Source organism: Compostimonas suwonensis, from assembly GCF_002797855.1.
Classification (GTDB): Bacteria; Actinomycetota; Actinomycetes; order Actinomycetales; family Microbacteriaceae; genus Compostimonas; species Compostimonas suwonensis.
Map to the genome: position 1 here is coordinate 111,823 of NZ_PGFB01000001.1, position 115,343 is coordinate 227,165.

A 115,343-nucleotide genomic window follows, 5' to 3' on the forward strand; every position below is an offset into this window, starting at 1 on the left:
CGGGGATCGTCGGACGGCGAGTAGGCGTAGACCACCGGCACCGGCAGATCCTGACCCAGCGAGGGGCGCGGGTCGGTCTGACGCCCGACGACGATGATCCCGTCGACCCGCCGGCTGAGCAGCGCCTTCAGGTGGTGCTGCTCGCGGATCGCGTCGCCGCGGGCGTCGCAGAGGAAGACGTTCACCTGGCCGGCGCCGAACGCATCCTCCGCGCCCATGAGGATGGGGATCATAAAGCGGCCCTCGAGGTCGCTCGTCAGCACCCCGACCGTGCCCGTGCGGCCGGCCAGGAGCCCGCGAGCCATCGGGTTCGGGGTGAACGCGAGCGCGTCGGCGGCCTCGAGCACACGGGCCCGGGTGGCAGGCGCGACATCCTCTCTGCCGTTGAGCGCTTTCGAGGCGGTCGCGATCGAGACCCCCGCGCTGCGCGCGACGTCGCTCAGCGTCACCGTGCGACCGGGACCCTCATTATTCGACATAGCGCCCTCCTTTACTGAAACGCTATCGCCAAAACATCTTGACGCGCCGCATGCTGTGACGATACCGTGCCGAAAGGGCTTTCGGTCTTTTCGAAAATCCGTTCCACCGCAGAGCCGCGACGGGATGTGTCACACACGACCCGGCCCGCTCGACGACGAGCACGAGGAGTCACGTACAGACGATGCAGGTATCTTCACAATCCCCGACCTCCCCTGCAGCGCCGCTCGCCGGCGTGGCGGTCCACCACACGCTCGACGTCCGATCGGTGCGCCTGACGTCCGGTCCGATGGCCGATTGGCAGGCCCTGAACGCCGCGGCGACGATCCCGCACTGCATCGTCCAGCTGGAGCCGTCCGGAGTGCTCGCCAACTTCCGCCGCGCCGCCGGAGAGGAGACCGGCGGCCATCAGGGGATGGTGTTCGCCGACTCCGACCTCTACAAGGTGATCGAGGCCGTCGCCTGGGAGATCGCACGGACGGGCACCCGGCGGTTCGACCTCTGGCTCGACGAGGTGATCGCCCTGATCGGGCGGGCGCAGGAGCCCTCCGGGTACCTGCACACCTGGACCCAGCTCCGGCAGCCGGAGAAGAAGTGGGCCGAGATGGAGTGGACCCACGAGCTGTACGTGCTCGGCCACCTCATCCAGGCTGCGGTCGCGCTCGATCGTGCCGCCGGGCGTTCCGACCTGCTGGAGATCGCGCAGCGGTTCGCCGACCTGGTGTGGGACGAGTTCGGCCCCGACGGCCGCGACGGCATCTGCGGGCACCCGGAGATCGAGACGGCCCTGGTCGAGCTCCACCGCCACACCGGCGACGACCGCTACCTGATCCTGGCCGGCCGCATGATCGACCTCCGCGGCCACGGGCTCCTGCCGGTGGGTCTGCTGGGCGCCAAGTACTTCCAGGATCACACCCCGGTGCGGGAGTCGGACAGCGCGGCGGGTCATGCGGTGCGGCAGCTCTACCTGAACGCCGGCGCGACCGACGTCTATCTCGAGACCGGAGACGCCTCGCTGCTGACAGCGATGGATGCCCAGTGGGACAGCGTGCACGACCGCAAGATGTACCTCTCGGGAGCTTTCGGGGCCCACCACAAAGACGAGGGCTTCGGCGAGGACTACGAGCTGCCCAGCGACCGGGCCTACGCCGAGACCTGCGCCACGATCGCCGACCTGCACTGGGCCTGGCGGATGCTGCTGGCCGGCGGCTCAGCGGGGCCGGCGGCCTACGCCTCCGTGATGGAGCGCGAGGTGCACAACGCCCTGGCCGCCTCGATCGACGCCACCGGAACCCGGTTCTTCTACGCGAACCCGCTCCAGCAGCGGCCCGACAAGGTCTCCGAGGACGCCGCTCCCCGGGAGCGGGCCCCCTGGTACCCCTGCGCGTGCTGCCCGCCGAACATCGCCCGGGCGGTCGCCCAGTTCGGGGCCTACGTGGCCTCGTCGACGGCGGACACCCTGTGGCTGCACCAGCTCGCCGGCGCCGAGATCGACCTGCCGGCCCACCTCGGAACGGGAGTGCTGCGGGTGGCGACCGGCTACCCGCTCACCGCCGGCATCGAGCTCGTCGTCGACGGCGCACCCGCCCCGGGCGCCATCCTGGCCGTGCGGATCCCGGAATGGTCCGCCGGTTCCCTGCTGGTCGCACCCGACGGCGAACACGCGGTCGACGCCGACGGGTACGCACGAGCACCCCTGGTGGCCGGTGGCAGATACCGGCTCGACCTCGATCTGACGCCACGTCTCATCCGTGCCCACCACCGCGTCGACGCGCTCCGCGGCACCCTGGCGCTCCAGCGGGGGCCGGTCGTGTACTGCGTGGAGCAGGCCGATCTGCCGGCGGGCCCGGCGGTCGACGATCTGATCCTGCTGCCGGATGAGGGCATCGGCAGCAACGCCGATGGCACGCTCACCCTGACGTGCACGGTGGCCAGCGAAGAGCCGCTGTACACCGCGAACGGGGAGGCCGTGCACACATCGGCCTCCCCCGTCACCGCCGTCCCGTTCGCCACCTGGGGAAACCGTGCCCCGGGGGCCATGCGGGTCTGGTTGCCTGCGCACTGGTGGGAGACCCGCCAGATTGCCGACGGACAACTTTTTGCTGAGATCGCACGCCCTAATAAACCTAAGGAGGCGCAATAAATGCAAGGAAAGCTCGTATCACGGCGGCTAGTGGCTCTAGCCGTCGCATCAGTGCTGGCACTCTCTCTCGTGACCGCCACGGAGATGACGGCATCCGCCGCTGAGACATCCGCGGCCGACACATCCGCGGCCACCGAACTGGCCGGACTGAACCGACAGACCATCGACTATGTGGGGATACCCAAGAACGCCACAGAGGCCACCGCGTTGCAGCTCATCGGAGAGCAGGCGACGAAGGCCGTCGACCCGGACTACACGGTCGTAGCCCGCAAGCAGGGCACCGCAGCGCTGAGCCTGACCATCGGATCGCGGCCGCTCACCACGATCCGGTTCGACGTGACCAACAAGAACGACGCATCCGACACCGCGTCGAGCTCCTCCAACGCCACCGTCGACGTGACCGTCGGCGCCGTCGACGAGATCCGCAACGACAACTTCTACCTGAACGTCGGCGAGCTGGGCAACATCCGCGACATGCGGATCGAGAACAACGCGACGACCTTCACGAGGGAGTCCGACGGCGCCGTGAGCTACGACGCGAGCCCGAACTTCGTGCTGCCGGTCGATGAAGGCGGCAGAGGCTCGAACGCCTACCACGAGTGGATGGGCGAGCTGATCTTCGCCACCCGCAGCGCCGACACGGTGGACGGCCTCGACAGCCAGCCCTTCGTGGAGCAGGACACCAACCGCACCCTGGCCCAGGGCGGCTCGACCACCGCGCTGAACGCGACGCTGGGCGGCGCCATGGACCAGTACGTCCGCAGGACGGCTGATGAGAACTCGATCACCACGAAGTTCATCGGCGGCCCCGTCGACGGCAGCGGCCCGGCGCCCACCCGCGAGGTGGGCACGGTCATGCGCGGCTTCGACGCGACATCCAAGTTCTCCACCGACACCGACGACGGCTCGCTGCTCTGGGAGGTCTCGGTCGAGAACAAGAGCGACAAGGTCATCGAGTTCGGCGACATCGGCCTGCCGATGCCGTGGAACGACCGGTACACCTCCACCGCGACGTCCTACACCGAGCGCGTGACCTCGCAGTACTTCGCCGGCCTCGACAGCGGCTACTCCTACGCGATGCGCCCCAGCGGCGAGGGCAACTTCGTGCTCATGACCCCGGTGCCGGAATCCGGTGCCCGGATCGAGTACGTCGACCGCTGGCTCAGCACCTTCAACTCCAGCGTGAACACCATGCGCGGCCCGGGCAACGGCTCCGCCTCCTCCATCCGCGCCTGGACGGCCGACGGCACCAGCACGAGCGGCAACGCCTGGCAGCCCGGTCTCGAGGTGCAGTACATCCACTCGAAGAACATCCGCCAGCTGACCGGCGCCGCCTACAGCCCGGACTACTCGAGCCTGGTTCTCGAGCCGGGCGCGAGCAAGACCTACCAGTTGAAGTTCCACGCCATCCGCGCGGGGGACAACTCGCCCACGGTCAGCCCGAACACCACCGGCAACGGCATGCAGGAGAAAGAGGAGAACTACCGTTCGACCCTCTACAAGACCGGCATCATCGACGCCATGGCGGTTCCCAGCTTCCAGCCGGTGATCAACATGCCGACGAAGCTCGACCTCCACTACGACCCCGCCAAGATCAAGGACGTCGAACTCCAGATCCAGACGGTCGACGAGAACGACCCGTGGGGCGATGAGCTCATCCCCGCGAAGAAGGGCGTCGCGCCGTACAACCTGGGCGACCCGAACCGCGTCAACAATGATCGCGGGCCTCGCACGACCCCGGAAGGCAATCCCGGCTACGTGAAGAAGATCACGCCGCCGACCGCCCCCGTGGTCGACGAGAAGGGCGAGTCCCACTTCGTCTACGGCCTCGAGTTCGACGCCATCGGCCCCACGAGCATCCCGGTGACCTACAAGCTCAAGGTGGGCGACACCTGGGTCGAGAAGAAGACCCAGTACGACTTCAACGTGCTGGCCGAGCTCGACCAGGCGACCGACACCCACTCCGACTTCATGGTCAACGAGCGGCAGTACAACGCACCGGAGAATCCGACCCTCCCCCAGGATGCCTGGGACGGCGCGTTCCTCGACACCTACCTGCACCTCGACGGCGTCGACGATCGCATGACCGAGGGAACGAGCGTCTCGCTCGGGCAGCAGTGGGACGACTGGGGCATGGACAACATCCTCTCCATCACCTACGAGAACGTGCTGAACCCCAAGGAGAACCAGGTTCAGGCGGTCGAGAAGTACCTGCTCGACTTCCTGTGGAACAACAAGAACCCGGTCACCGGCCAGGGCTACTTCATCCGCAGGACCAGCGACGAGTACCCGGCCGACGGATCGGGCTACAAGATCACGAACGTCTTCAACGGCATCAACGGCCTCGACTGGGCGGGTGCCGGCGGGCGGCGGTTCACGCAGAGCATGGCGTGGAACGCGTTCCTCGGCATGTACCAGGTCGAGAAGGCGTATCCGAACCTGACCGGGTACCGGGCCTCCCGCCTGGACTACCTGCGGATGGCCTACAGCATCTACGTCAAGGTCGGCCAGAGCGATCAGGGCACCTACGGCGAGCAGAACACCGCGCTCATGATCCAGGCCCTTCTCGACGAGGGCATGAACGTCGAGGCCCAGAACGTGATCAACCGGATCGCTCCGAGCGACACCGCGACATCCGGCAAGGGGTACAACTCGGCGAACGTGCGCTACCCGTACGGCTCCGAGTTCGTCTACGACAACACGGGTGAGGAGGGCATCTACGCCAACGACAAGGCGCTCATCACCTACCGGCCCGACCACACCCTGGTGAAGTCCGGCGACGCCGAGACCAAGCTGACCATGGTCGACATGGCGACCCGGGCGAAGCGCGGCTGGGTGCCCACCTGGTACCACTACGCCGACCCGGCCTTCATCGGCGGCAACAGCTGGTGGAACTTCCAGTACACCGCGTCCCTCGCGGGCTCCATCATGGACGACTACCTCCGGTACGAGAGCGATGCCAACGGTTTCACTCCCGAGCAGAGGGCTCTGGCGCAGCGTCTGAACTACGGCGCCAAGCTGTCCAACTTCAACTCCATCAACATGGGCCAGATCTCGTCCCGCCTGATCGGCACCACCTCGTGGCGCTACACGACCTACAAGGGCTCCTTCGGCTCGCAGAACGTCAACGACGGCAACGGAGGCGCCGAGTCGGGCGTCGACGGCTGGCAGGCACGCGCGCAGTACAACGGCTGGCAGAGCTACTCGGGCGAAGCCGACCTGGGGCTCTTCGGATCCCTCATGCGCATCAGCACCGACGTCGTCGGTCAGGACCCCGTCTTCGGCCTGTTCGCCTACGGCGGGCTCGTCGAGAAGAACGGCGCCGTCTACACGGTCCAGCCGCGTGACGGCTTCGGCAAGCGCCTGAACTTCCTGGACGAGACCCTCTACGTCGAGTTCCTGAACGACAGGTACAAGGAGGCCCGAGTGACGGATGACGCCTCGAGGCTCGAATTCGACCTCGAGCACATGCAGGCCGGGGAGCACGAGTCGCGGCTCACCTTCACGAGCGGCATGAAGCCCGGCGGATACCGGGTCAGCGTTGACGGCGTCCCCCAGCCCGACTCCGGCTTCGTCGTCGGCGCCGACGGCACGGGCAAGGTGAACGTGCGCGTCGCCGACAAGGCGATCGGCGAGACCTCGCTGGTCGTTCTCGAGCAGGATCCGACCGCGACGCCCGCGGCCCCCACGGTCACGACGAGCCTGAACACCCTGGGGCTCGACAAGGCCTACGTGAAGACGCCGTTCCTGCTGGAGGCGCTCGCCACCTACAACGGCACGGAGCCGGTCGACTACTCGTGGGAGATCGTGAACGCCCCGGAGGGCGCGACCCCCGCGATCGAGAACGACAACGCCGCGCTGCCCAGCATCCGCTTCTCGACGGATGTCGCCGGTGACTACGAGGCGAAGGTGACGGTCACCGTCAGAGGATCCTCGCCGGCCGTCCGGACGGAGGAGGCACTGGCGTTCACCGTCAGCGACTACGACGTCAGAGTGGACTCGGTGACGACGGACCCGGAGACCGTCTCGGTCTCCCAGACCGGCAGCCAGACGTTCACCGCGAACGTCACGGGCCAGTACCTCGACAAGTCCGAGCACGGCACCGCGGTCACCTGGTCGCTGGTGAACGCCGACGGCAAGGCGGCAGGCACCACGCTCTCCGCAGACGGTGTGCTCACCGTCGCCGCGAACGAGCCTCTGGAGCAGCTGACCGTCAGAGCGACATCGAAGCAGGATGACTCGAAGTTCGACGAGGCCACCGTGACGGTCGTCACCCCGGTGGTGAACGCGGTCGCGGTGGACCAGCCGCAATCCGCGGCGCAGGGCAAGTCACGCGTCCTGTCGGCGACGGTGAACGGCGACAACCTCACGGATGCGTCGAAGACCGTCACCTGGACGCTCGTCGACGCCGACGGAAAGGCGGCGGGCACGACCCTCACGGCGGCCGGCGGGCTCACCGTCGCCGCGGATGAGACCCTGACGAGCCTGAAGGTGAGGGCGACATCGACGCTGAACCCGGATGTGTCCGGCGAAGGCACCATCGAGATCACCGCACCCCCCGCGGCGCAGGATCTCACCCGGACCGCGGTCTACTCGGCCGCACAGGGCAATATCGCCAGGCTGACCGCCGATCCGAACGTCCGGCAGCAGACCAACACCCTGGACACGTACTACAACGCTGCCACGGGTGCCGGGATCGACAGGCCGGGCATCCTGACGCAGTACTCCAACGCGGGTGGCTGGGACGGGATCCTGCGCATCACCGACGGCGTCAAGAACCAGGCCGCCGGGAGCGCGTGGAACAACTGGGGCAGCCCGTACGGCATCGAGTCCAACCCGGTCTACGTCGTCCTGAACTGGGGTCAGCCCATGGTCGTCTCCGCGACCAGGGCCGAGTTCGTGACCGACGCCGCGAACGCCTCCGGTGCCGCCACCGCCGGCACGCAGGTTCCGGGCGGCGCCTATGTCGAGTACTGGGACGGCTCCGCGTGGCAGCGGATCACGGCCATGCACAGGCCGGCGGGTGCCACCGATGCCAACCCCATCGTGGGCGGCAACTTCGTGAACGACGCCGGATCGGGCAACAACGACAACTACGCGTGGGCCAACCGGCCGAACTGGAACATCGCCCAGTTCGACACCCCGGTGACGACCACGATGTTGCGGATGCGCCTGACCCAGCGTCAGACCGGGGCCAACAACAACGGCATCGGCATCAGCGAGTGGGAGGTGTTCGGCGAGAAGGCGGCGGCGTCTGAGTACACGGTCACCTACGACCTCAACTCCGGCACGGGAACCGCTCCGGCGCAGAGCCCGATCTTCGCGGGAACGAAGTTCGTGGCCGCGAGCATGCCCGCCGACGTCGTCGCTCCGAGCGGCACGGCCTTCAGGGAATGGAACGCGGCGGCCGACGGCTCCGGCGACTCCTATCCTGCGGGTGCCGTGGTCACTCAGCCGGCCGGCAACCTGACGCTCTACGCGCAGTGGGTCACCGTCGAGGCGCTGGCGAAGGCCATCGACGACGCCAAGGCTCTGGACGAGAAGCACTACCTGCCCTCGTCGTGGAGCACTCTGGCACCGGCCATCTCCGCCGCCGAGGCCGTGCTGCAGGATGCGAACTCCGGCAGGGCGGACCAGGCAGCGGTGGATGCCGCGACGGCGGCCCTGACCGACGTGGTCTCCGCGCTGGTGAGGCACCCGGACTGGAATGCCGCGACCGTCTACAACGCCGGTGGCACGGTCACCTACCAGGGCCACGTCTACGTGGCCCAGTGGTACACCAAGGGCCAGACGCCGGGCGACCCGAACGGCTCCTGGGTCGAGCTCGGCGAGCTGGTGCCCTCCGCCGGCGACGGCGTCCGCGCCTGGACGGCATCGGGGGTCTACAACGGCGGAGACGTCGTCGCATACAACGGCGGCGTCTACCAGGCCAAGTGGTACTCGCGGAACCAGGCGCCGGGCGATCCGAACGGCGCATGGTCCGAGCTGGGCGCCCTCGTGCCGGAGGCCGGAGACGGCATCCGGGCGTGGACGGCGACGACCGTCTACAACGGCGGCGAGGTCGTGGCCTACGGCGACCGCACCTGGCGGGCCCAGTGGTACAGCCGCAACAGCAAGCCGGCCGGCGGGAACGGAGCCTGGAAGGATCTGGGCGCGTACTGATCTGATAAGTACAGGCCTGCCCTCGGGGAAACCGCCCCGAGGGCAGGTCACCGCTTGAACGGATGCCCCGCTCCCGCGTCGTGCGGGGGCGGGGCATCCGTCCGCCGCCGGGCGCAGGCTGCCCGGACAGGATTCCCACGGATCATCCGCGGGAGCTGCGACAGCACCGTCGACGCCCCGGACAACGCGCCGCCGCCCGCCCCCGCAGCACCATCCGCCGATGGCACATGTCCGAGCGAGATAAGACACACGACACCACGCCGCCCCCGGACCACGCACGGAGTCCTCCGCCGTCGCGACGGCGGCTCATTCGTCGCGGATGAACCACGGATACTTCTCGAGCACCCGGAAGACGACCTCGGTCGCGCTCAGAACATGCGCCTGACAGGCGGCCTCGGCGGTGGCCTCGTCACGCTGCAGGATCGCCTCGACGATACGACCCACCTCGATGTTCCACTCGTCCGTTCGCCCAGGCTCACGGGCGCAGAGGTGACGGAAGAAGACGATCCGCGAGCTGAGGCTCGCCATCACCGAGTTCGCGATCGATGCGCGGATGCTCAGCGCGTCGTAGAGCGCCTGCTTGGCCTCGAGCAGCTGCTGAGTCGTGGAGGAGTCCACCGTCAGACAGTGCTCGTAGGCGCCCACAAGAGCCTGCCGATCGTCATCCGTCGCGTGCACGACGAAGTGCCGAACCATAAGGCCGAGCATAAGACCGCGCACCTCGTAGATCTCGGTGACCTCGGATGCCGAGGGCACCGCGACGATGAGCCGTCGGTAGGGCGTGCGCTGCACCAGCCCGTCGGCCTCGAGCTCGCGCAGCGCCTCGCGCACGCTCGTCCGCGACGCACCGGTCATGTCGATGAGCTCGCGCTCGACGAGACGCTCGCCCGGCCGCAGCCGCAGCTCGAAGATCGATTGCCTGATCGTGTCGGAGACCTGTTGCCGCACCGGGGCGATTTGCGCCGGCGTTGCGCGCTCGGCTCGGGTGGAAGCCATTCACATCCTCATCGTCAGACCGGGTAAGCCGCGGATATTGTCTCGGGCGGTGGTCAATGCCGGACCTGCGACAGAAACTCTCGCGTGCGCGGGTGCTGAGGGTTTTCGATCACTTCGGACGGAGTCCCCGCCTCCACGATAGCGCCCCCGTCCATGAATACGACGGTGTCGGCGACATCTCGCGCGAAGGCGATCTCGTGGGTCACCACGATCATCGTCATGCCGCTCGACGCCAGGCGCTTCATCACCTGGAGCACATCTCCGACCAGCTCCGGATCCAGGGCGGAGGTCGGCTCGTCGAAGAGCATCAGCCGGGGCTCCATCGCCAGCGCACGCACGATCGCTACCCGTTGCTGTTGACCCCCGGAGAGCCTGCCGGGATAGCTGTCGGCGAAATCCTCGAGGCCGACCTCGGCAAGCAGCTGGCGCGCCCGCGGAACGACGACACCTCGGCTCTCACCTCGCACACCACGCGGCGCCTCGATGATGTTCTCCATGACCGTCATGTGCGGGAACAGGTTGAAGTGCTGGAAAACCATGCCGATCGAGGCACGCTGGGCGGCGATCGCTGTGGGGTGCAGCTCCACCAGCACATTGTTCTTCCGCTCATAGCCGACGATCCGGCCGTCGACCACGATCGTGCCGGAGTTCAGGCTCTCGAGGTGATTGATGCATCGCAGCAGGGTGCTCTTGCCCGAGCCTGACGGCCCGATCAGGCACATCACCTCGCCCTCGTGCACCGTGAGGTTGATGCCGGAGAGCACCTCTTTGGCACCGAACGATTTGTGCACGTTCGTCGCCTCGACGAGCACCGGAGATGTCATGGCGTTCATGCGAAGCCCCGTCCATAGCGTCGCTCGAGATACGACTGCCCGAAGGAGAGCAACGAGACCACCACGAGGTACCAGATGCAGGCGACGATCAGCATGGGGATGGTCTGGAACGTGTTCGCGTAGATCAGCTCCACACTGTAGAACAGGTCGGCCATCGCGATGACGCTCACGAGCGAGGTGTTCTTGAGCATGCCGACGACCTCGTTGCCCACCGGGGGGATGATCACTCGCAGCGCCTGCGGCAGCACGATGCGACGCAGAGCTCGAGCGCGGGTCATACCCAGCGAGGCCGCGGCATCGAGCTGCCCCCTGGAAACCGAGAGGATGCCGGCCCGGATGATCTCGGCGCTGTACGCGGACTGCGCGAGCGAGAGGCCCAAGATCGATGCACCGAGCGCTGAGATGACATCGTTCGTCTGGAACTCCATAAATGGAGGCAGAAACGGGATGCCGATTCCCAGCGACGGGTAGAGCGCACCCAGGTTGTACCAGAAGATGAGCTGCACGAGAACCGGCACCGAGCGGAAGATCCAGATGTAGATCCAGCTGGTCGAGCGCAGGAGCGAATTCGCCGACAGCCTCATGACCGCGAGCAGCGTCCCGAGGACGAGCGCGATGACCATACACACCACGGTGAGCCAGATACTCAGCACAAGCCCGTTCAACACCCGGGAGTCGAACAGGTACTGGGCGACGACCGGCCAGCCGAACCGCTCGTTCGTGAGCATGCTGTACACCACGAGTGCTGCCACAAGGAGTACGACCGCCGTGGCGACCCAGCGCAGCGGGCGACGACGACCACGGGTCTTCAGCAGCGCGAGCTCCGCGCCGGAGAGCCCGTTCGTCGTGGTGGACATCAAAGGCTTCTGCGCGCTGGACGAGCTCATGCGATCGACCTTGCTCATGAGTCGGCTCCGAGATAGACGACGAGATCGCCGGTTCCGGCCAGGGCATTGTTGTTGACGCGCACGACGCGCCCCGATTCGGGCGCCGTGATCACTTCGAGTTCGGCACCCAGCACGTTCCCGACCGACGCCAATCGCTGCCCGGCGATGACGTCGTCCCCGGGTCGCACGGCGACTCGAAGAAAGCCGCCGCGGTCGGCCCGGAGCCGGTGAAGCCTGCTGAAGGTGCGCACCGCATCCGGGGCGACGAGGCTGCCCTCTGTCATGCCCAGATGGATGAGCAGATTGCGCACACCCTGCACGCCCCACTCCATCAGCGCGGGATCGAATCGGTTGGCCTCGCCGAACTCCACCGTCGTCACGACCTTGCCCAAGGTGCGGGCAGTGTCCTGGATGGTCCCAGCGAACAGATCACCCGCATAGACCAGGGTTGTGCCGAAGGCGCGGGCGAAGGCGTGCGACCTCTGGCCGTAGTCCGCATCGACCGAGCCCGGAGCCGGAGCGGATGCGTAGGGCATCCATTCGCCACCGACAGAGGGGGTGTGGATGTCGAGGCAGTAGTCGCTCACGGCGAGGAGCTGATCGGTGATGATGCGCGCCACACGTTCGCTGAGCGATCCGGCAGCGTCTCCGGGGAAGACGCGGTTGAGGTCGTGCGGGCCGGGGTAGATCTCCGACAGGTTGGTGCGCGTGCGCGTCGCCATGGCGGGCAGGTTCGAGGACGGCACCATGATCAGGCGTCCGCGGATGTCATCCGGCCCGAGCCCGAGCCACACGGCGCGGACCACCTCCGCCCCCAGGACCTCGTCACCGTGCATCCCGGTGTGCACGAGCAGAGTGGGTCCGCCGGTACTGCCGTTGATGACCATAACGGGGATGAGATACGGCTCGCCCGTCGGCAATTCTCCGGCGACGAGACTCAGAGTCTCTCGCGTCCCCGCCGCACCGTCGAATCCTGATGCGATGTCGAACATGTTTGTCTCCTGCCTGCGGAGAGGGGTCGGGGCTTACACCCCGACCCCTCTCGCCGCGACTTAGTGCGAGGGGTTGACCTCGGAATGTTCGATGAGGAACTGCTGGGGCAGGTCCCAGCGTTCGAAGATGCCCGCGTACACGTCCGGCTCGTCCTCGATGATGTAGTTGATCGCCGCGGCGAACGCGTCCGGAAGCGGCGAACCCTTGAGGAAGCTCACACCGAGGCTGTTGGCGGGGAGATCCGCGTCGACACCCGCGATCTCGATCGTGGGATCGCTCGCCACCACCGTGAGGGCGGTCACGCTCGGGGTGAAGTAGATGTCGGCCCTGCCGCTCTTGAGCGCGAGGAGGTTCTCGTTCGTGTTGGCGTACGTCGACGACACCATCTCGGGCAGGCCTTTGTCGGCGCAGGTCTGGACCTGCTGCGCAGCGACGTTGGCGGCCTGTGTGCCGTTCGCGGTGGCGACCGTCAGACCACACAGATCGTCGAGCGATGAGACATCCAGCTCGCGATCGGCGACCGCGACATAGGCGAAGGGCGAGGCCGCGTAATTGACGAAGTCGGCGACCTCCTGGCGTTCGGCGTTCGTCCCGAAGGCGCCGTTCGCGGCCTGGAACCGATTGGCCTGAAGGCCCGGGATGAGGGCGCCCACGTCGCCGTAGGAGTATTCGAAGTCGACGCCGAGGATGTGTGAGATCTCCGTCATGAGATCGACCTCGTAGCCGACGACCTTGCCGGAGCTGTCTCGCGCGGTCCCGGGAGGCGCCTCCTCGCGGGATCCGACCTGGATCAGATTCGAGTCGAGGACATCGGCGGGAAGGAGATCGCGGATCTCCTCGACGGGTGCCGTGACCCCTCCTGCCGCGGCGCTGGCCGCGGGGGTGTTCGGGTTCTCCGCCGCGGTGTTGTCGCACCCGGACAAGAGCACGGCCAGAACGAATACGGCTGTGCCCATGACGATGACGCGAGCCGGTGTTCTCATGGTGACCTCACTTCTCTGCTGTGGACCGCCAGGCGATATCGTCGGCGAAGTTTTGTATGACATTACTGTATGGCAAACAATGTTTCATCCGTATTTCATCTCGGTATCAGACCCGGCTGGAGTCGCGAACGTGGCGACGATCCCGGCCAGCAACGCAGCGCGTACGGGCATTGCCGACAGGTCCACCCACTCGTCGGCGCTGTGCGCGCCGCCACCGACGGCGCCGAGCCCGTCGAGAACGGGGAGACCGAGCGCGGCAGCGAAATTGCCATCGCTGGCGCCACCCACCGCCACCTCCTCGAGATGCTCGCCGAGCCGCTCACCCAGCGCGGCTGCGAGGGCGAACATCGCCGCGACGGACGCCGTGCGCTCCATCACCGGGCGATTCCACCCCCCGGAGACGGCGATGCGCGCGCGCGGATCCCGTGGAACGAGCGATTCGAACACGGCGTCGATGCGTGCGGCCTCCGCAGCAGAGGTGACCCTGACGTCGACATCGAGTACCGCATGCGCTGCCACGACATTCGGCCTGGTCCCCCCGGAGATGATGCCGGCATTGACACTCGTCCTCGCGTCCGGGTTCGAGGCGGCGTGCAGTTCGAGCACAACACGCGCAGCCTCGTCGATGGCGCTCGCGCCGGCCTCGGGCTCCAGACCCGAGTGCGACGCGATCCCGTCGATCTGAACGCGGAACAGGCCCACTCCGCTGCGCGCGGTCTTGAGCGCCCCGTTCGCGGCCGATTCCGCGACGAGAACGGCACGAGCGCTCGCACACGCCCGCTCGATCCACGGCCGGGAGAACGGGCTGCCGATCTCCTCGTCCGGCGTCAGCACGATCCGCACCGTCGGGAGCGCGATCCCCAGCCTGCGCGCGGCCGCAAGACCCCAGACCGCCTGAACGAGCCCGCCCTTCATGTCGAATCCACCCGGCGCCTGGGCTCTGCCTCGCGATTCCCGCCACGGTCGATCGGCAAGCGTACCGACACCCCAGACCGTGTCGTAGTGGGCGAGCAGAACGACCGGACGGGTGTCGGAGACGAAGCCGGCTCCCCCCGTCGCCGCATAGTCGAGAACGACGACGGTGCCGAACTCGGCGTCCGAATGCCGCTCCGCCGTGTCGGCGGGGCCTAGAAGCCCCTCAAGCCAGTTCATGATCGCACCGAGGCAGGCGTCGAGGGCGGCGAGATCGCCGCTCGGGCTCTCGATCCGGACGAGAGCGGCCAGATCGTCGACCATCCGCGCCGAGTGTCCGTCCAACCAGTCTGCGAGTCCGACCATCGGAAGCGCGGCGACGGCCTCGGGGCCGGGCACGCCGGCGATCATGTGCGAGGCACGGAGGTGAGATGCCGCACGAGGTCCGCGTGCGTCGTCGCCCACAGTCCACGGGCACGGATCTCCCCCAGCAGCTCATCGAGAATCCAGATGCGCGAGCGATGCCCGATGATGTGCGGATGCATCGTGAGCTGGAACACTCCGCCCTCGCCGACCGCACCGTCGAGTTCGTCGCGCCAGATCTTGAGCACAGCATCCGGTGAGGTGTAGGGCCGTAGCGAGGAATAGCGATCCATCATGAAATACGGGGCATCGTCGCGAATCCAGTCGACCGGCACCTCTGCGAGCCCGCTGGGAAGGCCGTCGCGCAGCAGTTCATAGGGCTCGTCATCGGCCATGAGCGAGGAGTCGTAGAGCAGACCGAGTTCGATCGCGATATCGAGGGTGTGGGGGCTGAAGTCCCACGAGGGAGTCCGCATCCCGACCGGGCGCACGCCGCTCGTTCGCTCGACCGCTTCGAGGGCACGGAGCGCGAGTTCCCGCTCGGCGCCCGGCGGGAGCAGGGTGGTCCGCTCATGGATCCATCCGTGTGCGCCGACCTCGTGACCATCGCCGACGTAGGCTCGCATCTGCTCGGGGTAGCTCAGCGCCGAGACCGCCGGGACGAAGAACGTCGCCGGGATCGTATGCTTGGCCAGAACCGCGAGCAGCCTCGGGACTCCTGCCCTCGCGCCGTAGCTGCCCTGCGCGAGAACTCCGGGCGAGGTCTGCCCGTCCCGCAGCGCGGGCGTCTCGTGGTCGGAGTCGAAGGAGATGGCCACCGCCGCCGCCGCGCCACCCGGCCATGGCACCGGGCCGAGCCGCGGGCCCGGGATCGCCGCTGCGATGTGGCTCCGCCAGATGGGCTCGTCCCACTGCCAGGGTTCAGTGGCGGTCATAGCGCCGACTCCAGAACGAATGGCTCGTCAACGGTCGCGATCAAGCCCGCGACCGTCACGCTGATGCGCGCCGGGTCGAGCACAGGAAGGCCGAGCTCGGCGATCAGCGGATCTCGCACCCCGAGGGTCGCGAAGGTCATGCAGCCGAACTGGAAAGCCGCGGCCCCGTCCTCCTCGATCGCTGCGCGTCCCTGGGCGACGATGCTGCGTCGAACCTCGTCGAGCGCTCTGGGATCGTCCATCATCCCCGCGATCTCTGCGACTGATACACCGATGTGCCGCACCGAGCAGACCTGCGCGTCGGGATACTGACTCGCGAGCTTGTCACGGGTCGCCCCGGCGATGACGGCATCGCTTGTGAGAATCGTGACGGGGCGTCCGAGCGTCTCGACCACACGCAAAGTCGCCTCGAACGGCCCGACGATCGGCACTGCCGAGCCCGATCGGATCTCGTCGAGTCCCGGATCGATCGCCCCGGCCAGAACTCCCACGGAGTAGCGCTCCGGATCGAGGGATGACACCAGATCGACCATGCTCGCTACAGCAGGGCCGAAGTCGGTCGGCTGGCTGAGGAATCGCGGGGAAGCCTCTGGAGTCAACAATTCGAGCTCGAGGCCGCGGGGAGCGTACCCGCCGATCTCGTCCTGACGGCGCTGCCGTTCCTCGGGGCTGAAGCCCGACGAGGCCACCAGCCATGCGATCCGTCTTCCGGATCCGCTGTCGTTTACGTTCACGCTCTCTCCCTTGTTGTCATCGAGTTCTGTTGTCGTCGAACGCCGCGCGTCTCCGTCGTCATCGAGTGATGCGTGTGCGGGCGATCTCATGCATGCGGACGAAGTCCCCGTCGATCTGCTGCCCGAGTCCTGGGCCGTCGGGCACCAGGATCGTGCCCGACTCCGGATCGAGCGGTGGGATGGCGGCTGCCCGGTTGTAGTCGAGCACCGGGGTCGTGAGACCGATCGTGTCGACATTCCCTGCCGCCGCGACGAGCTGGATGTTCGCGAGGTTCATGCTCGGACTCCCACCGTGATGGATGGCAACCCGCTGACCGTGCGCAGCAGCGGCTTGGGCCACCTGGAAGGCCCCCGAGATCCCTCCCTTCCAGAGGCAGTCGATCTCGATGTAGTCGAACGCCCCGGAACGGATAGCGAGCTCCGCAGCACGCGGCCCACCGGGCGCTGTCTCGAACCCCACGATCGCCAACCCCGGAAGATCACGACGAAGGCGCGCGTTGGTGTCGAAGTCGTACGCGGCGAAGGGCTCCTCCAGCCACTCGCCTCCGAGCTCGACGTAGACGCGTCCGACGTGCAGCGCATCATCGTAGGAGAGCTCGTTCGCCGCATCGAAGGAGAGCTCGGTGTGGGGAAGTTCCTCCCTGATACGACGCGACAGCACGAGATCGCGCTCGAGATCCCCGCTGAAATGCACCTTGATGCCCCGGAAGCCCGCCGCGTCCTGCTCCACCGCTGCCGCTACTCCTGCCTCCACGTCCGAGAACCGCGGAATGCTCGCATATGCGCGCACGGTCGCGGCGGGTTCTTCGGCGAGCATCCGGGCGACGGAGCGCCCCTCCAGCAGGCCTCGAAGGTCCCAGAGCGCCACATCCGCCACGCTGAGCGGGAAGACCGGCAGAAACTGCGTCGAGTAGTCGCGCAACATCCTGGCGTAGAACGCTGCGTGATCGTCGGTGTCGAGGCCGACGAGCTGCGGCCCGATGTGGCCGAGGAGCCAGGTGCCGATGCTGCGCCAATCGAGGCCAAGATTGCAGCGACTCATCGCGTAGCCCGTCTGACCGCCCGCGGTGATCGCGAGCATGCAGGCCTGCTCCCGATCCCCCCATCGATCTCGGTTCAACGGGCCCGCCTCATATTCCAGCCCGACCACGTCGATCGATTCGATGACAGCCATCGCACGATGTCCTTCCGTTTTGTATGACTGTATCGTATGGCAAAAATGTTCACAGAACTCGTCCCGTCTGCATCTCGCTCGCCGACGGTCGCCGCTGGTCCGACCGCTTCGCTCGACCGCCGCCTATGACGACGCGAGTATTCCCGTGCATCCCGGCGAGACGGTCGCTACGTCTGCTCGCGCAAGCGCAAGGACTAGATCGGCGCTGTGAGCCCCGGCGCCGACCATGGCCGCTTGACGGCGTCTCGGCGCCGAACCTACTCCGCCCCGCCCAGGCCGGTGTCGGCCTGTCCGTTCCCGCCGTCGCGCGCCGACCACGTCGCCGCCTCCACCGCATTACACGAGCGGTTCTCGCTCCGGCTGCGCGCAGCGGACGAGCTGCGGGACACCCCCACCGTCGTCCCGGAGGTGCTCGGGAGGGCGCGCCGAGGCGATGCAGACACGCGGCTGCTCGTCGAGCTGTTTGTGAACTACTGCCGATATCTCCTCGCGTCCAGTTCGCGCCCCGGCACGCTCCCGTCGAATCTGCAGGGCATCTGGAACGCTCAGCGGTGGCCGAACTGGGAAAGCGACTTCCATCCCAACATCAACCTGCAGCTCAACTACTGGCCGGCGGACCCGATGGGGCTGCCGGAGTGCGTCGAGCCGTTGGCGGACTGGCTCGAAACCGCGAGACGCAATGGCGAGATCACCGCGCGGGAGACCTACGCCGTCGAGAACGGCTGGACGATGAACCACATCAGCAACGCCTGGGGATTCACCGCGCCCGGCGCGGGGGTGTTCGGGATCTGGCCGATGGGCGGCGCGTGGATGACGATAAGCCTCTACGATCACTACCTCTTCACCCAGGACATCGACTTCCTCCGCGAGCGGGTATACCCGCTCATGAAGGGCGCCGCCGAGTTCTTCTTCGACTTTCTGGTCGAGGCTCCGGCGGGAAGTCCGGTCGCCGGTCGTCTGGTCACCGTTCCCTCGAACTCGCCGGAGAACTCCTTCCGCGACCGCGACGGGGCGGAGGCCTTCATCACCTACGGCGCCACCATGGACTCGATGATCGTGTCTGACCTCTTCACCTCGACGATCGACGCGCTGACGGTGCTCCGCCGGCAGCAGCCGGATCTCGACCTCGGCCTGGATGAACGACTGGCCGCCACGCGCGCCCGGCTCGTCCCCGTGCGCATCAGCCCGACCACGGGCGGCATCCAGGAGTGGGCGGAGGACTACGAGGAGGTCGATCCCGGACACCGGCACGTCTCGCCGCTGTACGACGCCTTCCCTAGACGACGCATCTCCTACGCGAAGAGTCCCGAGCTCGCCGCGGCCGCCGCGCGCACGATCGCCCGCAAGTTCGCCTCCGGCTACGAGGAGGAGGGATGGAGCCTCGGCTGGATTGCGGCCATCTTCGCCCGCCTTGAGGACGGCGACGGGGCGCTCGACTGCGTAGAACGACTGCTGCGCCACCTGCTCTTCCAGAACCTCTTCGTCGAGGCCCACATGCACCCGCAAGTTGGCGACATGCAAGGCGTCCCCACCGCCGTGCTCGAGATGCTCGCGTTCGGCGACGTCGACCGGATCGAGCTCCTCCCGGCACTCCCCGCGGCTTGGCCCGAGGGAGAGGTCAGGGGACTTCGTCTCCGCGGCAACCGCGAGCTGACGATGTCCTGGCGGGAGAGTCGGCTGCTGCGAGCTGAGATCGTCCACCACAGCACCGGAGCGCGGCCCGAGATACTGGTCAAGACCGACGGCGACTACACGATCACCCACGTCGGCGGCACGACCACGATCGCTCCCTGACGAGGAAGCCCGGCCTCGATCGCCGCTCCGGTGGAGGCTCTTGGCGGCTCATCGCGCAACGCTTGGTGCGCACGGCCACCACGTCGTGAGCGGACATCGTGCTTCCGGCCCTTGCGCCCACGACTGCGATGGACCGTATCTGCGGCCGGTATGGTCGGGTCTTCTTCGCCGCGATCCGCCATCACGGCACCTTTCCCGCTACGCTCACGCACGACGCGTCAGGCCGGAGACGCCAGTGAATCCACAGACTCGTCTACGGGCGTCGGCTCCGTGATCTGTTGCACGCGGCGATCATCAGACTGCCCACGCCGAGACACAGTGCTGCGATGAGCACCCAGGCAGGGCTTGAGGATGAGCCAGTTGCCGCGAGCATGCGCGACTGAGTCCCGACCGGTGTGGAACTCGCGCGGTCGGCTCCAGCGGACGCCTCCCCCAGCCGATCCCCTCCGACTTGGGGTGACTCGGATGTGGTCTGTTCGGTCACGTTCAGAGTGACGGTGACGTGTTCGGCTCCTCCCGAGGCGTCCTGTATCTCGATGGTGAACGAGTCGGGTCCGGTGTACCCGTAGACAGGAGCCACGTCGACGGACCCCGTGGACAGGTCGACGTTGAAGATCGAGGCGTGCACGGGTGCGGTCAGGACGGTGATCGCGGTGAGCGGGAAGGACGACGAGCACGGAAGTTGGACGGTGGAGGTCTGATCCTCGATGATGTCGGCCTGCATCGTGTTCGCCGTGCAGTTCAGATAGGTGACCCAGGAGAGGGTTATGGAACCGTTTTGCGCCAGGTTCGACCCGACAGCGATGGAGGGTGACTGCACGCCCGGGGCGATGAAGGATCCACCTGCACCTCCCCCGCCACCTCCGCCGGATCCGAAACCACCGGCTGCGCCACCGGATCCTCCGCGGACGCCTCCTCCGCCGCCGCCGCCGTCGCCGCCGCCCCAGCTCTCGTGGCTGCCGTTCGCTCCCGCGGAAGTCGGCGCCGTGGATGCCTCGCCGCCGCCGCCGGAACCCGGGCCGGCACCATTACCGCCGCGCGAACCGACCGCAGTCATGCCTTGCTCCGTCACGCCCACGCCGGTGCCGGCCGCCCCACCGGCGCCCCCTTCGTTGGCGCCATAACCGCCATCGCCACCCCCGCCTCCTGCAACGAATGCTGCGGTACCGAGGCTTGTCTCTATCGTCGAAGCGCCACCACCGCCACCACCCTGTACGCCTTGATGGTTGTCGGGTGTGTCACCGCCGCCGGCTCCCATTCCTCCCCAACCGCCGAGCCGGTTCTCGGGAGCCGTTCCGCCGACGCCGCCGACGGAGATGATGAGATTCTGGCCAGGGGTGACGTTCAATACCCCTGTGAGCTGGGCGCCGTACGAGCCGGCGGTGGACCCGTCACCATTCGATCCTCCACCTGCCCCCAGGGCAGAGACGGTCACCGTGGAGATCCCGGCCGGTACGACCCACGTCTCGGGTGCTCCGGTGAAGGTGAACACCTTGGTTGCAGTCTGACCGATTGTGACCGGACCGCCGTCTGCCCGGCCGTCCGTTTGCGCGTGGGCCGGGAGAGAGATCTGCGTCACGATCAGTGCGCCGACGGCAAGCCCGAAGAGGGTAAGGGTGCGATTCTTCATAGTCTCATCTCACTAATCGAGGGTGTTGTGTTGGGTGAGCCCGCGTACCTATCCGAGTGATCACTCATGCGCGCTCCGCAGGAGCTGTGGTGGTCGGCGGAGCCAGAGCAGGTGGCCGAGGACGAGGGCGATGAGACAACCGAGGAGAGTGTCTCCGAGCCTGAGAAGGGGGATGGCCTGGTCGTCGAGTCCGATCTCGCCGGTGAGGAGAGCGGAGAGGGTGATGCCGATCACGGCGAGGGCGTAGTGTCGTGGCGCGGCGAGTGCCCCGAATGCCATGCCTGCGATGGCTATTCCCGCCAAGAGCACGTCGGTGGGGCGGGTGAGGACGACGACGCTCGCGAGCGCTGCCCCGACGATGGTGCCGGCGATGCGGGATGTGACGCGGGCGGCGACGGGGCCGTATTCGCTACGGACGACGACCGCGATCGTGAGTGGCAGCCAGAATGAGTGCCGCCCTTGATCGAGGTTCATGGCAAGGATCATGCCGGTTCCAAAACACACGGCGAGCCGGGCACCTGCAGCGAGAGTTTGCCGTCGACTCTCCGTCGCAACGGTACTGGGAAGCACGACGGCCGGAAGCCTTCGCCCGAGAGGAATGGCGGCAAGAACCCCGACGGCGGCTGATCCGATGACATACCAGAGTGCCTGAATCGGTGCGGGCGCGGTCATCGGGACGAAGGTTCCGAAGGCGAGAGTGACGAGGAACATCAGCGCACCGGCAGTGACGGCGCTGTCTCGCACACGCTCGACGACCCCCGAAGCGAAACCCGCGATGACGGCGACGACAGCGACGACGAAAGGCGATCCGGTGGTGAAGCCGGCGACGAGAAGCCCGGCCACGGCCCCGACGGCTTGACCAGCAGTGTTACGGACCCGAATGCGCGGAGAGCCGAGTACGGAGAAGGATGTGGCGCAGGCGACGGCGAAATATGCGACGCTCGGTATACTGCCGCCCAAAGGCAACGAGACGACACCCACGCCGACGCCGGCAACCACCGTTCGAGTCGCCGCCCAAACAGCCCACGGCTGCGGGCTCAGAGTGGCGAACTCTTTCGCCCACACGTTTACGGCCGACAGCATCCTGGGCCTCATTATTGTCGTCACCACAGTGGGCGTCGCTCATTGCGGGCCACCGTCCAGGTCACCATGGCCGAATCGAGATACGCGTGAACCTCGACGATCAGGTCATCGGCCGCTGTGCCGGCGAAGCGACACACCCAGCACAACCGGTTGTCATACGGCGAGCCCTCCAGCGTGGTCGAACCCGCCTGAAGCTCCGCGATCACCGTGTCACCGTCGATGAAAACGCGAAGAAGACGCAACCGAACCTGGTCGCGCATCAACGGGGCGAGCCGGTCGAACGTGGCTCGCACGAACTCTGTCTTCGACGTGAACGCGCCCGCCAACGGATGAGTTCCCTCAACCGTCCACGACACATCGTCCGCGACCTGATCGAAGAAGGCCGACACGGTAGAGGGATCACCGAGGTTCTGAAACAGAGCCGAACGGCAGTCGCGGAGGGCTGCGGCCGATTGGCTTTCCGATGTCATCTTCGTCTCCGTCGTAGATGAATCAGCCTGCAGGGAGAGCCTGCAGCACGGAGGAGACGATCGGCTGAGCAGTGGCAGCCGACGTGTAGAGCGGGGAGACGGTGGAGATCCAGAAGCCGACCGGTGTGAACACCTCGATGTCGCCTGTGAAGGTGCCGCCGCCATCGGCCGTGTAAGCCTGAATATCAGAACCAAACACGTCGGTCGCCGTGCCAGCCCCGCCACCCAGAGCGGTTTCCGCTGTCGTGAGTTCATCTTTCGATGGCTGGGCGACGGCGAGCGTCAGGGTGTCTCCCGTGGTGGTGTCTGTCCAGCTGCATCCGATACCCCCGAACGACACGATCTCAGCAGCATACGAACCCAGCTCGGGCACGAAGGAGGAGTCCGGGACCAGGCCCGCTCCGAACGTGGTGACGGCCTCGGCAGGCAACAGCGTGTCGCAGCTGCCGAACGCCGCTGACGAGGGCGCTGCGCCGTCCCCCGGTGCCGGAGAAGTCGGTGAGGACGCCGGCACCGAACTGCTCTGCGCCGGGGCAGGCGTTGGCTCGACAGTGCTCGCCGAGTCCGAATTGCCGGCGACACATCCGGTCAGGGCGAGGACGGCCACTGCAGCAGCAGCCACCCCGCAGCCGTTGCGAAGGGATGATTTATCATAAAAAGTTTCTCCGTCATGTCGAGGGTCGGAACCGATCGGCTCACAATGAGTTACTATAACGATGTTTTGAAAAAGTATTCAAGAGCGAGGCGTTCCGTCGCTGACCTGATTCGTCGCTCGGTCGCGGCGAGCGGTTCTGCTGGAGGACTGGCGAGTGAAGGATTTCTGCATGAATGGCCCCGCTCGCGCGGAGCGGCGGTAAAGGCTCCTTCGGGAGGGATGATTGCTGGATGGGACGTTTGAAGGTGTATGACGAGCGGCTGCGCCGGCGATTGATCGATCGCACCACGGCAATCATCGGGGCGGGAGGCATCTCTGCACTGACCCTGCGCGGTCTCGCTTTGGCCGAGGAGACCTCGACCTCAGCCATTTACGATCTCTTCGGAGGCAAAGACGCCCTTCTCGCAGAGATATATTCACAGGGATTCCGGGACCTCCACACCAGCCAGAGCGCGGTCGCACTCCGTGGGGTCGACGATCCGATCGCCGCGATCTGGGCGCTCGTGCACGAGTACTGGAATTGGGGGCGCACGAATGCCCATCTTTACTCGATATTGTTCTTGGGCTCCCTCGGTGCATTCGAGCCCACGATGGAGATGGTCGAGCTGGCGATGCTCAGCAAGACCCCTCTCATCGAGACCGTCGGGGAGGCGCTCGCGTCGAATTCGCTTGTCGGCGACCCCGCCGAGGTGGCGGACTCGATCTGGGTGGTCGTACACGGAGCCACCACGCTGGCCAACACGATGGGCCCGCTCTATATCGATCGGGCGATGCTCGACCGCACCATGCGCGCGACGATCGACGGGTTCCGGCCCGATAGCCCCTGACCCGTCTCGACGCGACGGCCATCAGCCATAACAGTAAGGAGATCTAATGCCCCACACCAAATACCACGACACACCCGTCTTCTCACCCAACCCCGACTACGACTTCGAGATCCGCACCGTGCTCGGCCATGCGGTCGAGGGCGCCTCCGACCTCGGCGAGGTGCTCGCGGCAACGGCCGGTATCGCCAAGCACGATCATCAGGCCTGGTTCGACGCCTGGCATACCCTCGCCCAGCGCACCGAGGCAACCGCAAAAGCATCCGCCGACTCCGGCCACCACGTCAGTGCCGCCGGCGCCTACCTGCGGGCGTCCACCTACTATGGGGTCGCCGTCAACGCCGTCAGCGCCCTGGCCGACTCCGAATCATTGGCGCCGACATTCGCACGCCAACAGGACACCTGGCTGGCGTTCATCGCGCACTGCTCCCATCCGGTCGAATCTGTCCAGATCCCCTACGAGACATCGACGCTCCCGGGCTTTTTCTTCCGCCCGACCGTGCAGCCTTCCGGAACAACCCTGGTCGTGGTCAACGGCAGTGACGGCTCCCTCGCCAGCCTCTGGGCAAGCAGCGCCGCCGCTGCACTCCGACGCGGCCACAACGTCCTCCTCTTCGACGGCCCCGGTCAACAGACCCAGCTCTTCGACCACGACATCCCGTTCCGACCCGACTGGGAAAATGTGCTCACCCCCGTCTACAACCACATCACCACCCTGGACGGAGTGGACTCAAAGCGCGTCGCGGTGTACGGAATCAGCCAGGGGGGCTACTGGGTGGCGCGGGCACTCGCCTACGAACACCGCTACGCAGCAGCCATCACGGACCCAGGTGTCATCGACGTGTCCGCGTCCTGGACAAACCAGGTCCCGAACAGCCTTGTCAAGCTCCTGGACGAAGGCCAAACGGAGAAATTCGATCGTGATATGAGCATCGGCATGGAACTCTCTCCCGCCACAGCCCGCACCTGGCAGTTCCGCGCCCGACCGTATGGAACCCCGGGCTACGCCGAGACCCTCAACACCGTCCGCAGCTACACACTCTCCGAACAGCAAGCCGCACTGATCAGCACGCCGTTACTGATCACCGACCCGGAAGGCGAACAGTTCTGGCCCGGCCAACCCCAACAACTCGCCGACCTCACCGCCGGGACCTCCACCCTCGTCCACTTCACCGCCGCGGAGGGCGCAGACTGGCACTGCCAACCCCTCGCCCGCGGCCTCACCGCCCAACGCGTCTTCGACTGGCTCGACAACCAGCTCGACTAAGACACCCCACGACGCCACAACCGCGGACACAGGACCACCCGCGACAGCAGCGCAGAACGATCAGCAACTGTTTTCTTGCGGCGATGCGCGGGAGAAGGAGGCAGGGTGTGCGTCTTCACTGGCGCAGCCAGGCGATGACGGCGTTGAGGACGACGGCCTCGCGGTAGACGATGGCGAGTTTGTCGTAGCGGGTCGCGAGACCGCACCATTGCTTGAGTCGGCAGAAGCTGCGCTCGATCACGTTCCGCTGTTTGTAGGCGACGGGGTCGTAGGTCACGGGCCTTCCGCCGCGGGAACCGTGGCGGACCCGGTGCCCTTGCTGGTCGCGGGGCTCGGGGATGACGGACTCGATACCCCGCGCTCGGAGATGGTGCCTGATCACGCGGGACGGGTACGCCTTGTCGCCACGGAGCTTGTCGGGCCGAGTGCGGGGTCCGCCGAGCGGTCGCGCGACGCGGAACTCGCCGAGCAGCGGCACGAGTATGGGCGAATCGCTTGCCTGCCCGGGCGTGATCATCATGACCGGCGGCAACCCGTGCCCATCGACGCGCTGGTGGGCCTCCGTCGACAGACCACCTCGTGAGCGGCCGAACCCGTGATCAGGCGGCTCGACCGGCGTTCGTGTAATTCGAGGAAGCCCCCACCGTCCTCGGCGTATACGCGCACATCCTCGGCGAAGGACAACGCGGTGACCTCGCTGGTCGCCTCGCCACCGCCGAGAACATCGAAATCAGTGGGGGTCGTTCAGAAAGTTCCGGGCATCGGATCCTAGCCGAGACGCAGGAATCAGACCCGCAGTGACAATCGCGTCTAACCAGGGAAAACTGGCGGAGACGGTGGGATTTGAACCCACGGTACCCAATAAAGGGTACTCCACCTTAGCAGGGTGGTGCACTAGGCCGAACTATGCGACGTCTCCTGAGCGCCCGACGAGCAAGCGCACGACAGCCATCATAACCTCACACCGAGGGCCCTCGCGACACGAGCCCACGGCGCCCGGTGTCGAGAACTCATCCAGAATGTGACGGGCGTGTGAAGCGAGTCCGCCGAAGCACGCGGATGCCACGGCTACTGCTCTTCGAGGGTGCGGCCGTTCGAGCAGGTGACCTCGTCGGCGGTCTGGCCGAGCACGTCGTCGGGCAACGCGGCGACGGGAGCTCCGGCATCCGCGGGCGGGGCGGCGGGGTCGACGGGAGCGGCCGGGTCCACGGGTGCAGCCGGGTCGACGGGAGCGGCCGGGTCCACCGGCGCAGCAGGGTCGACGGGCACCTCATCGGGCCCGCCGAGGCCGAGGGTCGAGCCCAGGCCCGTGCTGCCGGTCGGCAGAACGGGCTGGTCGGCGGCGATCGCGTCGAAGAGCACGGCGGCCGACTCCTCGTTCTGGTAGACGCCCTCGACGGTCACGCTGCCCGGGTACTGCACGAAGGCGATGTTCTGCTCGGGGATGTCTTTGAGCGCGATGGCGATCGAGACCATCGTGTCGAGGTTGGCGAGGCTCTCGGAGAAGCGCATGTTGTCGAGGGCGGCCTTTGCGAGGCCGTAGAGCTTGAACGGGTCGCCGAGAGTCTCCGAGCTCTTCACCGTGCGCACGAGCGACGACAGGAACACCTGCTGGTTGCCGATGCGGCTCAGGTCGCTGCCGTCGCCCACACCGTGACGCGTGCGCAGGAACTGCAGCGCGTCGACACCCGAGAGGTCGTGCATGCCGGGGTCGAGGTAGGTGCCCGTGTACTCGTCCTCGATGCGGTCCGAGACGCAGACCGGCACTCCCCCGACGGCGTTCGACATCGCGATGACGCCGAGGAACTGCACCTCGGCGACGAACGGGATCGTCAGGCCCGTGAGGTCTTCGATCGTCGCGACCGCGCACGGCACCCCGCCGTAGAAGAGCGCCGTGTTGATCTTGTCGGTCGCCGGCCCCGTCGAGTCGCCGTCGGCGTTCGTGCACTCGGGGATGTCGACGAAGAGGTCGCGCGGAAAGCTCACGACCGTCGCGTTGCTGTGGTCGGCCGAGATGTGCAGCAGGATGTTGACGTCGTTGAGCTCCCCCGTCTCCTCCTCCGGGTCGCCGAAGGCCGTGCCCTGGCCCTGCCGGCTGTCGCTGCCGATGAGCAGCAGGTTGATGCCGCCCTCGTATGCGCCGATCTGCGGGGGCGGCGCATCCGGGTGGTCGGTGTCGGCGGGCGGCAGCACGATGAGGGGCTGCACGGAACGGCTCAGGTCCCAGGCCGCGATGGCCGCGACCGAGACGCCGCTCACGAGCACGACGGCCACCGCGGACGCCAGGACGGCGAGAACCGTGGCCCAGGCGCGCGACGTGCGCTGACGCCCGTGACGGATGACGCCAGCTCTCGCCCCGGGCACACCGCCCGGCATTCGGCCGTCCGCCATTCACGCCTCCCCGTATCCGGTACGAGGCGTGGATCGCAGCCTCAGGTGGCCACAGTCTATTGAGCGTTTACTGGTCTTCGAGGGTACGACCCACGGAGCAGGTGTACTGCCCGGCGGTCTGCCCCGTCACGGCGTCGGGCAGCACGGTCGTGCCGGTGCCGGCATCCGGGGTCGCCGGAGCGTTCGGATCCGCGGGGACGGCGGGGTCGACGGGCGCGTTGGGGTCTGCCGGAACCGCCGGATCCGCGGGCGCATTCGGGTCGACCGGTGCGTTCGGGTCGATCACGGCGCCGCCGCCCGTCGTTCCGCTCAGCGCGATCGGCTGGTCGGCCGCGAGCGCGCCGAAGAGCACGTCGGCCGCGTCGGTGTTGGGCTCGACGCCGCCGTCGACCGAGAAGGTCGGGTACTGCACGAAGACGACCTCCTCGAGGTCGACGTCTTTGAGCGCGAGCGCGATCGAGACCATCGTGTCGAGGTTGTTGAGGCTGTTCGAGAGCTGCATGTTGCCGGCCGCCGCCTTCGCGAGGCCGTAGAGCTTGAGGGGGTCGGTGAGCGTCTGCGAGCTCTTGACCGTGCGCACGAGCGAGGAGAGGAACACCTGCTGGTTGCTGATGCGGGTCAGGTCGCTGCCGTCGCCGATGCCGTGACGCGTGCGCAGGAACTGCAGCGCGTCGACACCCGAGAGGTCGTGCATGCCCGGGTCGAGGAAGGTGCCCGTGTACTCGTCCTCGATACGCTCCGAGACGCAGACGGGAACGCCGCCGACGGCGTTCGACATCTCGATGACGCCGTTGAACTGGATCTCGGCAGCGAAGGGGATCGACAGGCCCGTGAGCTGCTCGACGGTCGAGACCGTGCACGAGAGGCCGCCGTAGAAGAGGGTCGTGTTGATCTTGTCGTTCGTGTCGCCCGTGCTGTCGCCGTCGGCGTCGGTGCACTCGGGGATGTCGACGAAGAGGTCGCGCGGGAAGCTCACGACGCTCACGTTCTTGTGGTCCTGCGAAATGTGCATGAGCATCGTGACGTCGTTGAGGTTCTCCTCACGCTCGCCGAAGGCGCCGTCGGGCGAGCCCTGCGCGCTGTCGCTGCCGACGAGCAGCAGGTTGACGCCGCCGTCGATCGCGCCGATCTGGGGAACGGGGCCGTTGGTCTCGTTGTCGAGGGCGATTCCGGGCTGCACGCTGCTCGCGACATCCCACGCTGCGATGGCGGCGACCGAGACGCCGCTCACGAGCACAACCGCGACCGCACCGGCGATCACCTTGACGATCGTGGCGAACGGGTTGTGCTTCCTGAGCCGGCCGTGCCGGGCGATGCCGGGGCCGGCGTGGGAACGCGACTGCGCTCGACTCGTCTGTGCTCGGCCATCGCGGGGGCGCAGCTCGCTCATCCAGATCCCTTCGTGTCGCTGGCCGCATCGGGGAGGCCGGCCAGCTGAGGCGTGGTGTCTGCCTGTTTCATCGTGGCGGAGGGCGTGGGATTCGAACCCACGAGACATTTCTGCCCACCAGTTTTCAAGACTGGCTCCATCGGCCGCTCGGACAGCCCTCCAGAGGAATCCGACCCGCCGCCGGCCCCCGGGCTGCCCCGGAGGTACCGATCCGAATCGAACAAGGCCCGATTCTAACGGATGGCAGACTGCCAACACTGACAGCGCATCCTGTCAAGACCCTGAAAGCAGCCGCTCGGCGCGGGCACGGCGCGAGCGCACCGGCAGCCCGGCGCAGGCTCAGAGCGACGCGAGGGTGCGGGCCGCGCCATCCGTCTCGACGGCGCCCGTGATCTCACTCGCGACGGCCAGGAGCTCGTCGGGGGACTGGCCCATCGCCACGCCCCGGCCCTCGGCGGACGCCCACTCGAGCATGTCGATGTCGTTGCGCCCGTCGCCGATCGCCATCACGCGGCTGCGCGGGATGTCGAGGGCGTGCCGCACGCGTTCGAGCGCCGTCGCCTTGTTGACGCCGTCGGGCGAGATGTCGAGCCACGCCGTCCAGCCGATCGCGTAGCTCACCCGGCGCAGGCCCATCCGCTCCACGACCTCGAGGAAATCCTCCATGTCGTGATCGGGCGAGATCACGACGACGCGGGTCGCGGGATGGCCCAGAAGCTCGTCGAACGTCACGTGCGCGCTGTTCGTGCCGATCGTGGCATCCGGGAACGGCTCGGTGTAGCGGTAGAAGCCGGTCTCGTCCTCCACGGCGAAGCGCGCCTCGCCGAGGTGCGAGCGCACGGTCTGCAGAACGGATGACGGGTCGAACGATTCGACGTACTCGCGCCGGTAGCCCATGGGGGCGGCCGCATCGCGTTTCATCGTGATCGCCCCGTTCGAGCACACGACGTACTCGGGCGTGATGCCGAGCCGCTCGAGAACGGGCAGGGCGGATGCCGCGGACCGCCCCGTCGCGAGCATGACCTCGTGCCCGACGCCCGCGAGACGCTGCGCCTCGCTCACGATCGCGGGAGCGATCACGCCGTCTTCGTGCATGACGGTTCCGTCGATGTCGAGGGCGACGAGCCAGCGGTCCACGCTCATCGCTCAGACACCGAGCGGTTCGATGATCTCGAGCCCGCCGAGGTAGGGGCGCAGAGCCTCCGGAACGACGACCGAGCCGTCGGCCCGCTGATGCGTCTCGAGCAGGGCGACGATCCAGCGGGTCGTCGCGAGAGTTCCGTTGAGGGTCGCGACCGGGGCGGTCTTGCCCGACTCGGTGCGGTAGCGGGTGTCGAGGCGGCGGGCCTGGTACGTCGTGCAGTTCGAGGTCGAGGTGAGCTCGCGGAACGCGCCCTGCGTGGGCACCCAGGCCTCGACGTCGAACTTGCGGGCGGCGCTCGAACCGAGGTCGCCCGCGGCCGTGTCGATCACGCGGTAGCTGAGGCCGAGCGACTGCAGCATCTGCTCCTGCCAGCCGAGCAGCCGCTGGTGCTCCGCCTCGGCGTTCTCGGGCAGCGTGTAGACGAACATCTCGAGCTTGTTGAACTGGTGCACGCGGATGATGCCACGGGTGTCCTTGCCACCCGAGCCGGCCTCTCGCCGGTAGCAGGTCGACCAGCCGGCGTAGCGCACGGGGCCCTTCTCGAGGTCGAGGATCTCGTCGGCGTGGTAGCCGGCGAGCGCCACCTCGCTCGTGCCGGTGAGATAGAGGTCGTCGGCCGGGAGGTAGTAGACCTCGTCGGAGTGCTCGCCGAGGAAGCCCGTGCCGGCCATCGTCTCGGGCCGCACGAGCGTCGGGGTGATGAGCGGCACGAAACCGTTGCGCATGGCGAGGTCGAGCCCCAGGTTCATGATCGCGAGCTCGAGGCGCGCTCCGATGCCGCGCAGGAAGTAGAACCGCGAGCCCGAGACCTTCGCACCGCGGTGCATGTCGATGGCGCCGAGCAGCTCGCCGAGCTCGAGGTGGTCGCGCGGCTCGAAGTCGAACGAGGGGATGTCGCCGACCTCCCGCAACACGGTGAAGTCGTCCTCCCCGCCCGCGGGCACACCCTCGACGATGACGTTGGCGATGCGGCGTATGACCGCGTCGAAGCCCTCCTCGGCCGCTGTGGCGTCGGCCTGCGCCTCTTTCACGCGCGCCGCGAGCGACTGGGCCTCGGCGACGAGCGCCTGCTTCTCGTCTTTGGGGGCCTTCGCGACCGTCTTGCCGAAGGCGTTCTGCTCGGCGCGGAGGGACTCGTACGCTCCGATCGCGGCCCGGCGCGCGGCATCCGCTGCGATGGCCTCGTCGACGACGTCGACGGAGTCCCCTCGAGCTGCCTGCGATCGCTTGATGAGGTCGGGGTGCTCGCGCAGCAGAACGGGATCAATCACGCGCTTCAGTCTACATTTGCGCTCACGCGCACGAGATTGCGCGCCCACAGACCGCCGCTGCCGGCCGCACGTGCCGTACCGTGGGTCTCGTGACCCCGAAACCCTCGCCGGACCGCGCCCAGGCCGCCGTCGTCTACAACCCGGTGAAGGTGGATGTCGCACGTCTCAAGCGGGCCGTCGAGGCCGCCGCCGCGGCCGAGGGCTGGGCGAGACTCGAGTGGTACGAGACGACCGAGGAGGACACCGGCAAGCTCGTCGCCCGGGAGGCCGTCGACGCCGGGGCGACCCTCGTGCTCGCCGCCGGGGGCGACGGCACGGTGCGCGCCGTCGCGTCGGGGCTCCGCGACACGGGCGTGGCGATGGGGCTCATCGCCTCGGGCACCGGGAACCTGCTCGCCCGCAACCTCGGCCTGCCCCTCAACAGCCCGGCGGAGGCCGCCGCGATCGCCTTCTCGGGCACCGACCGCGCCATCGACCTCGCCATCATGACCCTCACCCGGCCCGACGAGACCGACGAGGAGCACGTCTTCCTCGTGATGGCCGGCCTCGGCTTCGACGCCGCGATGATCGCGAGCACCAACCCCACGCTCAAGAAGAGGGTCGGCTGGCTCGCCTATGTCGACGGCGGCATGCGGGCCCTGCCGAAGATCAAGCCCTTCCGCATCCGATACCAGATCGAGAACCGCCCCGAGCACAGCGTGCACCTGAGCCAGCTGCTCGTGGCCAACTGCGCCTCCCTGCCCGGCAACATCGAGGTCATCCCCGACGCCGACATGGAGGACGGCCTGCTCGACTTCGCGGTCATGCAGCCGCGCGGCTTCTTCGGCTGGCTGCTCGTCTGGCGGCGGGTCACCTGGGAGAACAGCGTGCTGCGGCGATCGGCGATCGGGCGCGCGATGATCAAGGCGACCGCGAGCAACGAGGAGCGCAACGTCACCTACCTGCGCGGCGCCGACATCCGCGTGACCATGGAGTCGGGGCACGAGATCGAGCTCGACGGCGACGAGTTCGGCAAGGCCATCGCCGTGCACGTGCACGCCGACCCGCAGGCCCTCGTCGTGCGGGTGCCCGCCTAGCCGGCGCCAGTGCCAGCGCCGGGTGCCAGTGCCAGCGCCTCGGAACCCACTCGATCCGTTCGTCGACCCGAAATGCAGGAGTCCCCGTGGTCAGCGCAGGAAAGCACGGGCGAATCCGCCCTCCACCCCCACGATCTCCTGCATTTGGGAGAGGGACGTCGGCTGGGGCGGGACGTCGGCTGGGGCGGGGACCGAGCAGGCTGGCGATGAGCCCGATCGGGCGAACGGGCGCTAGTCGCGACCCCGCCAGCGCAGCGCGTAGATGACGAGCAGGGCGCCGACCGTCGCGACGCCCACCGTCATGAGCAGCGGGCTGAGCGCCTGGGCCACGCTCTGCATGATCCAGCTGTCGGGCGCGTTGCTCGTGAACTGCATCGCCGCATCCTGCGCCAGCCGCGCGAACCAGTAGCCGGCCACGACGCACGCGACGGCGAAGGCCCACAGCCCCCAGATGAACGGGTTGCTGCGCAGCGGGGGGAGCCGATCGGCGCCGGCCGACGGCGGTGCGCTCGGCTCGTCGTCGACGGCGTCCGCCAGGCCGAACAGCTCGTCGCCCTGCTGAGCGTGCAGGGTCTGCTGCGCGCGCAGCTGCTCCTCGTTCGCCGCGGCCGCCGTCGTGCGCGCGAGGCGCTGGCGGGCGGCATCCGCCGCGATGCGCGCCGTGTCGTTCGTAGGGGCAGCGGGAGCGGACGGGGATGCCGCGGCCACCGCGGTTCCGCGAGCCGCGTCGGCCGCGCCGTCGGTGCGCCACGACGAGCTGCGGCGCCCGCGGGAGTCGCTCTCGGGCTGAAACCCGGGCTGGAATGCGGGATCGTAGCGCGGGTCGAAACCCGTCGATCCGTCGTTCTGCTTGCTCATTGGGGCTCCCCTGCGATGAGCCCGCGCAGCCAATCGCGCGCTTCGGTGAAGACGTCATCACCGTACCGCGAGACGTACTCGACCGGCAATCGGTCGGCCCGCGGATACGAGCCCAGGAACATCACGCTCGGGCTGAACCTGCGCACGCCGAGCAGGGCGTCGGCGACCCGCTCGTCGAGCACATGGCCCTCGAGGTCGATGATGAAGCGGTAGCGGCCGAGGGCGTCGCCGATGGGCCGGGACTCGATGAGGCTCATGTTGACGCCCCGGGTCGAGAACTGCTCGAGCAGCTCGAGCAGCGAGCCGGGGTGGTCGGCCGGCAGCTCGGCGATGATGCTCGTCTTGTCGGCCCCGGTCGGCTCCGGCAGCTCCACGGTGCGGCTCACGAGAACGAAGCGGGTGACGGCCGTCGGGTTGTCGCCCACGTGCTCGGCGAGCTGCACGAGGTCGAAGTGCTCGGTGATGCCGGGCGGGGCGATCGCCGCATCGGCGATGCCGCTCTCGAGCAGGGATGCCGCGGCGGCGACGTTCGACGTCGCGGGCAGGTGCTCGTGGCTCGGCAGCCGGGCCTCGAGCCAGAGGTGCGTCTGCGCGTAGGCGACGGGATGCGCGTTGACGACGCGCACCCGGTCGAGCTCGGTGCCGGGCCGGGCGACGAGCACGAAGTCGACCGGCACGAGGTACTCGCCGAGGATACGCAGATTGGGGATCGTCGCGAGCGCGTCCTGCGTGGCGCTCACCCCGCCCTCGACGCTGTTCTCGATCGCGATCATGGCGGCGACGCTGCGGCCGGAGACGACGTCGTCGAGCGCCTCGCCCACGTTGTTGACCGAGCGCCAGTGCTGCCCACGGGCCTGCGGAACCTGGTCGAGCGCCTTCCACGTGAACGTTCCAGCGGGACCCAGATAGCTGTAGCTCTCGGTGGGGTCTGCCGCGGCATCCGTGGTTTCTGGCATGCCACAGAGCCTAGAGCACAGCCCCTCTCGCCCGCCCTCAGCTGCAAACGACGGAGATTGCGGGCCCTGCCGCTCCGTTCGGCCCGAAAGCGTCGAAAAATGGTCGAATATCCGTCGTTTTGAGTGGGACGGAGAATGCCAGACTGGAGCCATGAGCGATCGCGCAGGCACACCGGCACAGGAATCCGACCTCATCGACGTGGAGGCGCTCACCCACGCGTACTACACACTGAAACCGGATGTCTCGATCCCCGAGCAACGCGTCGTCTTCGGCACCTCGGGCCACCGCGGCAGCGCCTTCGACACCGCCTTCAACGAGGACCACATCCGGGCGATCACCCAGGCGATCGTCGAGTACCGCGCGGCCCAGGGCATCACGGGCCCGCTCTTCATCGGCGCCGACACCCACGCCCTCAGCGCGCCCGCGCAGACCACCGCCCTCGCGGTGCTCGTCGCGAACGAGGTGCGGGTGATCGTCGACGAGTTCGACGACTGGGTGCCCACGCCGGCCGTGAGCCACGCCATCCTCGCCTACAACCGGGCCGGCCACGACGACCAGGCCGACGGCATCGTCGTGACGCCGAGCCACAACCCGCCCTCCGACGGCGGCTTCAAGTACAACCCGCCGCACGGCGGGCCGGCCGACAGCGACGCGACGAGCTGGATCGCGAACCGCGCCAACGAGCTCATCGAGGGCGGGCTGCACGACGTCGCGATGGCCGAGCCGACCGCCGTCGAGACCTACGACTACCGCGGCAGCTACGTCGCCGACCTCGCGAACATCATCGACTTCGACGCGATCAAGGCGTCGGGCATCCGCATCGGGGCCGACCCGCTCGGGGGCGCCTCGGTCAACTACTGGGCGGCCATCCGCGACAGCTACGGCCTCGACCTCGAAGTCGTCAACCCGCACGTCGACCCGCGCTGGGCGTTCATGACCCTCGACTGGGACGGCAAGATCCGCATGGACCCGTCGTCGCCCTCGGCGATGGCCTCGGTGCTCGATCGCAAAGACGACTTCGACATCCTCACCGGCAACGACGCCGACGCCGACCGCCACGGCATCGTCACCCCCGACGGCGGCCTCATGAACCCCAACCACTACCTGGCCGTCGCCATCCAGTACCTCTACACCCACCGCCCCGAGTGGCGCGAGGACGCCGCGATCGGCAAGACCCTCGTCTCCTCGACGATGATCGACCGCGTCGCCGAGTCGCTCGGCCGCCGCCTCTGGGAGGTGCCGGTCGGCTTCAAATGGTTCGTGCCCGGCCTCATCGACGGATCGGTCGCGTTCGGCGGCGAGGAGAGCGCGGGGGCGAGCTTCCTGCGCCGCGACGGCTCGGTGTGGACGACCGACAAGGACGGCATCATCCTGGCCCTGCTCGCGAGCGAGATCCGCGCCGTCACGGGCAAGTCGCCCAGCGAGCTGTACGACGAGCTGACCGCCGAGTTCGGCGACCCCGTCTACGAGCGAGTGGATGCCGCGGCCTCGAAGGCACAGAAGGCCCGCCTCGGCAAGCTCGACGGCGACGCGATCGCGGCTGCCGAGCTCGCGGGCGAGCCCATCGTGGCGAAGCTCTCTCACGCCCCCGGCAACGACGCGCCCGTCGGCGGCGTGAAGGTCGTGACCGAGCACGCCTGGTTCGCGGCCCGGCCGAGCGGCACGGAGGACGTCTACAAGATCTACGCGGAGTCGTTCCTGGGCACCGAGCACCTGCACGAGGTGCAGGCGCAGGCGCGCGCGATCGTCGACGACGCCCTCGGGCAGTAGCGGGGTCGCCGAGCGCGGGTTTGTCGCCGAGCGACGAGCCTCGGCAAGCAGCGCCCGGCAACACAGCCGCGCTCGGCGGAGAGCTCGCTAGACGATGCTCCAGTAGAAGACGCTCGCGCCCGGCTCGAGCACGTGGATGGCCTCGTCGACCGAGCGGTAGTCGGTGTCGGAGGTGTGACCGGCGAAGTAGATCTGGATGCCGGCATCCGTTCGCTCGACCTTCGTGACGATGCCCGTGTGGTCGCGGTCGCCCGAGTCGTCCCAGTCGAACTGCACGATGTCGCCGACCTTCACCCTGTCGCGCTGCTCGTCGGTGAGGGCGGTCGCGCGCTCCGGGTGGGCGGCGAGATACCCGGCGAGCGCCGTCGAGCTCTGCCAGGCGGGGCTCCACTGCACGGCGCCGTTCGTGTTGCTCGACCACCAGTCGGCGTCCATCGCCCAGCCGCGGGCCACGAGGGTCTGACTCGTGAAGTTCACGCAGTCGTTGCCCGGGATCGCGCCGTACTGGCCCGCGTTGTAGTCCTGCCAGTGCGCGAGGGCGTAGCCGAGCTGGGCCTGCACGACAGGGTCGACGACGTAGGCGAAGCTGAAGGCCGTGGCCGCGAAGGCCCGCGGCACCTCGGGGGTCGCCGTCACCGACGGCGCCCGCAGCAGGGTCTTCGCCAGGGCCGACGACGGGGATGCCGCGGCCGTCGTCGCCGTGGGCTGCACGGGCAGCTCCTCGCCGCTCGTGTTGTGCAGGGTGACGTCGACGGTCGTCTCCGCGAGCTCAGGGGCCGCGGGCGTCGTGACCGTGACGGCGGAGTCGCTCGTCGAGACGATCTGGGCGGGGGTTCCGCCGAAGTCGACGGTCGCGACATCCGCGAGGCCCGCGCCCTCGATGGTGACGACGGTTCCTCCCGAGAGCGAGCCGGTCGTCGTCGACACCTCGTCCACGAAGCCGCCGGCCGAGGCGGACGGCGTCGCGGATGCCGTGGGCCCGCTCGGCTGCAGGGTGGCGGCCGGGCGCTGCGTCGGTGCCGCGGTCGCTGAGGAGGCGGAGACGTCGGTGGCTGCGGCCGTGGTCACGGCGCTCACGGGCACGGCGATGGCCGTCGCGACGACGATGCCGAGAGCGCCGAAGGCGGCACGCGCGAACAGGCGGTCGGGTTGCCGGTGCCTCGCGGCGCGCCGGGCGGCGGGACGGCTGCCGGGCCGGGGGTCGCTTCGGGCGGAGCGCGCGGGCGGGACGGGGGTGGGGGTGGGGGTGGAACGGTGGTGCACGGGGAGAACTCTCGGGTGCTTCGGGGCCGAGCACGTGCCGCGCGCAGGCGGCACGTCGAAAGAGCGTCAACGATCTCTGACAGCCGGGGGTCGGGCAGAAAACAGAAGGTGACACTTCACCATCCGAAGATCACAAAGCTCTGCGTGAGGCCTGCGATTCGCCTGTGAGAGCGCGTTCAGGACACGAGGAGGCGGCGGCTCAGTACCCCGGGGCCGCCGGGAGCCCGAAGAACTCCTCGAGCGTCGTGACCCCGCGATTGTGCATCTCGGTCGAGAGGTCGACGCCGATGTACCGGTAGTGCCAGGGCTCGAAGGCGAAGCCCGTGATGTCGACCTTGTCGGCCGGGTAGCGCAGCAGGAAGCCGAAGCGCCAGGCGTTGGCGGCGAGCCACTGCCCTTCGGGCGTGCCCTCGAAGCACTCGTCGAGCGAGCAGTTGCCCGACTCGGCTCCGATGTCGATCGCGAGGCCCGACTGGTGCTCGCTGAAGCCGGGGCGGGCGGTCAAGGCGTCCGCCTCCTCCTGGCCGAGGTTCGCGACATCCGAGTCGTAGAGGTCGACCTGAGTGGGGTAGCTGCGGTAGGCGCTGTTCGAGGCGAGCGAGAGACCCGCCTCGGCCGACGCGGCCTGGAACATCGCGACGACGGCGTCGGAGGCCTCCTGCCGCAGCTCGGGCTCCCAGGTGTGCGCGACGGGAACGACCACGAGGTCGTCGGGCGCGTAGTCGACGGGGTTGAGCGGGCGCTGCTTGTCGAGCACGACCCAGATGCTCGCGGGGTCGTCGATCGAGCGCGCGGCCATGTCGAAGGTCGGCGTCGGTGTCGGCACCGGGGCCGGCGGGGCCGGCTCGCCCGGCGAGGGGCGCGGGTCGGGGGTCTCTGCGGCCTGGCTCGGCGGGGCGGTGGATGCCGCGGGCTCCCCCGGCTGCCCCGATGCGACCGTCACGACCACGACGACCACCACGACGATCGCGAGAACGGCGACCACGACCGCCGCGATGAGGCGGTTCCGGCGCACTCGCGCGGACACGCGCGGGCGAGGACGACTCGGAGTGGACACGACTTCGAGCATAATCCGCGGGGCGCGTTCGCCACGAGCGAACCCGCCCACTCACAGGAGGCGCTCACATTGCAGCGCGGCTCCCGCGGGGTGTAACTTTGCAGCCTGCGCAATTTTCTGCAGTCTTTCTCACGCCGGTGTGATGCCGACGTTCGGGCATCCTCCATTATCTCCACCGAGGGTCAATGTCACGCTCTTCAACTCCGTCGAAACCCGCCACGACAGGCGATGCGACGGCGTCCGCCCCCCTGATGTCGCACAGGCAGATCCTGTTCGTCATCTTCGGCCTGATGGCCGGCATGTTCCTCTCCGCGCTCGACCAGACGATCGTCGGAACCTCGATGCGCACGATCGCCGACGACCTCGACGGCCTGAGCCTGCAGGCCTGGGTGACGACGGCGTACCTCATCGTCTCCACCATCAGCACGCCGATCTACGGCAAGCTCTCCGACATCTTCGGCCGGCGCCCGCTGTTCATCATCGCGATCGTGATCTTCCTCGTGGGCTCGCTGCTGGCCGGCATGGCGAACTCGATGTACGAGCTCGCCATCTTCCGCGCCATCCAGGGCCTCGGCGCCGGCGGCCTGATGGCGCTGCCGCTCACGATCATGGGCGACATGCTCGCCCCGCGCGAGCGCGCCAAGTACCAGGGCTACTTCCTCGCGGTCTTCGGCGTCTCGAGCGTCATCGGCCCGCTCGTCGGAGGCCTCTTCGCGGGCGCCGACCAGATCCTCTGGCTCACCGGATGGCGCTGGGTCTTCCTCATCAACCTGCCGATCGGCCTTCTCGCACTGGCGATCGTGCTGCGCTTCCTGCACATCCCGAAGCGCTCGAAGGGCTCGGTGCGCATCGACTGGTGGGGCGCCGTCTTCGTGGTGGTCGCCGCCGTTCCGCTGCTGCTCGTGGCCGAGCAGGGGCGTGAGTGGGGCTGGGGCTCGCCGGGCGCCTTCGCCTGCTACGTCATCGGCGTGCTGGGCATCGTCGCGTTCATCATCGCCGAGAGGCTCATGGGCGACGACGCGCTCATCCCGCTCAAGCTCTTCCGGTCGTCGACCTTCTCGATGGCCACGATCCTCGGCGTGCTCGTGGGCTTCGGCATGTTCGGCGCCATGATGACGATCCCGCTCTACCTGCAGCTCGTGCAGGGCGCGACGCCCACCGAGAGCGGCTTCCTCATGCTGCCGATGATCCTGGGGCTCATGATCTCGTCGATCGTGAGCGGCCAGATCATCTCGCGCACGGGCCGGTACAAGATCTTCCCGATCCTCGGCACGGCGTTCATGGCCGGCGGCTTCTTCTACTTCACCTTCGCCCAGTCGGGCAACCCGGTCTGGTGGATGATGATCGGCATGCTGCTCGTGGGCCTCGGCCTCGGCCAGCTCATGCAGACACTCACGATCGCGAGCCAGAACTCGGTGGGCCCGCGAGACATCGGCGTCGCGACATCCTCGTCGACGTTCTTCCGGCAGATCGGCGGAACGCTGGGCACGGCCGTGATCTTCTCGGTGCTGTTCACGCGGATCCCCGACACGATCCAGGCGGCCTTCGGCAACAAGGACATCCAGAGCGGGGTCGCGAACGCGCTCGCCGATCCGGCCGTCGTCTCCGACCCGAACAACGCCGACATCGTGAAGCTGCTGCAGAGCCAGGACGCCTCGGCCATGGGCGGCGCGCTCGACGGCAACAGCGCGTTCCTCACGAACGCCGACCCGCGTCTGGCCGAGCCGTTCCTCGTGGGCTTCAACAACGCGACCGTCACGGTCTTCTGGGTGAGCCTCGCGGTGGTGCTCGTCGCCTTCGTGCTGAGCTTCTTCCTCAAGGCCACCCCGCTGCGCGCGAAGTCGGCGCTGCAGGAGTCGGCCGACCTGGATGCCGCGCTGGCCGCCGAGACCGCAGCCGCCGAGATGGGAGCCCTCGTCGACCCGGGCACCGTCACGGGCGCGATCGAGCAGGACGGGAGCGACGCCCGCAGCACGGGCCACCGAGACGAGGAGCCCGCTCCCCGCGCCTAGCCGTCCGCGCTTCGGCCTCCTGGCGAAGCGCGGATCCCGAGCACAACACGCCGTCGCCGGACTGCCCGGTGGCGGCGTGTTGTCGTCTGCGGATGCCGCGCACCCCGCGTCCACCGCACCCACCGCGGGTATGTTCGCGAGCGCTGCCCGCCGAGGCTCGTCGGCCGCGAACAAACCCGCCGCCGACAACTCGTGAGAGCGCTCTCGCTTGACAAATCCCGCCGACCTCGCTTAGCCTGTCAGCAATTCGTGAGAGCGCTCTCACGCATCGATATGAGAGCGCTCTCACGTAGGCATCAGCTCTCATCGAACACAGACATCCATCCACGCACACAAGGGAGTGACCGTGAAGCTTTCACGACGCACCACAGTTGCAGCGGCCGTGGCAGGCGCAGCAGCTTTCTCGCTCATCGCAACCGGATGCGCATCCGGCGGAGGGGGCGGCGACGCCGCCAGCTCCGACAACCCCGTCGAGCTCACCGTGACCACCTTCGGCTCCATGGGTCTCGACGACCTCTACGCCGAGTACGAGGCGGCCAACCCCGGCATCACCATCAAGGCCACCAACATCGACACGGGCGGCAACGCCCGCACCGACACCTTCACGAAGCTCGCGGCCGGCTCCGGCCTCTCCGACGTGACGGCCATCGAAGAAGGATGGCTCGGCTCGATCATGGAGGTCTCCGACCAGTTCAACGACCTCAGCGACTACGGCGCGACCGACATCTCGGACCGCTGGGTGGACTGGAAGCTCAAGCAGGGCACCGACGCCGACGGCCGGATCATCGGCTACGGCACCGACATCGGCCCCTCGGGCCTCTGCTACGACAAGGAGCTCTTCGCCGCGGCCGGCCTGCCCACCGATCGCGCCGAGGTCGCCGCGCTCTTCGGCGGCGACGACGCCAGCTGGGAGAAGTACTTCGAGCTCGGCAAGCAGTACAAGGCGGCCACCGGCAAGGCCTGGTACGACCAGTCCGGCTTCGTCTGGAACTCCATGGTCAACCAGCTGCCCGAGGGGTACTACACGAGTGACGGCGAGCTGAACGTCGACGGCAACAGCGAGCTCGAAGACCGCTGGGCCCTGCTCGCCGACGGCGCGGCATCCGGCCTCTCCGCGGCCCAGACCCAATGGGACTGGGGCAAGGGCAAGGCCTTCGTCGACGGCTCCTTCGCGACCTTCGTCTGCCCGGGCTGGATGCTCGGCGTCGTCAAGGGCCAGGTCGAGTCGGGCGGCGGCTCCGCGGCCACCGGTTGGGACTTCGCCGACGTCTTCCCCGGCGGCCCCGCCAACTGGGGCGGATCGTGGCTCACGGTCCCGACGCAGTCCGAGCACCCGCAGGAGGCGGCCGACCTCGCAGCCTGGCTGACCGCTCCCGAGCAGCAGGTGCGCGCCTTCCAGGCGGCCGGCGTCTTCCCGAGCGCGACCGAGGCGCAAAGCGCCCCCGAGCTCTCCGAGCCGAGCGATCTCACGGCCTTCTTCGGCGACGCGCCGCTCGGCGAGATCCTCGCCAAGCGCTCGCAGGGCGTCGTCGCCCAGTACAAGGGACCGGACGACTCCGTCATCCAGGAGAACGTCTTCGGGCCGGCCGCGAAAGACCTCGACACGGGCGTCGACGGCGCCACGGCCTGGCAGAACGCGCTCGACCTGCTCAACCAGCTGGTCGTCAACCAGTAGAACCGCCACCGGCGGGCCCTCGGCGAGAGCCGGGGGCCCGCCCTGAGCACGGAAGCACCCACATGACGAGCACCATCACGCGGCCGACAGCGGATGCCGCACCCGGCGGGCCCCGCAACCGCGGCCGCAGCCCGCTCACGTTCAAGCACCGGCTGAGCCGCCTCGACGTCAAGGCCTCCCCCTACCTCTACATCGCCCCGTTCTTCGTGCTCTTCGGGCTCGTGGGCCTCTTCCCGCTCGTCTACACCTTCTTCGTCTCGCTCTTCGACTGGGATCTGCTCAAGGGCCAGGGCGAGTTCGTGGGCCTCGGCAACTTCATCGCCGAGCTCAACGACCCGTTCTTCTGGAACTCGATCGTCAACACCTTCAGCATCTTCGTGCTCTCGACGATCCCGCAGCTCGTGGCCGCGGTCGTCATCGCCGCCGTGCTCGACCAGAACCTGCGCGCCAAGACCTTCTGGCGTATGAGCGTGCTGCTGCCCTACATCGTCACGCCCGTCGCCGTCTCACTCATCTTCACCGACATGTTCGGCGAGCAGTACGGCCTCGTGAACAACCTGCTCCAGGGCCTCGGGCTCGACCCCGTTCTGTGGAAGACCGAGACGCTGCCGAGCCACTTCGCGATCGCGACCATGGTCAACTGGCGGTGGACGGGCTACAACGCCCTCATCCTGCTCGCGGCCATGCAGTCCGTGCCCCGCGACATCCACGAGTCGGCCGCCCTCGACGGCGCGGGCGCCTTCCGCCGCTTCTTCTCGATCACGCTGCCGAGCATCCGGCCCACCATGATCTTCGTCGTCATCACCTCGACGATCGGCGGCCTGCAGATCTTCACCGAGCCGCGCCTCTTCGACCCGGTGAACGCGGGCGGCCTGCACCGGCAGTTCCAGACGACCGTGCTCTACCTCTGGGAGATGGCGTTCCAGCGCCAGGACTTCGGCAAGGCCTCGGCGATCGCCTGGCTGCTCTTCCTTCTCATCGTCGTCTTCGCGATCATCAACTTCCTGCTCTCGCGGCGGATCGCCTCGAGCGAGGCGAGATCGCAGAGGAGACGCACGAAGAAGCGGATCGACCGCTACCGGGCATCCGGCGGCGACGCCACCACACGATCGGAGGGCGACCTCGCCCTCGTCGCCAGCGCCGAGGAGAACAGAATATGAGCGCCGTGACCACCGAGCGCGCGGCCGCGCAGCCCGAGCCGACCCCCACGCCCGCACGACGAGCGGATGCCGCGCCCCGGCGTCGCCGCCGCGACCACGGCATCGACCGCCGCCCCGGATTCCTCAGCTACGGCATCCTCACGGCGATCCTGCTCGGCTCGGCCTACCCGCTGTGGTGGTCGTTCGTCGTCGGGTCGAGCGAGGCCTCGGCCCGCGCGAGCGCCTGGCCGCCCCTGCTGCCGGGCGGCAACTTCTGGGTCAACGTGGGCCAGGTGCTCGACACGATCCCGTTCTGGACGGCGCTGCTCAACAGCGTCATCGTCTCGACGATCATCACGGTCTCGGTCGTGACCTTCTCGACGCTCGCCGGCTACGCCTTCGCGAAGCTGCGCTTCCGCGGCTCGAGCGGTCTTATGGTCTTCGTCGTCGCGACGATGGCGATCCCCACCCAGCTCGGCATCATCCCGCTCTTTATGCTCATGCGGCAGTGGGGTTGGACGGGCGAGCTCGGCGCCGTCATCATCCCCACCCTCGTGACCGCGTTCGGCGTGTTCTTCATGCGGCAGTACCTCGTCGACGTGATCCCCGACGAGCTCATCGAGGCCGCCCGGGTCGACGGCGCGAACATGCTCAGCACCTTCTGGCACGTCGCCGTGCCCGCGGCCCGCCCGGCCATGGCGATCCTCGGGCTCTTCACCTTCATGATGGCGTGGACCGACTTCCTCTGGCCGCTGCTCGTGCTCACCGGCCAGAACCCCACCCTGCAGACGGCGCTCAGCCAGTTGCAGTCCGCGAAGTACGTCGACTACTCGATCGTGCTCACGGGCGCCGTCATGGCGACCATCCCGCTGCTCGTGCTCTTCGTGTTCGCGGGCAAGCAGCTCATCTCCGGAATCATGCAAGGAGCAGTGAAGGGTTGATGACCTCACTCCACACCACCACCGTCCCCGCCGCCGACGCCCCCGTCTTCGGCGCCTGGCCCGAGGGCTTCCTCTGGGGCTCGGCCACGGCCGCCGCCCAGATCGAGGGCGCCGCCCACGAGGGCGGCAAGGAGGACTCCATCTGGGACGCCTACGCGCGCGTGCCCGGGGCCGTCGCGAACGGCGACACCCCCGAGGTGGCCGTTGACCACTACCACCGGATGCCGGAGGACGTCGCGATCCTCAAGCGCCTCGGCCTCGACTCCTACCGCTTCTCCACGAGCTGGGCCCGGGTGAAGCCGGGCGACCGCGCCGTCAACGAGGAGGGCCTGGACTTCTACAGCCGTCTCGTCGACGAGCTCCTGGCCGCCGGCATCCTGCCCTGGCTGACCCTGTACCACTGGGACCTGCCGCAGGCGCTGGAGGAGAAGGGCGGCTGGGCGAACCGCGACACGGCCTATCGCTTCCGCGACTACGCGATGGCCGTGCACGAGAGGCTCGGCGACCGGGTGACGCACTGGACCACCTTCAACGAGCCGCTGTGCTCCTCGCTCATCGGCTACGTCGCGGGCGAGCACGCGCCCGGCCGCCAGGACCCGCACGCGGGGCTCGCGGCCGTGCACCACCAGCACCTCGCCCACGGGCTCGCGACCCGGGCGCTGCGCGAGGCGGGCGCCGAGCAGATCGGCATCACCCTCAACCTCACGAACGCCCTGCCCAACGACCCCAACGACCTCGTCGACCTCGAGGCCGCGCGCCGCATCGACGCCCTGTGGAACCGGATGTACCTGGAGCCGATCCTGCTCGGGGCCTACCCCGTCGACCTGCTCGAGGATGTCGCCGACTACGGTCTCGCCGAGCTCATCGAGCCCGGCGACCTCGACACGATCGCCGCCCCCATCGACTTCCTGGGCGTCAACCACTACCACGACGACAATGTGAGCGGGCACCCGCTGCCGGCCGGCGCCGAGCAGGCGGCCGAGCCGACCGCGCGGCCCAAGCGCTCGCCCTTCGTGGGCTCCGAGCACGTCACGATGCCCTCGCGCGGCCTGCCCCGCACGGCCATGGACTGGGAGGTCAACCCGAGCGGGCTGCGCACCCTGCTCGTGCGGCTCGGCGGGGAGTACCCGAACCTGCCGCCGCTCTACGTCACCGAGAACGGCGCCGCCTACGACGACGAGCTGAGCGCGGATGGCGCGGTGCACGACGTCGAGCGCACCGAGTACATCGCCGACCACATCGCCGCCGTGCACGACGCCATCCGCGACGGCGCCGACGTGCGGGGCTACTTCGTCTGGTCGCTGCTCGACAACTTCGAGTGGGCCTGGGGCTACGACAAGCGCTTCGGCATCGTGCGCGTCGACTACGAGACGCAGGAGCGCACGATCAAGGACAGCGGGCTGCGGTACGCGGGGATCGTCGCCGCGGCGAAGGCCTCCGGCATCCGCTGACCCGTCGGCCCGTCGTCTGCGTTTATGGTGCCGGTCAGGGGAAACACCTGATCGGAAGAAAGTGTCCCGAGCGTCGGGCGATGCGAAGTGCCCCTGGTTAGGATGTGGTGTGCGCGCATGCGCGATTCAGGAGAACGCCGATGGTGACTGACAACCCGCGTGGGGAGCGAATGCCCACGCTCGAGATGGTCGCGGCTCGTGCCGGGGTGTCGCGGGCGACGGTGTCGCGGGTCGTCAACGACTCCCCCAAGGTGACCCCCGAGGTCGTGCAGATCGTGAACGACGCGATCGCCGCCCTCAACTACGTGCCCAACCGCGCCGCGCGATCGCTCGCGAGCCGGCGCACGCAGGTCATCGCGCTCGTCGTGCCGGAGTCGACCGCGCGGCTCTTCGCCGACCCCTTCCTCGCCTCGATCGTGCAGGGGGTGGCGCTGCGGCTCTCGGAGACCGACTACACGCTCAACATGCTCATCGCCTCCGAGTCGCGCCCCGAGAAGACGCGCCGCTACCTCATGGGCGGCAACGTCGACGGGGCGATCGTCGTCTCGCACCACAGGGGCGACCACTCCTACGCGCACCTCGGCCAGGCGCTGCCCATCGTCTTCGGCGGCCGCCCGCTGAACGACCTCGACGACGAGAGCTACTTCGTCGACGTGGAGAACGAGCTCGGAGCGCAGCGGATCACCGACTACCTCATCGCGAGCGGGCGGAAGCGGATCGCGACGATCGCCGGTCCGCAGGACATGCCGCCCGGCGTCGACCGACTGGCGGGCTGGCGTTCCGCCATGCGGGCCAACGCCCTCGACGACTCGCTCATCGAGATCGGCGACTTCTCCCCGGCATCCGGGGCCGAGGCGATGCGCCGGCTCCTCGACCGCGGCGAGCCGTTCGACGGGCTCTTCGCGGCCAACGACCAGATGGCGGCGGGCGCGTACTCGGTCATCCACGAGGCCGGCCTCACCATCCCCGGCGACATCGCGGTCGGCGGCTTCGACGACGACTACTACGCCGCCACCTCGACGCCGGGCCTCACGACCGTGCACCAGCCCTCGTCCCGCCTCGGCGGAACCATGGCGGAGGTGCTCGTGAAGCTCATCGAGGGCGAAGAGGTGGAGCGCGTCACGATGATGCCCACCGAGCTCGTCGTGCGCAACTCGATCTGAGCGCTGCGGCTTCCCGCAGCATCTGAGGCCTCGCCGCTCGACCCGGGTGCCCGGGGCGAGCTGCGGAATTAGGGTGGAAGGCACGCGGGGGCGTGAAGGCTCCCGCGCGGCAGCGGGAGGGGTCGATGATGACACACGAGGTGAGGCACGAGCCCGAGCACAGCCGCTACGCGCTGTACGTCGACGGCGAGAACGTGGGCGTCGCCGACTACCGGATCGAGGGCGACGACATCCTCTTCACCCACACCGAGGTCGCCCCCGCGTTGCGCAACGAGGGTCTCGGCGGCGAGCTCGTGCAGGCCGCCCTCGACGACGTGCGGGCGACGACCGATCTGACCGTCGTTCCGCTGTGCCCGTTCCTGGCGGCATGGGTCGACGATCACGCCGACTACAAGGAGCTCACGACGCGCGGGCGCTGACGATCGCCGAGCGCGGGTTTGTTCGCGAGCGACGAGCCTCGACGCTCCGCGGTCGCGAACAAACCCGCGCTCGACGCAGCGCGCGGGCTCAGCCGCGGCCGTCGACGCGGATGCGGATCCGGCCCTCGTAGACGCCCTTGTCGTCCTCTCCGGCGACGGGTGCCGGCGCCGGCAGCACCGTCTGGCGGTCGAGCTCGACGGCGGCCTCGTGCCGGGTGGGCGCGAAGACCTCGTCGCCGATGTGCAGAACGCCCGAGCCCGTCGATCCGCCGCGGCGTCGGTGCTTGTCGGAGAGGTCGATCCATCCGAGACGGTGCGCGAGATACCCCGCCACGATCACGAGGAGAATCGAGCCGAGCACCCACCAGTTCATGGGCGCCAGTGTAGACGACGCGACTGAATGGCACCCGAACGGGGGTCAGCTCTCACTGGTCGTCGCGCACGGGAACGACGAGCGGATGCCGCGTTCCCTCGAGTTGCACGACCCGCACCGCCACGCCGTAGACGTCTTCGAGCCGTTCCGGGGTGAACACCTCGGCCGGCGCACCCGCCGCGACGAGCCGCCCGCCCGAGAGGATCGCGACCCGGTCGGCGTACGCACCCGCGAGCGAGAGGTCGTGCAGCACGACGACGACCGCGCGCCCCGCACGGGCGAGTGCACGGGCCACCCGCATGACGTCCTCCTGGTGCTTGAGGTCGAGCGCCGCCGTCGGCTCGTCGAGGAACACGATCCCGGTGCGCTGGGCGAGCACACGTGCGAGCGAGACGCGGGCCTTCTCGCCGCCCGAGAGCGAGGTGTAGCGGCGCGACGAGAGATGCACGACATCCGTCTCGTCCATCGCCGCGGAGATCGCATCGTGGTCGTCGTCGGAGGCCTCGGTGCCGTACCAGGGCGAACGCCCCATCGCGACGACCTCTGCGACGCGGAACGGGAAGCTCACCGCGGTCTCCTGGGTGAGCACCGAGCGGTGCCGCGCGAGCTCGAGGTGCGACCAGGCGCCGATGGCGCGGCCGCCGAGCTCCACCGAGCCGCCCGTGGCCTCGAGGTCGCCCGCGAGCACGCCGAGCAGCGTCGACTTGCCGGCGCCGTTCGGACCCACGAGCGCGAGCACCTCGCCCGCCGTGACGTCGACGTCCACCCCCTCGAGGATCGGAACGCCGTCGACCGTGTAGCCGACCCCGGATGCCCCGACCACCGTGCTCCCGGCGACGGGCGGCACCGGCAGCTCCACCTGCCGCGACCAGCGCGTGCCCGCTGCCATCACGCCCACCCCCCTGAGCGCCGTCGCGCCTTGCGCAGCAGGTAGAAGAAGAAGGGCCCGCCGATGAGCGAGGTGAGGATGCCGATCGGCAGGTCGGCGCCGGGCACGATCGTGCGGGCGAGCATGTCGGCGTAGACGAGCAGCACCCCGCCGCCGAGGAAGCTCGCGATGATGAGCGGCCGGTGCGCGGGGCCGATGCTCAGGCGGATGATGTGCGGCACGACGAGGCCGACGAAGGCGATGATGCCCACGAAGGCGACGGCCGCGCCCGTCAGCAGCGCCACGAGCACGATCGACCCGATGCGCAGGGCCTCGACGTTGACCCCGAGGTGCCGGGCGGCCCGCTCGCCGAGCGAGAGCAGGTCGAGCTTGCGGCCCAGGAGAACGGCGATCACGAGCCCCACGACGGCCACGACCACCACCACGAGCACCTCGGGCCAGCGCGAGCCGTTGAGGCTTCCGAGCTCCCAGAAGACGATCTGCTCGCGGGCGGCGGTGTCGCCGAGGAACAGCATAAACGCGAGGCCCGCCCCGGCGAGCGCGTTCACGGCGATACCGGTCAGCAGCAGGGTGACGACCTCGGTTCGCCCGTTCGCCCGCGACATGAAGTAGATGAGCAGGGTCGCGAGCAGCCCGGTGATAAAGGCCAGGAGTGCGGTTCCCCAGCCCTGCAGGAAGGTGAGCCCGAAGACGATCGAGATCGCGGCGCCCAGCGCGGCGCCCGAGGAGACGCCGACGACACCCGGCTCGGCGAGCGGGTTGCCGAAGATCGCCTGCATGATCGCTCCCGCGATGGCCAGGGCCGCCCCGACCGCGAGCCCCATGACGATGCGGGGGAAGCGGATGACCCAGATCGTCTGCTCGATGATCGGATCGGTGGGCGCCCAGTCGTTGGGGATGCCGACTGCGCGCAGGATCGAGCCCACGATCTCCCCCGGCGCGATGGCGACCTGCCCGATCATCGCTGAACCGATCACACCGACGACGAGAGCGACGCCGAGAGCGACGTACAGCCAGACCGATCTCACGGAACGCGGACCAGCCACTCCTCGGTGCCGAACTTCTCGGCGACGAGCCGCTCGGCGGCCGCGTACTCCTCGGGGGTGATGTCGCCGGGCGTCGCGCCGTAGAGCTTCGTGAAGGTCGCCTTCATGGTGTCGATGATCTCCGCACGGCTGAGCCCCGTCTGGCTGCGCAGGGGGTCGACGCGCTTGGCGGCGCTCGTGATGCCCTTGTCGCTGAGCTTCTCGCGGCCGATGCGCAGCACCTCCGTCATCTTCTCGCCGTCCATGTCGTAGCTCATGGTCACGTGGTGCAGCACGGCGCCGTTGCCGAGGCGCTTCTGCGCGGCCCCGCCGATCTTGCCCGTGGGGCTCGTGATGTCGTTGAGCGGCTGGTAGGAGGCGTCGATGCCGAGGGACTTGAGCGCCGTGAGAACCCACTCGTCGAGGTAGGCGTAGGAGTCGGCGAAGCTCATGCCCTGCACGAGGTCGCTCGGCGCGTAGATCGAATAGGTGATGACCGAGCCGGCCTCCATGAACATCGCGCCGCCGCCGCTGATGCGGCGCACGACGTCGAAGCCGTATTTCGCGGCGTTCTCGGGGTCGACCTCGTTCTTGAGCGACTGGAAGCTGCCGATGACGACGGCCGGCTGCTCCCACTCCCAGATGCGCAGGGTCGGCAGGCGGCGACCCTCGCCGACCTCGACCGCGAGCACCTCGTCGAGCGCCATCTGCATCACGGGCGGCACGGCCTTCGAGTGCACGATCTGCCAGTCGTAGTCGCGCCAGCTCGTCGCCTTCGCGAGGGAGCGGCGGATGGCGACGGCGACGGCCTCGGGCGAGAAGCCCAGCAGCACGGCGTCGGCGGGGAGGGCCGCGCGCACGGCCGCGGCGATGGTCGCGGCATCCGAGTCTGCGGAGAGCCCGTTGACGGCGACGTCGATCGCCTCGAGCGCCTCGTCGGGCTCGAGGAAGAAGTCGCCCGCGAGCCGGAAGTTGGCGATGGCACCGTCGACGACATCGAGGTCGACCACAACGAGTTTGCCGCCAGGAACCTTGTATTCACCGTGCATAAGGCAAGCCTAACCGCACCGGGTCACCCGGGCCTTCGCGAGTCGCGTCACACCGTTCCTCCGCGACCGGGAGCCGACGGTTCGGCGCGACTCGCGCGGGGCGCCGGGCAGGGTGGGGTGGGCAGCCCGGGCACGGCTCACGGGGCGGCGTGCGCGTCGAGCCAGGAGATGAGGTCGGCGACGACCTCGTCGCGGTTCGTCTCGTTGAAGATCTCGTGCCGGGCCTGCGGGTAGACGATGACCGTGACATCCGTGAGCCCGGAGCGGCGGCGGTAGGCGTCGGCGAGCCGGCGAACGCTCGCCACGCCGCCGAGCGGGTCTTCGTCGCCGATCATGATGAGCACGGGGAGCCCCGTGGGCAGGTCTTTCGCGGGGCGGCCGAAGAGCTTGAGGCCGTCGCGCACGCCGAACAGCTTGAGCGCGTCGGCGTAGAAGGTGAGCGGGTCGTCGAGGAAGGCCGCGCTGACCTCGGGGTCGCGGCTCAGCCACTCGTAGCCCGTGGTTCCGAGGCTCTTGTGCCGCTTGTTGAAGTCGCCCGCGGCCATCGAGCCCGGCATGCGGTACGCCGTGCCCGTGAGCACGATCGCGTCGTAGTCGGACGACCAGCGGTTGGCGATGATCTGCGCCATGAGCGAGCCCCAGCTGTGCCCGAGCAGGATGAGCGGGATGCCGGGGTGGCACTCGCGCGCGATCCGGCTCAGCTCGTGCACGTCGTCGACCGCGGCCCCCAGGCCTCCGGGGCCGAGCTGCCCCAGGCGGCTGTGATCGCCGCCGTACTGGTCGAGCCCGGTCTGCCCGTGGCCACGGTGGTCGTCGGCGAAGACGGAGTAGCCGACGGCGTTGAGCGCCGCGGCGAGCGCCCCGTACCTCGTGGCGTGGTCGCCGAGGCCGTGCACGAGCTGCACGATGCCCTTCGGCTCGGGCACATCCCAGACGTAGTAGCTGACGACGACACCGTGCTCATCGGTGAACTGTGGCATGCGCCCACTCTAGGACCATCCGGCTCGCGACGATCGGCCATCGACATGCTCCTGCCACAGTATGTGCATGCCTACTCTCGAACGCCGCGTACAGGTCGTTCGACCCCGCCCAGTACGCCGCCCTCGAGGCGGAGGCCGCGATCGAGAAGACGGTCGTCTCGCCCGATCGCGCGTTCGACGGGATCCCGGGGCTCATGTGCGTGGACCCGCTCGACTTCTGACCGGGGGTATCCCGCTTCCGCGGTAAATTTGATAGCCTGGCTATACATGGATGACGACGCCCCCACCCCCGCGCGCCGGGAAGGGTGACGCCGATGGCCACGATGTTCCGTTCGCTCAGCGGCTTCAACTACCGCATCTGGTTCGCCGGTGCCCTCGTCTCCAATGTCGGAACCTGGATGCAGCGCACCGCCCAGGACTGGATCGTGCTCACCGAGCTCACCCAGCACGACGCCGTCGCGGTCGGCATCGTGACGTCGCTGCAGCTCGGCCCCCAGCTCCTGCTCGTGCCCTGGTCGGGACTGCTCGCCGACCGCTTCGACCGCCGCAAGCTGCTCATGGCCACCCAGGGCGCGATGGGGGCGCTCGGCGCGGCCCTCGGCATCATCGTGCTCACGGGCGTCGTCGAGCTGTGGCACGTCTACGTCTTCGCCCTGCTGCTCGGGATCGCCGCCGCCATCGATGCGCCGGCCCGGCAGTCCTTCGTCGCCGACCTGGTCGGCGACGACCAGCTCTCCAACGCCGTCGCCCTCAACTCGGCCTCCTTCAACTCGGCCCGGCTCATCGGCCCGGCCGTCGCCGGTGTGCTCACCGTCGCGGTGGGCGCCGGGCTCGTCTTCATCATCAACGCGGTGAGCTTCCTCGCGGTGCTCTGCTCCCTCGCGCTCATGCGCAAGCGAGAGCTCCGCCCGCGCACGCGCCTGCCCCGGAAGCCCGGTCAGCTGCTCGACGGGTTCCGCTACATCGGCAAGCGGCCCGACATCCTGCTCGTGCTCGTGATCGTCTTCATCATCGGCACCTTCGGCCTCAACTTCCCCATCTTCACCTCGACGATGGCCGTCGAGTTCGGGGCGGGAGCGGGCGAGTTCGGCCTGCTCTCCTCGATCCTCGCGATCGGCTCGGTCGTGGGCGCCCTGCTCGCGGCCCGGCGAGAACGCCCGCGGCTGCGCCTGGTGATCCTCGCGGCCGGGGCGTTCGGCCTCGCCTGCGTGATCGCCGCCGTCATGCCCACCTTCTGGACATTCGCCGCCTCCCTCGTGCTCGTCGGCTTCAGCTCCATCACGCTCATGACCACCGCCAACGGCACGGTGCAGACGACCATCGACCCCGGGATGCGCGGACGCGTCATGGCCGTCTACATGGCGATCTTCGTGGGCGGGACCCCGCTCGGCGCCCCGCTCGTGGGTTGGGTCGCCAACGCCTGGGGCCCGCGCTGGGCACTCGGCGTGGGCGGGCTCGCGGGCTTCACGGCCCTCGCGATCGGCGTGGTCTGGCTGGCCCGCCACCGGCGTCTGCGCTTCGAGCACGTGGGCGGCAGCCGCATCCGCTTCTCCCTCGTGCACGACGAGACGGCGGCCCTGCCGATCATCGCTCCGGCTCAGGCGGCCGAGGACGTCGAGGCCGAGGAGGCCGCCGTGCAGCGCTCCTGATCGCCCTTCCTCCGACTCTGTGAACTCACAACGACGGAGGTTTAAGGCTGAAGGGGCGGAAACGGCGAGTTCGGGGCGTTCTGAGGCAGAATCTCCGTCGTTTTCAGTTCACGGTCGGAGGTAGTAGGGGAGGAAGGGGAGGGGTCAGGCCTCGCGGGTGATCTCGACCGTCACGAAGAGCCGCGAGCCCGACGAGCCCGCGTAGACACCACGGAGCGGGGCGACGTCGTTGTAGTCGCGCCCCCGCCCGACGGCCACGTGCCGGTCGCCGATGTCGATGAGGTTCGTCGGGTCGTAGCCGCGCCACTGCCCGCAGAACCATTCGACCCAGGCGTGCGACTCACCCGTGACCGTCTCGCCGATCGCGGCATCCGGCTTCGGGTGCAGATAGCCCGAGACGTACCGCGCCGGGATGCCCGCCGAGCGCAGGGCGCCGAGGGCGATGTGCGCGATGTCCTGGCAGACGCCCTTGCGCTTGGCCCAGGCCTCCGTGGCCGTCGTCTGCACGCTCGTCACACCCTGCACGTACTCGACCCGCTCGCCGACCGCGCGGCAGATCGCGAGCGCGGCCTCGCAGGGGCCCGACGACGAGCTCACGATCTCGCGCACGAGCTCGACGACCTCCTCGGGCGGCTCCGTCTTGGCCGTCTGCCTCTCCTGCTCCTCGTACTCCATCGCGACGGTGGCCCAGGCGGCGAGCTCCTCCCACGTGATGTCGTGCTCCTCGTGCGCCCGCGCGCGCACCTCCACGAGGCTCGTGGCCGTGAGCGAGAGCTCGTCGTGCGGGCTCAGCACCTCGAAGGCGTTCACCCGCGTTCCCCAGTAGTCCACGTAGTCGTGGCTCGACGAGACCGGGTGTATGTCGATATTCGAATACAGCACGAGCTGGCTGTCGCCGGATGCCGGGAGCATGCGCGCCTCGTTGTGCGACGCGCTCACCTCGCCCTGGTAGGCGAAGCCCGTCACGTGCTTGATGCGGAGCCGGTTCACGACTGCTCCCCCACCCAGCTCGGCGCGGCGTTCGTGGGGAAGTAGCGCTGCCGGATCGCCTCGGACGTCGCGGAGGTCGCATCCTGCACCGCGTCCATGTACTTCGGCAGGTCGTCGATGATCTCGGCGATCGGCCGGTACTCGAGCTCGCTGCGGATCTGGGCGAGCAGGCGCTGCGCCTGGTCGGAGTAGCCGACCCGGGTGCTGCGCGGCTCGAACTCGCGCATGCACTGCTCGGCGCGCGACACCGAGAAGAGGATGGAGCGCGGGAAGAGGCGGTCGAGCAGCAGGAACTCGGCCGCGTTGCGCGCCGACGGCACCCCGCGGTAGGTGCGCAGGTATGCCTCGTAGGCGCCGCACGATCGCAGGATCGTGGTCCACGAGGGCCCGCTCGCCTCGGTGAGCGAACGCGTCGCCAGCAGGCGTGCGGTCATGTCGGCCCGTTCGATCGAGCGGCCGAGGGTGAAGAACTGCCAGGCCTCGTCGCGGCTCGACGACGACTCGACGATCCCCACGGCGAGCGCCGCCCGCTCGTGCACCCAGCCGAAGAACTCGTGCACCTTCTCTTGGGCGACACGGCGCGGCATCCTGGCCCTCGTGGTGTTGAGGCACTCCCAGAGCTCGGTCGAGACGATCTCGCGGGCCCGGCGGGCGTTCTCGCGCGCGGCGCCGAGCAGATAGGCGATGGATGTCGGCTGGTTGCGGTCGAGCGCGAGGATCGTGAGCACGTGCTCACGGGTGAGCGCCTCGTCGTCGGGTGCCGCGGTGCCCATGACCGAGAGCAGGGAGCGGCAGGCGGTGTCCTCGTCGATCCAGGGATCCTCGAGCAGGAACTGCAGGTGCACGTCGAGGATGCGCGCGGTGCCGTCGCTGCGCTCGATGTAACGGCCGATCCAGAACAGGCTCTCGGCGATGCGGCTCAGCATGGGCTGCCCCCTTCTGCCGCAGCGGGCGCGGGGCGGGCGAACGCCTGCTGCTGTTGCTGCTCCTGGTCGTGGTGGGCGCGTCCCGGCTTGTCGTGCGGCGACTGGTCGGGCACGTGCGGCGTGATGCCGCCGGCCGAGCCGACGGTCGCCTGGTCGGCGACGAGGCCGCGGATGTCGTGGGCCCCGGGCTGCGCGATCGACGGGTCGGGCTCGTCGCCGAGCACCCAGGTGTCTTTCGATCCGCCGCCCTGGCTGCTGTTGACGACGAGCTGGCCCTCGGGCAGGGCGACCCGGGTGAGACCGCCGGGCAGCACCCAGATGTCGGAGCCGTCGTTGACCGCGAAGGGGCGCAGATCCGCATGCCGGGGCCGCATCCCCTCGTCGACGAGCGTGGGGATCGTCGAGAGCTGCACGACCGGCTGGGCGATCCAGCCGCGCGGGTCGGCGATGAGACGCGCGCGGAGGGCGGCGAGCTCCGCCGCCGAGGCGGCCGGCCCCACCACGAGCCCTTTGCCGCCCGAGCCGTCGACGGGCTTCACGACGAGCTCGTCGAGCCGGTCGAGCACCTCCTCGAGGGCGAGGGGGTCTTCGAGGCGCCAGGTGTCGACGTTGGGGAGGATCGGCTCCTCCGCGAGGTAATAACGGATGAGGTCGGGCAGGTAGGTGTAGACGAGCTTGTCGTCGGCCACTCCGTTGCCGACCGCGTTCGAGATCGTGACGTTGCCGAGGCGCGCCGCCAGGAGCAGTCCCGGCGAGCCGAGCATCGAGTCGCGACGGAACTGCAGCGGATCGAGGAACTCGTCGTCGACCCTGCGGTAGATGACGTCGACGCGCTGCGGGCCGGCGGTCGTGTGCATCCAGACCTTGCCGCCCGAGCAGAACAGATCGCGGCCCTCCACGAGCTCCACGCCCATGAGCCGCGCGAGCAGTGTGTGCTCGAAGTAGGCGGAGTTGAAGACGCCGGGGGTGAGCACGACGACGTTCGGATCGTCGACCCCTTCGGGGGCGCTCGCGCGCAGGGCCTGCAGCAGCCGGTTCGGGTAGTCCCCGACGGGCCGCACCCGCATGCTCACGAAGAGCTCGGGCAGGGTCTGCGCCATGACCCTGCGGTTGGAGATGACGTAGCTCACCCCGCTCGGAACCCGCACGTTGTCTTCGAGCACACGCCAGGCGCCGTGCTCGTCGCGGATGAGGTCGATGCCGGAGACCTGGATGCGCACGCCGTTGGCGCTCTCGACACCGGCGGCCTGCCGGTGGAAGTGGCTCGACGAGCTGATGAGCCCCACGGGGATGACGCCGTCGCGCACGGCCGACTGCCGCCCGTAGACGTCGGCGAGGAACGCCTCGAGCGCGAGCACCCGCTGCTTGATGCCGGCCTCGATGCCGCGCCACTCCTCGGCCTCGACGACCCGCGGAACCGCGTCGAGCGGGAAGGGGCGCTCCTCGCCCGCGAAGTCGAAGGTCACGCCCTGGGCGAGATAGGAGCTGGCGAGGGCGTCGGTGCGTCCGCGCAGCTCCTCCTGAGTCATCCGGGCGAGTGCCGCGTAGATCTCGGTGTAGGCCGCGCGGGCCTGCGGGGAGCGGTCGGCCGAGGCCTGGACGGCGAACATCTCATCCCAGGGGTGCGCCCCGCGTCGCTCGCGGGTCGTCGCCTGGGATCCGTAGCCGTCGAACAGATCGCCCATTTCCCGAGAGTATCCGCGACGTATTGCGACCATGTTTCCGCAGGTTACGGTCGCGGTCACGCCCGTGACCGGCGTCGCGCCCGGCGAGGGCGGGCCGGGTCGTGCGAGGCCCGATCCCGGAGCTCAGTCGCTCGCGGTGGAGGCCCGCACGACGAGCTCGGGCTGGAAGACCACGTGCTCGTGCTCGAAGTCCGCGCCGTCGGCGCCCTCCGCCTCCCGCATGAGCAGGTCGACGGCCGTGTGGCCGATGAGCGCGCTCGGCTGGCGGATCGAGGAGAGCGGGATGACGGCCGCGGCGGCGAAGGCGATGTCGTCGTAGCCGATGAGGGCGATGTCCTCCGGGATCCGCACGGTCGCGAGCATCATCAGCGCCTGCATGACCCCGACCGCGAGCAGGTCGTTGGCCGCGAAGATCGCCTCGGGGCGGTCGGCGGGCGAGCGGTCGAGGATCTCCCGGCCGACGTCCCTCCCCTGGTCGACGGTGAGCGCCCGGGTGTCGAGAACCTCGAGGGTCGCGCCCTCGACCTCGGCGACCGCGCGACGCGCCCCGCTGAGACGGTCGACGACCTGGCGGATGCTGTCGGGGCCGCCCACGAAGGCGATCCGTCGGCGGCCGGTGGCGAGCAGGTGCTCGACGGCGAGGTGGCCCCCGGCGACGTCATCGACGGCGACACTCGAGAAATCCCTGTTCTCGGCCTGACGGTCGACGAGCACGGTCGGAGTGCCGCGCTCGCGCAGTCTCTCGAGCCGCGGGATCGCGTCGCCGAGCGGGGTGATGAGCAGACCGTGCACCCGCTGCTCCTCGAACAGGTCGAGGTAGGCGGCCTCCCGCGCGTGGCTCTCGTCGGAGTTGCCGAGCAGCACGGCGAAGCCGTCGTGGGCCGCCCGGTCCTCCGCACCGCGGGCGAGGTCGGTGAAGAAAGGGTTGCGCACGTCGAGCACGACGAGCCCGATGCTCCGGCTGCGGCCGGCCCGCAGCTGCCGTGCTGCGTCGTTGCGCACGAACCCCAGCTGGTCGATGGCCGCCTGAACCCGCGTGACCGTCTCCGGCGACACCTTGTCGGGCCGGTTCATGACATTCGAGACCGTGCCCACGGAGACACCCGCGAGCGCGGCCACGTCACGAACACTCACATTCATCGATCACTCCCCCTGTCGCCATCGACATATACGACTTCGTGCATGATGACAGCCTCATCCGATCCTTCGAAAACATGTCGGCCGCTACGACCGCCGCGGACGCTTCATCACACCATAGAGGCCCAGCCCCAGCAGAGACAGCAGCACGCCGCCGAGCAGCCAGGGAGTCGCGGGGAAACCGGTCTCGCTGAGCCCTCCGGCACCCGTGCCGTCGCCCTGGCCTGCGGTGGCGCCCCCGTCACCGGGAGCGCCGGGGGCGCCGTTGCCGGGGGTACCGGGGGCGCCGTCGCCGGGCTCGCCGCCGTTCCCCGGATCGCCCCCGTTCCCCGGGTCGCCCCCGTCGTCGGCCGGCGTGATCACGACGGGCAGGCTCGCGATGCGGCCCGACTCGCCCGTGATCACCACGGCGTGGAGGCCGAGCTCGCTGTCGGCGGGGATCGTCAGGCTCTGCGACAGCGAGCCGTCGCCGCCCGCCGTGGCCGTGCCGAGCGGCACGGGGTCGGAGTGCAGCTCGATCGCGAGCGCATCGCCACCCTCGAAGCCCTGGAGCTCGAGCGCGACGCTGCCGCCCGCCTGCACCTCGGCCGGCGTGAGCGTTCCGCCGGGGAGCACGATCTCGCCGGCGTCGGACACGTTGCCCGCGGCATCCGTCGCACGGAAGCTCAGCGTGTGCAGTGACGCGTCGACGCTCACGGGGGCCGTGTAGGGCGTCCACTCATCGGAGGGGTCGACGCGGTAGTCGATCGACACGACATCCGTGCCCGTGCCGTCCTCGACGCCGGGATCGACGGCGGTCACCGTCACGAGCCGCTCACCCGGGGTGTCCGTCAGCGCGGCCGTGGCCGACGCCTCGGGCGCCGTGGTGTCGGGGGTCACGAAGCCGTCCGGGCAGAGGTCGGCGAGCGCGGGGTTCTCGGATGCCGCGCTGCCGGCCCGCGTGCTGAGCACGTGGCATCCGGAGGGCACGGCGTCGAGCTGGAGGTAGTCGCCGGCGGGCTTCGCCGCGGTCGCGACGCCGTCGAGGTACACCGTGTCGTCTTTTGCGTCGCCGACCGGGATGCTGACGGTCGCCGTCGTGTTCGCGGGAACCCGCACCGCCTGGTCGAGGCTCGACTCGCCTCGGGCGTCGAAGGCGACGCCGATGGAGCCCGCCGCGGTCGGAACGGTGATCGACGCCGTGGAGACGCCACCGGGCTGCGGCTTGACCGAGAAACTCGTGTACCCGGGGCTCGTCGGCGAGATGCCGAACACACCGCGCGGAACCACGTACGCGGGAGCGGCGGCCCAGGGGTGCGAGTACGTCGTGTTGCTCTTGAGCGAGAGGTCCCAGGCCTCCATCGTCGCGCCCGCGCCGACCGCGATCATGTTCATCCAGCTGCGCAGGCCCGTGCTCGTCATGAGCGACATGGCGATGTCGCCGTTGCCGCCCGCGTAGAGGCCGTCGAGCAGGAAGCCCGCGCAGTAGACGCTGCAGGCCATGCCCTTCGTTCCGATGTACTCGGCCCCCTTCGCGGCCTGCTCCTCGTCGGCGAGGCCGAAGGCGAGCGAGAACGCGGTGGCGTGCAGGGCGAAGTGGTCGATGGGGGTTCCGTCGTTGTTGAGGCCGTCGCGGTATGCGCCCCTGACCGGGTCGTACATCTTCTCGTTGATCGCCGTGTAGAGCCTGTCGGCTGTCGCGCCGAAGCCCGCCGCGTCGTCGGTCTTGCCGATCGCCGTCGCCATCTCCTGCATGTCGCGGAATGTGCGGTACGAGAGCGCGTTGATCACCGTGTCGTACTGGGTCATCACGTAGCCGTCGCGCTCGTTCGTCGGCCAGTCGACGAGGTCTCGGTCATTGCCGTTGCCTGTTCCCGGATCCTTCTTGACGAGCCCCGTGGCCGGGTCCAGCCATCGGGTCGGCAACATGGCCACGAGCTTGTCGTACTGCGCCGTGATCTGGTCGGTCGTACCCGTGTTCCACCAGCTGTCGTGCACCGAGCGGATCGCGTAGAGCGGCCATTCGGTGGGCCAGGTGCGGTTCGAGATGAGGTAGTCCATCGAGTAGTCGCCCAGGGTCAGGTCGCTGCTCAGGTACGACGACGCCGTCTGCTGCAGGTAGGCATCCGCCTCGTAGGGGCCGCGCTCGCGCGTCCAGCTATCGACGTAGAGGTTGACGTTCGCCATCTCGATCGTGTTCTTGGAGAGCTGCCAGACCTGGTTGAGATTGTCGTTCGAGGAGGTGAACTGCGCGGCATCCGCGTCGAAGGGGTAGACGAGTGCGACGGCCTGCAGGTTCTCGGCGGTGATCGGCTCGGTGGCGCCGAGGATCTCGACATAGCGGAAGACGCGGATGCCCCAGGTCTCGAGGGTCTGCTCACCGTCTTTCAGCGTCCACTTGTCCTGGTAGTTGTTGCCCGTGCTGAGCGCGTACCTGACCGTGTTCGGCGCCGAGGTGATCTCGCCGTAGCGCACGTCGAGCACCTGGCCGGCCTCGCCGTCGACGGCGAGACGGATGCCTCCCACCCAGGCCCGGCCGAAGTCGACGAAGTAGTCGCCGTTGCCCTTGTCGACGATCGACGCCGGGGCCGGGTACTGCTGCTCGACCTTCGCGGTCGGGGTCGCCTCGAGCTGGGCGAAGGGCGCCTTGACCTGCGCGGCCTTCCACTCGGAGTCGTCGAAGCCGGCCTCGGCGAACCCGAAGGGGTACTCGCTCGCGACGGTGTTCTCCTTGGGCGCGGTGAAGTACGAGGTTCCGCTGCTGCCGGCCGCGGGGTAGACGGCCGAGCCGCTCATCGTCGTCCAATCGTCGCCCGTGCCGAAGCTCTGCTCGGTGCCGTCGGTGAAGTGGATGACGAGCTTCGCCAGGAAGCGCTGGTCGACGGTCGTGTAGAGCACGGCGCCGATCGCGTTCGTCTCGCCCTTCGTGATGAGACCGGTCACGTCGTAGCCGTCGTACCGGGTCTCCGCGCCGACCGACTGGGTCGGGCCGAGGCCCACGAACTGCCCGTTCACGTAGGCCTTGTAGACGTACTGCCGGGTGGGCTCGGGCGAGGAGCCGGTCGCGTAGAGGGTCGCCCACTGGATGTCGCGATCGGGCACGTCGACCTGGCCGCGGGTGAAGATCCAGTCGTTGTTGACGACGCTGCGCAGGCACAGCGCGCCCTTGGGCACCGTGAGGGCGTTGCCGCTCACCGTGCCGCAGGGCAGGTCGGCGTTGCTCGTGAAGTCGTTGCTGTAGACGACGCTGCCGCTCGAGGAGGCGACCTTCAGGTTCGCGATCCTGCCGGTCTCCTTGCTGCCGTTGCGCACGCCGATGTTGCCCGTGGGGTACGTCGTGTCGGTGCGGGTGTCGATGAGCGTGCCGTCGAAGTAGGTCCTGATCGTCGAGCCGTAGGCCTCGATCCGCACGGGATAGCTCCGCCCCGTCGAGATCGTCTTCCCGAGCGGCACGGCCGGCATCGCCGTGAAGACGTTGTTCTTGTTGACGTGCGGAACGAGGGTCGAGTTGTCGGCCCGGAACTGCCACATGTAGAAGTTCTTCTCGTCGATCGCACGGAAGACGACGCCCTGCGCGATCTCGGAGATCGTGAGGTCGAAGGAGAGCGTGTAGTCGCCCCACGGGTCGATGCTGCACTGCTTGCTCGTGCCGACCGAGAGCACGCCGTTCGCGACCGTGCCGCAGGAGAAGTCGGTGTTCGGCGCCGAGAAGTCGTTCTGGTAGAGCGTCGCGCCGTCGGGGGCGACGACCTTCAGATCGTCGAAGTCCGTGCGCTCGCTGCCGCCGGTGCGGAAGCCGATCGTGCCCGTCGCGAAGGTGTCGTCGACGGTCGTGTCGACGAGCACGTCGTCGAGGTAGGTCGTGATGGTCGAGCCGCGCGCCTCGATGCGGAAGCGGTAGTCCTTGCCCACGTCGAGCGGATGACCGAGCTCCACCGTCTTGAGCTGGGTGAAGGCCCCGCCCACCCAGCGGTGCGGCGCGAGCTGACCGGCGCCCCGGAACTGCCACATGTAGTAGTTGCCGGAGTCCTGCACGCGGAACGAGAGGGTCGCGTTGCCCTGCTGGATGCTGAAGGTTCCCGAGTAGGTGAAGTCGCCCCATCCGCCGCTCCGGTCTGCCCGGGGCGCCCAGATCGGATCGGCGTCGCTCCAGGTCGAGCCGAGAGCCGTGCCGAAAGCGGATGACTCGGCCCAGCCCGACTCGGCCCCGGACCCGCTCCACGTCTTCACGCTGTACCAGTACTTCGACCCAGCCGTCAGCGCCGGGCCGGCGTAAGGGACGGCCGTGGACTGCGCCGACTCGACTCGACCCGAGTCCCAGACGTCGCCCGTGCCCGCGGAGGCCGCCTCGGAGCTCGAGGAGACCACGAGCCGGTAGGCCTCCTGGTCGGGGGTCTGGTCGCCCGCGATGAGCCGGGGCTGCACGGGAGGCTGCCACGCGAACACCGGCGCCGAGAGGTTCTCGATGTCGGCGGGCGCAGTGCGGCCCTCGACGGTCAGGCCGGTGGGGGCCGCCGAGGCGGTGGGCGCGGCGGGGGCCGGCGACTCGGCCGGGGCCGCCTGCGCCGAGAGGGCGACGGCCGGCACGAGCAGGGCCGTCGCGGCGAGCGCCGCGACGCCGCGCACGAGCCGTCGGACGGTCGTGGCTGCTCTCGAGCCGGGTGCACGGCCTCGACGTGCGGAGGAGGCCGGGTCGTGCGAAGAACGGGAGATCGTCATTGTTCTGGCTCTTTCGATGGAGCGGGTGGTGCGGGGATGGTGGTGCGGGACGCGGTGCGGGAGGCGGTGCGGGACGCCCTCGGGTACGACGAAACCCGGGGGCCTTCCGCGAAGCGTGCGGAAGGCCCCCGGGATCGGTGTTCTAGCGGGTGATGACCGTGCTGCGGCGACGACGCAGCGCGAACCAGGCGCCGCCCAGCAGGAGCACCCCGCCGAGGATCGCCCACGGCAGCGGGTTCACACCCGTGGAGGCGATGGTGGTCGGGATCTCGATCGAGCCGCCGCCCTGGCCTCCGTCGCCGGGCTCTCCGCCGTCGCCGGGGTTGCCGCCGTCACCGGGAGTGCCCGGGTCGCCGGGATCGCCCGGGTCGCCGCCATCGGTGTCGACGACGAGCACGAGGGTGTGGCCGCCGGGGGTCACGTCGCCGGGGATCGCCGCGAAGGCGGCGATCACACCGCGGGCGTCCGCCCTGACGGTCGTGAGCACAACGGGCTCGGAGTGCAGCTCGACGCGCACGCTCTGTCCGGGCTCGAACCCGCTCGACTCGATGAGCACGGGCGTCCCGGGGGTCACGGTGAGCTCCTGCGGTGCGTCGGCCCGGGTGAGCGCCGAGATCTCGCCCGTGTTGCCCGCGCGATCGATCGCCTGCACCCGAACCGTGGTCGGCGCGGCGTCCTCGGCGATGAGCTCGGTGAGCCCCGTCACCCAGGTCTCGCCGTCGAGCGAGTACTGCAGGTGGTCGATGCCCGATCCGCTGTCGCCGCCGACAGCCGTCACGCGACCGCCGTTCGAGAGCCAGCCCCACGCGGTGGGGGCCGTCGCGTCGACCTCGGCCGAGAGCGATGAGATCGCGCTCACGTTTCCCTCGTTGTCGGTGGCTCGGAACGCGATCGTCGACTCGCCCTCGGGCAGCACGACCGGCGAGCCGTAGCGCGACCAGTCGCCGTCGCCCAGGCGGTACTCGATCGTGGCGACGCCGCTGTCCGAGTCCTCGGCGGTGATCGTCACGGCTGCGCCCTCGAGGTACCAGCCGTTCTCACCCTGCGCGGAGATCGATCCGGAGACCGTCGGAGCGATCACGTCGGGGATCACGATGGTTCCCGTGACGGTCTTCGCCGCCTCGGCGTTGCCCGCGACATCCGTTGAGAAGTAGTCGACCGTGAAGTCGCCCGGCTCGCTCACCGTCACAGAGCCGCCCTGCTGCCACTCGCCGCCGTCGACCCGGTAGCTCGTGCTCGCCACGCCCGAGGTCGCGTCGGCGGCCGTGAAGCTCACCGTGCCCGAGGTCGCGGCCGTGTCGCCGTCGAACTCCTCGCCGAGGGTCGCCGTGGTCGCGGGGGCGACCGTGTCGATCTTCACGGGAAGGGTCTGGCTCGCACTCGCGTTGCCGGCGGCGTCCGTGGCGCGGAACCGCACCACGTGCTGTCCGTCGTCGTCGAGCACGATCGGCTGCGTGTAGGCAGCGAGCGCCCCGTCGCCCACGGCGCTCTCGATGCCCACGACGCCGTCGCGGTCATCCTGCGCCGCGATGGAGACGGTCACGGGCGAGCTCGTGTACCAGCCCGTCGTGCGGCTCGGAGCCGCCGGGTCGGCCGTCGCCACGACCTGCGGAGCGACCGTGTCGGCCGGCACCGGAAGGGTCCAGACGTCGGCGATCGACGGGTCGTAGAAGCTCTGGTCGTCGCCGAACTGCATCCGCACGCGCACCGTCGAATCGGTCGCGAAGGAGGCGGGCACGAGGATCTCGTAGGTCTCGGTGCCGAGTCCGCCCGTGTGCGTGAAGAGCCGCTCGGTCACGAGAACGTCGTCGACGAAGATCTCGTACTTCTTCGTCTGCGCCTTGTCGTAGGTCTCGATCGCGCGGATCATAAACGGCTGGCCGGGAACCACGGCGGTGTCGAACTCGAAGTGGCTGTTGTCGTCGGTCTGGTTGGCGTAACGACGGGTCAGCCCGGCCTCGGTGTTCGTGCCCGACTTCGACGAGGCGGTCAGGTTGTGCGCCTGCTCGCTCGTGGCGTCGCCGAGGTCGACGTGGTCGTAGCCCGGGTTGGTCGCGGGCACCGGCGCGAGGGTGACGCCCAGGTCTGCGTTCCCGCTCGCGAAGGTCACACCCCCGAACACGAAGTCCGCGGTGAGCGTGGCGGTCGCCGGGGAGTGGTCGGCGCCGACCGGCACGAACACGGGCGCGGTCAGCGTCGCATCCGCTCCGGGGGCGAGAACGACATCCGCCGTCGCGAGGGGTACGACCCAGCCGTCGGGCACAGCCACCTCGAGATGGCCGACCGCCGGCGCGATGCCGTTGTTGTGCACAGTCGCGGTCAGCGTCGTCGAGCCGCCCGGTGTGGTGCTCGTGGGGTCGATCGTCACCGCGGTCATCGTCACGGGAGAGTCGACCGTGACCGTCACGGGCACCGTGATGCCGACGGTCGCGCCGTTGAAGCGGTACCCGTAGTCGACCGTCGCGGGAACGTCGCCCGGAAGCTGCTCGATCGGAACCGTGAAGCCGAGCTTCGCTGACGCCGAGGCGCCACCGGCGAGAGAGTCGCCGACGGATGCCGCGCCCTCCGGATCCCTCGTCCACTCCTCACCCAGGCCGAGCAGCTCGGCGGTGACCTTCTCGATCGCCGTCTGACCGGAGTTCTCGACCGCCGCCGTGATCGTGCCGGGCGTTCCGGGCTTGTGCGCCGGAGCGTCGAAGACGGCCGTCGCCTCGATGCCGAGGAGCGCGGAGATCGTCGAGTCGGTCAGCTCACGGGCGGCCTCCGCCGCCTGCTGCAGCGCCGCGCCCGTGTCGTCGGCCGCGTCCAGGCCGCCGAGCCAGGTGTCCACGGCGTCGAGGTCGAGCAGCACCTCGGCGAGCTCCCTGGCCGTGGCGGCCGAGTCGCCCGAGCCGATCGTCGCGAGAGCGGCCAGGGCGTCGGTGCGAGCCTCGGTGACGAGCGCGCCGAGGTCGGTGTGCTGCTTCTGGTTGATCCCGCCGTCGGCGAGCTCCTGGTCGGCCTGCGCCTGGATGGCGTCGATGCTCTCGAGCACCGTTCCGACGGCGCCCGCGGCGGCGTCGACCTCGAAGGAGTAGTCGCCCGAGCCGACGGTGACGAGCACGTCGTCGCCGCTCTGCTCGACCGCACGCACGCCTGCGACGTCTTCGAGGGCCTTGCCGCCCTCGGTGACGGCCCAGCGGCTCGGGGCGGGAAGGTGCACGACGGCGGTCGAGCCCACCGGCACGTGCGTCGTCAGGCTGAGGTCGTCGCCGGTCTTCTTCCAGTCGACGCTCACGGGGCCGAAGGGCGACTGGGTCGTCGCCTTCGCCCACTCGAGGTCGTCGGTGACGGCCGGGTCGATCGTGATGTCGCGGTAGCCGGTCGTCTCCGAGCTGCGGATGCCCGCGGCGTAGTGGTAGAACCAGTCGTCGACGGTGCCGAGGAAGTAGTGACCGCGCGAGCGGGCGTCGAGAGACCAGTGCTCCCACATCGTGGTCGCGTCGTTCTCGATCATAAAGCCCCAGCTCGGGTACTCCGTCTGCACGGCGACCTTGTAGGCGAGGTCTTCGTATCCGTAGTCGGTCAGCACGGGGAGCAGGTATTTGGTGCCGAGCGAACCCGTGTTGAGCTTGTCGCCCTTCGCCACGACGTCGGCCGCGAGACTCGCCGCCACGCGCTCGGCCGTCTCGGCGTCGGGTGCGAGGCCGAACTCGAGTGCGAGCACGTTGTGGGTCTGGCGGTAGCCGCGGTCGCCGTTGCCCCGGTAGTAGCCGGCGGCCGTGTCGAGGAAGGTCGCGTTGAAGGCGTCCTTGACGACGGCCGCGTGCTCGGCGAAGCTCGCGGCGTCTGCGGTCTTGCCGAGCAGCGTCGCGGTCTTCTCCATCGAGGTGAGCATCGTGTAGAGGTAGGCGGTCGCGCTCACGCGGACGTCCTCGGGCGCGTTGCCGCCGGCCGGGCTCGCCTCGGGGCTCACCCAGTCGCCGAGCCGCGACTGCGGCACGACGCCGTCGTCGGAACGGCCGTACTCGAGGTCGACGTAGCCCTTCATGCCGTCGTAGTACTTCTGCAGCACCTGCACGTCGCCGCCGTACTGGTAGAGCCACCACGGGATGAGGATGTACGCGGAGTGCCACGGCGGGGCGACGCCCCACTGGCCCCACTGGTCGGAGCTCGGCGCGATGACGAGCGGCGCGCCGTTCTCGTCGCGCGAGTCGTTGATGTCGCCGATCCACTTCTCGAAGAGGTTCTGCGTGTCGAGGTTCATCATGAACATCTCGGCGCCGACGGCGGCGTCACCCGTCCACCCGTTCTTCTCGAACATCGGGGTGTCGGTCGGGATGCTGTGGATGTTGTTGAGCAGCGTGTCGACGACGGCCCGGTGGGTGCGGTTCATGATGTCGTCGGAGCTCTCGAACGACCCGGTCTCCGGGGCATCCGTGTGCAGCTCTTCGGCCGTGAAGGCGCTCAGCGGAGGAGCCTCGTCGCCCGGCCAGCCGGTGACCTCGATGTACTGGAAGCCCTTGTACGAGAACGTGCCGGCCCAGGTCTCGGGCGCGCCGGTTCCGGCGAGGATGAAACGGTCGGTCTGGAAGCCGTTCTGGAACCCTCCGTTGTTGGAGAAGTTCGGGCGCCCGTTGTCGAGCAGCTTCTCGCCGTACTGGGCGCGGATCGTGGTTCCGGCCTCACCCTGGGCTGTGAACTCGACGGTCCCCGCGAGAACGCGCGGGAATGTGACGACGTAGACGCCGTCGACGGGCTCGGTGATCGACTCGGCCGGCAGCCTGTCGGTGACCCGGATGGGCTGCTGCTGCTGGTTCATGAGCGTGCCCTTGGGGCCGTTGACCTCGCTCGCGGGCACCCAGCTCGCGTCGGGGAAGCCGACGGTGTCGAAGCCGGTCTGCACCTTCCCGGCGTCGTAGGTCTCGCCGCCGTACAGGTCGTCGAGCACGGTCGGGCCGTCGTGCAGCTTCCAGCTGTCGTCGGTCACGACGTCTTTCGTCGTGCCGTCGGTGTACTCGATGCGCAGCACGGCACGCGCGACCGGCTCGTCGTGCCACGGCGGGTTCTGCCAGTTCCAGACGTTGCCGTTGGTCATGCCGTAGAAGCCGCGGCCGAGCTCGAGGCCGAGGGCGTTCGCGCCCGGGTGCAGCTGATCGGTGAGGTCGGTGACGGTGTACTGGGCGTGGTCGTCGTAGTCGGTGAAGCCCGGGGAGAGGATCTCGTCGTTGATCGGCGAGCCGTTGAGGCTCACGTTCGCGTAGCCGCCGGCGGCCACGTAGATCTTGGCGGAGGCGATCGGGCCGTCGACCGAGAACTCCTTGCGCAGCAGCGGGGCCGCGGCGGGCGGGTCGGTGGGCAGCTTCACGCCGGTGCCCCACGCACCCGAGCCGTAGTTCGCCTGGACGGCGGCCGCGGGCCAGGCCGAGTCGTCGAAGTCGGTGGCCTGGAAGCCGTCGGGGATGACCTTGACGGCCTTCCACGAGTCATCCGAGGTCACGACCTGGGTGCTCGCGTCGTCGTACGTGACGCGCGCGGTCACGAGCAGACCGGCGGGAGAGCCGGGACCGTTGGTCGTGCGCACGGCGATAACGGTCTTGGACGAGCTCAGATCGACAGTGAACTTCTTCGACGACTGCCACTCGTTCACGGCGCCCTCGGTCTGGCCGAGGAGCTTGCCGTCGACCCACAATTTAAAGGAGTCGTCGGCCGTGATGATGATCTGGGCCTTCGTGGCGGTGTGCCCGGCGGGCGCGGTGATCGTCTTGCGGAAGGCACGGTCTTCGGCCGGAGCCGTCGAGGTGCTCGCCTCGGGCGTCCAGATCCACTTCGAGTTCTGGAAGTTCAGGATGTCGCCGCCGGCGGCCAGCTCGGGCACCGTGACCCGGCGGGCGTAGACGCCGTAGCCGTAGAGGGCGAAGTTCTTGGCGTTCGCCCACGCGCTGTCGTCGAAGCCGATGTCGTTCCAGCCCGCGGGAGCCGCGCTCTCGGCCGTGACGAGGGTCTTGAAGCTGCTGCCGGTGGTGATCTGCTCGGTGGTGCCGTCGGTGTAGCCGACCCGCACCGTGGCGAGCACACCGCCGTTGACGCTGTTGCCGGGTGTCGTGAGCGAGAAGGCCACGACGTTCTCGCCGGGAACCGCGTTGAGGTTCACCGAGCGCGCGGTCTGCCACTCGTTGTTGAGGCCGCTGTTGAAGGCGACCTGCTCGCCGTTCCAATAGGCCGTGAAGATCTGGTCGCCCGTGACGGCCATCTGCGCCCAGGCGATCTCCTTCGTCGTCGAGAGGGTGATCGGCTTGCGGAAGACGGCGGAGGGGATGTTGCCGGAGACCGGCGGAGTCATCCACGAGGAGGTGTCGAGAGAGACGCGGGTGTCGGGGGTCGCCGCGGCCGGGATGGCGACCTGGTTGCCCCAGGGGGTCTCGGGCGTGCCGTAGAGGCCGCGCGAGGCGGCGGGCACCCAGCCGGTCGTGTCGTAGCCGTTGGCCTGCCATCCGACGTTGGCGTTCTGATTGCTCGCCCAGCTCGTGTCGGTGACGACGTCTTGGGTGGTGCCGTCGGTGAAGCGCACCGTGAGCTTGCCCACGACGGCGGCGAAGGCCTTGGCCGTGTTCTCGAGGCGCACCGCGAGGAGGTTCTCGCCGGGGGTCGGGAACACCTGCACGCGCTTCGCCGTCTTCCAGACGTCGGCGACGGCGCGGCCGGTCGCGACCTGCGCGCCGTTGAGGTGGGCGGAGAAGCCGATGTCGCCGGTCATCACGAGCTCGGCGCGGTCGATCTGCTTGTCGGCCGGCAGGGTGAAGCTCTTGCGGAAGTAGCCGGGCGGGGTGTTCGCACCCGAGTAAGGCGGATGGATCCAGCTCGCACCCGCGAGGGTCATCTCGATGCCCGCCGTGTTGGTCAGGCGGTCGCGGCCGATCCAGGCGCTGTCCGCCCAATCGGCGTCGGTGTAGAGGCCCGTGCCGAAGGTCGAGCTCGCGGTGGCGTCGCCGGCCGTGGTCTGCACGTCGACGCGCCAGTAGTAAGTGGTCGCGGAGTCGAGCGCCGGGCCGCCGTACTCGATCGCCGTGGACGCGTCGGAGGGGACGACGCCGCTGTCCCAGACGCCCGCAGCGTCGAGCTGCGCCTCGTCGGTCGCGAGCCGGATGCGGTAGGAGGTCTGCTGCACGTCGCGCGCAGCGGTGTCGGTCACCCACGAGAAGCGGGGCTTCGCGACGTCGATGCCGAGCGGCTCGGTGCGGTTCTCGACCTCGAGGTCGGTGAGGCTCACGGATGCGGGTGCCGGCTCGGCCGCGTTGGCCGGGATCGACGCGAAGGCCGCCCCGCTCGCGACGAGTCCGAGGCTGAGGAGCGCCGCGACGAGGGCGCGGCCACGGGAGCGCAGGGGCGTGCGAGCACCCTGTGAGGAGGTGGGGGACACGGCGTGTACTTCCAATCGTCTTTGACTAGAGCCTATGTATCGTCCGTGGTGGTGGTTGAAACGATTCATGACGTAGCGATGAATAGACCATACATCGAGGGGAAACAACTTGACAAGTTCAGGGAGCCGATGGGCCCGGCCGGTGCGACCGGGCCCATCGGCGTGACGATCCGCGCGTCAATCGCGCGTCGCGTCACCGATCCTGCGACGGCGGATGACGAGCACGACGCCTCCGGAGAGCACGAGCAGAGCGGCGAGCCCCACCCAGGGAAGCGGGTTCGCACCGGTCGAGACGAGCACGTCGCCGGGGATCGTCACGGAGCCTCCGGCGGGGTCGCCGTCGTCTCCGTTTCCGGGGTCGCCACCGTTTCCGGGGTTGCCGCCGTCACCGGGGTTGCCGCCGTCACCGGGGTCACCACCGTCGCCGGGGTTGCCGCCATCGCCCGGATCGCCGCCATCGCCTGGATCGCCACCGTCACCGGGGTCGCCCCCGTCACCGGTCTCGGCGACGAGCACGAGCTCGTGCTGGCCCTCGGCGAGGTCGGCCGGAACGGTGCCGGCGATCGCGACGACACCCAGGGCATCCGCGACGGCCGTGCCGAAGACGACGGGCTCCGAGTGGATCTCGGCGCGCACCGTCTGGCCGGCGGTGAAGCCGCTGCCCTCGACGAGCGCCGAGGAGCCCGGCTCGAAGGCGAGCGTCGACGGCGTCTGCTGCGGAGCGAGCTCGAGCGCGTCGCCGAGGTTGCCCGCGGCATCCGCACCGCGCACCCAGAGGGTGTCCGGGGTCGCGTCGGCCGAGACGGCCGACGGCAGCCCCGTCGACCACGCGGTTCCGTCGAGCGAGTACTCGAGGTGGTCGACACCCGACAGGGCGTCCTGCGCGAAGGCGACGACACGGCTCGTGTCGCTCAGCCAGCCCCAGGTCGACGGCGCCGTCGCATCGACGCGCACGTCCTCCGACTGCACGGGGCTGACATTGCCCGCCTCGTCGGTGGCGCGGTATCGGAACGTCGTGTCGCCCTCGGCGAGCGCTACCTGGTCTGCGTACTCCTGCCACTCGCCGTCGCCGATCGCGTACTCGATCGACGCGACGCCGCTGCGGGCGTCGGCGGCCTGCAGCGTAGCCTCGGCGCCGGCGAGGTGCCAGCCGTTCGCGCCGGCGTTCGAGACGTCGAGCACGACCGAGGGCGCCATGGCGTCGTCCGGAACCGGAAGGGTCCAGACGTCGGCGACCGAGGGGTCGTGGGTGCCGAGGCCGTTGAAGCGCATGCGGATCGTGACCGTGCCGCTCGTCGTGAGCGACACGTCGTCGACGAGCACCTGGTAGGTCGCGAGACCGCCGCCCGTCGCCGTGCGCTGGTAGAGCCGCTGGTCGACCGTCTGCCCGTTGACGAGGATGTCGTAGGACTTCAGCTGCGGGCCGTCGAAGGTCTCGATGCCCCTGATCAGGAACGGCTCGCCCGGCGTGACCGCCATGTCGAACTGGAACCACGAGCCGACTGTGGCGATGCCCGAGTAGCGACGGCTGACGCCGGCCTCGGCCGAGGTGCCGCCGTTGCCCGAGGAGCTCGTGTTGTGCGCGGCCTCCGAACCGCCCTCGCCGAGGTCGACGTGGTCGATCGCGTTCGCTGGGGGCGTCTGGAGCTGGGCGTCGAAGGATGCCGACCCCGTCGCGAGGCTCGTCTCTCCGGCCACGAAGCGCACCGAGAGCTGCTGCGCACCGGCCGTGAACCCGAGCGGAACCGAGACCGTCACGGTCGCGGGAGCCGTGGCACCGGGTGCGATGCTCACGAGCTTCGAGGCGAGGGGCGTCGGCCAGCCGGTCGGCGCGTCCACCACGAGGCGGCCGCTGATCGTCGTGTGCGAGACGTTCGAGACGACCGCGTCGACCCTCGCGCTCTCGGGCGAGTCCGTCGACGACGGCGTCGCCGCTACCGACTCGAAGGCGATCGACGGCAGCACCGTCGCGAGCGGGGAGGACACCGAGAACTGCCGCAGCTCGCCGCCGACGAGCGCGGTGATCGCGGCGGAGACGTCCACCGCGCCTGCCGTGAACTCGGCGGGGATCGCCACGGTGAACGGGAACTCGGCGCTCTCGCCCGGCGCCAGCCGGTCCGTCGAGACCACGCTGGGGGTCGCCGTGAGGCCTGCCGGCAGGCTCAGGGTCGCCGCGAAGCCGGTGAGCGGCTTCGTGCTCGTGTTCGCGAGCCTCACGACGCCGCTCACGGTGTCACCGGGCAGCACCTCGCCGCCGGCGGAGATCGACGCCGTGAGGCCGCTGTTCGCCTGGTCCGAGGAGAACTCGTAGTCGCCCGAGCCGACGGTGACCGTCACGAGGCCGTTCTCGGCGGAGACGAACGTCACCCCGGGAGCCTCGTCGACGGGCACGCCGCCCTCGGTCACCGACCAGCGGTTGGCCGCCGGGATCGTGACCGTGGCCGTCGTGTTGACCGGCACCGAGGCCGAGAGGGTCAGGCCGCCCTCGGTCGTCGACCAGTCGGAGACGATCGTCCCGTAGACGGAGTCGAAGGTTCCCTTGCCGTGCGTGAGCCCCCCGCCGATCGACGGTGCGATGTCGAAGGTCTTGTACCCGGCGCCGGTGGACGTGATGCCGCCGATGTTCTCGTACATCCAGTCGCCGACCGCGCCGTAGGCGTAGTGGTTGAAGGAGTTCATGCTCACGTCGCCGAAGGTCCCGTCGGGCTTGAGCGAATCCCAGCGCTCCCACATCGTGGTGGCGCCGGAGGCGACCTCGTAGCCCCAGGACGGGTAGTCCTCGTTGTTGAGCAGGCGGTACGCGACATCCTGGTGCCCCGTCGCGGTGAGCGCGGGCAGCAGCCACGGCGTTCCGAGGAAGCCCGTGGACAGGTGGTAGTCGCGGCTCGCGAGCTTGGCGAGGTACTTGTCGCCGACCTTCTGCATGAGCTCGTCGGGCACGAGGCCCATGCCGAGCGAGATCGCGTAGCCGGCCTGGCTGTTGCCCGAGACGGTGCCGTCATCCGAGATGAAGCGGGCGACGAAGGCGTCTTTGACCCGGCCGGCGAGCTCGGAGTAGTGCTGCGCGTCGGCGGTCTCGCCGATCGCCGTTGACATCTCGCTCATGAGACCCGAGATGTAGAAGTAGTACGCCGTGCCCAGGAGGTCTCCCCCGGTCGGGTCGTCGAGGTGCAGCCAGTCGTCGTAGCCGCCGCTGCGACGGATGAGGCTCGCCCCGGTCGACGTCTCGACGAAGTCCATGAACCTCGTCATCATGTCGTAGTTGTCGCGGATGACGCTCGTGTCGCCATAGGCGGCGTAGAGCGTGTGCGGCACCGTGATGCCGGCATCCGACCAGCCCGTTCCGCCCCCGCAGCAGCCGGGGTAGGGAGCGACGCCCGGCAGGTCGCCGTTCTCGCCCTGAGCGTCGCTCAGGTCGACGAGCCACTTGCCGAGGAAGTTGAGCGTGTCCTGGTTGTAGCTCGCGGTCGGCGCGAAGACGTTGATGTCTCCGGTCCAGCCGAGGCGCTCGTCGCGAGCCGGCGTGTCGGTCGGGATCGAGAGGAAGTTGCCCCGCTGGCCCCAGGTGATGTTGCTCTGCAGCTGGTTGAGCATCGCGCTCGACGTCTCCAGGCCGCCCGTCGTCGCGAGGTCGCTGCCCCAGACGAGGCCCGTGACCTGCTCGGCCGTCGGCGGGGTCGTGACGCCGGTGACCTCGAGGTAGCGGAAGCCGTGGAAGGTGAACGTCGGCGTGTACTCCGCCGTGCCCGTCCTGGCGAAGACGTACGTGTCGGTCGCCCTCGCGCTGCGCAGGTTGGCCGTGTAGAGCGTGCCGTCGGGGTTGAGCATCTCGCCGTAGCGGATGGTCGCCGTCGTGCCCGCCGCGCCGGTGAGCTGCATCCGCGCGACGCCGACCATGTTCTGGCCCATGTCGTAGATCCAGGTGCCCGGCGCGGACTGCTTCACGCTGATCGGGGTGCGCTCCTCGGTGGTGCGCACGGGCTCGTCGGACTGCGGCTCGAGCAGCTCGGTGGCCGCGTCGTCCGCGACGCCCACGGGCGACCAGGCGGTGGCGGTGAAGCCGGGCTGGTTCCATCCGCCGATCTCACGACGCGCGTCGTAGTTCTCGCCCTGGATGAGGTCGGTCTGCGTGTACGGACCGGCCGCCGTCTTCCAGCTCGAGTCGGTGTCGACCCACTCGTGGGTTCCGTCGGAGTAGTCGATGCGCAGCTGCGCGATGAGCGAGTTGCGGTTGCCCCAGAGTCCCGTGCCGAAGCTCGCGACGGTTCCCGAGTACCAGCCGTCGCCGAGCATGGCGCCGATGGCGTTGCCGCCGTTCTGCACGAGGTCGGTCACGTCGTAGCTCTGGTAGTCGATGCGCTTGCGGTAGTCCGTCCAGCCGGGAGCGAGGTGCTCGTCGCCGACCTTCTGGCCGTTGATGCTGAGCTCGTAGACGCCGCGGGCGGCCGCGTAGACGCGTGCCGAGGTGACCGTCTTGCCGAGGGTGAAGTCCTTGCGCAGGAGGGGCTTGGCCTGGTCGGCGCGGTAGATCATCTCGGTCGGGGAGATGACGTGCAGGCCGCCGGCCACGATGTTCCCGCCCGTGAAGGGGTTGGAGCCGTCGCTGAAGTCGGTGTCGAGCAGCACGTCGCCGTTCGGCTTGGTGACCGTGATGGAGTGGTAGGTCGCCTCCTCGGCGCCTTCGACGGCGCCGGCCTGACGAACGCCGACGTAGCCCGTGGGGAAGGTGCTGTCGGTGAACTGGTCGATCTGCTCGCCGTCGAGCACGGCGGTGATGGTCGAGCCCGAGAAGGTCACGCTGAAGGTGTGACTGCCGGTCAGGAGCTCGTCCTTGCTGATGAACGACGAGATGTCCTTGTTCTCGAGCACCGAGAAGCCGCCGTTGACCTTTTTGTGCGGGCGGAAGCGCGGGGTTCCGTCGGCCACGCTCAACTGCATCATGTAGTAGTTGTTGAGGTCTCGGGCGTGCGCGGTCAGGCCCATCACGAGGTTGTTGATCGTGAAGCTGGTGGTCACCGTGTAGTCACCCCACTCCGCCATCTGCGCCGCTGGGTCCGGCCCGCCGATCCAGTCGGCCTGCCAGTCGTCGTCGCCGAGCAGGGCGGTCTCGAACCAGGCGGGAGAGCTCCAGTCGGACTGCACGCCGTGGTTGCTCGTGGCGCGCACCTGCCAGAAGTAGCGCGTCTGCGACTCGAGGTCCGGCCCCTCGTAGAGCACGTTGAGCTGCTCCGCGGATTGCACGGCTCCCGACGACCAGACGTCGGCATCGGGCAGGGATGCCTCGGAGCTCGCCACGCGCACCTCGTACGACTTCTGCGTCACACCGCGCCCCGACGACTCGCTCTTCCAGCTGAGCACCGGGGTGTCGCCGTCGATGCCCAGGGGATCGGTGAGCCCGTTGGTGCGCAGGCCCGTGACGGAGAAGGACTCCCCGTCGGCCGCCTGAGCGGGCGCGCCGCCCAGGGCCAGGCCCGCCGCCACGAGGGCGAAGGCCGCCACGGCCGCCGCCGCTCGTGAGATGAGACCGCGCCTGTGACGCGGTGTGGTGGTGCTGCGAATCATGCGCGATGTCCTAACGATTCGAGGGGTGGGGGAGGTGGAGGATGCGCGTCGGCGACGCGAGACGAGGAGGAAGACGCCCGCTCCGGCGAGGAGCAGCACGACGGCGCCGGCGGTCCAGGGGAGCGAGCCGGCTCCCACCGACGCGGCCGTCGTGGAGGCGGGAGACGGGTCGGCCTGCGCTGCAGCCGCGACGAGGAGCGAGGAGGCCACGAGGGCGAGGGCGGCGACCGCGGTCGCGATCCGGGTGATCCTCCCGCGCGCCGTTCGGCCGGCGCGGGGGTGTGCAGATGTAGTGGGGGCCATGGACCGCGTTGTCTCCTGGATCTCGCCATCGAGCAAATACCGTGCAAAGGATTCAGACAAAGGGTGGAAGAAGCGCTTCTGCCTTGAAACGATTCATCATTGGCCGAGACCATGAACATATAACACCCGGGGCGCCGAGGGCAACAGGATCATCCCGACGGTGATCGAGACGCGACCCGGGCCGGCCACCCGTCGACTCCGGCCGCCGGAAGCGCGCCGACGCGCGGCGGGGCCCGTTCGGGGGACGTTCCGATAACGAATTCGCTATCGTCGCCGCACTGACTTGACATCATCCGGGCGCCGCCGTAGATTTCTCACGTTCGTTCGAGTTAAAACGATTCAATCGTTCTCACACTCCACTCAGCTCCTCATTGCGGAGGTTAGGTCCAGATCAATGACGATTAGCCCCAGTACCACCGGCTCACCAGCCCTGGAGCTCCGAGACGTCGCCAAGTCCTTCGGCTCGGTCGTGGCGCTCCGCTCCGGAACGCTCGCCCTGCACAGCAACTCGATCCACGCTCTCGTGGGCGAGAACGGCGCCGGCAAGTCCACGCTCGTGAAGATCATCGCCGGGCTCTACCAGCGCGACGCCGGGATCTTCACCCTCGAAGGCCAGCCCGTCGACTTCAAGTCGACCGCGGAGTCCAAGGCCGCGGGCATCGCGGTCATCTACCAGGAGCCCACGCTCTTCCCCGACCTCTCGGTCACCGAGAACGTCTTTATGGGGCGCCAGCCCACGGGCCGCTTCGGCCGCATCGACCGCAAGGCCATGCGCACCGAGGTCGTCGGCCTCTTCAAGCGCCTCGGCGTGCGCATCGACCCCGACCGCCCGGCAGAGGGCCTCTCGATCGCCGACCAGCAGATCATCGAGATCGCCAAGGCCATCTCGCTCGACGCCAAGGTGCTCGTCATGGACGAGCCGACCGCCGCGCTCAGCGGCGTCGAGGTCGACAGGCTCTTCGCCGTCGCCCGCAGCCTGCGCGACGAGGGCCGCGCCCTCCTCTTCATCTCCCACCGCTTCGACGAGGTCTTCGACCTCTGCGACACCATCACGGTCATGCGCGACGGCGAGTACATCTCGACCGACGCGATCGCCGACACCAACGTCGACGAGATCGTGCGCCGTATGGTCGGCCGCGACGTCACCGACCTCTTCCCCAAGCAGGAGGCGGCGATCGGCGGTGTGCTGCTCGAGGTGACCGGCCTCCGCTCGGCGGGCGTCTTCAACGACATCAGCTTCCAGGTGCACGCGGGAGAGATCGTCGCCCTCGCCGGGCTCGTCGGAGCCGGCCGCAGCGAGGTCGCCCGCGCGATCTTCGGCGTCGACCCCTACGACGGCGGAAGCGCGACGATCGACGGCAAGAGGATCCCGCCGAGGAACCCCTCGGCCGCGATGGGACTCGGGCTCGCGCTCGTCCCCGAGGATCGCCGCAAGCAGGGCCTCGTGCTCGACTCCTCCGTCTCGCGCAACATCACGATGGCCATCCAGCGCCAGCTCGCGAAGCTCGGCCTCATCACCTCGGGCATCGAGAACGCCTCGGCGCAGATCTGGGCGAGCCGGCTCGAGGTCAAGGCGAGCGCGCTCGACACCGTCGCCGGAACCCTGAGCGGCGGAAACCAGCAGAAGGTCGTGCTCGGGAAGTGGCTCGCCACCGACCCGCGGGTGCTCATCATCGACGAGCCCACCCGAGGCATCGACGTGGGCACCAAGTCCGAAGTCCACCGCCTGCTCTCCGAGCTCGCCGGCCAGGGCATGGGCATCCTCATGATCTCGTCCGAACTCCCGGAGGTCCTCGGCATGGCCGACCGCGTGCTGGTCATGCGCGAGGGTCGGATCACCGCGGAGATCGATCGTGCGAACGCGACCTCGGAGACGGTCATGTTCGCAGCCACACACGCAACGGAGCAGCACTCGTGACCACCACACTCACGCCACCCCCGACCCGCACGCCGAACGCCTTCGCGCACGGCCTCGGCACGTTCCTGCGTGCCCGGGAGACCGGCATCCTGATCGCGCTCGTGCTCGTGGTGCTCGTCACCACGGTGAAGAACCCCAACTTCATCTTCAGCGCCGACGGATGGCGCGACCTCCTGCTCACGCCGTCGATCCTCGTGCTCGTGGCCGTCGGCCAGGCGATCGTCATCATCACCCGCAGCGTCGACCTGTCGGTCGGCTCGATCCTCGGACTCACCGCCTACCTCACCGGCCGGCTCTTCCTCGACCTCCAGGGCATCCCAATCATCGTGGTGTTCCTGGCGGGCATCGTCTTCGGCGGTCTCCTCGGGGTGATCAACGGCATGCTCGTCGCCTATGCGAAAGTGCCCGCGCTCGTCATCACGCTCGGAACCCTCTACGCATATAGAGGTATCAACGTGCTCTGGGCGGGCAGCGACCGGATCAACGCCTCCGACATGCCGAAGGACTTCCTGGCTCTCGGTACCGGGTCGATCCTGAGCATCCCGCTGCTGACGATCATCGCCCTCGTGGTGCTCATCGTGGCCGCCTGGTACATGAAGAACATCCGCGGGGGCCGCGAGTTCTACGCGATCGGCTCCGACCCGGCGGCCGCAGAGCTCTACGGGCTCAAGGTCACCAAGCGCATCATCATCGCGTTCATCGCCTCCGGCGCCCTCTCCGGTCTCGCCGGCGTGCTCTACGCGGCACGCTACGGCACCATCAACTCCCAGGCGGGCAGCGGCTTCGAGCTCGATGCCGTCGGCGCGGCGGTGATCGGCGGTGTCGCGATCTTCGGAGGCAGCGGAACCGTCTGGGGCGCCGCGATCGGCGCCGTGCTCCTCCTCACCATCAACAGGGCTCTCCCGATCATCGGCGTCCCCGACTTCTGGCAGCGCGCCGTCGTCGGCGTGCTCATCATCGGGGCGATCGTGCTCGACCGCCTGCTGGCCCTCCGACAATCTCGCAAGCTCCTCGAGGCGAGGGAGTACTCCGATGACTGACACCACCACCGACCCCAGGACTGCCGAGACCGTGCGCAGCTACAAGAACTACAGCCAGCCGCTCTGGCGTCGTGTCCTCTTCACCCGCGAGGCCGCGATCATCGGGCTGCTCATCGTCGTGATCATCGTGGCCGCGGCCTCGGTGAAGAACTTCGGCACCCCGATCACGATGACCTACCTGCTGCTGGATGTCGCGCCCATCCTGCTCATCGCCCTGCCGATGACCCTCGTGATCATCACGGGCGAGATCGACCTCTCGGTAGCGAGCGTCGTCGGCCTCAGCAGCGTGCTGCTCGGCATCCTGCACCAGGCGGGCCTGCCCATCGAGGTCGCCGGGCTCATCGCGCTCGTCGCCGGCGCTCTCGGCGGCGCGCTCAACGGCTTCCTCGTGACGGTCGTGGGCCTGCCCTCGCTCGCCGTCACGATCGGAACGCTCGCGCTCTACCGCGGTCTCGCGGTCGGCCTGCTCGGCACGACCGCGGTCACCGACTTCCCCGAGTTCTGGACCGACCTCGCGAAGGCGAAGATCGGCGAGACGGGCATCCCCGTCATCATGATCCCCTTCGTCGTGCTCGCAATCGTGTTCGCGATCGTGCTGCACTTCACGCCGTTCGGCCGCGGGGTGTTCTCGATCGGCCTCAGCTCCGAGGCCGCGACCTTCTCGGGCGTCAACGTCAACCGCACGAAGTTCATCCTCTTCGTGCTCACCGGCACGGTCTCGGCCCTCGCCGGCATCTACTACACGCTCCGGTTCGGCAGCGCCCGCGGCGACAACGCGACGGGGCTCGAGCTGAGCGTCATCGCGGCCGTGCTCCTCGGCGGCGTGTCGATCTTCGGCGGTCGTGGGGCCATCCACGGCGTCATCGCCGGCGTGCTCCTCATCGGGGTGCTCGCGAGCGCCCTGCGCCTCGCGAACGTCACCTCCGATGTCATCAACATCATCACGGGAGTGCTCCTCGTGCTCTCGGTGGTGTCAACAAGCTTCCTGGCTTGGCTGCAGAAGAAGCGGCTGAGACCCGGAGGGATAAAACGAGCAGGGATCTCCGCAGCCAAGGTGTAGATCCCACCCCTCGCGTCGATGCAATCACATCGGCTTACGTCAATGAAAGGAAGAACAACGATGTTGTTTCAGAAGCTCCGCTCGGGCAAGGCCCGAGCCGGCGCGGTCGCAGCTCTCGCTGTGAGCATCGCCCTTGTCGCCACCGGTTGTGCCTCGAACGGTTCCACCAGTGACTCGAGTGAAGGCGGCGACAGCGGAAGCGGCGACGCCAACCTGTCCATCACCTTCCTCCCGAAGAACCTGGGCAACCCGTACTTCGACACCTCGGACGCCGGCGGCCAGAAGGCCGTCGAGTCCTTCGGCGGCACCTTCGCCGAGGTCGGCCCCGCAGAGGCCAGCCCTGACGCCCAGGTCAGCTACATCAACACCCTGACCCAGCAGGGCGTCGGCGGCATCGTCGTCTCCGCCAACGATCCCAAGGCCATCTGCGACGCGCTCAACGAGGCACGCGACGCCGGGGTCAAGGTCGTCACCTTCGACTCCGACACCAACCCCGAGTGCCGCGACATCTTCGTGAACCAGGCCGACTCCGCCGGCATCGCACAGGTGCAGGTCGACCTCATCGCCGAGCAGATCGGTGACGCGGGCGAGATCGCGATCCTGTCGGCCGCGGCCAACGCGACCAACCAGAACGAGTGGATCGACCTCATGAAGGAAGAGCTCGCGGCCAGCCACCCGAACATCACGGTCGTCGACACCGTGTACGGCGACGACGACGACCAGACCTCGTTCGACAAGACCGCGGCGCTGCTCCAGACCCACCCCAACCTCAAGGGCATCGTCTCGCCCACGACGGTCGGCATCGCGGCGGCGGCTCGCTACCTGCAGACCTCCGACTTCAAGGGCAAGGTCGCACTGACCGGTCTCGGCACGCCGAACCAGATGCGCGACTACGTCGAAGACGGAACCGTCACGGCCTTCGCGCTGTGGAACCCGGCCGACCTCGGCTACCTCTCGGCTTTCGCCGCGAAGGCGCTCATCGAGGGCACCATCACGGGCGCCGAGGGCGACACCTTCGACGCGGGCGACCTCGGCGAGTACACGGTCGGCGCTGACGGCGTCGTCCTGCTCGGCGACCCGTTCGTGTTCGATGCAGACAACATCGGCGACTTCGACTTCTAAGCCGCCCTTGTGAAGGAAGTCCGGCCGGCGGAGGTGGTCCGCCGGCCGGACCTCACCACACCGACCACCACACGAGTTTTCCGACGCATCCGCGGGAAGGACAGGCGACATGCACAGAGTGTGCTTCCAGCTGCAGGTCAAGGCCGACCGCATCGCCGAGTACCGCCTGCGTCACGCGGCCGTCTGGCCCGACATGCTCCACGCCTTGAGGTCGACGGGCTGGAACAACTATTCGATCTTCCTTCGGCCCGACGGACTGCTCATCGGGTACTTCGAGACGCCCTCCCTCGAGGAGGCGCAGGCCGGAATGGCCCGCACCGATGTCAACGACCGCTGGCAGGCGGAGATGGCCGAGTTCTTCGTCGACCTCGGGGAGGCGAAGCCCGACGAGGGCTTTCTCGTGCTCGATGAGATCTTCCACCTGGAGGATCAGATTGACTCCCTCGGCGCCGGGGGTTACAGTCGACCGACGCCCGATTGAAACGATTCATAATCCGAATCACCGGATGAGCTCCACAGCAGACACCAACCCACCACCACAGAGAAGTGACCAGCACATGACCACCTTCACCTCCATCGCCGCTCGACTCGAGGGTCAGGCAATCGAACTGCCTTCGTGGGCGTTTGGAAACTCGGGCACCCGGTTCAAGGTCTTCACGACCCCGGGCACGCCGCGCTCGGCGGAAGAGAAGATCGCCGACGCCGCGACCGTCAACCGCCTCACCGGCCTCGCGCCGACCGTCGCCCTGCACATCCCGTGGGACCAGGTCGACGACTTCGCCGCCCTCGGCCGCTTCGCGAACGACCACGGCGTCTCGCTCGGCACGGTGAACTCGAACACCTTCCAAGACAACGACTACAAGTTCGGCAGCCTCACCCACACGGATCCCGTGATCCGCCAGAAGGCGATCGACCACCACTTCGCGTGCATCGACATCATGAACCAGACCGGCTCGCGCGACCTCAAGATCTGGCTCGCCGACGGCACCAACTACCCGGGCCAGGGCGACATGCGCGGTCGGCAGGATCGCCTCTCCGACTCGCTGCAGCAGATCTACGCCCGCCTGAGCGACGAGCAGCGCCTCGTGCTCGAGTACAAGTTCTTCGAACCCGCTTTCTACCACACGGATGTCCCGGACTGGGGCACCTCCTACGCCCAGGTCTCGGCGCTCGGCGACAAGGCCATGGTCTGCCTCGACACGGGACACCACGCCCCCGGCACCAACATCGAGTTCATCGTCATGCAGCTGCTGCGCCTCGGCAAGCTCGGCTCCTTCGACTTCAACTCCCGCTTCTACGCCGACGACGACCTCATCGTCGGCGCGGCGGACCCGTTCCAGCTGTTCCGCATCCTCGTCGAGGTCGTGCGCGGAGGCGGCTACGGCCCCGGCAGCCCGGTCGCTTTTATGCTCGACCAGTGCCACAACATCGAGGACAAGATCCCCGGCCAGATCCGCTCCGTGCTCAACGTGCAGGAGATGACCGCACGCGCCCTCCTCGTCGACACCGAGGCTCTGACGGTCGCGCAGGAGGCCGGTGACGTGCTCGGCGCCAACGGCATCCTCATGGACGCGTTCTACACCGACGTGCGCGCCGACCTCGGCGCCTGGCGCGAGGAGCGCGGCCTGCCCGCCGACCCGATGGCCGCATACGCGGCATCCGGCTACCAGCAGAAGATCGCAGAAGACCGCGCCGGCGGAACCCAGCTCAGCTGGGGCGCCTGACACCCCTGATCTGCCGCAAAGTCGCGTCGTGAGCGGCTTTGCGGCAAGCCACCATCCCGAGTCACCCAGTCCGAAGTCAGAAGAGTCACAGAGAGACGAGACATGACGAACCCCGCTGCGGCCGAACTGATCGCCCGCTCGAACCGTTTGGGCGCAGACCCCAAGAACACGAACTACGCCGGCGGCAACACCTCAGCCAAGGGCGTCGAGACCGATCCCGTCACGGGCGAGCCGGTCGAGCTCATGTGGGTCAAGGGCTCCGGCGGAGACCTCGGCACCCTGACGGAGTCGGGCCTGGCCGTTCTGCGCCTCGACCGCCTGCGCGCGCTCGTCGACGTCTACCCCGGCGTCGACCGCGAGGACGAGATGGTCGCGGCCTTCGACTACACCCTGCACGGCAAAGGCGGGGCGGCCCCGTCGATCGACACCGCCATGCACGGGCTCGTCGACGCCGCGCATGTCGACCACCTGCACCCCGACTCCGGCATCGCGATCGCGACGGCCGCCGACGGCGCCGAGCTGACAGCCCAGGCCTTCGGCGACAAGGTCGTGTGGGTGCCCTGGCGTCGTCCCGGCTTCCAGCTGGGCCTCGACATCGCGGCGATCAAGCGCGACAACCCGGCGGCGATCGGCGCCATCCTCGGCGGTCACGGCATCACGGCCTGGGGCGACACCTCCGAGCAGGCCGAGGCCAACTCGCTCTGGATCATCGACACCGCGCAGAAGTTCATCGCCGACAACAGCAAGGCCGAGCCCTTCGGCCCCGCGCTCGACGGCTACGGCGCGCTGGTCGAGGCCGAGCGCCTCGCCAAGGCGGCTGCGCTCGCCCCCGTCATCCGCGGTCTCGTCTCGACCGACAAGGCCCAGGTCGGTCATTTCACCGACGCCGATGTTGTTCTCGATTTCCTGGCTTCGGCCGAGCACCCGCGTCTCGCCGCCCTCGGCACGAGCTGCCCCGACCATTTCTTGCGCACGAAGGTCAAGCCGCTCGTGCTCGACCTGCCCGCCACCGCCTCCATCGAGGAGTCGATCGCGCGCCTCGACGAGCTCCACACCGCCTACCGCGCCGACTACCAGGCCTACTACGACCGCAACGCCGTCGAAGGCTCCCCCGCCATCCGCGGCGCCGACCCCGCGATCGTCCTCATCCCCGGCGTGGGCATGTTCTCCTACGGCGCCAACAAGCAGACCGCACGCGTCGCCGGCGAGTTCTACATCAACGCCATCAACGTCATGCGCGGCGCCGAGGGCCTCTCCACCTACTCCCCCATCGACGAGGCCGAGAAGTTCCGCATCGAGTACTGGGCCCTCGAAGAGGCCAAACTCGCCCGGATGCCGAAACCGAAACCCCTCGCCTCGCGCATCGCACTCGTCACCGGCGCCGCCTCCGGCATCGGCAAGGCCATCGCCACCCGCCTGACCGCGGAGGGCGCCTGCGTCGTCATCGCCGACCTCGACCTCGAGAAGGCTCAGGCCGCGGCCGCGGAGCTCGGCAACGCGGATGTCGCGATCGGCGTGCAGGCGAACGTCACCGACGAGGCGCAGGTGCAGGCGGCGGTCGACGCAGCCGTGCTCGCCTTCGGCGGTGTCGACCTGATCGTCAACAACGCCGGCCTGTCGCTGTCGAAGTCGCTGCTGGAGACCACGGTCGCCGACTGGGACCTGCAGCACAACGTCATGGCCAAGGGATCCTTCCTGATCTCCCGCGCCGCCGCGAAGGTGCTCATCGACCAGAAACTCGGCGGAGACATCATCTACATCTCCTCGAAGAACTCGGTCTTCGCCGGCCCGAACAACATCGCCTACTCGGCGACGAAGGCCGACCAGGCGCACCAGGTACGCCTGCTGGCCGCGGAGCTCGGCGAGTACGGCGTGAAGGTCAACGGCATCAACCCCGACGGCGTCGTCCGCGGCTCCGGCATCTTCGCCGGCGGCTGGGGCGCCAAACGCGCCGCCGTCTACGGCGTCCCCGAAGAAGAACTCGGCGCCTACTACGCCCAACGCACCCTCCTCAAACGAGAAGTCCTCCCCGAGAACGTCGCGAACGCCGTCTTCGTGCTCTGCACGAGCGACCTCTCCCACACCACCGGCCTCCACATCCCCGTCGACGCCGGCGTGGCAGCGGCGTTCCTCCGCTAACCCCACCACCCCAAATACAGGAGATCCACCCCCACGGCGGCGAGAACCGGACACCAACCCGCCCCCACCGTGACAACTCCTGCAATCGGGAACACAACACCAATCGCCCAACGGATGCCACACTCAGAGCTATCAGTTCTCACCGCTGACACCACCAGAACCCGGGAGGCCGTTCTCCGATGGACACCGTAGCCGCCGTCGACCTCGGCGCCTCGAGCGGACGGGTGATGCTCGGCCATGTCGGCCACAACGAGCTCAGCATCCGGCCGGTCGCGCGCTTCCCCAACAACCCCGTGCGCATCGCCGATGGGCTGCACTGGAACATCCTCGAGCTCTACCGCAACGTGATCGGCGGGCTCTCGGCCGCGACGCGCGAGGAGCCCGGCCTCGTGAGCATCGCCGTCGACTCCTGGGCCGTGGACTACGCGCTCATGCGCGACGGCCGGATGCTCGGCACCCCATACCACTACCGGGACGATCGCACGGCCGCCGTGATCGACGCCGTGCACACCCGGGTGGATCCCGCCGAGCTCTACACGAGCAACGGCCTCCAGTTCCTGCCCTTCAACTCGCTCTACCAGCTCGCCGCCGATCAGGCGGCGAGCACCCTCGAGCTCGCCGACTCCTTCCTGCTCATCCCCGATCTGATCAACTTCTGGCTCACGGGCCGGCGGTTCGCCGAGGCGAGCAACGCGTCCACCACGGGGCTGCTGGCCGTGCGCGACATCCCGGGCGGGCCGCTCGCGCAGCCCGGGCCGCACTGGGACGACGCCCTCATCGAGAGGCTGGGTCTGCCGCGCAGCATCTTCCCGCCGCTGCTCACGGCCGGCTCGACGGTCGGGGCGCTGTCGCCGGCCGTCGCCGCGGAGATCGGCGCCGGCCCCCGCCTCCAGGTCACGGCCGTGGGCTCGCACGACACGGCCTCTGCCGTTGTGGCCGTCCCCATGGCTTCGGATGCCGCGGCCTACATCTCGAGCGGAACCTGGTCGCTCGTCGGGGTCGAGCTCGATGCCCCCGTGCTGAGCGACGCCGGCCGTCTCGCCAATTTCACGAACGAGGGCGGCGTCGACGGCCGGGTGCGCTACCTGCACAACGTCATGGGCCTGTGGCTGCTGAGCGAGTCGGTGCGCGTCTGGGGCCGCACGGGCGAGCAGATCGACCTGCCGCTGCTCATCAAGCAGGCGAGCGAGGTCACCACCCCGGTCGCCGTCTTCGACGCGGACGACGTGCGCTTCCTGCCTCCGGGCGACATGCCGCAGCGCATCGCCGAGTACTGCCACGAGCACGATCTGCCCGTTCCGGCCAGCCGGGCCGAGTTCGTGCGGAGCATCATCGAGAGCCTGGCCGCGGCCTACGCCCGCGCCATCCGCACCGCCGGGGAGCTCAGCGGTCGCACCGTCGACGCCGTGCACATCGTGGGCGGCGGCTCGCAGAACACCCTGCTCTGCCAGCTGACGGCCGACCGCACGGGGCTGCCCGTGCTCGCCGGACCCGTCGAGGCCACCGCCATCGGCAATGTGCTCGTTCAAGCGCGCACCGCCGGGCTCGTGCACGGCGACCTCGAGTCCTTGCGCGCCCTCGTCGCGCAGGCCTTCCCGCCCGTGCGCTACGAGCCCTCGCTCGCTCGCGTCCGGCGCTGACCTCGGCGGTCTTCGCCCGAGTCGCCGGCGACATCCTCCTCGCGCACCTCGGCGTTTGCGAGCATTGACACTTGCGCGCAATGTTAGTTCCTGTTAGAACTATCACTACCGAACATTCCAGATCGACGGATTCTCGGTAAAGCGTGAGCAGACTGGCCTCTCGGTCTGCGCTTTTCAGTGTTGAAAGGTGTGAAGATGATCGCCAGTTCTGTGGATGCCGAGACCAGGCGCACACAACTGCACGCCCTGCTCGAGCGCGACGGCTCCCTCATCCTCACCGACGCCGCGGAAGCGTACGGCGTCAGCGAGATGACCATCCGCCGCGACCTCTTCGAGATGGAGCAGGCCGGCCTCGCCCGCCGCGTGCGGGGTGGCGCCGTCGCCGTCGGCCCCCAGCTCTTCCAGCGCCGCCAGCAGAAGGAGGCGGAGGCCAAGCGGATCATGGCCCTCAAGATGCTCCCGCTCCTGCCGAAGACGGGCGCGATCGCCATGGACGCCTCGTCCACCGTGCACCGGCTCGCCGTCGAGATGCCGGCCGCAGACCTCACGGTGCTCGTCTCGGGCGTCGAAGCCTTCTCCGTCCTCAGCACCAAGGCCGAGATCCGCGCGATCCTCTCCGGCGGCGAGCTCGAGCGCACAACAGGCGCCCTCGTCGGGCCCGTCGCCCAGCGCACCATCCGCGACTTCGTCTTCACCCGGGCCTTCATCTCCCCCACCTGCATCGACGCCGAGCTCGGGGCCACCGAGTCCACCGCGGACGGTGCCGAGGTGAAGCGCACGATGCGCCTCGCGACCCGCTCCCTCGTCGTCGCCGCAGACTCGACCAAGCTCAACGAGGCGGCCACCGCCCGCTCGCTCGAGCTCGCCGACATCGACATCCTCGTGACCGAGCTCGACCCCGCCGACCCCGCGCTCGACGCCTTCCGCGGCCACGTGGAGCTGTTGTGACCGTCTTCCTCGGCATCGACGTGGGCACGACGACCGTCAAGGCGTCGATCGTCGACGACCAGGCCCACGTGCTCGCCGAGGCGTCCATCGGCTACCCCACCTCCTTCGTGCGCACCTCCTGGGTCGAACAGGACCCGCAGGCGTGGTGGACGGCGACCCTCACCGTGCTCGCACGCCTCGCGAGCGAGGCCGGGCGCGAGGTCATGGCGGCCGTCGCCGGCATCAGCGTGAGCTCGCAGGCCCCGACCCTCCTGGCCCTGGACGCCGCGGGCTCGCCCGTGCGCCCGGCGCTCATCTGGATGGACCGCCGCGCCGAAGCCCAGTGCGACGCCCTCGCCGCCGAGTTCGGCCGCGACGAGTACCTCGCCGTCACCGGCAACCGCATCGACCCCTTCTTCGTCGCCCCCAAGCTCCTGTGGCTGAGCGAGAACGAGCCCGCGAGCCTCCGGCGGACGGCGGCCTTCGTGCAGATCAACGGCTACATCGTGTTCCGCCTCACCGGCGCGCTCAGCATGGACGAGCAGCACGCCTCGCTCCTGGGGCTGCGCGACATCCACAGCGGAGAATGGTCGCAGCCGCTCCTCGCCGCGACCGGGGTGCGAGCCGAGCTCTTCCCGGCGATCTCGGCGGCCTCCGACGTCGTGGGGCACGTGACTCCCGCCGTCGCCGCGGAGACCGGCCTTCGCTCGGGCACCCCCGTCGTCGCCGGCACGGTCGACAGCGCCGCCGCCGCCCTCGAGGCCGGCGTCGTGCGCCCCGGGCAGGGCGCCGAGATGACCGGGACCTCGACCGTCGTGACACTCCCCGTCGAGAGCCCCCTCCCTCAGGCCGAGTTCATCACGATGGCCTCGGCGCTGCACGGGCAGTGGCTGTACCTCGCCGCCATGGTCGCGACAGGGGCGAGCCTCACCTGGCTGCGCACGCTGACCGCGCCCGGGGCGGACTTCGCCGAGCTGACCCGGGATGCCGCACAGCTGCGTGCCGGCGCAGGCGGCCTCGTCTTCCTCCCCTACATGATGGGCGAGAGGTCGCCGCTCTGGAACACCGCGGCGCGGGGCATGTTCCTCGGCCTCACCCTGAGCACCGACGTGCCCCAGCTCACCCGGGCCGTGCTCGAGGGCACCGCCTTCGCGCTGCGCCACAACCTCGACGTCGCACAGGGCCTGGGCGTCCGGCCGGCCGAGCTGCGGTCGACGGGCGGCCCCGCGGGGAACGATCTCTGGTGCCAGATCAAAGCGGATGTCACGGGCATCCCGATCGTCAGGATGCACGCCCCGACGGGCGCGACCTTCGGCGACGCGATGATCGCGGCCGCCGGGACGGGCCACCTCGACGATCTGGCCGCCGCCGTCGACGAGAACGCGACGATCGACCGCGTCTTCGACCCGAACGACCGCGACGCACAGCGCTACGACGAGCTGTTCGACGTGTACCGCAACAGCTACGAGCACCTCAGGGGCGACCTCGACGTGCTCGCACGACTCTCGACCCCGGAGGCCACCGAATGACCACGACCCTGTTGACCGCACGATTCGACACCGGGGAACGACAACGGCTCGAGGCGGCGATCGGCCCGGTCGACACCGCGGGCTTCGGCGTCGACGGCATCGTTATGCCGCACGAAGAGCTGCTCGGCCGGGTCTCCGGGCTCACACGCCTGCTCGTCGAGTTCGAGCAGATCGACGAGCAGGTCCTCGACGCCGCTCCCGACCTCACGGTCGTGGCGTGCTGCCGCAACGAGCCGGGCGCGAGCGTCGACATCGAGGCGGCCACGGCGCGCGGCATCCCCGTGCTCTTCACCCCCGGCCGCAACGCGACGGCCGTCGCCGAATACACCCTCGGTCTTATGATCGCCGCCACGAGGGGCATCGCCTCCGCGCACCACGCCCTCCGCCACACCGACGCGTTCACCGCGCAGCCGACAGGCGATGCGGACTCGCGACGGGATGCCACGGCGCAGTGGTCGCTCGACCCCGGCGCCCCCTTCGACACCTACCAGGGGCCCGAGCTCTCGGGGCGCACCCTCGGCATCGTCGGCTTCGGCATCATCGGCCGCGAGATCGCGCGCCTCGGCCGGGCCTTCGGGATGTCCGTGCTCGTCTACGACCCCTACGTCACGCCGGGAGCACTCGAACAGAACGACGTCCGTGGCGTCGGCCTCGCCGAGCTCGCCGCCCGCAGCGACATCGTCACGGTCGCCGCGAAGGTCACCCCGGAGAGCAGGGGGGTCGTCTCGCGCACGTTCTTCGAGGCCATGCGGCCGAACGCCTACTTCGTCAACACCGCCCGCGCCGCGCTCGTCGACTACGACGCCCTCGTCGACGCACTCCGCTCCCGCTCGATCGCCGGCGCGGCCCTCGACGTCTACCCGGTCGAGCCGCTGCCCTCCGACTCCCCCCTGCTGTCGCTCGACAACGTCGTCCTCTCGCCGCACCTCGCGGGTGCGAGCACCGACGTCGTGCGCCACCACTCCCGTCAGCTGGTCGACGACATCCTCCGGATCGAACGCGGCGAGCGTCCCCGCTTCCTCGCCAACCCCGGCGTCTACGCCGCGGAGGCGACAGCATGAGCCGCATCGCCATCGTCACGGGTGGGGCCGGCACCCTCGGCTCGGCCATCGCGACCGAGCTCGTGGACCGCGGCCACCGTGTTGTCGTCGCCTTCCGCAGCCGCGCCGACGAGGCCGCGCAGCTCGTGGCCGCGCTGGGCGGCCCCGAGCACGCGGCGGCCGTGCACGCCGACCTCGCGCAGCAGGGCGCCGCGCGCACGATCCTGGATGCCGCGACCGCGGCCTTCGGAGTCCCGACGATCCTCGTCAACAACGCGGGCGTTATGACGAGCGCGACGGTCGAGACGATGAGCGACGAGCTCTGGGACGAGAGCATCGGCATCAACCTCACCTCGGCGTTCCGGCTCGCCCGCGAGGTCATCCCCGGGATGCGCGCGGAGGGCGGGGGCCGCATCGTCAACGTCTCCTCCCAGGCCGCCTACCGTGGCTCCGTCGGCCGCGCCCACTACGCCGCCGCCAAGGCGGGGATGCTCGGGCTCACCTACTCGCTCGCCCGTGAGCTCGGCCCGGACGCGATAACCGTCAACGCGGTCGTGCCCGGCCGTTTTATGAGCGACATGCTCGCAACGCACATGACAGGCAAGGAGGAGGCCTGGCTCGAGGGCACGCCCCTCGGCCGTTTCGGCCTCCCCGCCGAGCTCGCCAGCGCCGTCGGCTACCTCAGCTCCGACGACGCCTCCTACATCACCGGAGCCGCGTTGCAGGTGGGCGGTGGCCTCGTGATGGGTTAGCGAACCGAACCACCCCAGCCCGAACACCACACAGATCTCATGAACTCAACGAGGAGCAATCAATGAAACACAGAAGTCTTCTGACGGCGCTCACGGTCGCAGCCGCGGCATCCGCCCTCATCCTGACCGGGTGCTCGAACTCCGCCGACGCACCGGCGGCCGACCCGGGCAGCACCGGCGCCGGGGACGGCCCCATCAAGATCGGCTACATCGTCAAGCGCGGAACCGACACCTTCGCGAGCGATCAGGTCGACGCGGCGAAGGCGGCCGCCGCCGAGGCGGGCGTCGAGCTCGTCACCGCCGACGTCAAGCAGGACACGGGCCTCACGATCAGCACGGTCAACCAGATGATCGCCAGCGGCATCCAGGGCCTCATCATCGTGGTGCCCGACCAGGCGATCGGCCCGCAGGTCCTCGAGCTCGCCGCGGCGAAGGGCATCCCCGTGCTCGCCTCCGACGACCCGATCAAGGATGCCGCCGGCAAGGCCGCACCGTTCATCGGACTCGACGGGGTCGCCCTCGGCACCCAGGCCGGCGAGCAGATCCTCTCGATCCTCGACGAGCACCCCGACTCGACCCCTGAGAACACGGCGTTCGTCGTGGTGAGCCAGAACAGCGTGAGCGCGTGCACGGAGCGCACCGGCGCGGCCATCGACGCGTTCAACGCGGGCGGCGGCGAGGCCAAGGCGACGTACATCGACGTTCCGCACGACGGCACGCTGCAGACGGCGGTCACCGCCATGAGCGCGACGATCACCCAGAACCCGAACATCACGAACTGGTACATCACGAGCTGCAACGACGACGGTGTCGCCGGGGCACTGCGCGCGCTCGAGGCGAAGGACGTCACGAAGGACAACTCCTTCGGCATCGGCATGGACGGCTCCCTCGCCTGCACCGAGCTCGCGAAGGACAACGGCTTCGTCGGAGCGAACTACGTGTCCTTCAAGACCAACGGCCAGATGGCGTTCGACTCCATGTATGCGTTCCTGAAGGACGGCACCGCGATCCCGGCGAGCCAGAGCATTCCCGGCCCGCTGATCACTCGCGACAACAAGGCAGAGCTCGCAGGCTGCTGACATGACGATCATCGACGAGCAGCGGAGGGCGGGGGCGCCGGCCCCCACCCTCTCGCTCCGCGACATCCGCAAGCAGTTCGGGCCGGTGAAAGCCCTCCAGGGCATCTCGCTCGAGTTCCACGGGGGCGAAGTGGTCGGGCTGCTCGGCGAGAACGGCGCCGGCAAGTCGACACTGCTGCGCACGCTGTCGGGCGACTACCAGCCCGACAGCGGCCAGCTGTTCATCGACGGAGAGGAGATCGTCTTCCGGTCCCCTCGCGAAGCCCACGAGCACGGCATCCACGTCGTGTACCAGGAGCCGGAGCTCGTGCCCGAGCTCACCGTCGCCGAGAACCTCTCCCTCGGCTCCCTGCCCTCGCGGGCCCACCTCGTCTCCCCCCGGGAGACGCTCGAGGTGGCCCGCCGGCTGATCGAGGAGCAGGGCTTCGGCGGCACACTCGACCCCGACCAGCTCGTGAGCAGCTGCAGCCCGGCGCAGCGCCAGTGCATCGAGATCCTCAAGGCGGTGCGCGACAACGTGCGGTTGCTCTGCCTCGACGAGCCCACCTCATCGCTCTCCGAAGACGAGTCGCAGAGGCTGTGGGCACTGATGGAGAGGCTGCGCAGCACGGGCACGGCGATCATCTACGTCTCGCACCGGATGGCCGAGATCATACGACTCTGCCAGCGGGTCGCCATCATGCGCGACGGCGAGCTCGTCGCGGAGAGCGAGGCGGGCGAGCTCACCGAGGCGGACATGATCCGGATGATGGTGGGCCGTCCCCTGAGCCGGATGTTCCCCTCGCGCGAGACGGAGGCGGGCGCTGTCATCGTCGAGATGCACGGCGTCACGACCTCGCACGTGAGCGACATCGACCTGCACGTGCGGGCCGGCGAGATCGTGGGACTCGCGGGCCTCGTCGGCGCCGGCCGCACCGAGGTCGCGCAGGCGCTCTACGGTATGGACCCGATCCTCGCCGGCAGCATCGCCGTCGAGGGCAGGACGATGCGGCTGAGCACCCCGGCGCAGGCCATCAAGGCCGGGATCGGCCTCTCACCGGAGGACCGCAAAGGCCAGGGCCTGTTCCTGGAGCGCAGTGTGAGCGACAACATCAGCCTCACACGACTGCGCAGTCTCAGCCGTTTCCACGTCGTGCGGCGCGCCGCCGAGAGCGAGCTCGTCGCCGGGATGATCAAGCGGATGCGTGTGAAGACGCGCACCCCCGAGTCGCTCGCGCGCACACTCTCCGGCGGCAACCAGCAGAAGGTGCTGCTCTCGCGCTGGGTGGCGGTCAAACCGAAACTCCTGATCCTCGACGAGCCGACCCGCGGCATCGACGTCGGGGCGAAAGCCGAGATCTACCACCTGATCGACGAGCTCACCCGCGACGGGATGGCGGTGCTCATCATCTCCTCCGAGATGCCCGAGCTGATCGGCCTCGCCGACCGCATCCTGGTCATGCGCGAGGGCCGGATCGTCGGGCAGCTCGCAGGAGACGAGGCAACAGAAGAAGACATCCTCAGGCTCGCCCTGGGATCCGATGAGGAGCAATCATGACGAACCAGACGGTCGACGCCCCCACGTCGCCACCCACCCCGGCACAGGAGGGCTCGCGCTTCTCGCGAGGAGTCCTCTCCGCACTCAAGAGCCCCAACGTGAGCCTCATCATCGCTCTCATCGTGCTCATCGCGATCCTGACGATCCTGCGGCCCTCGACGTTCCTCAGCTGGGACAACCTGCTGAACATCGCCGTCGCCTCGGTGCTCGTCGGGCTGTGCGCGCTCGCGCAGACGCTCGTCATCCTGACCGGCGGCATCGACATCTCGATCGGCTCGACGGTCGGGCTCTCGAGCGTCGTGTGCGCGCTCGTGGCGGCGCAGTCCTCGGACGCGGGCTCCGGCATCCTCGCGATCCTCACCTCCATCGCGGTCGGCGCCGCGTGCGGCATCTTCAACGCCGTTGTCATCACGATCGGGCGGGTGAGCCCCCTCATCGCGACGCTCGGAACGTTCACGGCCTTCCAGGGCCTCAACTACATCGTGACCGAGGGCCGTTCGACGGCCGTGCTCAACCGCACGCTCAACGACATCAACTCGATCCAGCTCGCGGGCATCCCGCTCCCTGTGGTGATCCTCGTCGTCGCAATCATCGTGTTCGCGGTCTTTATGAAGTACACCGACTTCGGCCGCAACATCTACGCGGTCGGCGGCAACCCGACCGCGGCCCGCCTCGCCGGCATCAACGTGCGCCGGTACCTCTTCGGCATCTACACACTCGGCGGTGTGGTGGGCGGCCTCGCGGGCGCGATCCTCACCGCCAAGCAGGGCGCGGGCATCCCGGCATCCGGGGCACCCGATCTCGCGCTGCTGTCGATCACGGCCGTCGTCCTCGGCGGCGCGGCGCTCACCGGCGGTGTGGGGACGATCTTCGGAACCGTGCTCGGTGTGCTCATCCTCGGGGTGCTCGAGAACGGGCTGCTCCTGCTGAACGTGAGCGCCCTCTACCAGCCGGTGCCCCGGGGCCTCCTGCTCATCATCGCCGTGCTGATCCAGCAGTGGAGAGGGCAGATCGACCTGCGGACGCTCTTCCGCGGGCGCCCGCTCGCGACACGTCCGGCCCCGCCGACCTCCTGACCGCGCAGAACCCTTCCGACATCCGAGAACCTTCCGCGGAGCCGCGTTGTGAGCCGCTCCGCGCTGGATATGACAACCACCAAGAAAGACGTGAGATGACGAATCCTGTTGCTGTTGAGTTGATTGCTCGCTCGAATCGTTTGGGTGCTGATCCGAGGAATACGAATTATGCGGGGGGTAATACCTCCGCCAAGGGCGTCGAGACCGATCCGGTGACGGGTGAGCCGGTCGAGTTGCTGTGGGTGAAGGGTTCTGGGGGTGATCTGGGCACTCTGACGGAGTCGGGTCTGGCGGTGTTGCGTTTGGATCGTCTGCGTGCGCTCGTGGGTGTGTATCCGGGTGTTGATCGTGAGGACGAGATGGTGACGGCGTTCGATTACACGTCGCATGGGAAGGGCGGGGCGGCTCCGTCGATCGATACTGCGATGCACGGGTTGGTGGATGCTGCGCACGTGGATCATCTGCATCCGGATTCGGGGATCGCGTTCGCGACGGCCGCCGACGGCGAGGAGCTGACCGCGAGGGCGTTCGGCGACAAGGTGGTGTGGGTGCCGTGGCGTCGTCCCGGCTTCCAGCTCGGCCTGGACATCGCGGAGTTGAAGCGGGACAACCCGCAGGCTGTTGGGGCGATTCTGGGTGGTCATGGGATCACGGCGTGGGGGGACACCTCTGAGGAGGCGGAGGCGAACTCGTTGTGGATCATCGACATCGCGCAGAAGTTCATCGAGGACAACTCGAAGCCGGAACCGTTCGGTCCTGTCCTGGAGGGTTACGGTCCGTTGTCTTCTGAGCAGCGTTTGGTCAAGGCTGCTGCTCTGGCCCCGGTGATTCGTGGTCTGGTTTCCACTGACCGGGTTCAGGTCGGTCATTTCACCGACGCCGATGTTGTTCTCGATTTCCTGGCTTCGGCCGAGCACCCGCGTCTCGCCGCCCTCGGCACGAGCTGCCCCGACCATTTCTTGCGCACGAAGGTCAAGCCGCTCGTGCTCGACCTGCCCGCCACCGCCTCCATCGAGGAGTCGATCGCGCGCCTCGACGAGCTCCACACCGCCTACCGCGCCGACTACCAGGCCTACTACGACCGCAACGCCGTCGAAGGCTCCCCCGCCATCCGCGGCGCCGACCCCGCGATCGTCCTCATCCCCGGCGTGGGCATGTTCTCCTACGGCGCCAACAAGCAGACCGCACGCGTCGCCGGCGAGTTCTACATCAACGCCATCAACGTCATGCGCGGCGCCGAGGGCCTCTCCACCTACTCCCCCATCGACGAGGCCGAGAAGTTCCGCATCGAGTACTGGGCCCTCGAAGAGGCCAAACTCGCCCGGATGCCGAAACCGAAACCCCTCGCCTCGCGCATCGCACTCGTCACCGGCGCCGCCTCCGGCATCGGCAAGGCCATCGCCACCCGCCTGACCGCGGAGGGCGCCTGCGTCGTCATCGCCGACCTCGACCTCGAGAAGGCTCAGGCCGCGGCCGCGGAGCTCGGCAACGCGGATGTCGCGATCGGCGTGCAGGCGAACGTCACCGACGAGGCGCAGGTGCAGGCGGCGGTCGACGCAGCCGTGCTCGCCTTCGGCGGTGTCGACCTGATCGTCAACAACGCCGGCCTGTCGCTGTCGAAGTCGCTGCTGGAGACCACGGTCGCCGACTGGGACCTGCAGCACAACGTCCTGGCCAAGGGATCCTTCCTGATCTCCCGCGCCGCCGCGAAGGTGCTCATCGACCAGAAACTCGGCGGAGACATCATCTACATCTCCTCGAAGAACTCGGTCTTCGCCGGCCCGAACAACATCGCCTACTCGGCGACGAAGGCCGACCAGGCGCACCAGGTACGCCTGCTGGCCGCGGAGCTCGGCGAGTACGGCGTGAAGGTCAACGGCATCAACCCCGACGGCGTCGTCCGCGGCTCCGGCATCTTCGCCGGCGGCTGGGGCGCCAAACGCGCCGCCGTCTACGGCGTCCCCGAAGAAGAACTCGGCGCCTACTACGCCCAACGCACCCTCCTCAAACGAGAAGTCCTCCCCGAGAACGTCGCGAACGCCGTCTTCGTGCTCTGCACGAGCGACCTCTCCCACACCACCGGCCTCCACATCCCCGTCGACGCCGGCGTGGCAGCGGCGTTCCTCCGCTAACCCCACCACCGGAGCACCACCCCACCCAATGCAGGAAACCCACCCCCACGGCGGCGAGAACCGGACACAAAACCCGCCCCCACCGTGACAACTCCTGCAATCGGGAACACAACACCCCCACTCAGCCGGCGGGAACCACACCCAGAGCCACACGCAGAACCCGACGCCACGGATAGATTGGAAACATGGCCTCCCCACTCCTCGTCAGCGTTCCCGGTTCCAGCCTGCGCGACGCCCTCGGCGATCTTCCCGACGGTGTCGAGCTCATCGAATGGGACATGGCCTCACCGCCGCCGACGGACACGATCGACATCGTCGTGCCGCCGTACATGGGGGCGATCCGTGCGCTCGGCGCTCTCGAGGGCGTCACGACCCGTCTTGTGCAGAGCCAGTCGATCGGCTACGACGGGGTGGCTGAGATGCTGCCGCCGGGACATCGTTTCGCGAACGCGGCGACCGTGCACGAGACCGCGACGGCGGAGCTGACCCTCGCGCTCATCCTCGCGTCGCAGCGCGGCATCCCCGACTTCGTGCGCGCGGCCGAGCGCGGCGAGTGGGCGCCCGCGCGGCATCCGGGCCTCGCCGACCAACACGTGCTCATCATCGGCTACGGCGGTGTCGGCAAGGCGATCGAGGACCGTCTGCTGCCCTTCGAGACGACCGTCGAGCGGGTGGCCCGCACGGCGCGGCACGACGAGCGGGGGCCGATCCACGGCATCAGCACGCTCCCCGAGCTCCTGCCCTTCGCCGATATCGTGATCGTGGCCGTGCCGCTCTCGCACGCGACCGAGCACCTCGTCGACCACCGCTTCCTCTCGCTTATGCCCGACGGCGCACTGCTCGTGAACATCGCGCGCGGGCGGGTCGCTGACACTGACGCGCTGCTCGAGCACGCGACATCCGGCCGCCTGCGTCTCGCCCTCGATGTGACGGATCCCGAGCCGCTGCCGACGGGCCACCCGCTCCTCGCCCTGCCCAATGTGCTCGTCTCGCCGCACATCGGGGGCGCGACGAACGCGATGATGCCCCGGATGGCGCGCCTGCTGCGCGAGCAGATCGAGCGGATGCTGCGCGACGAGTCCCCGCTCAACGTGGTCCTCGAGGCCCGCTGACCCTCGCCCCCTCTCCGCCGACTCCGTCGACTCCGTCGGCTTCTTCGGCTTCCCAGATGCAGGAGATTCGGCCCAGGCTAGGTCGATTCGCGACAGAAACCTGCCCTGACCGGAAAAACTCCTGCATTTGGGGAGGGGCGGTTGTTGTGGGCGCTGCGCTATAGTTGTGGTCTGACCATAGTGGTCTGACCACATAGCCTCACGGAACCACAGCGTCTCACCACGAGACCACAGCCCACAAGCCCACAAGCCCACAAGCCCACAGAGCCTCACCACAGTGCAGCGGAAGGAGCCCACGTCAATGGCCGACAGCCCGCGCGCGTGGGAGACCGTGCTGGCCCACATCGAGTCGGCGCTCATCGACGGCAGCCTGCGTCCCGGCGACCACCTCCCGCCCGAGCGCACCCTCGCCGCCGAGCTCGGGGTCGGCCGCTCGAGCGTGCGGGAGGCCCTCCGGGTGCTCGAAGTGCTCGGCCTCATCCGCACCCAGACCGGCTCCGGCCCGCACGCGGGCGCGATCATCGTCGCCACCCCCTCCGGCGGTATGAGCGCGCTCATGCGCCTGCAGGTGGCCGCGAACGGCTTCGCGGTGCAGGATGTCGTGGCCACCCGACTCCTCCTCGAATCGGCTATCGCGGCCGACCTCGCCACCCGGGGCGGCGACCTCGCGGGCAGCCGCCAGCTCCTCGACGCCATGCAGTCCGACACCCTCACGGAGGCCGAGTTCCTCGCCCTCGACGCGCAGTTCCACGTCTCCCTCGCCGAGGCTTCGGGCAACGAGGTCGTCGCCGCCATGATGGCGGGCCTGCGCAACTCGATCGAGAGCTACGTGCTCGCCGCCGCGGAGCGGCTCGCGGACTGGGCAACGACCTCGGCCCGGCTGCGACAGGAGCACACGCACATCCTCGCCGCGATCGAGGCGCGCGACGCGGCATCCGCCCGCCGGCTGCTCCACGACCACATCGCGGGCTACTACGCCGAGACCCAGGTGCCCCGCATCCCTCCGGCGCCCCTCGCCGATTCCCGGCTCGCCGGGAGGACGCCCCACTGACCCACCGGCCGCACCCGCGGCATCCCACCCTCAGCCAGCAAAGGAAAGCCCCATGGTCCAACGTCGAATCCCCAAGGTGCGCGACCTCGCACCGCTCATGCAGTTCAAGAAGCCGGAGCTCAACGCGAAGAAGCGCCGGCTGGATGCCGCACTCACCATCCACGACCTGCAGAAGATCGCCCAACGCCGCACCCCCCGCGCCGCCTTCGACTACACCGAGGGCGCCGCCGAGGGCGAGATCAGCCTCAAGCGCGCCCGCCAGGCCTTCGAGGACATCGAGTTCCACCCCTCGATCCTGCGCGACGTCTCCTTCGTCGACACGAGCCGTGAGGTGCTCGGCGCCCCCGTCGCGCAGCCCTTCGGCATCGCGCCCACGGGCTTCACGCGCATGATGCAGACCGAGGGCGAGATCGCCGGCGCCGGCGCCGCGGGGGCCGCGGGCATCCCCTTCTCCCTCTCGACCATGGGCACCTCGGCCATCGAGGACGTCAAGGCCGCCAACCCGAACGGCCGCAACTGGTTCCAGCTCTACATGTGGAAAGACCGCGACCGCTCGATGGCGCTCGTCGACCGCGCCGCGAAGGCCGGCTTCGACACCCTGCTCGTGACCGTCGACGTGCCCGTCGCCGGCGCACGCCTGCGCGACAAGCGCAACGGCATGTCGATCCCGCCGTCGCTCACCCCCAAGACGATCATCAACGCGATCCCCCGCCCCGAGTGGTGGATCAACTTCCTCACCACCGAGCCGCTCGCCTTCGCCTCCATCGACCGCTGGTCGGGCACCGTCGCCGAGCTGCTCGACACCATGTTCGACCCGACCGTCGACTTCGAGGATCTGAAGTGGATCAAGGAGCAGTGGCCCGGCAAGGTCGTCGTGAAGGGCGTGCAGAGCATGTCGGATGCCCGCAAGCTCGCCGAGATCGGCGTCGACGGCATCACCCTCTCCAACCACGGCGGACGCCAGCTCGACCGCGCCCCCATCCCCTTCCACCTGCTGCCCCAGGTCGTGCGCGAGTTCGGCTCCGAGTACGAGGTGCACCTCGACACGGGCATCATGTCGGGCGCCGACATCGTCGCCTCCGTGGCACTCGGCGCGCGCTTCACGATGATCGGCCGCGCCTACCTCTACGGGCTCATGGCCGGCGGGCGCGAAGGCGTCGACCGCACCATCGAGATCCTCTCCGACCAGATCGCCCGCACGATGCGGCTGCTCGGCGTCGCGACGCTCGACGAGCTCACCCCCGAGCACGTCACCCAGCTGCAGCGCCTGACGCCCATCGCGCGCCCGGCCGCCGAGGCCGGCGAGATCGCGACGGCCTCGCGCCCGACGACGATCCGCTCCCCTCGGGCCACCGCGAGCCGTTCTGCCGCAGCCAGGCCGGCCGCGACGAAGCCCGCGCGAGCGAAGGCATCGGCGGCGAAGGCGGCCGGCACGGAGGCGCCGAGCGCGTAACGGATCCTGCGGCATCCTCTCGCCGAACCCGCGGGTTCGCGAACGGCCCCGAACGACGACCGGCCACTGCGGCCGGCGACGTTCGGGGCCGTCTTCGCGCGGGCGAACGCGGGTGAAAACCGTGGTGAACGGTTCCTGAGATTTCTTCGGTCATCGGCGTCGAAGGAGTAGGGTCGAACAAAACCTCTCTACCCCGAGGAGACCCCATGGCGCACTCGCTCGCCACCGCGAGCCTGTTGGTCATGTCTCTGCTCGCCCTGGGAGGCACACCGGCGGCCTTCGCCCAGGGCGTAGCGGGTGCTGAGTCCGCTCGGGTGTCGAGCTGGTCGGCCGAAGCCGGTGACGACGGTGTGCAGGATGCCTCGTCGATCCTCTTCGCGACCGAGGAGACGCCGTCCTCCGAGCCGCCGGCGACGGACGCCCCCGGCACCGAGTCGCCGACCCCCGAGCCCGACGGAACCGAGCCTCCCGCGACCGAGCCTCCGGCCACTGAGCCGCCCGCGACGGATCCTCCGGCGACCGAGCCGCCCACCACCGACCCGCCGACGACCGAGCCGCCCAGCACCGACGTGCCGAGCACCGATCCTCCCACCACGGGCACCCCCACGCCGGAGCCCTCCGGCTCGAGCACTCCGACTCCCCCGCCCGCCACCCCGGGGCTCCCGACGGTGACCCCGGAGATCCCGGGCTCGACGCCGGCCGCGACCGCTCCGGGCGCCGAGCGCACATCGCTGAGCGCCGACACCGCGGCGAGCGTCGCGAAGCTGCTCGTGCTGCGCCAGCGCATCGACTCCGGCCGGGTCGCGATCACGACCGCCGAGAAGGCCTACGACGCCGGCCAGACCGCCCGCACGACCGGGCTCGACCGGGCACGCCGGCTCGACCGCGACGCCGCGACAGCGCTCAAGCAGTCCCAGCAGGCCGCCGGCACCTACGTGCGGATGCTGCGCGAAGGCCTCACGGCACCCGGAACGCTCGACGTGCTCTTCGCCGCCGACGACGCCAGCCTGCTGCACGACCTCGCGTCGGCCGACCGTCTCGCCCGCCTCTCGGAGCACCCGGCCAGCGTGAGCGAACGGGTCGTCGCCTACCGCGAGGAGTCGAAGAACCTGACCGCCCGCGCGGAGCAGACCCGCACCGCCGCGAACGAGATCCCCCTCGACCAGCTCGCCGCAGCCGTCAACGACGCGCACAAGAACGTGACCGACCTCGAAGACCAGCTCGCCGAGGTCACGGCCATCGAGTCGGCCTCCAGCCAGGTGCGCGCCTTCGCGAACCTGCCGACGGATGCCGGTCAGCTGAGCGAGCAGGGCTGGGCTCTCCCCACCCGCGGCCGCATCAGCGACGGCTACGGACTGCGCCCGAACCGCCCGCTGCCCGACGTCAACGAGTTCCACAGCGGAACCGACGTCGCGGCTCCCTGCGGCACCCCGATCTACGCGGCGACCGCCGGAACCGTCGTGCAGGCCCAGCCCGAGGGCACCCTCGGCAACTGGATCATGATCGACCACGGCTCGGGCATCAGCACGGGCTACGGCCACATCGCCAACGGCGGCACCGCCGTCGCCGTCGGAGCCCAGGTGCAGGCGGGCCAGGTCATCGCGATCGTCGGCAGCACGGGCGCATCGACCGGATGCCATCTGCACTTCGAGGTGCACATCGACGGCGTCGCGATCGACTCGGTGCCGTTCCTCGCGGCGCGCGGTGTCGCCCTCGGCGGCTGACCCGCCCGCTCATCCCGGCCATCGGCCTCGCGAGTCGCGCCGAACCGTCCCCAACGCGCGTTTACGCAACGGTTCGACGCGATTCGATCGTGCGGGAAGACGTTCTGCACCCACGGCGCCGCTAGAGTCGCCGAAAACCGCCCCCGACGACGATCGTTGGGGGCGGTTCTCGGCGACTCGCGGGGGCGAGAAGGGGTTACGCGGCGAGCGGGAGACCGACGGCCACGCGGGCGGCGACCACGAGCTCGTCGCCGTTCGCGTCGACGACGGCCTCGGCGCCATCCTGCAGCTCACCGCTCACCAGCAGGTCGGCGATGCGGTCGTCGACCTCGCGCTGGATGACGCGGCGCAGCGGGCGGGCGCCGTACTCGGGCTCGTAGCCGTGGTCGGCGATCAGGTCGATCGCGGCATCCGTCACCGTCAGGGCGATGGAGCGGCCGGCCAGGCGGTCGGAGGACGCGTGCAGCAGCAGACGGACGATCGAGTGCAGCTGAGCCGCCTCGAGCTTCTGGAAGAGCACGATCTCGTCGATGCGGTTCAGGAACTCGGGGCGCATCGCCTCACGGAGCTTGCCCATCACGCGGTCGCGCAGAGCCTTGTCGGAGCCGAAGCCGTTCGCAGCCGCACCGTCGGCGATGAAGCCCACGGCTCCGCTGCGGCTCGCCAGGAACTCCGAGCCGAGGTTCGAGGTCATGATGACGACCGTGTTGCGGAAGTCGACCGTGCGGCCCTGGCCGTCGGTGAGGCGCCCGTCGTCCAGCACCTGCAGCAGCAGGTTGAAGACATCCGGGTGGGCCTTCTCGATCTCGTCGAAGAGCACGACCGAGTACGGGTTGCGGCGCACGCGCTCGGTCAGCTGCCCTGCCTCGTCGTAACCGACATAGCCGGGAGGGGCTCCGACGAGCCGGGAGACCGTGTGGCGCTCGCCGAACTCGCTCATGTCGAAGCGCAGCATCGACTTCTCGTCGCCGAACAGCGAGCCGGCCAGAGCCTTCGCGAGCTCGGTCTTGCCGACACCGGTCGGGCCGAGGAACAGGAAGCTGCCGATGGGTCGGCGCGCGTCACCCATACCCGTTCGATTGCGCCGCACGGCCTTGGCGACCACGGTCACGGCGTCGTCCTGGCCGATCACCCGATCGTGCAGCTCGTCTTCGAGACGGGACAGCCGCTCGCGGTCGACCTCGGTGAGCCTGCTGGCCGGGATGCCGGTGGCCCGCGAGATCACGGCGGCGATCTCGGCCTCGTCGACGACGGCCGACAGCTGCGTCGACTCGGAGGATCCGACCGCTGCGAGCTTCTCGTGCAGCGACTCCAGCTCGTCGCGCAGACGCGACGCCTCCTCGTAGTGCTCCGCGGCGACCGCCGAGTTCTTGGCGGCCTCCAGCTCGGCGAGCTGCTCGAGCAGCGCGGAGGTGTCGACACGGGTGCCGAGCTTCAGACGCAGACGCGCCCCGGCCTGGTCGATGAGGTCGATGGCCTTGTCGGGCAGGAAGCGGTCGGTAACGTACCGGGCGGAGAGCTCGACGGAGGCGCGGATCGCGTTCTCCGTGTAGCTCACGCCGTGGTGGTCTTCGTAGCTCTTCCGCAGGCCCGACAGGATGAGCACGGCATCCTCGATGCTCGGCTCGCCGACCTGCACGGGCTGGAAGCGGCGTTCGAGCGCCGAGTCCTTCTCGATCGCGCGGTACTCCTTGAGAGTGGTCGCGCCCACGACGTTGAGCTCACCGCGGGCGAGCCGCGGCTTCAGGATGTTGCCCGCGTCCATGCCGCCCTCGCCCGACGCTCCCGCGCCGACGACGGTGTGCAGCTCGTCGAGGAAGACGATGAGCTGCGACCTGTGGCTGCTGATCTCGTCCATGAGCTTCGTGAGGCGCTCCTCGAAGTCGCCGCGGAAGCGGGTGCCCGAGATCATGCCGGGCAGGTCGACCGTCACAACGCGCTTCTCGCGCAGCTGCTCGGGAACGGCGCCGTCGACGATGGCCTGGGCGAGTCCTTCGACGATCGCGGTCTTGCCCACGCCGGCCTCGCCGATCAGAACCGGGTTGTTCTTGGTGCGGCGCGACAGGATCTCGATGGTCTGCTCGATCTCGTCGGCACGGCCGATCACGGGGTCGAGCTTGCCCTCGCGGGCGAGTGCGGTGAGGTCGGTGCTGAACGTGTCGAGGGTGGGGGTCTGCGACGGGCTCGCCGCGGCATCCGTCTCGCTCGAGGCGTCGGATGCCGGTGACTCGGCCGTCTGGCCCATGCCCGACTGCAGGGCGTCCGGGGTGACGCCTGCCGCAGACAGCACCTGGCCGGCGGGGGAATCCTGCCCGATCACGAGCGCGAAGAAGAGGTGCTCGGGGTCGATGTAGGTCGAGCCGGAGGCACGGGCCACCTGGTAGGCGTGGAAGAGCGCACGCTGCGACGACGGGGTGAGCGAGGGCGCCGCGGTGGCGCGCTCGGACGACGCCTGGGGAAGGCGCTGCTCGGCAGCGCTCGCGATGCTCGCGGGGTCGGCACCGACACGCCTGATGACGTCGCTGGCCGGCTCCTGCTCGGCGATCACCCGCAGGATGTGCAGGGCGTCGAGCTCGCTGTGGCCGTGTTCGAGCGCGAAACGCCCCGCCTGGGCGAGCACGTTCTGAGTGCGCCGGCTGATGAGCCGACTGAGGTCGATGGAGCGCCCGGACTGTGCCGCGCGCTCGCCCTCGAGGTACCGGGCGAGGAACTCGTCGAAGGAGTTCGTTCCGGAGTTCTCGGGGTCAGAGTATGTAGGCATGTGGTGACTTCCTTTGAAACTTGAGTGCCATTCACTCAAGTTCAACGCGGGCGCCGATGATTCATTCCCGAGATCCCAGAACTTGATACACGGTGACTCAACTCCGTTGAGGATCTCCCCATGCGCTACGAAGGTGGCCGGGATGAATCATGGAGATGTCTCACCAGTGTTGAATCAGTGAACTTTTCATCAATATGCTGTGCAAACGTTCTCGTACCCCAGATCCTGGGATTAACCTCGCCATACACGCTCCAAGCCGAAAGGCAACAGAATCTTGACTCGCTCGAACGGCGTCATCCGTCCCGCCGACGCCACCGTATTCGTGGGAATGCTCGCGACACTGCACACCCTGCTCGACTGGGACGAACCCGACATCCTCGATCAGCTTCTCCGCCGCCTGCGCAACGATCTGGTGAAACTGGGCCTGAGCGAATCCGACTCGAAAGACGATCAGCTGGCCGCCATCGACGCCATGATCACCCGCCTGCGTCGCGACGCCCTCGGTAAAGAAGCCGCCTGAGCTCGGTCGCACGCCGGGCAGCTCACCCGAACCACGCCGCGATCCCCCGTCGGATGCCCACACGGTCGGCCACATCGGCTTAGATCGAAGAGGCGGGCGCCCCAGGCCCGCCCAGAGGGAGTGGCACAGTGCGCGCGGTGTATTTCGAGGAGTTCGGCCAGGCACCCGTCATCCGCGAGGTGCCCGACCCGGTCGCGAGCCCGGGCGGCGTGGTCGTGCGGGTGCAGACGACGGGGCTGTGCCGCAGCGACGTCCACGGCTGGCTCGGTCACGACGACGGCATCGCCCTGCCGCATGTGCCCGGCCATGAGCTCGTGGGCGTGATCGAGCAGATCGGCGCGAACGTCACGGGCTTCGCGCCCGGGCAGCGCGTCACCACGCCCTTCGTCTGCGCGTGCGGCCGCTGCCCCGAATGCCTCGGCGGCAACGCTCAGGTGTGCCGCAACCAGACGCAGCCCGGCTTCACGCACTGGGGTTCGTACGCCGAGCTCGTGGCGCTGCACGACGCCGAGCTCAACCTCATCCCGGTTCCCGATGAGATGGATGCCGGTGCGGCCGCCCTGCTCGGATGCCGCTTCGCCACCGCCTTCCGCGGGCTCGTGCACCAGAGCGCCCTCCAGCCGGACGAGTGGCTGCTCGTCGTCGGCTGCGGCGGAGTGGGGCTGAGCGCCGTTATGATCGGTCGCGCGATCGGCGCCCGGGTCATCGCCGTCGACATCAGCGACGGTGCGCTCGCCACCGCCGCCCGGCTGGGCGCCGAGCACACGATCAACACGGATGGTGTGGAGCAGGGCGAGATCCTGAGCACGATCCGTGCGATCACGGGCGAGGCCGGCGTCGACGTCTCGGTGGAGGCGCTCGGGCGGGAGGCCACCGTGGCGCTCGCGATCCTCTCGCTCGCGCCGCGCGGCCGGCACGTGCAGATCGGCCTGCTCGCGAACGACCCCGTCGTGCCGATGTCGGCGATCATCGCCGGGGAGCTGACCATACGGGGCAGCCACGGCATGCCGGCATCCGACTATCCGGAGCTGCTCGCTCTCGTCGCCTCAGGGGCGCTTCGGCCCCAGGAGCTCATCGACCAGCACATCGGCCTCGACGAGGTGCCCGAGGCGATGTTGCGGATGTCGCGGGGCGAGCTCACCGGCGTCACCGTGATCGACGTCGCCGCCTGACGATTCGCGGCCGGCTCGCACCCGGGCAGCGCGAGCGCGGGACTGTTGCCGGGCGACGAGCGCCGACGGGCCGCGCTCGGGGACAGACCCGCGGTCGACGACAGAGCCGCGCTCGGGGACAGAGCCGCGCTCGGGGACAGACCCGCGCTCGGGGACAGAGCCGCGCTCGGGGACAGACCCGCGGTCGACGACAGAGCCGCGGTCGACGTCTGGCCAGGGCGGGCCGTCGGCGGCGCGTGAGAGCATGGACGCATGTCGCCCGCCGCTTTCCCCCTGGTGGACGCCGTCGACATCCTGCGCCTCGTGGGGCACCCCTCGTTCGAGCGCGGGCGCGACGACGCGAGGGCCGGCCGGGTGACCCGCATCGACTGGCACGCCGAGACGTCACGGCTCTCGGGCGCGGTGTCGGGCGACGGCGAGCAGGAATGCTGGGTCGAGCTGCGCACCAACGCCAAGGGCTACGTGCCCGTCGACAGCTATTGCAGCTGCCCGCTGACGGTCGACTGCCGGCACGTCACGGCGCTCATGTTCCGCAGCAACACCGAGCACGTGCGCGACGACGCCGCGACCCGGCAGGATGCCGGCGCCTGGGCGACGGCATCCGCGACGACAGCGGGCGGCGACCCCGGCATCGGGCCCGACCCGAGCACCGGCGCAGACACCGGCACAGGCACAGGCACCGCCCGGCGAACGACGAGGCCGCAGAAGACCCCGGCGCAACCCGGGTGGAAGACCGTGATGACGGCGCTGACGGCGCGGCCGCCGGCATCCGCATCCCGGCACGCACCGGGTCGGACTGCCGAGCGCGCACCCGGGCAGACCAGCCCGATGGGCCTGCAGTTCGAGGTGCGCGAGCACACCGAGCGCGAGAGGGACCGCTGGCTCGGCCCCGTCGTCAAGGCCGCGACCGCGCAGGCCAGACGCGGCCCGCGACACCTGGGTGTGCGCCCCGTCATGCGCAACGACAAAGGCAACTGGGTGCGCGGCAACCTCGGCTGGAACAGCTTCGCCCACCAGTCCCACCAGCTGAACCTGAACCCCGAGCACCGTCTCTGGTTCGCGCAGTTCGCCGCTGTACAGCGGGCCGACCGCGCCCTCTACCCGAACCACGACCCCGAGTGGCTCTACCTCGACGACTTCGCGAGCCCCCTGCTCTGGCGCCTGCTCGACGACGCGAGCGAGCTGGGCATCCCCCTGCTGGGCTCGAAGAAAGACACGGTCGTCACGATCGGCCGGCAGGCGGTCGTGGGCCTGGATGCCGCGCGCGCACCCGACGGCGAGGTGCGGCTGACACCCGTGCTCGCGGTCGATGGCCAGCGCCACGGCGCGAGCGAGGCGGGCGCGATCGGCACCCACGGGGTCTACCTCTATGAGCTCGCACCGACGATCGCCTTCACGCTCGCGCCCACGAGCCGCCCGATCCCCGACGAGCAGAGAGCGCTGCTGAGCCCCGCTCAGCCGCTCGTCGTTCCCGCGGCCGACCTCGGCGCCTTCCTCGACGACTACTACCCGCGACTGCGGCAGGTGATCGAGGTGACGAGCACAGACGGCTCGGTCGAACTGCCGCAGATCGCGCCGCCCGTGCTCGTGCTGACCGCGACGTTCCAGGCGAAGCAGGCGCTGCGGCTCGACTGGGCCTGGCAGTACGGCGACGAGACGTCCCGAGGCGGGCGGATGCCGCTGCACCCTCTGCCGGGCAGCCCCGGGTTCCGCGACGAGGCCGCCGAGCGCGACATCCTGAACCGGGTCGAGAGCACGCTGAGGGGCGCCGGGCCCGACGCCCCTCCCCTCGAGTCGCGCACGACCCTGCGCGGGCTCGAGGCCGCGATGTTCAGCGAGAAGGTGCTTCCCCTGCTCGAGCAGCTCGTCGGCGTGCGTCTCGACGTCGTGGGCGAGCGGCCCGACTACCACGAGCTCACCGAGCCCCCGCAGCTGATCGTCACGACCGTGGAGACCGACAAGCGCGACTGGTTCGACCTCGGCGTTATGGTCACGATCGAGGGTCGCACCATCCCCTTCCAGCCGCTCTTCACGGCGATGTCGAAGGGCAAGGACCGCCTGCTGCTCATCGACAACAGCTATCTCTCGCTGCACCAGCCCGCCCTCGAGCAGCTGCGCGAGCTCATCGAGGAGGCCCGGTCGCTGCAGGAGTGGGAGACGGGGCTGCGCATCAGCCGCTACCAGGCGAGCCTGTGGGCCGAGTTCGAAGACCTCGCCGACGAGACCGTGCAGGCGCAGACCTGGCGGGAGTCGGCCGCCGCCCTGGGCGGCGTCACCGGCGTCGACGAGGTGCCGGTGCCGAGCGGCGTGCACGCGACCCTGCGCCCCTACCAGGCCGAGGGCTTCTCCTGGCTCGTCTTCCTCTGGAAGCACCGACTGGGCGGGATCCTCGCCGACGACATGGGGCTCGGCAAGACCCTGCAGGCGCTCGCCCTCGTCGCACACACCCGCGAGACGGCCGCGACCGCGGATGCCGCTCCCGCCGCGAACGCGGACGCCCCGCCCACAGGCCCAGACCCCGGGGGCAGCCCGCCGTTCCTCGTCGTCGCCCCCACCTCCGTCGTCTCGAACTGGCTGAGCGAGGCGCAGCGGTTCACCCCCGGGCTCGTCGTGCGAGCCGTGACCACAACCCAGGCGAAGGGGCGGATGCCGCTGGCCGAGCTCGCCCGCGGCGCCGACATCCTCGTCACCTCGTACACGCTCTTCCGTCTCGACAACGCGGCCTACCGCGAGCAGCCGTGGGCCGGCATGATCCTCGACGAGGCCCAGTTCGTGAAGAACCACGGCTCGGCGGTGCACCGGCACGCCCGCGAGATGGAGCTCCCGTTCACCCTCGCCATCACGGGCACGCCCATGGAGAACAACCTCATGGAGCTGTGGGCGCTCTTCTCGATCGTCGCGCCCGGGCTGTTCGCCTCGGCTCCGAGGTTCCGCGAAGGCTACCTGCGCTCGATCGAGCGTGGCGAGACGGAGCCGCTCGCCCGGCTGCGCCGCCGCATCCGACCGCTGATGATGCGCCGCACCAAGGAGCTCGTCGCCACCGAGCTGCCCCCGAAGCAGGAGCAGGTGCTGACGATCGAGCTCGCGCCCCGGCACCGCAAGCTCTACGACACGGTGCTGCAGCGGGAGCGGCAGAAGCTGCTGGGCCTCATCGACGACGATCTCGACCGCAACCGCTTCATCGTCTTCCGCTCGCTGACCCTGCTGAGGATGCTGAGCCTCGACGCCTCGCTCATCGACGAGGAGTACGCGTCGATCCCGTCGAGCAAACTCGACGCGCTCGTCGAGCAGCTCGACGACGTCGTGGCGGAAGGCCATCGCGCCCTCGTCTTCAGCCAGTTCACCTCCTTCCTGCGCAAGGCCGCGACGAGGCTCGAGGAGCAGGGCATCGACGTCGTCTACCTCGACGGCTCGACCCGCAACCGGCGGGAGGTGATCGGCGGTTTCACGGAGGGCACGGCCCCGGTCTTCCTCATCAGCCTGAAGGCCGGGGGCTTCGGCCTCAACCTCACCGAGGCCGACTACGTGTTCCTGCTCGACCCCTGGTGGAACCCGGCGGCCGAAGACCAGGCCATCGACCGCACCCACCGCATCGGCCAGACGAAGAACGTCATGGTCTACCGGATGGTGGCAGCGGACACGATCGAGGAGAAGGTCATGGCCCTGCAGCGCAGGAAGGCGAAGCTCTTCGCCTCGGTGATCGACGACGAGGCGCTCTTCAGCTCAGCGCTCACGGCCGACGACATCCGCGGGCTCCTCGACGCCTGAGCGTGCGTGCGGGTGGGCGCGCGGGCGGCCCCGCGGCGAGCCGACGCCTGAGCGCGCGTTCGCCCGGGCGCGGCGGCCGCGGCATCCGCCTACAGCGTGAAGTCGCTCTGCGTCTCGACCACGACCGGCGCCTGCTCGCGCGCCGGCTGGTCGCTGTACGTCGAGGTCACGAGGATGGGCATGTGGTCGGAGGTGCCCCGCGGCAGGGTCTCGATGCTGTCGATGCGCAGGCCCACGGATGTCGCGAGGTCGAAGTGCCCGCGGAAGAACTTGTACCGCGTGTACGTCCTGCTGTCGCTGAGGCTGAGGTCGTAGCCCGACTCCTTGACCTTGTCGCTCAGGTGGTCTTTGAAGATCGGGTAGTTGTAGTCGCCCACCATAAGCGTCGGCAGACCCGGCCCCAGGATGCGCAGCTCGCCGAGCGCGGAGTGGATCTGCTTGCGCCGCAGGGAGTTGAGGGCGGTGAGCGGCGCGGCGTGGAAGGAGGCGACGACGAGCTCGCGCTGCGACTCGTGGTCGACCAGCCGTGTTCCGATGAGGCGCTCGTGGGCGGGCCGCAGCACCATGTCGTGCAGCGACTTCTTGAGCGCGAAGGTCTGCGTCTTCGCCGCGGCGAAGCGGTCTTTGCGGTAGTAGAGGGCGAGACCGAGCCGGTTGCGCGTCGTCGAGTCGGCGAGGTGCAGGATGCCGATCTCCGCCGGCAGCTCGAGCGTGTCGCACTCCTGCAGGCAGAGCACGTCGGGGTCGTAGCGCTCTGCGAGGGCGACGAGCTCGCCGCTCGCCCTGTTCTTGCGGAGGTTGTAGCTGATGACCCTCACGACGGACCTCACTCCCGCTCGGTGGACGACATCCAGCCTACGTCCGTTCTCACTCCGGATGCGCCGGGCGCGGGGTTGTTCGCGAGCGACGAGCCCCGGTGAGGCGCGCTCGCGAACAACCCCGCGCCCGGCGGATGAGAGACCGGGGCGCATCGTGACTGCGCCTGCAGACGCCGTCACGGTCAACCCGCAGGGGCCTCGAAGGCGGCGCGATTCGCCGCGACCCACTGGGCGAGGCTCGTCGGCGCCTGGCCGGTGAGCTCGCGGTAGGTGTCGGTCACGAGGTCGGCGTCGCCGCGCTTCCAGGCCGCGAAGTGCACCATGACGGCGGTGTCGACGGCCGACTCGGGAATGCCGACGTCGTGCACCATCATCTGGCGGAAGGCGGTCTCGGGCATGTCCTGGTAGGTGATCGTGCGGCCGAGCCCCGCCGTGAGCGCCTCCGCCATCTGCGTCATCGTGAGGGCCTCGGGCCCCGTGAGCTCGTAGTTCGCGCCCTGCTCGTCGCGGTCGGTCAGCACGACGGATGCCGCACGACCCACGTCGTCCGCGGCGACGAGGCCCACGCGGCCGTCGCCCGCGCAGCCGAAGATCATGCTCGCCTGCTCGATGCCGCCCGCCTGCTGCAGCAGGCTCGTCTCCATGACCGAGTTCGGCGAGACGAGGGACCAGCGCAGCCCCGAGTCGCGCAGCGCCTGGATGCTCGCGCGATGCTGACCGTCGAGCTCTTCGCCCGGTTGGTGCCTGACGGCTCCCCACAGCTTCACGATGCGCCGCACGCCCGCCCGCTTCGCGGCGTTCAGGGCGTTCGTCTCGCGCTCCAAGACGCGGTCGTCCATGGGCGTCACCACGAAGACGGTGTCGACGCCGGCGAAGGCCGCCGTGAGGGTCTGCGGCTGGTCGAGGTCGCCCACCGCGACATCCGCCCCGGATGCCGCGACCGCGGCGGCATGGGCCTCGGAGTGCACGAGCGCCCGCACCTCGGCACCCCGCGCCCTCGTCTCGCGCAGCACGCGGCTGCCGAACATTCCCGTCGAACCGAGGATCAGGATCATGGCCGCCTCCCAGCATCTGCCGCCGATCCTACCGAGCGCGACCGCCGTGCGCGCCCCCGGGGCCCGAGTTTCTCGTCGAGCGCGGGTTTGTTCGCGAGCGACGAGCCCCGGCGAGGCGCGCTCGCGAACAACCCCGCGCTCGACGGAGATGCCGGAGGAGGAGGAATAGCCTGGGGGCCATGGACGCTTCAACCCGCATGCACAAGAAGATCGGCTACCTCTCCTTCGGTCACTGGCAGCCGATCCCCGGCTCGCAGACGCGGACGGCCCGGGACGCGCTCGTGCAGAGCATCGAGCTGGCGGTCGCGGCCGAAGAGCTCGGCATCGACGGCGCGTTCTACCGTGTGCACCACTTCGCCCGGCAGCTGGCATCCCCGTTCCCGCTGCTGGCGGCGATCGCCGCACGCACGAGCCGCATCGAGATGGGCACGGGCGTCATCGACATGCGCTACGAGAATCCGCTCTACATGGCCGAGGAGGCCGCGGCGACCGACCTCATCTCCGATGGCAGGCTGCAGCTCGGCGTGAGCCGCGGCTCACCCGAGACCGCCCTGAACGGCTCGGAGGCCTTCGGCTACGTGCCCGAGGAGGGGCAGACGGATGCCGACGACGCCCGGGCCCGCACCGAGGTGTTCCGCGCCGCCATCGCCGGCGCCGGGGTCGCGCGCGCCAACCCGCAGATGACCGGCACGACGGGGGCGCTCGCCATCCAGCCGCAGTCCCCCGGGCTGACCGACCGCATCTGGTGGGGCGCGGGCACCCGCGCGACCGGGGTCTGGACGGCCGAGCAGGGTATGAACCTCATGAGCTCGACGCTGCTCACGGAAGACACCGGGGTGCCGTTCGACGAGCTGCAGGCCGAGCAGATCCAGCTGTACCGCAGCGCATGGGCGGAGGCCGGCTGGGATCGCGAGCCGAGAGTGTCGGTGAGCCGCAGCATCCTGCCGATCGTCAGCGACCTCGACCGCGAGTACTTCGGCGCGATGGCCCAGGGCGAGCGCCAAGACCAGGTCGGCCACCTCGACGGCGGGCTCGCGCGCTTCGGCAAGAGCTACGTCGGCGAGCCGGACGCGATCGCCGAGGAGCTCGCGCGCGACGCCGCGGTGCAGGATGCCGACACCCTCCTCGTGACCGTGCCCAACCAGCTCGGGGTCGGCTACAACGCCCACCTGCTCGAGACGATCGCGAAGCACATCGCCCCGGCCGCTGGATGGCGCTGACGGTCGGGTCATGGCCGGCACGAAGGACGATCGGATCAAGCGGCGGCGTCTGGCCGGCGCGCTGATCGGCGCCGGTTTCGACGAGGTGTTCAACCCGTCGGCGAAGTTCGGGCGGGAGACGTGGGAGGCGGCGCAGGATCTCTCGGTGCCGGTTCCGAGCCCCGGCGACGAACCCGATCTCGAGAGCGGGCGCATCGTGATCGTCGAGCCCCCGGACGCGGCTGAGCGCTGACGCGAGTCGTGCCGAACCGTTCGATGGGTGCCCCCGAGGAACGTTTCGCCGCGACTCGCGACCGGAGCCGCCGGGCGGATAGCCTGGCAGCACGCACCGGCCCCCGCAGAAAGCAGCCCCATGATCCCCGTCGACCCCGCCGCCCTCCTGCCCTCCGATTCCGCGGAGGCGACCCTCGTGGGCCGACTGTTCGACCCCGCCGACGGCGGACCGAGCGTCGTCACCGTGCGCGGTGACGAGCTCATCGACCTCACCCACCTCGCCTCGACGATGTCGGAGCTGCTCGACCGGCCCGACCTCGCCGAGCTCGTGCGCACCGCGGAGCCCCAGCGCACCTGGCCGCTCGCCGACGTGCTCGCGAACACCCTCGGCGAGCGCGACGACGTGCACCTGCTCGCGCCCGTCGACCTGCAGGTCATCAAGGCGGCGGGGGTGACCTTCGCGAAGAGCATGGTCGAACGCGTCATCGAGGAGCGGGCGGCCGGCGACCCGAGCAAGGCACTCGCCATCCGCGAGCGCATCGACGCCGCCATCGGAGGCGCGATCAGCGGTGTCGCGCCCGGAACACCCCAGGCCGCCGAGGTCAAGCGCATCCTCGTGGCCGAAGGCCTCTGGTCGCAGTACCTCGAGGTCGGCATCGGCCCGGATCCCGAGATCTTCACCAAGGCACCCGTGCTCTCCGCGGTCGGGGCCGGGGCGCAGATCGGCGTGCTCGAACGTTCCACGTGGAACAACCCCGAGCCGGAGCTCGTGCTCGTCGTGACCTCCGACGGCCGTGCCGTCGGCGCCACCCTCGGCAACGACGTGAACCTGCGGGATTTCGAGGGCCGGAGCGCCCTGCTGCTCGGCGAGGCGAAGGACAACAACGCCTCGTGCGCGATCGGTCCGTTCATCCGCCTTTTCGACGACTCCTTCGATCTGGGGGCCGTCTCGACGCTCGAGATCGGGCTGCGCGTGACGGGCGACGACGGCTACCTGCTCGACGACTCCAGTTCCATGAGCCAGATGAGCCGCGAGCTCGGCTTCCTCGTCGAGCACACGATCGGCGCCCATCACAGCTACCCCGACGGCTTCGCGCTCTTCACGGGGACCCTCTTCGCACCGACGCGCGATCGGGATGAACCCGACATGGGCTTCACCCACCACCGGGGCGACGTCGTGAGCATCTCGACGCCGGCGCTCGGAGCCCTCGTCAACCGTGTGACGACGGCGGAGGCGGCGCCGGACTGGACATTCGGCATCCGCGCGCTCATCGCCAACCTGCAGGAGCGGTCGCTGCGCGTACGCTGAGGGCATGGCGGTCGCGCGGGTCGGGATCTCGGGGTGGCGGTACGCACCCTGGCGCGGCGGCGCGTTCTACCCGAAGGGGCTGCCCCAACGGCTCGAGCTCGAGTACGCCTCCGAGCGGCTGGACTCCATCGAGGTCAACGGAACCTTCTACGGCCTGCAGCGCCCGTCGAGCTTCGAGACCTGGCGCGACACGGCGCCGCCCGACTTCGTCTTCTCGGTGAAGGGCAGCCGCTACATCAGCCACATCCTCGGGCTGCGCGACGCGCGCACGGCGCTCGCCAACTTCTTCGCGCAGGGCCTGCTGGCCCTCGGCGAGAAGCTCGGCCCCGTGCTCTGGCAGCTGCCGGAGCGGCACGCCTTCGACCCCGGCGAGCTCGAGGCCTTCCTGCGCGAGCTGCCGAAGACCACGGGCGAGGCGAGTGCCTTGGCGCACCGGCACGACACGACCCTCAACGGGCGGTCGTGGCTCCGCACCGATCACGACCGTCCGCTCCG

Annotated in this window: 79 protein-coding genes, 2 tRNA genes and 1 pseudogene (2 of these 82 only partly in view); 42 read left to right on the top strand and 40 right to left on the bottom strand. The window is 69.1% G+C overall.

All coding sequences use genetic code 11. The annotated features are described in order from the left end of the window. On the bottom strand, positions 1-479 hold the 5' end (the start) of the coding sequence (locus CLV54_RS00585) for a LacI family DNA-binding transcriptional regulator (protein WP_100343025.1). Its footprint begins 547 nt before the window's first position; the window shows 479 of its 1,026 coding nt (coding positions 1-479); the start codon lies at positions 477-479; its stop codon lies off the left edge, out of view. 287 nt (positions 480-766) lie between these two features. Here CLV54_RS00585 and CLV54_RS00590 point away from each other — a divergent pair, with 287 nt between their 5' ends. Next, the gene (locus CLV54_RS00590) at positions 767-2,620 is read left to right on the top strand and encodes a glycoside hydrolase family 127 protein (protein ID WP_245861190.1); all 1,854 of its coding nucleotides are present in this window, start codon (positions 767-769) and stop codon (positions 2,618-2,620) included. Between the two features lie 69 nt (positions 2,621-2,689). Continuing rightward, the gene (locus tag CLV54_RS18080) at positions 2,690-8,782 is read left to right on the top strand and encodes a DUF5695 domain-containing protein (protein ID WP_157802744.1); all 6,093 of its coding nucleotides are present in this window, start codon (positions 2,690-2,692) and stop codon (positions 8,780-8,782) included. A 306-nt stretch (positions 8,783-9,088) separates the two neighbouring features. Here CLV54_RS18080 and CLV54_RS00600 read toward each other — a convergent pair whose 3' ends face one another. The 9 genes from CLV54_RS00600 to CLV54_RS00640 form a co-directional block, all read right to left on the bottom strand. Further along, positions 9,089-9,778 carry a GntR family transcriptional regulator gene (locus CLV54_RS00600; RefSeq protein ID WP_100343028.1) on the bottom strand — a complete coding sequence of 230 codons (690 nt, stop codon included), beginning with the start codon at positions 9,776-9,778 and terminating at the stop codon, positions 9,089-9,091. Positions 9,779-9,831: 53 nt separating this feature from the next. Then, positions 9,832-10,602: an amino acid ABC transporter ATP-binding protein gene (locus CLV54_RS00605; RefSeq protein ID WP_245861292.1), complete on the bottom strand. Its 771-nt coding sequence runs from the start codon at positions 10,600-10,602 to the stop codon at positions 9,832-9,834. A gap of 5 nt (positions 10,603-10,607) precedes the next feature. Then, positions 10,608-11,468, bottom strand: a complete 861-nt coding sequence (locus CLV54_RS00610) for an amino acid ABC transporter permease (RefSeq protein WP_100343030.1) — start codon at positions 11,466-11,468, stop codon at positions 10,608-10,610. 44 nt (positions 11,469-11,512) lie between these two features. Next, a complete protein-coding gene (locus tag CLV54_RS00615) occupies positions 11,513-12,490 on the bottom strand; it encodes a succinylglutamate desuccinylase/aspartoacylase family protein (RefSeq protein ID WP_100343031.1) in 978 nt (325 codons plus the stop codon). Between the two features lie 60 nt (positions 12,491-12,550). Continuing rightward, positions 12,551-13,474, bottom strand: a complete 924-nt coding sequence (locus CLV54_RS00620) for a transporter substrate-binding domain-containing protein (RefSeq protein WP_157802745.1) — start codon at positions 13,472-13,474, stop codon at positions 12,551-12,553. 84 nt (positions 13,475-13,558) lie between these two features. Continuing rightward, complete coding sequence (locus CLV54_RS00625; RefSeq protein WP_211294399.1) at positions 13,559-14,797, bottom strand: M20 family metallopeptidase; 1,239 nt, start codon at positions 14,795-14,797, stop codon at positions 13,559-13,561. Further along, positions 14,794-15,684: a polysaccharide deacetylase family protein gene (locus CLV54_RS00630; RefSeq protein ID WP_100343033.1), complete on the bottom strand. Its 891-nt coding sequence runs from the start codon at positions 15,682-15,684 to the stop codon at positions 14,794-14,796. The genes CLV54_RS00625 and CLV54_RS00630 overlap by 4 nt, the downstream gene beginning before the upstream one ends. Beyond that, complete coding sequence (locus tag CLV54_RS00635; RefSeq protein WP_157802746.1) at positions 15,681-16,418, bottom strand: aspartate/glutamate racemase family protein; 738 nt, start codon at positions 16,416-16,418, stop codon at positions 15,681-15,683. Before CLV54_RS00635 ends, CLV54_RS00630 begins: the two co-directional genes overlap by 4 nt. A gap of 58 nt (positions 16,419-16,476) precedes the next feature. Continuing rightward, on the bottom strand, positions 16,477-17,592 hold the full coding sequence (locus tag CLV54_RS00640; protein ID WP_100343035.1) for a mandelate racemase/muconate lactonizing enzyme family protein: 1,116 nt from the start codon (positions 17,590-17,592) through the stop codon (positions 16,477-16,479). 279 nt (positions 17,593-17,871) lie between these two features. Between CLV54_RS00640 and CLV54_RS00645 the strand changes: the two genes are divergently transcribed. Beyond that, entirely contained in the window at positions 17,872-19,386 is a 1,515-nt protein-coding gene (locus tag CLV54_RS00645) for a glycosyl hydrolase family 95 catalytic domain-containing protein (RefSeq protein ID WP_100343036.1), read from the top strand. A gap of 253 nt (positions 19,387-19,639) precedes the next feature. Here the strand turns inward: CLV54_RS00645 and CLV54_RS17325 are convergent, their stop codons facing one another. From CLV54_RS17325 to CLV54_RS00670, 4 genes are read right to left on the bottom strand one after another with little or no spacing between them, the layout of a single operon-like run. Next, positions 19,640-21,016 carry an Ig-like domain-containing protein gene (locus tag CLV54_RS17325; protein WP_157802747.1) on the bottom strand — a complete coding sequence of 459 codons (1,377 nt, stop codon included), beginning with the start codon at positions 21,014-21,016 and terminating at the stop codon, positions 19,640-19,642. Positions 21,017-21,076: 60 nt separating this feature from the next. Further along, on the bottom strand, positions 21,077-22,099 hold the full coding sequence (locus CLV54_RS00660; RefSeq protein WP_170061930.1) for an FUSC family protein: 1,023 nt from the start codon (positions 22,097-22,099) through the stop codon (positions 21,077-21,079). A 20-nt stretch (positions 22,100-22,119) separates the two neighbouring features. Further along, positions 22,120-22,569: a nuclear transport factor 2 family protein gene (locus CLV54_RS00665; protein WP_100343039.1), complete on the bottom strand. Its 450-nt coding sequence runs from the start codon at positions 22,567-22,569 to the stop codon at positions 22,120-22,122. A 22-nt stretch (positions 22,570-22,591) separates the two neighbouring features. Further along, a complete protein-coding gene (locus CLV54_RS00670; protein WP_170061931.1) occupies positions 22,592-23,191 on the bottom strand; it encodes a hypothetical protein in 600 nt (199 codons plus the stop codon). Positions 23,192-23,454: 263 nt separating this feature from the next. On the opposite strand from CLV54_RS00670, the gene CLV54_RS00675 reads away from it, so the two are divergent. Beyond that, positions 23,455-24,051 (top strand): TetR/AcrR family transcriptional regulator, encoded by a 597-nt coding sequence (locus CLV54_RS00675; RefSeq protein WP_170061932.1) that lies wholly within the window; start codon positions 23,455-23,457, stop codon positions 24,049-24,051. Positions 24,052-24,097: 46 nt separating this feature from the next. Further along, positions 24,098-25,315, top strand: a complete 1,218-nt coding sequence (locus CLV54_RS00680) for an alpha/beta hydrolase family protein (protein WP_100343042.1) — start codon at positions 24,098-24,100, stop codon at positions 25,313-25,315. 115 nt (positions 25,316-25,430) lie between these two features. Here CLV54_RS00680 and CLV54_RS00685 read toward each other — a convergent pair. The 7 genes and pseudogenes from CLV54_RS00685 to serS form a co-directional block, all read right to left on the bottom strand. Beyond that, positions 25,431-25,971 (bottom strand): annotated as a pseudogene (locus CLV54_RS00685) (IS5 family transposase); the annotation flags it as partial. A 169-nt stretch (positions 25,972-26,140) separates the two neighbouring features. Further along, positions 26,141-26,234 (bottom strand) — tRNA-Ser (locus tag CLV54_RS00690). 149 nt (positions 26,235-26,383) lie between these two features. Beyond that, complete coding sequence (locus CLV54_RS00695) at positions 26,384-27,706, bottom strand: LCP family protein (RefSeq protein WP_245861192.1); 1,323 nt, start codon at positions 27,704-27,706, stop codon at positions 26,384-26,386. Positions 27,707-27,773: 67 nt separating this feature from the next. Then, positions 27,774-29,096, bottom strand: a complete 1,323-nt coding sequence (locus CLV54_RS00700) for an LCP family protein (RefSeq protein ID WP_100343043.1) — start codon at positions 29,094-29,096, stop codon at positions 27,774-27,776. Between the two features lie 73 nt (positions 29,097-29,169). Continuing rightward, a tRNA-Ser gene (locus CLV54_RS00705) sits at positions 29,170-29,257 on the bottom strand. A gap of 178 nt (positions 29,258-29,435) precedes the next feature. Further along, complete coding sequence (locus tag CLV54_RS00710) at positions 29,436-30,239, bottom strand: HAD family hydrolase (RefSeq protein WP_100343044.1); 804 nt, start codon at positions 30,237-30,239, stop codon at positions 29,436-29,438. 3 nt (positions 30,240-30,242) lie between these two features. Next, positions 30,243-31,511: a serine--tRNA ligase gene (serS, locus tag CLV54_RS00715; protein WP_100343045.1), complete on the bottom strand. Its 1,269-nt coding sequence runs from the start codon at positions 31,509-31,511 to the stop codon at positions 30,243-30,245. Between the two features lie 89 nt (positions 31,512-31,600). Between serS and CLV54_RS00720 the strand changes: the two genes are divergently transcribed. After that, positions 31,601-32,587 carry a diacylglycerol/lipid kinase family protein gene (locus CLV54_RS00720; protein WP_100343600.1) on the top strand — a complete coding sequence of 329 codons (987 nt, stop codon included), beginning with the start codon at positions 31,601-31,603 and terminating at the stop codon, positions 32,585-32,587. A gap of 231 nt (positions 32,588-32,818) precedes the next feature. Here the strand turns inward: CLV54_RS00720 and CLV54_RS00725 are convergent, their stop codons facing one another. Continuing rightward, positions 32,819-33,445: a hypothetical protein gene (locus CLV54_RS00725; protein ID WP_100343046.1), complete on the bottom strand. Its 627-nt coding sequence runs from the start codon at positions 33,443-33,445 to the stop codon at positions 32,819-32,821. Beyond that, on the bottom strand, positions 33,442-34,401 hold the full coding sequence (gene pheA, locus CLV54_RS00730; RefSeq protein WP_100343047.1) for a prephenate dehydratase: 960 nt from the start codon (positions 34,399-34,401) through the stop codon (positions 33,442-33,444). Before pheA ends, CLV54_RS00725 begins: the two co-directional genes overlap by 4 nt. Positions 34,402-34,552: 151 nt before the next feature. Between pheA and pgm the strand changes: the two genes are divergently transcribed. Next, positions 34,553-36,172, top strand: a complete 1,620-nt coding sequence (gene pgm, locus CLV54_RS00735; protein WP_100343048.1) for a phosphoglucomutase (alpha-D-glucose-1,6-bisphosphate-dependent) — start codon at positions 34,553-34,555, stop codon at positions 36,170-36,172. Positions 36,173-36,259: 87 nt separating this feature from the next. Here the strand turns inward: pgm and CLV54_RS00740 are convergent, their stop codons facing one another. Both CLV54_RS00740 and CLV54_RS00745 read right to left on the bottom strand, forming a co-directional pair. After that, positions 36,260-37,435 carry an amidase domain-containing protein gene (locus CLV54_RS00740; RefSeq protein ID WP_170061933.1) on the bottom strand — a complete coding sequence of 392 codons (1,176 nt, stop codon included), beginning with the start codon at positions 37,433-37,435 and terminating at the stop codon, positions 36,260-36,262. A gap of 199 nt (positions 37,436-37,634) precedes the next feature. After that, the gene (locus tag CLV54_RS00745) at positions 37,635-38,492 is read right to left on the bottom strand and encodes a M15 family metallopeptidase (protein ID WP_245861194.1); all 858 of its coding nucleotides are present in this window, start codon (positions 38,490-38,492) and stop codon (positions 37,635-37,637) included. 251 nt (positions 38,493-38,743) lie between these two features. Between CLV54_RS00745 and CLV54_RS00750 the strand changes: the two genes are divergently transcribed. The 7 genes from CLV54_RS00750 to CLV54_RS00780 all read left to right on the top strand — a co-directional run bounded on the left by CLV54_RS00750 (position 38,744) and on the right by CLV54_RS00780 (position 47,292). Beyond that, positions 38,744-40,504 carry an MDR family MFS transporter gene (locus CLV54_RS00750; protein WP_100343050.1) on the top strand — a complete coding sequence of 587 codons (1,761 nt, stop codon included), beginning with the start codon at positions 38,744-38,746 and terminating at the stop codon, positions 40,502-40,504. A gap of 346 nt (positions 40,505-40,850) precedes the next feature. Next, positions 40,851-42,179 (top strand): ABC transporter substrate-binding protein, encoded by a 1,329-nt coding sequence (locus CLV54_RS00755; RefSeq protein ID WP_100343602.1) that lies wholly within the window; start codon positions 40,851-40,853, stop codon positions 42,177-42,179. Between the two features lie 62 nt (positions 42,180-42,241). Then, a complete protein-coding gene (locus CLV54_RS00760) occupies positions 42,242-43,339 on the top strand; it encodes a carbohydrate ABC transporter permease (protein ID WP_100343051.1) in 1,098 nt (365 codons plus the stop codon). Next, the gene (locus tag CLV54_RS00765; RefSeq protein WP_100343052.1) at positions 43,336-44,259 is read left to right on the top strand and encodes a carbohydrate ABC transporter permease; all 924 of its coding nucleotides are present in this window, start codon (positions 43,336-43,338) and stop codon (positions 44,257-44,259) included. The genes CLV54_RS00760 and CLV54_RS00765 overlap by 4 nt, the downstream gene beginning before the upstream one ends. Further along, positions 44,259-45,710: a GH1 family beta-glucosidase gene (locus CLV54_RS00770; RefSeq protein WP_100343053.1), complete on the top strand. Its 1,452-nt coding sequence runs from the start codon at positions 44,259-44,261 to the stop codon at positions 45,708-45,710. Before CLV54_RS00765 ends, CLV54_RS00770 begins: the two co-directional genes overlap by 1 nt. 170 nt (positions 45,711-45,880) lie before the next feature. Continuing rightward, positions 45,881-46,873: a LacI family DNA-binding transcriptional regulator gene (locus tag CLV54_RS00775; protein ID WP_245861196.1), complete on the top strand. Its 993-nt coding sequence runs from the start codon at positions 45,881-45,883 to the stop codon at positions 46,871-46,873. Between the two features lie 128 nt (positions 46,874-47,001). After that, on the top strand, positions 47,002-47,292 hold the full coding sequence (locus CLV54_RS00780; RefSeq protein ID WP_100343055.1) for a GNAT family N-acetyltransferase: 291 nt from the start codon (positions 47,002-47,004) through the stop codon (positions 47,290-47,292). Positions 47,293-47,380: 88 nt separating this feature from the next. Here CLV54_RS00780 and CLV54_RS00785 read toward each other — a convergent pair whose 3' ends face one another. From CLV54_RS00785 to CLV54_RS00805, 5 genes are all read right to left on the bottom strand, one after another. After that, entirely contained in the window at positions 47,381-47,665 is a 285-nt protein-coding gene (locus CLV54_RS00785) for a hypothetical protein (protein ID WP_100343056.1), read from the bottom strand. Between the two features lie 52 nt (positions 47,666-47,717). Further along, positions 47,718-48,554: a heme ABC transporter ATP-binding protein gene (locus tag CLV54_RS00790; RefSeq protein ID WP_100343603.1), complete on the bottom strand. Its 837-nt coding sequence runs from the start codon at positions 48,552-48,554 to the stop codon at positions 47,718-47,720. Next, on the bottom strand, positions 48,554-49,582 hold the full coding sequence (locus tag CLV54_RS00795) for a FecCD family ABC transporter permease (RefSeq protein WP_342745250.1): 1,029 nt from the start codon (positions 49,580-49,582) through the stop codon (positions 48,554-48,556). Before CLV54_RS00795 ends, CLV54_RS00790 begins: the two co-directional genes overlap by 1 nt. Beyond that, positions 49,579-50,628: a lipoate-protein ligase LplAB gene (gene lplAB, locus CLV54_RS00800; protein ID WP_100343057.1), complete on the bottom strand. Its 1,050-nt coding sequence runs from the start codon at positions 50,626-50,628 to the stop codon at positions 49,579-49,581. Before lplAB ends, CLV54_RS00795 begins: the two co-directional genes overlap by 4 nt. Positions 50,629-50,765: 137 nt before the next feature. Beyond that, the gene (locus CLV54_RS00805) at positions 50,766-51,608 is read right to left on the bottom strand and encodes an alpha/beta fold hydrolase (protein ID WP_100343058.1); all 843 of its coding nucleotides are present in this window, start codon (positions 51,606-51,608) and stop codon (positions 50,766-50,768) included. Positions 51,609-51,922: 314 nt separating this feature from the next. Between CLV54_RS00805 and CLV54_RS00815 the strand changes: the two genes are divergently transcribed. Beyond that, positions 51,923-53,257: an MFS transporter gene (locus CLV54_RS00815; RefSeq protein ID WP_100343060.1), complete on the top strand. Its 1,335-nt coding sequence runs from the start codon at positions 51,923-51,925 to the stop codon at positions 53,255-53,257. 144 nt (positions 53,258-53,401) lie between these two features. Here CLV54_RS00815 and CLV54_RS00820 read toward each other — a convergent pair whose 3' ends face one another. The 7 genes from CLV54_RS00820 to CLV54_RS00850 form a co-directional block, all read right to left on the bottom strand. Continuing rightward, positions 53,402-54,247 carry a transglutaminase family protein gene (locus tag CLV54_RS00820; protein WP_100343061.1) on the bottom strand — a complete coding sequence of 282 codons (846 nt, stop codon included), beginning with the start codon at positions 54,245-54,247 and terminating at the stop codon, positions 53,402-53,404. Then, the gene (locus tag CLV54_RS00825; protein WP_100343062.1) at positions 54,244-55,173 is read right to left on the bottom strand and encodes an alpha-E domain-containing protein; all 930 of its coding nucleotides are present in this window, start codon (positions 55,171-55,173) and stop codon (positions 54,244-54,246) included. Before CLV54_RS00825 ends, CLV54_RS00820 begins: the two co-directional genes overlap by 4 nt. Then, on the bottom strand, positions 55,167-56,858 hold the full coding sequence (locus CLV54_RS00830) for a circularly permuted type 2 ATP-grasp protein (protein ID WP_100343063.1): 1,692 nt from the start codon (positions 56,856-56,858) through the stop codon (positions 55,167-55,169). Before CLV54_RS00830 ends, CLV54_RS00825 begins: the two co-directional genes overlap by 7 nt. Positions 56,859-56,981: 123 nt before the next feature. Continuing rightward, positions 56,982-57,998, bottom strand: coding sequence for a LacI family DNA-binding transcriptional regulator (locus CLV54_RS00835; RefSeq protein ID WP_100343064.1), 1,017 nt, complete (start codon positions 57,996-57,998; stop codon positions 56,982-56,984). Positions 57,999-58,082: 84 nt separating this feature from the next. Continuing rightward, positions 58,083-62,693, bottom strand: coding sequence for a family 78 glycoside hydrolase catalytic domain (locus tag CLV54_RS00840; protein ID WP_157802749.1), 4,611 nt, complete (start codon positions 62,691-62,693; stop codon positions 58,083-58,085). A gap of 142 nt (positions 62,694-62,835) precedes the next feature. Further along, positions 62,836-70,092: a family 78 glycoside hydrolase catalytic domain gene (locus CLV54_RS00845; RefSeq protein WP_100343066.1), complete on the bottom strand. Its 7,257-nt coding sequence runs from the start codon at positions 70,090-70,092 to the stop codon at positions 62,836-62,838. Positions 70,093-70,269: 177 nt separating this feature from the next. Beyond that, on the bottom strand, positions 70,270-75,957 hold the full coding sequence (locus tag CLV54_RS00850; RefSeq protein ID WP_100343067.1) for a family 78 glycoside hydrolase catalytic domain: 5,688 nt from the start codon (positions 75,955-75,957) through the stop codon (positions 70,270-70,272). A gap of 394 nt (positions 75,958-76,351) precedes the next feature. On the opposite strand from CLV54_RS00850, the gene CLV54_RS00855 reads away from it, so the two are divergent. The 20 genes from CLV54_RS00855 to CLV54_RS17850 all read left to right on the top strand — a co-directional run bounded on the left by CLV54_RS00855 (position 76,352) and on the right by CLV54_RS17850 (position 102,012). Next, a complete protein-coding gene (locus CLV54_RS00855) occupies positions 76,352-77,875 on the top strand; it encodes a sugar ABC transporter ATP-binding protein (RefSeq protein ID WP_100343068.1) in 1,524 nt (507 codons plus the stop codon). Then, positions 77,872-78,915, top strand: coding sequence for an ABC transporter permease (locus CLV54_RS00860; RefSeq protein WP_100343069.1), 1,044 nt, complete (start codon positions 77,872-77,874; stop codon positions 78,913-78,915). The genes CLV54_RS00855 and CLV54_RS00860 overlap by 4 nt, the downstream gene beginning before the upstream one ends. Then, positions 78,908-79,975: an ABC transporter permease gene (locus CLV54_RS00865; RefSeq protein ID WP_100343070.1), complete on the top strand. Its 1,068-nt coding sequence runs from the start codon at positions 78,908-78,910 to the stop codon at positions 79,973-79,975. The genes CLV54_RS00860 and CLV54_RS00865 overlap by 8 nt, the downstream gene beginning before the upstream one ends. A gap of 60 nt (positions 79,976-80,035) precedes the next feature. Next, entirely contained in the window at positions 80,036-81,097 is a 1,062-nt protein-coding gene (gene rhaS, locus CLV54_RS00870) for a rhamnose ABC transporter substrate-binding protein (RefSeq protein WP_100343071.1), read from the top strand. Positions 81,098-81,206: 109 nt separating this feature from the next. Continuing rightward, positions 81,207-81,578, top strand: a complete 372-nt coding sequence (locus tag CLV54_RS00875; protein ID WP_100343072.1) for an L-rhamnose mutarotase — start codon at positions 81,207-81,209, stop codon at positions 81,576-81,578. 76 nt (positions 81,579-81,654) lie between these two features. After that, positions 81,655-82,821 carry an L-rhamnose isomerase gene (gene rhaI, locus CLV54_RS00880; protein ID WP_100343073.1) on the top strand — a complete coding sequence of 389 codons (1,167 nt, stop codon included), beginning with the start codon at positions 81,655-81,657 and terminating at the stop codon, positions 82,819-82,821. Positions 82,822-82,923: 102 nt separating this feature from the next. Beyond that, positions 82,924-84,960 carry a bifunctional aldolase/short-chain dehydrogenase gene (locus tag CLV54_RS00885; RefSeq protein ID WP_100343074.1) on the top strand — a complete coding sequence of 679 codons (2,037 nt, stop codon included), beginning with the start codon at positions 82,924-82,926 and terminating at the stop codon, positions 84,958-84,960. 179 nt (positions 84,961-85,139) lie between these two features. Further along, positions 85,140-86,600, top strand: a complete 1,461-nt coding sequence (locus CLV54_RS00890; protein WP_100343075.1) for a rhamnulokinase — start codon at positions 85,140-85,142, stop codon at positions 86,598-86,600. Between the two features lie 195 nt (positions 86,601-86,795). Beyond that, the gene (locus CLV54_RS00895) at positions 86,796-87,548 is read left to right on the top strand and encodes a DeoR/GlpR family DNA-binding transcription regulator (RefSeq protein ID WP_157802750.1); all 753 of its coding nucleotides are present in this window, start codon (positions 86,796-86,798) and stop codon (positions 87,546-87,548) included. Then, positions 87,545-89,056 (top strand): xylulokinase, encoded by a 1,512-nt coding sequence (locus CLV54_RS00900; RefSeq protein ID WP_100343077.1) that lies wholly within the window; start codon positions 87,545-87,547, stop codon positions 89,054-89,056. The genes CLV54_RS00895 and CLV54_RS00900 overlap by 4 nt, the downstream gene beginning before the upstream one ends. Beyond that, positions 89,053-90,117 (top strand): 2-hydroxyacid dehydrogenase, encoded by a 1,065-nt coding sequence (locus CLV54_RS00905; RefSeq protein WP_100343078.1) that lies wholly within the window; start codon positions 89,053-89,055, stop codon positions 90,115-90,117. The genes CLV54_RS00900 and CLV54_RS00905 overlap by 4 nt, the downstream gene beginning before the upstream one ends. Beyond that, a complete protein-coding gene (locus CLV54_RS00910; protein ID WP_100343079.1) occupies positions 90,114-90,848 on the top strand; it encodes an SDR family NAD(P)-dependent oxidoreductase in 735 nt (244 codons plus the stop codon). Before CLV54_RS00905 ends, CLV54_RS00910 begins: the two co-directional genes overlap by 4 nt. Before the next feature lie 62 nt (positions 90,849-90,910). Further along, entirely contained in the window at positions 90,911-91,927 is a 1,017-nt protein-coding gene (locus CLV54_RS00915) for a substrate-binding domain-containing protein (RefSeq protein WP_100343080.1), read from the top strand. A 1-nt stretch (position 91,928) separates the two neighbouring features. Further along, positions 91,929-93,464, top strand: a complete 1,536-nt coding sequence (locus CLV54_RS00920; protein WP_100343081.1) for a sugar ABC transporter ATP-binding protein — start codon at positions 91,929-91,931, stop codon at positions 93,462-93,464. After that, positions 93,461-94,540, top strand: a complete 1,080-nt coding sequence (locus CLV54_RS00925) for an ABC transporter permease (protein WP_100343082.1) — start codon at positions 93,461-93,463, stop codon at positions 94,538-94,540. Before CLV54_RS00920 ends, CLV54_RS00925 begins: the two co-directional genes overlap by 4 nt. Positions 94,541-94,635: 95 nt before the next feature. After that, positions 94,636-96,672, top strand: a complete 2,037-nt coding sequence (locus CLV54_RS00930) for a bifunctional aldolase/short-chain dehydrogenase (protein WP_100343083.1) — start codon at positions 94,636-94,638, stop codon at positions 96,670-96,672. A gap of 185 nt (positions 96,673-96,857) precedes the next feature. Next, positions 96,858-97,784 carry a 2-hydroxyacid dehydrogenase gene (locus CLV54_RS00935; protein WP_100343084.1) on the top strand — a complete coding sequence of 309 codons (927 nt, stop codon included), beginning with the start codon at positions 96,858-96,860 and terminating at the stop codon, positions 97,782-97,784. A gap of 301 nt (positions 97,785-98,085) precedes the next feature. Then, positions 98,086-98,835 carry a FadR/GntR family transcriptional regulator gene (locus CLV54_RS00940; protein ID WP_100343085.1) on the top strand — a complete coding sequence of 250 codons (750 nt, stop codon included), beginning with the start codon at positions 98,086-98,088 and terminating at the stop codon, positions 98,833-98,835. A gap of 52 nt (positions 98,836-98,887) precedes the next feature. Beyond that, positions 98,888-100,288: an alpha-hydroxy acid oxidase gene (locus CLV54_RS00945; RefSeq protein WP_100343086.1), complete on the top strand. Its 1,401-nt coding sequence runs from the start codon at positions 98,888-98,890 to the stop codon at positions 100,286-100,288. 206 nt (positions 100,289-100,494) lie between these two features. Then, positions 100,495-102,012 (top strand): M23 family metallopeptidase, encoded by a 1,518-nt coding sequence (locus CLV54_RS17850; RefSeq protein ID WP_245861198.1) that lies wholly within the window; start codon positions 100,495-100,497, stop codon positions 102,010-102,012. A gap of 196 nt (positions 102,013-102,208) precedes the next feature. Here CLV54_RS17850 and CLV54_RS00955 read toward each other — a convergent pair whose 3' ends face one another. Further along, entirely contained in the window at positions 102,209-104,773 is a 2,565-nt protein-coding gene (locus CLV54_RS00955) for an ATP-dependent Clp protease ATP-binding subunit (RefSeq protein ID WP_100343087.1), read from the bottom strand. 274 nt (positions 104,774-105,047) lie between these two features. Here CLV54_RS00955 and CLV54_RS00960 point away from each other — a divergent pair, with 274 nt between their 5' ends. From CLV54_RS00960 to CLV54_RS00970, 3 genes are all read left to right on the top strand, one after another. Further along, a complete protein-coding gene (locus CLV54_RS00960; protein WP_100343088.1) occupies positions 105,048-105,293 on the top strand; it encodes a hypothetical protein in 246 nt (81 codons plus the stop codon). Positions 105,294-105,421: 128 nt separating this feature from the next. Beyond that, a complete protein-coding gene (locus tag CLV54_RS00965; protein WP_100343089.1) occupies positions 105,422-106,465 on the top strand; it encodes a zinc-dependent alcohol dehydrogenase family protein in 1,044 nt (347 codons plus the stop codon). A 252-nt stretch (positions 106,466-106,717) separates the two neighbouring features. Beyond that, the gene (locus CLV54_RS00970; RefSeq protein ID WP_100343090.1) at positions 106,718-110,233 is read left to right on the top strand and encodes a DEAD/DEAH box helicase; all 3,516 of its coding nucleotides are present in this window, start codon (positions 106,718-106,720) and stop codon (positions 110,231-110,233) included. A gap of 89 nt (positions 110,234-110,322) precedes the next feature. On the opposite strand, the gene CLV54_RS00975 is transcribed toward CLV54_RS00970, so the two are convergent. After that, positions 110,323-111,051, bottom strand: coding sequence for an endonuclease/exonuclease/phosphatase family protein (locus CLV54_RS00975; protein ID WP_100343091.1), 729 nt, complete (start codon positions 111,049-111,051; stop codon positions 110,323-110,325). Positions 111,052-111,233: 182 nt separating this feature from the next. Continuing rightward, complete coding sequence (locus CLV54_RS00980; RefSeq protein WP_100343092.1) at positions 111,234-112,106, bottom strand: NmrA family NAD(P)-binding protein; 873 nt, start codon at positions 112,104-112,106, stop codon at positions 111,234-111,236. 197 nt (positions 112,107-112,303) lie between these two features. On the opposite strand from CLV54_RS00980, the gene CLV54_RS00985 reads away from it, so the two are divergent. From CLV54_RS00985 to CLV54_RS01000, 4 genes are all read left to right on the top strand, one after another. Beyond that, positions 112,304-113,326, top strand: a complete 1,023-nt coding sequence (locus CLV54_RS00985; RefSeq protein WP_100343093.1) for an LLM class flavin-dependent oxidoreductase — start codon at positions 112,304-112,306, stop codon at positions 113,324-113,326. A 10-nt stretch (positions 113,327-113,336) separates the two neighbouring features. Further along, on the top strand, positions 113,337-113,558 hold the full coding sequence (locus CLV54_RS00990) for a hypothetical protein (protein ID WP_100343094.1): 222 nt from the start codon (positions 113,337-113,339) through the stop codon (positions 113,556-113,558). 120 nt (positions 113,559-113,678) lie between these two features. Beyond that, on the top strand, positions 113,679-114,848 hold the full coding sequence (locus CLV54_RS00995) for a fumarylacetoacetate hydrolase family protein (protein WP_100343095.1): 1,170 nt from the start codon (positions 113,679-113,681) through the stop codon (positions 114,846-114,848). A gap of 4 nt (positions 114,849-114,852) precedes the next feature. Next, positions 114,853-115,343: the 5' portion of a DUF72 domain-containing protein gene (locus CLV54_RS01000; protein ID WP_100343096.1), read on the top strand. It continues 364 nt past the right edge of the window; only the first 491 of its 855 coding nucleotides appear in the window; its start codon is at positions 114,853-114,855; the stop codon falls past the right edge of the window.

Excerpts from the sequence above, each read along its gene's own strand:
- CLV54_RS00610 (WP_100343030.1), bottom strand. The coding sequence starts at position 11,468 with ATGTCCACCACGACGAACGGGCTCTCCGGCGCGGAGCTCGCGCTGCTG.
- CLV54_RS00640 (WP_100343035.1), bottom strand. The coding sequence starts at position 17,592 with ATGGCTGTCATCGAATCGATCGACGTGGTCGGGCTGGAATATGAGGCG.
- CLV54_RS00695 (WP_245861192.1), bottom strand. The coding sequence starts at position 27,706 with ATGGCGGACGGCCGAATGCCGGGCGGTGTGCCCGGGGCGAGAGCTGGC.
- CLV54_RS00765 (WP_100343052.1), top strand. The coding sequence starts at position 43,336 with ATGAGCGCCGTGACCACCGAGCGCGCGGCCGCGCAGCCCGAGCCGACC.
- CLV54_RS00835 (WP_100343064.1), bottom strand. The coding sequence starts at position 57,998 with ATGAATGTGAGTGTTCGTGACGTGGCCGCGCTCGCGGGTGTCTCCGTG.
- CLV54_RS00940 (WP_100343085.1), top strand. The coding sequence starts at position 98,086 with ATGGCCGACAGCCCGCGCGCGTGGGAGACCGTGCTGGCCCACATCGAG.
- CLV54_RS00665 (WP_100343039.1), bottom strand. The coding sequence starts at position 22,569 with ATGACATCGGAAAGCCAATCGGCCGCAGCCCTCCGCGACTGCCGTTCG.
- CLV54_RS00875 (WP_100343072.1), top strand. The coding sequence starts at position 81,207 with ATGCACAGAGTGTGCTTCCAGCTGCAGGTCAAGGCCGACCGCATCGCC.
- rhaI (WP_100343073.1), top strand. The coding sequence starts at position 81,655 with ATGACCACCTTCACCTCCATCGCCGCTCGACTCGAGGGTCAGGCAATC.
- CLV54_RS00780 (WP_100343055.1), top strand. The coding sequence starts at position 47,002 with ATGACACACGAGGTGAGGCACGAGCCCGAGCACAGCCGCTACGCGCTG.
- CLV54_RS00815 (WP_100343060.1), top strand. The coding sequence starts at position 51,923 with ATGGCCACGATGTTCCGTTCGCTCAGCGGCTTCAACTACCGCATCTGG.
- CLV54_RS00660 (WP_170061930.1), bottom strand. The coding sequence starts at position 22,099 with ATGCTGTCGGCCGTAAACGTGTGGGCGAAAGAGTTCGCCACTCTGAGC.
- CLV54_RS00945 (WP_100343086.1), top strand. The coding sequence starts at position 98,888 with ATGGTCCAACGTCGAATCCCCAAGGTGCGCGACCTCGCACCGCTCATG.
- CLV54_RS00930 (WP_100343083.1), top strand. The coding sequence starts at position 94,636 with ATGACGAATCCTGTTGCTGTTGAGTTGATTGCTCGCTCGAATCGTTTG.
- CLV54_RS00700 (WP_100343043.1), bottom strand. The coding sequence starts at position 29,096 with ATGAGCGAGCTGCGCCCCCGCGATGGCCGAGCACAGACGAGTCGAGCG.
- CLV54_RS00605 (WP_245861292.1), bottom strand. The coding sequence starts at position 10,602 with ATGACATCTCCGGTGCTCGTCGAGGCGACGAACGTGCACAAATCGTTC.
- CLV54_RS00915 (WP_100343080.1), top strand. The coding sequence starts at position 90,911 with ATGAAACACAGAAGTCTTCTGACGGCGCTCACGGTCGCAGCCGCGGCA.
- CLV54_RS00675 (WP_170061932.1), top strand. The coding sequence starts at position 23,455 with ATGGGACGTTTGAAGGTGTATGACGAGCGGCTGCGCCGGCGATTGATC.
- CLV54_RS00775 (WP_245861196.1), top strand. The coding sequence starts at position 45,881 with ATGCCCACGCTCGAGATGGTCGCGGCTCGTGCCGGGGTGTCGCGGGCG.
- CLV54_RS00630 (WP_100343033.1), bottom strand. The coding sequence starts at position 15,684 with ATGACCGCCACTGAACCCTGGCAGTGGGACGAGCCCATCTGGCGGAGC.
- CLV54_RS00995 (WP_100343095.1), top strand. The coding sequence starts at position 113,679 with ATGATCCCCGTCGACCCCGCCGCCCTCCTGCCCTCCGATTCCGCGGAG.
- CLV54_RS00920 (WP_100343081.1), top strand. The coding sequence starts at position 91,929 with ATGACGATCATCGACGAGCAGCGGAGGGCGGGGGCGCCGGCCCCCACC.
- CLV54_RS00890 (WP_100343075.1), top strand. The coding sequence starts at position 85,140 with ATGGACACCGTAGCCGCCGTCGACCTCGGCGCCTCGAGCGGACGGGTG.
- CLV54_RS00840 (WP_157802749.1), bottom strand. The coding sequence starts at position 62,693 with ATGACGATCTCCCGTTCTTCGCACGACCCGGCCTCCTCCGCACGTCGA.
- CLV54_RS00750 (WP_100343050.1), top strand. The coding sequence starts at position 38,744 with ATGTCGCACAGGCAGATCCTGTTCGTCATCTTCGGCCTGATGGCCGGC.
- CLV54_RS00885 (WP_100343074.1), top strand. The coding sequence starts at position 82,924 with ATGACGAACCCCGCTGCGGCCGAACTGATCGCCCGCTCGAACCGTTTG.
- CLV54_RS00760 (WP_100343051.1), top strand. The coding sequence starts at position 42,242 with ATGACGAGCACCATCACGCGGCCGACAGCGGATGCCGCACCCGGCGGG.
- CLV54_RS00825 (WP_100343062.1), bottom strand. The coding sequence starts at position 55,173 with ATGCTGAGCCGCATCGCCGAGAGCCTGTTCTGGATCGGCCGTTACATC.
- CLV54_RS00970 (WP_100343090.1), top strand. The coding sequence starts at position 106,718 with ATGTCGCCCGCCGCTTTCCCCCTGGTGGACGCCGTCGACATCCTGCGC.
- CLV54_RS17325 (WP_157802747.1), bottom strand. The coding sequence starts at position 21,016 with ATGAAGAATCGCACCCTTACCCTCTTCGGGCTTGCCGTCGGCGCACTG.
- CLV54_RS00910 (WP_100343079.1), top strand. The coding sequence starts at position 90,114 with ATGAGCCGCATCGCCATCGTCACGGGTGGGGCCGGCACCCTCGGCTCG.
- CLV54_RS00790 (WP_100343603.1), bottom strand. The coding sequence starts at position 48,554 with ATGGCAGCGGGCACGCGCTGGTCGCGGCAGGTGGAGCTGCCGGTGCCG.
- pheA (WP_100343047.1), bottom strand. The coding sequence starts at position 34,401 with ATGCCAGAAACCACGGATGCCGCGGCAGACCCCACCGAGAGCTACAGC.
- pgm (WP_100343048.1), top strand. The coding sequence starts at position 34,553 with ATGAGCGATCGCGCAGGCACACCGGCACAGGAATCCGACCTCATCGAC.
- CLV54_RS00865 (WP_100343070.1), top strand. The coding sequence starts at position 78,908 with ATGACTGACACCACCACCGACCCCAGGACTGCCGAGACCGTGCGCAGC.
- CLV54_RS00985 (WP_100343093.1), top strand. The coding sequence starts at position 112,304 with ATGCACAAGAAGATCGGCTACCTCTCCTTCGGTCACTGGCAGCCGATC.
- rhaS (WP_100343071.1), top strand. The coding sequence starts at position 80,036 with ATGTTGTTTCAGAAGCTCCGCTCGGGCAAGGCCCGAGCCGGCGCGGTC.
- CLV54_RS00710 (WP_100343044.1), bottom strand. The coding sequence starts at position 30,239 with ATGAGCGTGGACCGCTGGCTCGTCGCCCTCGACATCGACGGAACCGTC.
- CLV54_RS00805 (WP_100343058.1), bottom strand. The coding sequence starts at position 51,608 with ATGCCACAGTTCACCGATGAGCACGGTGTCGTCGTCAGCTACTACGTC.
- CLV54_RS00990 (WP_100343094.1), top strand. The coding sequence starts at position 113,337 with ATGGCCGGCACGAAGGACGATCGGATCAAGCGGCGGCGTCTGGCCGGC.
- CLV54_RS00935 (WP_100343084.1), top strand. The coding sequence starts at position 96,858 with ATGGCCTCCCCACTCCTCGTCAGCGTTCCCGGTTCCAGCCTGCGCGAC.
- CLV54_RS00905 (WP_100343078.1), top strand. The coding sequence starts at position 89,053 with ATGACCACGACCCTGTTGACCGCACGATTCGACACCGGGGAACGACAA.
- CLV54_RS00600 (WP_100343028.1), bottom strand. The coding sequence starts at position 9,778 with ATGGCTTCCACCCGAGCCGAGCGCGCAACGCCGGCGCAAATCGCCCCG.
- CLV54_RS00680 (WP_100343042.1), top strand. The coding sequence starts at position 24,098 with ATGCCCCACACCAAATACCACGACACACCCGTCTTCTCACCCAACCCC.
- CLV54_RS00850 (WP_100343067.1), bottom strand. The coding sequence starts at position 75,957 with ATGGCCCCCACTACATCTGCACACCCCCGCGCCGGCCGAACGGCGCGC.
- CLV54_RS00590 (WP_245861190.1), top strand. The coding sequence starts at position 767 with ATGGCCGATTGGCAGGCCCTGAACGCCGCGGCGACGATCCCGCACTGC.
- CLV54_RS00830 (WP_100343063.1), bottom strand. The coding sequence starts at position 56,858 with ATGGGCGATCTGTTCGACGGCTACGGATCCCAGGCGACGACCCGCGAG.
- CLV54_RS00625 (WP_211294399.1), bottom strand. The coding sequence starts at position 14,797 with ATGATCGCCGGCGTGCCCGGCCCCGAGGCCGTCGCCGCGCTTCCGATG.
- CLV54_RS00620 (WP_157802745.1), bottom strand. The coding sequence starts at position 13,474 with ATGAGAACACCGGCTCGCGTCATCGTCATGGGCACAGCCGTATTCGTT.
- CLV54_RS00895 (WP_157802750.1), top strand. The coding sequence starts at position 86,796 with ATGATCGCCAGTTCTGTGGATGCCGAGACCAGGCGCACACAACTGCAC.
- CLV54_RS00785 (WP_100343056.1), bottom strand. The coding sequence starts at position 47,665 with ATGAACTGGTGGGTGCTCGGCTCGATTCTCCTCGTGATCGTGGCGGGG.
- CLV54_RS00925 (WP_100343082.1), top strand. The coding sequence starts at position 93,461 with ATGACGAACCAGACGGTCGACGCCCCCACGTCGCCACCCACCCCGGCA.
- CLV54_RS00615 (WP_100343031.1), bottom strand. The coding sequence starts at position 12,490 with ATGTTCGACATCGCATCAGGATTCGACGGTGCGGCGGGGACGCGAGAG.
- CLV54_RS00855 (WP_100343068.1), top strand. The coding sequence starts at position 76,352 with ATGACGATTAGCCCCAGTACCACCGGCTCACCAGCCCTGGAGCTCCGA.
- CLV54_RS00770 (WP_100343053.1), top strand. The coding sequence starts at position 44,259 with ATGACCTCACTCCACACCACCACCGTCCCCGCCGCCGACGCCCCCGTC.
- CLV54_RS00725 (WP_100343046.1), bottom strand. The coding sequence starts at position 33,445 with ATGAGCAAGCAGAACGACGGATCGACGGGTTTCGACCCGCGCTACGAT.
- lplAB (WP_100343057.1), bottom strand. The coding sequence starts at position 50,628 with ATGCACGGTGAATACAAGGTTCCTGGCGGCAAACTCGTTGTGGTCGAC.
- CLV54_RS00955 (WP_100343087.1), bottom strand. The coding sequence starts at position 104,773 with ATGCCTACATACTCTGACCCCGAGAACTCCGGAACGAACTCCTTCGAC.
- CLV54_RS17850 (WP_245861198.1), top strand. The coding sequence starts at position 100,495 with ATGGCGCACTCGCTCGCCACCGCGAGCCTGTTGGTCATGTCTCTGCTC.
- CLV54_RS00980 (WP_100343092.1), bottom strand. The coding sequence starts at position 112,106 with ATGATCCTGATCCTCGGTTCGACGGGAATGTTCGGCAGCCGCGTGCTG.